This window comes from Vibrio sp. 2130-1 (genome assembly GCF_033339515.1).
In genome coordinates this window covers 230,685-346,027 of record NZ_JAWOUT010000004.1, presented here as the reverse complement: position 1 = coordinate 346,027, position 115,343 = coordinate 230,685, and the positions used below count along the sequence as shown (strand labels likewise).

General features: G+C 44.3%; 100 protein-coding genes, 1 tRNA gene and 2 pseudogenes (1 of these 103 only partly in view). 41 read left to right on the top strand and 62 right to left on the bottom strand.

What is annotated here, in order from left to right:
* On the bottom strand, window positions 1-283 hold the beginning of the coding sequence (locus tag R7Q09_RS08270; protein WP_017634216.1) for a sensor histidine kinase. 959 nt of this gene lie to the left of the window's left edge; the window shows 283 of its 1,242 coding nt (coding positions 1-283); its start codon is at window positions 281-283; its stop codon lies off the left edge, out of view.
* Complete coding sequence (locus tag R7Q09_RS08265) at window positions 255-923, bottom strand: response regulator transcription factor (RefSeq protein ID WP_053303698.1); 669 nt, start codon at window positions 921-923, stop codon at window positions 255-257. Before R7Q09_RS08265 ends, R7Q09_RS08270 begins: the two co-directional genes overlap by 29 nt.
* 89 nt (window positions 924-1,012) lie before the next feature.
* On the opposite strand from R7Q09_RS08265, the gene R7Q09_RS08260 reads away from it, so the two are divergent.
* A complete protein-coding gene (locus R7Q09_RS08260) occupies window positions 1,013-2,212 on the top strand; it encodes a DUF5666 domain-containing protein (RefSeq protein ID WP_318070649.1) in 1,200 nt (399 codons plus the stop codon).
* A 149-nt stretch (window positions 2,213-2,361) separates the two neighbouring features.
* Complete coding sequence (locus tag R7Q09_RS08255; RefSeq protein WP_017634219.1) at window positions 2,362-2,658, top strand: hypothetical protein; 297 nt, start codon at window positions 2,362-2,364, stop codon at window positions 2,656-2,658.
* Between the two features lie 95 nt (window positions 2,659-2,753).
* Here the strand turns inward: R7Q09_RS08255 and R7Q09_RS08250 are convergent, their stop codons facing one another.
* A complete protein-coding gene (locus tag R7Q09_RS08250) occupies window positions 2,754-3,803 on the bottom strand; it encodes a Preprotein translocase subunit SecY (RefSeq protein WP_318070650.1) in 1,050 nt (349 codons plus the stop codon).
* Window positions 3,804-4,242: 439 nt separating this feature from the next.
* On the opposite strand from R7Q09_RS08250, the gene R7Q09_RS08245 reads away from it, so the two are divergent.
* The 4 genes from R7Q09_RS08245 (at window position 4,243) to R7Q09_RS08230 (ending at window position 7,946) form a co-directional block, all read left to right on the top strand.
* Window positions 4,243-4,704 (top strand): hypothetical protein, encoded by a 462-nt coding sequence (locus tag R7Q09_RS08245; protein WP_005375842.1) that lies wholly within the window; start codon window positions 4,243-4,245, stop codon window positions 4,702-4,704.
* A gap of 93 nt (window positions 4,705-4,797) precedes the next feature.
* On the top strand, window positions 4,798-5,271 hold the full coding sequence (locus tag R7Q09_RS08240; RefSeq protein WP_042521048.1) for a copper chaperone PCu(A)C: 474 nt from the start codon (window positions 4,798-4,800) through the stop codon (window positions 5,269-5,271).
* A gap of 606 nt (window positions 5,272-5,877) precedes the next feature.
* Window positions 5,878-6,633, top strand: a complete 756-nt coding sequence (locus tag R7Q09_RS08235) for an SDR family NAD(P)-dependent oxidoreductase (RefSeq protein WP_318070651.1) — start codon at window positions 5,878-5,880, stop codon at window positions 6,631-6,633.
* Between the two features lie 416 nt (window positions 6,634-7,049).
* Window positions 7,050-7,946 carry an NAD(P)-dependent oxidoreductase gene (locus R7Q09_RS08230; RefSeq protein ID WP_372051950.1) on the top strand — a complete coding sequence of 299 codons (897 nt, stop codon included), beginning with the start codon at window positions 7,050-7,052 and terminating at the stop codon, window positions 7,944-7,946.
* A 483-nt stretch (window positions 7,947-8,429) separates the two neighbouring features.
* Here the strand turns inward: R7Q09_RS08230 and R7Q09_RS08225 are convergent, their stop codons facing one another.
* The 4 genes from R7Q09_RS08225 to R7Q09_RS08210 form a co-directional block, all read right to left on the bottom strand.
* The gene (locus R7Q09_RS08225) at window positions 8,430-10,187 is read right to left on the bottom strand and encodes a sodium:solute symporter family protein (RefSeq protein ID WP_262597749.1); all 1,758 of its coding nucleotides are present in this window, start codon (window positions 10,185-10,187) and stop codon (window positions 8,430-8,432) included.
* Between the two features lie 450 nt (window positions 10,188-10,637).
* Window positions 10,638-11,261, bottom strand: a complete 624-nt coding sequence (locus R7Q09_RS08220) for a bifunctional 4-hydroxy-2-oxoglutarate aldolase/2-dehydro-3-deoxy-phosphogluconate aldolase (RefSeq protein ID WP_005388506.1) — start codon at window positions 11,259-11,261, stop codon at window positions 10,638-10,640.
* 78 nt (window positions 11,262-11,339) lie between these two features.
* Entirely contained in the window at window positions 11,340-12,272 is a 933-nt protein-coding gene (locus tag R7Q09_RS08215; protein ID WP_005437155.1) for a sugar kinase, read from the bottom strand.
* Window positions 12,273-12,306: 34 nt separating this feature from the next.
* Entirely contained in the window at window positions 12,307-12,642 is a 336-nt protein-coding gene (locus R7Q09_RS08210) for a cupin domain-containing protein (protein ID WP_005450851.1), read from the bottom strand.
* A gap of 419 nt (window positions 12,643-13,061) precedes the next feature.
* On the opposite strand from R7Q09_RS08210, the gene R7Q09_RS08205 reads away from it, so the two are divergent.
* The 3 genes from R7Q09_RS08205 to R7Q09_RS08195 all read left to right on the top strand — a co-directional run bounded on the left by R7Q09_RS08205 (window position 13,062) and on the right by R7Q09_RS08195 (window position 19,469).
* Window positions 13,062-15,227 carry a heparinase II/III family protein gene (locus tag R7Q09_RS08205; protein ID WP_318070652.1) on the top strand — a complete coding sequence of 722 codons (2,166 nt, stop codon included), beginning with the start codon at window positions 13,062-13,064 and terminating at the stop codon, window positions 15,225-15,227.
* A 2-nt stretch (window positions 15,228-15,229) separates the two neighbouring features.
* Window positions 15,230-17,395, top strand: a complete 2,166-nt coding sequence (locus R7Q09_RS08200; protein WP_222716343.1) for a heparinase II/III family protein — start codon at window positions 15,230-15,232, stop codon at window positions 17,393-17,395.
* Between the two features lie 322 nt (window positions 17,396-17,717).
* The gene (locus R7Q09_RS08195; protein WP_213866284.1) at window positions 17,718-19,469 is read left to right on the top strand and encodes a polysaccharide lyase family 7 protein; all 1,752 of its coding nucleotides are present in this window, start codon (window positions 17,718-17,720) and stop codon (window positions 19,467-19,469) included.
* A 469-nt stretch (window positions 19,470-19,938) separates the two neighbouring features.
* Here the strand turns inward: R7Q09_RS08195 and R7Q09_RS08190 are convergent, their stop codons facing one another.
* Window positions 19,939-21,504: a polysaccharide lyase family 7 protein gene (locus R7Q09_RS08190; protein ID WP_017821221.1), complete on the bottom strand. Its 1,566-nt coding sequence runs from the start codon at window positions 21,502-21,504 to the stop codon at window positions 19,939-19,941.
* Window positions 21,505-21,580: 76 nt separating this feature from the next.
* Entirely contained in the window at window positions 21,581-22,354 is a 774-nt protein-coding gene (locus R7Q09_RS08185; protein WP_017634227.1) for an oligogalacturonate-specific porin KdgM family protein, read from the bottom strand.
* 571 nt (window positions 22,355-22,925) lie between these two features.
* Here R7Q09_RS08185 and R7Q09_RS08180 point away from each other — a divergent pair.
* Window positions 22,926-24,671: a hypothetical protein gene (locus R7Q09_RS08180; RefSeq protein WP_137282564.1), complete on the top strand. Its 1,746-nt coding sequence runs from the start codon at window positions 22,926-22,928 to the stop codon at window positions 24,669-24,671.
* A 228-nt stretch (window positions 24,672-24,899) separates the two neighbouring features.
* Here R7Q09_RS08180 and R7Q09_RS08175 read toward each other — a convergent pair whose 3' ends face one another.
* The 3 genes from R7Q09_RS08175 to R7Q09_RS08165 all read right to left on the bottom strand — a co-directional run bounded on the left by R7Q09_RS08175 (window position 24,900) and on the right by R7Q09_RS08165 (window position 28,336).
* Window positions 24,900-25,943 carry a polysaccharide lyase family 7 protein gene (locus R7Q09_RS08175; protein ID WP_054578992.1) on the bottom strand — a complete coding sequence of 348 codons (1,044 nt, stop codon included), beginning with the start codon at window positions 25,941-25,943 and terminating at the stop codon, window positions 24,900-24,902.
* Window positions 25,944-26,140: 197 nt separating this feature from the next.
* The gene (locus R7Q09_RS08170) at window positions 26,141-27,430 is read right to left on the bottom strand and encodes an MATE family efflux transporter (protein WP_025998585.1); all 1,290 of its coding nucleotides are present in this window, start codon (window positions 27,428-27,430) and stop codon (window positions 26,141-26,143) included.
* A 189-nt stretch (window positions 27,431-27,619) separates the two neighbouring features.
* Complete coding sequence (locus R7Q09_RS08165) at window positions 27,620-28,336, bottom strand: FadR/GntR family transcriptional regulator (protein WP_005388528.1); 717 nt, start codon at window positions 28,334-28,336, stop codon at window positions 27,620-27,622.
* Between the two features lie 560 nt (window positions 28,337-28,896).
* Here R7Q09_RS08165 and R7Q09_RS08160 point away from each other — a divergent pair.
* The 4 genes from R7Q09_RS08160 (at window position 28,897) to R7Q09_RS08145 (ending at window position 34,806) form a co-directional block, all read left to right on the top strand.
* The gene (locus tag R7Q09_RS08160) at window positions 28,897-29,616 is read left to right on the top strand and encodes a FadR/GntR family transcriptional regulator (protein ID WP_005388529.1); all 720 of its coding nucleotides are present in this window, start codon (window positions 28,897-28,899) and stop codon (window positions 29,614-29,616) included.
* Between the two features lie 141 nt (window positions 29,617-29,757).
* Window positions 29,758-31,620 (top strand): putative nucleotidyltransferase substrate binding domain-containing protein, encoded by a 1,863-nt coding sequence (locus tag R7Q09_RS08155; protein WP_005388531.1) that lies wholly within the window; start codon window positions 29,758-29,760, stop codon window positions 31,618-31,620.
* The gene (locus R7Q09_RS08150) at window positions 31,620-32,336 is read left to right on the top strand and encodes a 3'-5' exonuclease (protein ID WP_005388533.1); all 717 of its coding nucleotides are present in this window, start codon (window positions 31,620-31,622) and stop codon (window positions 32,334-32,336) included. Before R7Q09_RS08155 ends, R7Q09_RS08150 begins: the two co-directional genes overlap by 1 nt.
* A 688-nt stretch (window positions 32,337-33,024) precedes the next feature.
* Window positions 33,025-34,806 carry a sodium:solute symporter family transporter gene (locus R7Q09_RS08145; RefSeq protein ID WP_031781211.1) on the top strand — a complete coding sequence of 594 codons (1,782 nt, stop codon included), beginning with the start codon at window positions 33,025-33,027 and terminating at the stop codon, window positions 34,804-34,806.
* A gap of 350 nt (window positions 34,807-35,156) precedes the next feature.
* Here R7Q09_RS08145 and R7Q09_RS08140 read toward each other — a convergent pair whose 3' ends face one another.
* From R7Q09_RS08140 to R7Q09_RS08130, 3 genes are all read right to left on the bottom strand, one after another.
* Window positions 35,157-35,783 (bottom strand): hypothetical protein, encoded by a 627-nt coding sequence (locus R7Q09_RS08140; protein ID WP_033906971.1) that lies wholly within the window; start codon window positions 35,781-35,783, stop codon window positions 35,157-35,159.
* 325 nt (window positions 35,784-36,108) lie between these two features.
* Window positions 36,109-36,429 (bottom strand): DOPA 4,5-dioxygenase family protein, encoded by a 321-nt coding sequence (locus R7Q09_RS08135; protein WP_005375836.1) that lies wholly within the window; start codon window positions 36,427-36,429, stop codon window positions 36,109-36,111.
* 396 nt (window positions 36,430-36,825) lie between these two features.
* A complete protein-coding gene (locus R7Q09_RS08130) occupies window positions 36,826-37,020 on the bottom strand; it encodes a hypothetical protein (RefSeq protein WP_182016134.1) in 195 nt (64 codons plus the stop codon).
* Window positions 37,021-37,085: 65 nt separating this feature from the next.
* On the opposite strand from R7Q09_RS08130, the gene pdhA reads away from it, so the two are divergent.
* Genes pdhA through R7Q09_RS08115 form a run of 3 tightly spaced genes read left to right on the top strand, consistent with a single transcriptional unit; the run spans window position 37,086 to window position 40,301 of the window.
* Window positions 37,086-38,180 carry a pyruvate dehydrogenase (acetyl-transferring) E1 component subunit alpha gene (pdhA, locus tag R7Q09_RS08125; protein WP_318070653.1) on the top strand — a complete coding sequence of 365 codons (1,095 nt, stop codon included), beginning with the start codon at window positions 37,086-37,088 and terminating at the stop codon, window positions 38,178-38,180.
* On the top strand, window positions 38,173-39,156 hold the full coding sequence (locus R7Q09_RS08120) for an alpha-ketoacid dehydrogenase subunit beta (RefSeq protein ID WP_042521051.1): 984 nt from the start codon (window positions 38,173-38,175) through the stop codon (window positions 39,154-39,156). The genes pdhA and R7Q09_RS08120 overlap by 8 nt, the downstream gene beginning before the upstream one ends.
* Entirely contained in the window at window positions 39,153-40,301 is a 1,149-nt protein-coding gene (locus R7Q09_RS08115) for a dihydrolipoamide acetyltransferase family protein (protein ID WP_005375831.1), read from the top strand. The genes R7Q09_RS08120 and R7Q09_RS08115 overlap by 4 nt, the downstream gene beginning before the upstream one ends.
* A 67-nt stretch (window positions 40,302-40,368) precedes the next feature.
* On the opposite strand, the gene R7Q09_RS08110 is transcribed toward R7Q09_RS08115, so the two are convergent.
* Window positions 40,369-41,334 (bottom strand): electron transfer flavoprotein subunit alpha/FixB family protein, encoded by a 966-nt coding sequence (locus R7Q09_RS08110; RefSeq protein ID WP_318070654.1) that lies wholly within the window; start codon window positions 41,332-41,334, stop codon window positions 40,369-40,371.
* Window positions 41,335-41,471: 137 nt separating this feature from the next.
* On the opposite strand from R7Q09_RS08110, the gene R7Q09_RS08105 reads away from it, so the two are divergent.
* Window positions 41,472-43,133, top strand: coding sequence for an electron transfer flavoprotein-ubiquinone oxidoreductase (locus R7Q09_RS08105; protein ID WP_262657237.1), 1,662 nt, complete (start codon window positions 41,472-41,474; stop codon window positions 43,131-43,133).
* Window positions 43,134-43,192: 59 nt separating this feature from the next.
* Here R7Q09_RS08105 and R7Q09_RS08100 read toward each other — a convergent pair whose 3' ends face one another.
* Window positions 43,193-44,077 carry a LysR family transcriptional regulator gene (locus tag R7Q09_RS08100; RefSeq protein WP_005388553.1) on the bottom strand — a complete coding sequence of 295 codons (885 nt, stop codon included), beginning with the start codon at window positions 44,075-44,077 and terminating at the stop codon, window positions 43,193-43,195.
* A 117-nt stretch (window positions 44,078-44,194) separates the two neighbouring features.
* On the opposite strand from R7Q09_RS08100, the gene R7Q09_RS08095 reads away from it, so the two are divergent.
* On the top strand, window positions 44,195-44,866 hold the full coding sequence (locus R7Q09_RS08095; protein WP_213972799.1) for a type 1 glutamine amidotransferase domain-containing protein: 672 nt from the start codon (window positions 44,195-44,197) through the stop codon (window positions 44,864-44,866).
* An 84-nt stretch (window positions 44,867-44,950) separates the two neighbouring features.
* On the opposite strand, the gene R7Q09_RS08090 is transcribed toward R7Q09_RS08095, so the two are convergent.
* Window positions 44,951-45,598 carry a glutathione S-transferase family protein gene (locus R7Q09_RS08090; protein ID WP_033906965.1) on the bottom strand — a complete coding sequence of 216 codons (648 nt, stop codon included), beginning with the start codon at window positions 45,596-45,598 and terminating at the stop codon, window positions 44,951-44,953.
* Between the two features lie 118 nt (window positions 45,599-45,716).
* Between R7Q09_RS08090 and R7Q09_RS08085 the strand changes: the two genes are divergently transcribed.
* Window positions 45,717-46,547, top strand: a complete 831-nt coding sequence (locus R7Q09_RS08085) for a LysR family transcriptional regulator (RefSeq protein ID WP_213914819.1) — start codon at window positions 45,717-45,719, stop codon at window positions 46,545-46,547.
* Between the two features lie 9 nt (window positions 46,548-46,556).
* Here R7Q09_RS08085 and R7Q09_RS08080 read toward each other — a convergent pair whose 3' ends face one another.
* The 5 genes from R7Q09_RS08080 to artP all read right to left on the bottom strand — a co-directional run bounded on the left by R7Q09_RS08080 (window position 46,557) and on the right by artP (window position 50,173).
* On the bottom strand, window positions 46,557-47,129 hold the full coding sequence (locus tag R7Q09_RS08080) for a protocatechuate 3,4-dioxygenase (RefSeq protein WP_318070655.1): 573 nt from the start codon (window positions 47,127-47,129) through the stop codon (window positions 46,557-46,559).
* Window positions 47,130-47,268: 139 nt separating this feature from the next.
* Window positions 47,269-47,937, bottom strand: coding sequence for an arginine ABC transporter permease ArtM (artM, locus tag R7Q09_RS08075; RefSeq protein ID WP_005388569.1), 669 nt, complete (start codon window positions 47,935-47,937; stop codon window positions 47,269-47,271).
* A complete protein-coding gene (artQ, locus tag R7Q09_RS08070) occupies window positions 47,934-48,623 on the bottom strand; it encodes an arginine ABC transporter permease ArtQ (RefSeq protein WP_151515477.1) in 690 nt (229 codons plus the stop codon). Before artQ ends, artM begins: the two co-directional genes overlap by 4 nt.
* A gap of 1 nt (window position 48,624) precedes the next feature.
* Window positions 48,625-49,356 (bottom strand): arginine ABC transporter substrate-binding protein, encoded by a 732-nt coding sequence (locus R7Q09_RS08065; protein WP_085568965.1) that lies wholly within the window; start codon window positions 49,354-49,356, stop codon window positions 48,625-48,627.
* Window positions 49,357-49,444: 88 nt separating this feature from the next.
* Complete coding sequence (gene artP, locus R7Q09_RS08060) at window positions 49,445-50,173, bottom strand: arginine ABC transporter ATP-binding protein ArtP (protein WP_017634245.1); 729 nt, start codon at window positions 50,171-50,173, stop codon at window positions 49,445-49,447.
* Window positions 50,174-50,601: 428 nt separating this feature from the next.
* Between artP and R7Q09_RS08055 the strand changes: the two genes are divergently transcribed.
* Together R7Q09_RS08055 and R7Q09_RS08050 are read left to right on the top strand one after the other, a co-directional pair.
* Entirely contained in the window at window positions 50,602-52,836 is a 2,235-nt protein-coding gene (locus tag R7Q09_RS08055) for a hypothetical protein (protein ID WP_318070656.1), read from the top strand.
* A gap of 141 nt (window positions 52,837-52,977) precedes the next feature.
* Window positions 52,978-53,973, top strand: a complete 996-nt coding sequence (locus R7Q09_RS08050; protein WP_318070657.1) for an ABC transporter substrate-binding protein — start codon at window positions 52,978-52,980, stop codon at window positions 53,971-53,973.
* An 82-nt stretch (window positions 53,974-54,055) separates the two neighbouring features.
* Here R7Q09_RS08050 and R7Q09_RS08045 read toward each other — a convergent pair whose 3' ends face one another.
* From R7Q09_RS08045 to R7Q09_RS08015, 7 genes are all read right to left on the bottom strand, one after another.
* Window positions 54,056-54,433 (bottom strand): nuclear transport factor 2 family protein, encoded by a 378-nt coding sequence (locus R7Q09_RS08045; RefSeq protein WP_005390944.1) that lies wholly within the window; start codon window positions 54,431-54,433, stop codon window positions 54,056-54,058.
* Between the two features lie 142 nt (window positions 54,434-54,575).
* A complete protein-coding gene (locus tag R7Q09_RS08040) occupies window positions 54,576-55,307 on the bottom strand; it encodes a DUF3726 domain-containing protein (protein WP_053307776.1) in 732 nt (243 codons plus the stop codon).
* Window positions 55,304-57,040 carry a hypothetical protein gene (locus R7Q09_RS08035; protein WP_318070658.1) on the bottom strand — a complete coding sequence of 579 codons (1,737 nt, stop codon included), beginning with the start codon at window positions 57,038-57,040 and terminating at the stop codon, window positions 55,304-55,306. Before R7Q09_RS08035 ends, R7Q09_RS08040 begins: the two co-directional genes overlap by 4 nt.
* A gap of 101 nt (window positions 57,041-57,141) precedes the next feature.
* Complete coding sequence (locus R7Q09_RS08030) at window positions 57,142-58,743, bottom strand: BCCT family transporter (RefSeq protein ID WP_154203911.1); 1,602 nt, start codon at window positions 58,741-58,743, stop codon at window positions 57,142-57,144.
* Window positions 58,744-58,852: 109 nt separating this feature from the next.
* Window positions 58,853-59,842 carry a membrane dipeptidase gene (locus R7Q09_RS08025; RefSeq protein ID WP_053303711.1) on the bottom strand — a complete coding sequence of 330 codons (990 nt, stop codon included), beginning with the start codon at window positions 59,840-59,842 and terminating at the stop codon, window positions 58,853-58,855.
* Between the two features lie 69 nt (window positions 59,843-59,911).
* Window positions 59,912-61,372, bottom strand: a complete 1,461-nt coding sequence (locus R7Q09_RS08020; RefSeq protein ID WP_318070659.1) for an aldehyde dehydrogenase family protein — start codon at window positions 61,370-61,372, stop codon at window positions 59,912-59,914.
* Between the two features lie 73 nt (window positions 61,373-61,445).
* Window positions 61,446-61,844 carry a RidA family protein gene (locus R7Q09_RS08015; protein ID WP_005375789.1) on the bottom strand — a complete coding sequence of 133 codons (399 nt, stop codon included), beginning with the start codon at window positions 61,842-61,844 and terminating at the stop codon, window positions 61,446-61,448.
* Between the two features lie 155 nt (window positions 61,845-61,999).
* Here R7Q09_RS08015 and R7Q09_RS08010 point away from each other — a divergent pair, with 155 nt between their 5' ends.
* On the top strand, window positions 62,000-62,890 hold the full coding sequence (locus R7Q09_RS08010; protein WP_005375788.1) for a LysR family transcriptional regulator: 891 nt from the start codon (window positions 62,000-62,002) through the stop codon (window positions 62,888-62,890).
* A gap of 80 nt (window positions 62,891-62,970) precedes the next feature.
* Here R7Q09_RS08010 and R7Q09_RS08005 read toward each other — a convergent pair whose 3' ends face one another.
* From R7Q09_RS08005 to R7Q09_RS07940, 14 genes are all read right to left on the bottom strand, one after another.
* On the bottom strand, window positions 62,971-64,077 hold the full coding sequence (locus R7Q09_RS08005; RefSeq protein ID WP_318070660.1) for an NADH:flavin oxidoreductase: 1,107 nt from the start codon (window positions 64,075-64,077) through the stop codon (window positions 62,971-62,973).
* Between the two features lie 217 nt (window positions 64,078-64,294).
* The gene (locus tag R7Q09_RS08000; RefSeq protein WP_258640527.1) at window positions 64,295-64,708 is read right to left on the bottom strand and encodes a hypothetical protein; all 414 of its coding nucleotides are present in this window, start codon (window positions 64,706-64,708) and stop codon (window positions 64,295-64,297) included.
* Between the two features lie 123 nt (window positions 64,709-64,831).
* The gene (gene cyoE, locus R7Q09_RS07995; protein ID WP_085343639.1) at window positions 64,832-65,752 is read right to left on the bottom strand and encodes a heme o synthase; all 921 of its coding nucleotides are present in this window, start codon (window positions 65,750-65,752) and stop codon (window positions 64,832-64,834) included.
* Window positions 65,713-66,024, bottom strand: a complete 312-nt coding sequence (cyoD, locus tag R7Q09_RS07990) for a cytochrome o ubiquinol oxidase subunit IV (protein ID WP_012842490.1) — start codon at window positions 66,022-66,024, stop codon at window positions 65,713-65,715. Before cyoD ends, cyoE begins: the two co-directional genes overlap by 40 nt.
* Window positions 66,024-66,626: a cytochrome o ubiquinol oxidase subunit III gene (cyoC, locus tag R7Q09_RS07985; RefSeq protein WP_005375782.1), complete on the bottom strand. Its 603-nt coding sequence runs from the start codon at window positions 66,624-66,626 to the stop codon at window positions 66,024-66,026. The genes cyoD and cyoC overlap by 1 nt, the downstream gene beginning before the upstream one ends.
* Complete coding sequence (gene cyoB, locus R7Q09_RS07980) at window positions 66,616-68,652, bottom strand: cytochrome o ubiquinol oxidase subunit I (protein ID WP_005375781.1); 2,037 nt, start codon at window positions 68,650-68,652, stop codon at window positions 66,616-66,618. The genes cyoC and cyoB overlap by 11 nt, the downstream gene beginning before the upstream one ends.
* A gap of 5 nt (window positions 68,653-68,657) precedes the next feature.
* Window positions 68,658-69,539: a ubiquinol oxidase subunit II gene (cyoA, locus tag R7Q09_RS07975; protein ID WP_005388604.1), complete on the bottom strand. Its 882-nt coding sequence runs from the start codon at window positions 69,537-69,539 to the stop codon at window positions 68,658-68,660.
* Between the two features lie 792 nt (window positions 69,540-70,331).
* The gene (locus tag R7Q09_RS07970; RefSeq protein WP_005390975.1) at window positions 70,332-71,090 is read right to left on the bottom strand and encodes an SDR family oxidoreductase; all 759 of its coding nucleotides are present in this window, start codon (window positions 71,088-71,090) and stop codon (window positions 70,332-70,334) included.
* A gap of 110 nt (window positions 71,091-71,200) precedes the next feature.
* Entirely contained in the window at window positions 71,201-72,106 is a 906-nt protein-coding gene (gene mmsB / locus R7Q09_RS07965; protein WP_005390978.1) for a 3-hydroxyisobutyrate dehydrogenase, read from the bottom strand.
* Between the two features lie 11 nt (window positions 72,107-72,117).
* Window positions 72,118-73,257, bottom strand: coding sequence for an enoyl-CoA hydratase/isomerase family protein (locus R7Q09_RS07960; protein ID WP_318070661.1), 1,140 nt, complete (start codon window positions 73,255-73,257; stop codon window positions 72,118-72,120).
* Between the two features lie 8 nt (window positions 73,258-73,265).
* Entirely contained in the window at window positions 73,266-74,051 is a 786-nt protein-coding gene (locus R7Q09_RS07955; protein ID WP_104972717.1) for an enoyl-CoA hydratase, read from the bottom strand.
* A gap of 38 nt (window positions 74,052-74,089) precedes the next feature.
* On the bottom strand, window positions 74,090-75,244 hold the full coding sequence (locus tag R7Q09_RS07950; RefSeq protein ID WP_318070662.1) for an acyl-CoA dehydrogenase family protein: 1,155 nt from the start codon (window positions 75,242-75,244) through the stop codon (window positions 74,090-74,092).
* Between the two features lie 19 nt (window positions 75,245-75,263).
* On the bottom strand, window positions 75,264-76,757 hold the full coding sequence (locus R7Q09_RS07945; protein WP_318070714.1) for a CoA-acylating methylmalonate-semialdehyde dehydrogenase: 1,494 nt from the start codon (window positions 76,755-76,757) through the stop codon (window positions 75,264-75,266).
* 23 nt (window positions 76,758-76,780) lie between these two features.
* On the bottom strand, window positions 76,781-77,992 hold the full coding sequence (locus tag R7Q09_RS07940) for an acetyl-CoA C-acyltransferase (protein ID WP_318070663.1): 1,212 nt from the start codon (window positions 77,990-77,992) through the stop codon (window positions 76,781-76,783).
* A gap of 274 nt (window positions 77,993-78,266) precedes the next feature.
* Here R7Q09_RS07940 and R7Q09_RS07935 point away from each other — a divergent pair, with 274 nt between their 5' ends.
* The 5 genes from R7Q09_RS07935 to R7Q09_RS07915 all read left to right on the top strand — a co-directional run bounded on the left by R7Q09_RS07935 (window position 78,267) and on the right by R7Q09_RS07915 (window position 83,284).
* Window positions 78,267-78,641: a MerR family transcriptional regulator gene (locus R7Q09_RS07935; protein ID WP_017821195.1), complete on the top strand. Its 375-nt coding sequence runs from the start codon at window positions 78,267-78,269 to the stop codon at window positions 78,639-78,641.
* A gap of 66 nt (window positions 78,642-78,707) precedes the next feature.
* A complete protein-coding gene (locus R7Q09_RS07930) occupies window positions 78,708-79,877 on the top strand; it encodes an isovaleryl-CoA dehydrogenase (RefSeq protein WP_318070664.1) in 1,170 nt (389 codons plus the stop codon).
* A gap of 25 nt (window positions 79,878-79,902) precedes the next feature.
* On the top strand, window positions 79,903-81,507 hold the full coding sequence (locus R7Q09_RS07925) for a carboxyl transferase domain-containing protein (RefSeq protein WP_318070665.1): 1,605 nt from the start codon (window positions 79,903-79,905) through the stop codon (window positions 81,505-81,507).
* Window positions 81,508-81,536: 29 nt separating this feature from the next.
* Window positions 81,537-82,376 (top strand): enoyl-CoA hydratase-related protein, encoded by an 840-nt coding sequence (locus R7Q09_RS07920; RefSeq protein WP_318070666.1) that lies wholly within the window; start codon window positions 81,537-81,539, stop codon window positions 82,374-82,376.
* Window positions 82,376-83,284 carry a hydroxymethylglutaryl-CoA lyase gene (locus R7Q09_RS07915; protein WP_318070667.1) on the top strand — a complete coding sequence of 303 codons (909 nt, stop codon included), beginning with the start codon at window positions 82,376-82,378 and terminating at the stop codon, window positions 83,282-83,284. Before R7Q09_RS07920 ends, R7Q09_RS07915 begins: the two co-directional genes overlap by 1 nt.
* A 46-nt stretch (window positions 83,285-83,330) precedes the next feature.
* On the opposite strand, the gene R7Q09_RS07910 is transcribed toward R7Q09_RS07915, so the two are convergent.
* The 3 genes and pseudogenes from R7Q09_RS07910 to R7Q09_RS28805 form a co-directional block, all read right to left on the bottom strand.
* On the bottom strand, window positions 83,331-84,209 hold the full coding sequence (locus tag R7Q09_RS07910) for a DMT family transporter (protein WP_318070668.1): 879 nt from the start codon (window positions 84,207-84,209) through the stop codon (window positions 83,331-83,333).
* A gap of 391 nt (window positions 84,210-84,600) precedes the next feature.
* A pseudogene (locus R7Q09_RS28810) lies at window positions 84,601-84,954 on the bottom strand (methyl-accepting chemotaxis protein); the annotation flags it as partial.
* A 180-nt stretch (window positions 84,955-85,134) separates the two neighbouring features.
* Window positions 85,135-85,821 (bottom strand): annotated as a pseudogene (locus R7Q09_RS28805) (PAS domain-containing protein); the annotation flags it as partial.
* Between the two features lie 773 nt (window positions 85,822-86,594).
* Here R7Q09_RS28805 and R7Q09_RS07900 point away from each other — a divergent pair.
* The gene (locus R7Q09_RS07900) at window positions 86,595-87,506 is read left to right on the top strand and encodes a DMT family transporter (RefSeq protein WP_318070669.1); all 912 of its coding nucleotides are present in this window, start codon (window positions 86,595-86,597) and stop codon (window positions 87,504-87,506) included.
* Between the two features lie 208 nt (window positions 87,507-87,714).
* Window positions 87,715-88,413, top strand: coding sequence for an MBL fold metallo-hydrolase (locus R7Q09_RS07895; RefSeq protein ID WP_318070670.1), 699 nt, complete (start codon window positions 87,715-87,717; stop codon window positions 88,411-88,413).
* A 118-nt stretch (window positions 88,414-88,531) separates the two neighbouring features.
* On the opposite strand, the gene R7Q09_RS07890 is transcribed toward R7Q09_RS07895, so the two are convergent.
* The 4 genes from R7Q09_RS07890 to R7Q09_RS07875 form a co-directional block, all read right to left on the bottom strand.
* Window positions 88,532-89,338, bottom strand: coding sequence for a helix-turn-helix transcriptional regulator (locus R7Q09_RS07890; protein ID WP_318070671.1), 807 nt, complete (start codon window positions 89,336-89,338; stop codon window positions 88,532-88,534).
* A 4-nt stretch (window positions 89,339-89,342) separates the two neighbouring features.
* On the bottom strand, window positions 89,343-89,726 hold the full coding sequence (locus R7Q09_RS07885) for a VOC family protein (RefSeq protein ID WP_318070672.1): 384 nt from the start codon (window positions 89,724-89,726) through the stop codon (window positions 89,343-89,345).
* Window positions 89,727-89,756: 30 nt separating this feature from the next.
* Window positions 89,757-90,368 (bottom strand): LysE family translocator, encoded by a 612-nt coding sequence (locus tag R7Q09_RS07880; protein ID WP_318070673.1) that lies wholly within the window; start codon window positions 90,366-90,368, stop codon window positions 89,757-89,759.
* Between the two features lie 73 nt (window positions 90,369-90,441).
* A complete protein-coding gene (locus R7Q09_RS07875) occupies window positions 90,442-91,368 on the bottom strand; it encodes a LysR substrate-binding domain-containing protein (protein ID WP_014234443.1) in 927 nt (308 codons plus the stop codon).
* A 154-nt stretch (window positions 91,369-91,522) separates the two neighbouring features.
* On the opposite strand from R7Q09_RS07875, the gene R7Q09_RS07870 reads away from it, so the two are divergent.
* Window positions 91,523-92,326, top strand: a complete 804-nt coding sequence (locus R7Q09_RS07870) for an alpha/beta hydrolase (protein WP_318070674.1) — start codon at window positions 91,523-91,525, stop codon at window positions 92,324-92,326.
* Here R7Q09_RS07870 and R7Q09_RS07865 read toward each other — a convergent pair.
* On the bottom strand, window positions 92,310-93,200 hold the full coding sequence (locus R7Q09_RS07865; RefSeq protein WP_318070675.1) for a helix-turn-helix transcriptional regulator: 891 nt from the start codon (window positions 93,198-93,200) through the stop codon (window positions 92,310-92,312). The genes R7Q09_RS07870 and R7Q09_RS07865 overlap by 17 nt on opposite strands.
* Here R7Q09_RS07865 and R7Q09_RS07860 point away from each other — a divergent pair.
* Window positions 93,199-94,140: a DMT family transporter gene (locus R7Q09_RS07860; protein WP_318070676.1), complete on the top strand. Its 942-nt coding sequence runs from the start codon at window positions 93,199-93,201 to the stop codon at window positions 94,138-94,140. The genes R7Q09_RS07865 and R7Q09_RS07860 overlap by 2 nt on opposite strands.
* 181 nt (window positions 94,141-94,321) lie before the next feature.
* Here the strand turns inward: R7Q09_RS07860 and R7Q09_RS07855 are convergent, their stop codons facing one another.
* From R7Q09_RS07855 to R7Q09_RS07845, 3 genes are all read right to left on the bottom strand, one after another.
* The gene (locus tag R7Q09_RS07855; protein ID WP_031781024.1) at window positions 94,322-94,624 is read right to left on the bottom strand and encodes a hypothetical protein; all 303 of its coding nucleotides are present in this window, start codon (window positions 94,622-94,624) and stop codon (window positions 94,322-94,324) included.
* A 205-nt stretch (window positions 94,625-94,829) separates the two neighbouring features.
* Window positions 94,830-95,768, bottom strand: a complete 939-nt coding sequence (locus R7Q09_RS07850; protein ID WP_042521901.1) for an alpha/beta hydrolase — start codon at window positions 95,766-95,768, stop codon at window positions 94,830-94,832.
* Window positions 95,769-95,840: 72 nt separating this feature from the next.
* Window positions 95,841-96,755, bottom strand: a complete 915-nt coding sequence (locus R7Q09_RS07845; protein WP_318070677.1) for an alpha/beta hydrolase — start codon at window positions 96,753-96,755, stop codon at window positions 95,841-95,843.
* A gap of 128 nt (window positions 96,756-96,883) precedes the next feature.
* On the opposite strand from R7Q09_RS07845, the gene R7Q09_RS07840 reads away from it, so the two are divergent.
* The gene (locus R7Q09_RS07840) at window positions 96,884-97,813 is read left to right on the top strand and encodes a LysR family transcriptional regulator (RefSeq protein ID WP_258485567.1); all 930 of its coding nucleotides are present in this window, start codon (window positions 96,884-96,886) and stop codon (window positions 97,811-97,813) included.
* Window positions 97,814-97,881: 68 nt separating this feature from the next.
* On the opposite strand, the gene R7Q09_RS07835 is transcribed toward R7Q09_RS07840, so the two are convergent.
* A complete protein-coding gene (locus tag R7Q09_RS07835) occupies window positions 97,882-99,075 on the bottom strand; it encodes an acetate/propionate family kinase (protein ID WP_005386205.1) in 1,194 nt (397 codons plus the stop codon).
* Between the two features lie 363 nt (window positions 99,076-99,438).
* Between R7Q09_RS07835 and R7Q09_RS07830 the strand changes: the two genes are divergently transcribed.
* Window positions 99,439-100,977, top strand: coding sequence for a bifunctional diguanylate cyclase/phosphodiesterase (locus R7Q09_RS07830; RefSeq protein ID WP_318070678.1), 1,539 nt, complete (start codon window positions 99,439-99,441; stop codon window positions 100,975-100,977).
* A 72-nt stretch (window positions 100,978-101,049) separates the two neighbouring features.
* On the opposite strand, the gene R7Q09_RS07825 is transcribed toward R7Q09_RS07830, so the two are convergent.
* Window positions 101,050-102,981: a DEAD/DEAH box helicase gene (locus R7Q09_RS07825; RefSeq protein WP_005375680.1), complete on the bottom strand. Its 1,932-nt coding sequence runs from the start codon at window positions 102,979-102,981 to the stop codon at window positions 101,050-101,052.
* A gap of 413 nt (window positions 102,982-103,394) precedes the next feature.
* Between R7Q09_RS07825 and rnb the strand changes: the two genes are divergently transcribed.
* Window positions 103,395-105,398 carry an exoribonuclease II gene (gene rnb / locus R7Q09_RS07820; RefSeq protein ID WP_258616540.1) on the top strand — a complete coding sequence of 668 codons (2,004 nt, stop codon included), beginning with the start codon at window positions 103,395-103,397 and terminating at the stop codon, window positions 105,396-105,398.
* A 71-nt stretch (window positions 105,399-105,469) separates the two neighbouring features.
* Window positions 105,470-106,279, top strand: coding sequence for a helix-turn-helix transcriptional regulator (locus R7Q09_RS07815; protein WP_262671168.1), 810 nt, complete (start codon window positions 105,470-105,472; stop codon window positions 106,277-106,279).
* A 33-nt stretch (window positions 106,280-106,312) separates the two neighbouring features.
* Here R7Q09_RS07815 and R7Q09_RS07810 read toward each other — a convergent pair whose 3' ends face one another.
* Window positions 106,313-106,666, bottom strand: coding sequence for a DUF3024 domain-containing protein (locus R7Q09_RS07810; protein ID WP_017635751.1), 354 nt, complete (start codon window positions 106,664-106,666; stop codon window positions 106,313-106,315).
* A gap of 266 nt (window positions 106,667-106,932) precedes the next feature.
* On the opposite strand from R7Q09_RS07810, the gene R7Q09_RS07805 reads away from it, so the two are divergent.
* A complete protein-coding gene (locus R7Q09_RS07805; RefSeq protein WP_017635752.1) occupies window positions 106,933-107,757 on the top strand; it encodes a phosphate ABC transporter substrate-binding protein in 825 nt (274 codons plus the stop codon).
* Between the two features lie 63 nt (window positions 107,758-107,820).
* On the opposite strand, the gene R7Q09_RS07800 is transcribed toward R7Q09_RS07805, so the two are convergent.
* Entirely contained in the window at window positions 107,821-108,501 is a 681-nt protein-coding gene (locus R7Q09_RS07800) for a MaoC family dehydratase (RefSeq protein ID WP_005386198.1), read from the bottom strand.
* 329 nt (window positions 108,502-108,830) lie between these two features.
* Here R7Q09_RS07800 and R7Q09_RS07795 point away from each other — a divergent pair.
* The 4 genes from R7Q09_RS07795 to R7Q09_RS07780 all read left to right on the top strand — a co-directional run bounded on the left by R7Q09_RS07795 (window position 108,831) and on the right by R7Q09_RS07780 (window position 110,926).
* A tRNA-Ser gene (locus R7Q09_RS07795) sits at window positions 108,831-108,921 on the top strand.
* Window positions 108,922-109,000: 79 nt separating this feature from the next.
* Window positions 109,001-110,338: a tyrosine-type recombinase/integrase gene (locus tag R7Q09_RS07790; RefSeq protein WP_318070679.1), complete on the top strand. Its 1,338-nt coding sequence runs from the start codon at window positions 109,001-109,003 to the stop codon at window positions 110,336-110,338.
* On the top strand, window positions 110,331-110,714 hold the full coding sequence (locus R7Q09_RS07785; RefSeq protein ID WP_318070680.1) for a hypothetical protein: 384 nt from the start codon (window positions 110,331-110,333) through the stop codon (window positions 110,712-110,714). Before R7Q09_RS07790 ends, R7Q09_RS07785 begins: the two co-directional genes overlap by 8 nt.
* Before the next feature lie 14 nt (window positions 110,715-110,728).
* Window positions 110,729-110,926, top strand: coding sequence for a hypothetical protein (locus R7Q09_RS07780; RefSeq protein WP_025570805.1), 198 nt, complete (start codon window positions 110,729-110,731; stop codon window positions 110,924-110,926).
* A gap of 151 nt (window positions 110,927-111,077) precedes the next feature.
* On the opposite strand, the gene R7Q09_RS07775 is transcribed toward R7Q09_RS07780, so the two are convergent.
* From R7Q09_RS07775 to R7Q09_RS07765, 3 genes are read right to left on the bottom strand one after another with little or no spacing between them, the layout of a single operon-like run.
* Window positions 111,078-113,603 (bottom strand): DEAD/DEAH box helicase, encoded by a 2,526-nt coding sequence (locus tag R7Q09_RS07775; RefSeq protein ID WP_318070681.1) that lies wholly within the window; start codon window positions 113,601-113,603, stop codon window positions 111,078-111,080.
* Window positions 113,604-113,616: 13 nt separating this feature from the next.
* Window positions 113,617-114,537: a DUF1837 domain-containing protein gene (locus tag R7Q09_RS07770; protein WP_318070682.1), complete on the bottom strand. Its 921-nt coding sequence runs from the start codon at window positions 114,535-114,537 to the stop codon at window positions 113,617-113,619.
* A 30-nt stretch (window positions 114,538-114,567) separates the two neighbouring features.
* On the bottom strand, window positions 114,568-115,119 hold the full coding sequence (locus R7Q09_RS07765) for a DUF3223 domain-containing protein (RefSeq protein WP_025570808.1): 552 nt from the start codon (window positions 115,117-115,119) through the stop codon (window positions 114,568-114,570).
* Window positions 115,120-115,343: the final 224 nt, after the last annotated feature.

The following is a 115,343-nucleotide window of genomic DNA, read 5'->3' as shown; positions in this document are numbered from 1 at the left end:
AGAGCAACCAATCCGGTGTCGGAGCTTCACTCCAATATGAGTTGAACTCCAATACGTTTGGCAATGGCGCATCCCAGCCCTGTTTCTCGAAATTCTCACTATAAAGCGCAGCTTCAGTATCGAGCCAGTGATGTAAACTCAGCACTTCCAGTTTGTTTTCTGCCACATAAATCAGCGACCAAAAAAGAGTAAACATCACAAACGTCATGACCCCAAAACCCCAACGGATCTTGCGATAAATGCTTGGATATTCGTTATGCTTTAAGTCGGTAACCTTGTCCATGAATAGTCTCTAATCGTGATTCTTCAAAACCTTTGTCTAGCGCGGTTCTTAAACCGTAAATATGGCTACGAAGTGCATCACTTCCGGGTGGTTCGTCTCCCCACACACTATCGATCACTTCTGTGCGCGAGACCGCTGCTGGAGCACGTTGGAGGAGCAATTTTAAAATTTTAGTTTGAATTCGACTCAGCTTAATTTCTTTGTCTTTTCTCGTTACTTTTCCTGTACGCGCATCTAAACAAATATCTGCAAATTTGAGCGCTCCGATATCTTGTCTTGGACCACGATTAGCCAAAGCATGAACACGCAAACTGAGCTCTTCCATCGCAAATGGCTTCATTAAATAATCATCTCCCCCCGCTTTAAAAGCCGCGATTTTGTCATCTAGCGTATCTTTTGCCGTTAGGAAGAGAATTGGCGTTCCACATAACTTATCTTGTCGAAGCTTCTGTACCGTACTGATGCCATCGAGCTTCGGCATCATGATATCCATGATGATTACATCGTAATGATTTTCCTCGATTAACTTAATCGCAGCCTCTCCATGAAACGCACAATCGATAATCATGCCTTCTAGCTCAAGATAGTCTGCAATCGTCTCCGAGACGTTATGGTTGTCATCTACAATTAAAATTTTCATAAAATCACATTTCTTCACGATCTCTTCACGATATGCCCAATAAGATACAGGCAATTTCCTAAACTCGCTCGTAAATTGAGGTTAATACAATGAAAAAACTCGCTCTTATTTCTGTAGTAGGTTTGGCATTGTCTGGTTGTGGTGGTTCAGGTGGTGGCAGCAATAGCGATAGCACACCAACTCAACCAGCAGTGAAACCAAGTGTAGCGATTGGCTCTGTTGAAGCGGTCAACGCTGAAGAAAGCACGTTAACCGTCAATGGACATACGTATCGTGTGTCTGAGGTGGTTTATGACGACACACAAGTGCAATTGGCCGATGTAAAACCAAAAATGGTGGTTCGCGTGGGGTCAGATATTCGGCAAGCTTCGGACAATGGCGTCCGAGTCACACTTGAACCAACCATTACTGGACGTGTTACAGCAATTGATTATGTGAAGAAAACATTTACGGTAAACGGCGTAGAGCTGCAGTTTGACGATTTAAGTGATGATATAGAAGTCAACGACTGGGTAATGGTGTCATCATTGCCAACTGCTGATGCGGGTTATCGAGTGTTGTCTGTGGTCGAACTCGACGTAGATAACGATTACCCAGTACTTGATAACGACTACGAACTGGAAGGCCGTATTACCAGTATCGATGAAAATGCTGGAACATTTAAGTTAGGTGGAAAAGTAACGGTGGCATATAACAACATTAGCCAACTTAGCATCGGCCAATGGGTGGAAGTAGAAGGTGAAATGCAAAACGGCATCTTCATGGCAAATGAGGTAGAAGTTGAAGGCTACGACGTCATAAGCAATGACAGCGATGTGGAAGGTATCGTGACTTGGGTTGCAAATGACTACAGTGAGTTCTCACTAAACTACCGAGGTGCACTCTTCATCGATAACGCAACACGATTTGAAGATGGCAGCAAAGCGAACCTAAAACAAGGCCAAGAAGTGGAAGTAACGTCTGTCGTGAAAAATGGCAAACGCATCGCTACCGTTATTGAGTTTGAGCAACCAGACTTTGACGATAACAACCAATGGCAAGGTAAAGAATTTGAATGTGAAGGATACGTATCAAACTACGATGCTGAAGCAAGAACATTTGAAATCGAGCATTGTGAGAATGATGCTGATCAAGTACTAAGTAACACCACCGTTGTGATTGATGCACAAACACGCTTCCAAGGCATTGAAGAACTTAACCTAAATGGTGCTCGTGTCGAAGTCGAAGGTGTGATCATTAACAACCAAAATATTGCCCGTGAAGTGGAGTTAGACGTTTACGACAACTAATCCCTTCTACGCTTAAGAAAAAGTGTCACTTCGGTGGCACTTTTTCTTTTCACCTTACTTTGCTTCCCAAGCTCAAACCAACAAATTCTCAGCCAAAGCCTTTTCTCTCCGTTACACTTTACCTATGTTCCACAAAATTGGTGACAACTATGAAAAAACGCAACCTCATTTTGTTAATCTTGTTTTTTGGTTCAGCCACGAGCTTAGCTAGCGTTATGGATCCTGACTGCGATGCAGAAAAGGCAGCTAAAGCCGCTGCGACAAAAGCCGTGGTTGGTGTTGGTGGTCGCTGTACGCCTAAAGAGGCACTGAAAGATACCGCAGTTGATGCAGGAAAAGACAAATTGCCAGATGAAGGGATGGCGGGTAAAGCTGTTGATGCAATGACACCAGAAAAAGAGAAGAAAACGGTGAAAGACGTAACCAAAAAGCTCAATAAAGATTGATACGCTTTCTTGTCGTTAACTTTAATAGCGAAACTTCCCCCCCCAAAAAAAAGAGCGCCGATTGACGCTCTTTCCGATCTCTAATAGATAACCAATTATGCGGTCTCTGCTTCACCTATCCAATGATAATGGTGGTTAGCTTTTTTCCCCACTAAACCGAGCTCTGCCAATTCTTCAAATACCTTGTCTACCTCTTCCGCAGACAGCCTAAACTGTTTAGCAACGGCTTTTTTGGTGCACGTAATTTGATGCGTTTTAAGTGCATCGCTAACTTGCTCTAACAAGGTTTTCGGTTCCTTTGGTTCTTCTGGCTCCGGCGCAGCTGGTATTTCTTGCTCTTCTTCCTCTTTTATATGAGGAAGATAACCCGCAGGCGCTGGATCTATATCGCGAACTGTTTTCAATATCATGCCCTCATTTCTGCGATAGAAATATCGGAACCGTTGCTCTTCACCAATCAAGCCAACAAAAAATGCAGCAAAGAAGTCCAAAAGAATCGAAAGAAATACAACCAAGCCAAGCTGAGCTTGCTGAGAGGTGGTACCAAATGCGTTGGCTAGGCTATCAATCAAACCAATCACTGAGCCTTGCGTAACCGGCGGTAAACTATCACGCTCCATAGCCAAGCGTTGCTGCTCTTCACGTAAGATTTTGTTTTGATCCTGAATGCGAGTTACACCAGTCGCGATACGCTCCATCTCGATGTATTTCTGCGCTGCCATATTGTTGAGCTCAATCTGCTTATCGATTGCCGCAATCTGACGATTAAACGCTTCCACTTTCGCCTGCTCTACCGAAATATGACTTTGTGCACTATTGGTTGCACTATTAATGCCACCAATACTACCGCCAATGGAAATCGCAGCTAAGACTAAATAAAACACGAGAGCGGTTGCTGCTCCTGTGTAGTTGCGATGGGCTCGGCGCTCACCGTATTCATACCAAGCGTAAAATTTACCCGCTTCAAAAATGATCGCTAAACCACCAAATAAGGTTTGCATCATCGGATTTTCGTCGATAGACAAAAACAGCAATAGAGAAAAAATAGTCGATGCTAAAATCGCAGCACCGGTGAATGCATATACACTCACCATGGCAAATCGACCTTTAGGGTATCGATATCCAATCTGTTGTTCGTATTTCATTTGAGAAATTTCTTAAGATTAATCGCCCCTCCGACTAAGTAGGACGGACGTTTCTGGCATGTACAAAGGAGCGCAGAATACCGTATCCTTTATTAAATTACTGTCATAATTCCGTTAATGGAAAACAAGTGAAGATTCGGTGTGCATTTTGAATCGATATCAGCCAAATCTAGCACGTAAAAACACCACCACGACACCCACTAACCGAAGCTTCAGTGGCATATAAGAGAGATTAATTCGGTATCTTCAAAAGCGACTAGGCAAGACTGACAAGTTGAATTGGAGGTTGTGAATGTCAGCCGAATCAAGACATTAAAGCGTTAAAAATAGACAATAAAACAAATAATGCACACTTGCATCACCTTTTAGTAAACTGATAATTACATTGTTTGGTTAATTTGTTAGTATCCCGCGCCGAAGAAGATAAGCACTCAATTGTATGGAAAACACTCTAATACAGCACAAACACCATCGCTTGCACGCTATTGCGGTTATTATCGCGGTGTTGTTTCAGTTGTATTTAGCGTCCACAGCCGCTCTTAACCCTACACAAGTTCACAGCACAACTTGGCTCAACAAAGTCCAAAGTGAAAAGGTTTTACTGTGTACCGCAGATGGTTTCAAATGGGTGGATATCAATACGTTGATTGAGGCTAACGCTCAATCTTCTTCTAAGCTCATCCAAGATCTTAACTTACACGACGGCTTCCAGTTTGAATGCCCGCTTCTTCAAGCTGTTCAATTCTTTCTTTTAGTTGCGATTGGGCTTTACCTGACAACCATCCATTGGCTGCGCCGAGTAAAGTATGCACTGACGACTTATCATTTTTCAAAATGCGATAAGTTCGTTTACAAACACATCGCGCCTAAGCACTCTCCGCCGAGTGTTTTTCCTGCCTAACAGGCATCTAATCATTGACAACTTTATTCAAAAATAACGATGACTCTGTTTGTTGTCCATTCAGAGAAGCTATTCATTCAAAAGGAAAAACACATGCTTAAATCATTTAAAACCGCCGCTATCGCGCTTATTGCTGTCATCGCTAGCCCACTGAGTTTAGCGCACGATTATGAAGCAGGAAAAATTCATATCGACCATCCATGGAGCCGCGAAGCGCCACCAAACGCACCTGTTATCGGTGGTTTTTTTCAATTAACCAACCACGGTGACAGTGAAGATGCATTGATCGCAGCAGAAAGCCCAATCGCAGGGCATGTCGAAATTCACACGCATAAGAAAGAAGATGGTGTGATGAAAATGATTAAGATTGACGAAGTGCGCGTTCCAGCCAATGACTCAGTGTTGTTTAAGCCAGGCAGCTTCCATTTAATGATTTTCAATCCAACACAAACTCTTAAAGAGGGTGACCGCTTCCCTATGACATTAACCTTTAAAAACGCAGGTAAGGTTGAAGTGGAAATGGCGGTTGAGAAACAAGGCCACATGGAAAAACACATGCATCATTAATGACGCAAACAAAAGTGCCCGCTGATTTAGCGGGCATTTTTATCTCAGCTTAGTCAAAATCATTATCCAACAGGTCCTAACTCGACTCTTCAGAACAATGGTGATAAATAACGCTTGGCGAAACGGCGTCATATATCATAACAGCGTGCTCGGGCAAGAGATTCTAAATCACGCTCGTTCCTCGCTATTCAGAATGACCTTGAAAGACTTAAGATCCTAAAAAGGTTCCCTACCCGCTTAAAACTCAACCTCTCGACAAAGTTATCCAACCATCACTTGGCAAGCCTAAATGAAATCATAAGTTTGGCAACAAAGACCCACGGTTAATCGGCTTTCTTTCTACTTGCAACAAACCTCGGCCCAACGAGCTAAGCCCGCAGCTATAAGCTCAATTGTTTATATATCCCGATTATCCTGACTAGATACAAATCATGCACGACCGTAAAAGTCGATATATGCCACTGGATGAGTCAGCATCTAAAGAAAGTACGTGATCGACTTCTCATTGTTGGTGTTTCTCTGTTTATTAAAACTATTTGTATTACAATAATACTCTATGTTAAATAAAAATCCTTTCCAACTCTACAAACATGAGAGAACACCATTATGTCTACTAAAATTGCATTTATTTCTGGTGCTACTGGCGGTATCGGCTTCCAAGTAGCAAAGCGTCTTGGTCAGGATGGATACACGGTCATTCTAAACGGCATTGAAGATGAAAAAGGTTCGGAGTGTATCTCCAAACTACATAACGCAGGAATTGAGGCTGAATACTACGGTTTTGACGTTACAGATGAACATGCCGTCGATGAAAACATCAATGCTATTGGTGAAAAATACGGCAAAATCGATGTTGTCGTTAATAACGCAGGTGGTCTTGGTGGTCGTAGTCCTATTGAAGGTATGGAAACTGCTTTTTTCCGTAAAGTCATGGCTTTAAACCTCGATAGTGCATTCTTCGTATCACGCGCAGCGATTCCATTTCTAAAAAAGTCTGATAACGCATCAATTATCAACTTCACTTCAAACGCTGCTTGGAATGCAGGTGGTCCAGGTGCAGGTATTTACGGTACATCAAAAGCCGCCGTTCATACATTAACTCGCGCTTTAGCTAAAGAGTTAGCTCCGGCTGGAATTCGAGTCAATGCAGTATCTCCTGGCACTATCGATACACCATTCCATGCTCAAATCAAAGCAACCAAGCCTGAAGTATTTGCTTCTTGGGCAGACAGTATTATGCTTGGACGCCTAGGCAAGCCAGAGGAAGTCGCCTCTGCTATCTCTTTTCTGGTAAGTAAAGATGCATCATTCATTACCGCAGAAACACTGCAAATTGGTGGTGGTCAAGCTTTAGGCATTTAGTACCAATAAATCTTTTTACCTATCAGTAAGTGCGCTTTAGTACTGATTTGATAACGGCCGCAGTATGTTTGTACTGCGGCTTATCCTTATACCACCTCGCCTTTCATCCCATCTGTAACGTTTCACCCATTTTTTGGTATGGACAGTATTCCTCTAGCTGAAACAAAATCACTTGTATTACAATAAATTTTATTTTTACGTTATTTAAGCCTCCTAAAGGCTTTGTTCACGATAAAAATGGAAGCGTGAGGAATCCGCTTTTCTTATATACTCTGATGAATAAAACCCTCACAAACCTTACTTACATCTCACTTTTAGAAAAAATCCATCCCAAGCCCGCTATGCTCATAATTTTCAATTGCAAAAGCCACAATAGTCATTATGATTATTAACAAGCAATATAATCATACAATAGTATTTTTGGAGTTAAAATGACTAAACCTATCATTGGTTTCATCGGCCTAGGCTTGATGGGCGGAAACATGGTTGAAAACCTACAGAAACGTGGTTACGAAGTTGCTGTAATGGACCTCAATAAAGATGCTGTTGACGCAGTACTAGCTCGTGGAAACGCTTCTGAAGCTTCTTCAGGTAAAGAACTAGCAGAGAAAAGTGATATCGTGATGCTGTGCCTAACAACATCTGAAGTTGTCGAAAAAGTTGTTTACGGAGACACTGGTGTTCTAGCTGGCATGTCAGAAGGTAAAACACTCATCGACTTCGGTACATCTATTCCAGCTTCAACGAAGAAGATTGGCGCTGACCTTGCTAAGAAAGGGGCTGGTATGATTGATGCGCCTCTAGGTCGTACACCTGCCCACGCAAAAGATGGTTTACTGAACATCATGGCCGCAGGCGACGTCGAAACATTCAATAAGGTTAAGCCCGTACTGGACGATCAAGGTGAAAACGTATTCCACCTTGGCGCACTAGGCTCTGGTCACGTAACTAAGCTTGTGAATAACTTTATGGGTATGACAACCGTAGCAACCATGTCTCAGGCATTTGCTGTTGCTAAACGTGCTGGTGTTGATGGTCAACAATTATTCGACATCATGTCTGCAGGACCATCAAACTCACCATTTATGCAATTCTGTAAGTTTTACGCCGTAGATGGCGAAGAAAAACTAGGCTTCTCTGTCGCAAACGCAAACAAAGACCTCGGTTACTTCCTTGCTCTATGCGAAGAGCTTGGTACAACTTCCCTAATTGCAGAGGGCACTTCTAAGAGTCTACAAGCGGCAGTTGATAAAGGCCTTGGTCAAAATGACGTTCCAGTCATCTTCGACTACTTTGCAGAGCTAGAAGCTTAGTCACACTCAGTTGCAACTATAAGCCCAGCAACCAATGTAGCTGGGCTTTTTTGTTTTTCCCAAACGCTCATCACTCCTTGATACCCTAGCCACTCCTTTAAAGTTTTGCAGGGCAGCCTCTTCCAATTCTCTTATATATTTTCCACTCACACTTCAAAACCTCTCTCCTATTTCTGGCGTACGCCTCATTAAAGCTACGTCTGATTTAATGCTTTTTCTTTGCTAAGAAGGCACACATATTTATTTAAATAGACAAAGCATCAGGTTTGGGGTGTAAAGTGTAAACACGGCATGCAAAGAAAGTTAGATTGCTTTTTCGCTTTAGGCTGACGACTCTAATGTGAATATAGTCGCACCTTATTGGGAGTTCCCCAATACAACGAATAACAACAAACGATGCGCCACGCTTTCTCAGTCAGCTTGATCAAAAAATCCCACGGCTTTAACACCGCGGGATTTTTCATTGAGAGTCTTTAACTTTGGTTAGCTTTTCGCGTTAGCTAACTTTGGGCTTTTAGGCCCTCGGGCTGCGTTCACCAATAGAACACCCACCGAGAGAACAATCGCACCACACAAGATAAACAGTAGTCGACCAGATGGTTCATTTGGAATTAGAGCCATAGCTAGGATACCGAAGCCCGCTACGCTGATAAGCTTACCAAGCATGCCGCGCTGTTTTGTATCTAGGTTCTGCTGCTCTTCGCTGTCAGCCACAAGTGGCGTATTCCAGTTCTCGAACAATTGGTCCACTTCTTTCTCACGTTCAGGTGATAGACCTTTGTAGAAGCGCGTTGTCAGCAAGAAGAAACCACCGGTGAAGATAACGTGTGCCGCTAAGCTCAAGCCAACTTTCAGATCTGCCCACTCACGTCCTGTAAACGCTTGCTCTAGACCGAATAGGTGCTCTACATCTTCTGCTTGTAGTGAGATACCGAAGATGTAAGAAACAAAGCCACCAACAACCAGTGTTGCCCAACCAGCCCAATCCGGCGTCTTACGAATCCACATACCAAGTAGTACAGGAATCAGCATTGGGAAGCCAATTAATGCACCGACGTTCAGTACGATATCGAACAGGCTCAAGTGACGTAGTGAGTTAATGAATAGACCGATACCAATGATGATGAAGCCCATCACGATAGTCGTTGCTTTACTCACGATAACCAGTTCTTTTTGCGACGCTTGTGGACGCACAATCGGGCTGTAGAAGTTCATCACAAAGATGCCCGCGTTACGGTTAAGACCAGAGTCCATTGAAGACATGGTCGCCGCAAACATTGCTGACATCAGAAGACCCACCATACCTGCTGGCATTACGTTTTGTACGAATGCTAGGTATGCTGCATCACCACCTACTGAGCCGTATTGCTCTGCGAAATCAGGCATAAATGCCGCAACGTACCAAGGTGGTAGGAACCAGATGATAGGACCAACAATCATCAGCACACATGCAAGACCTGCAGCTTTACGTGCGTTTTCACTGTCTTTTGCACATAAGTAGCGGTAAGCGTTGATGCTGTTGTTCATGACACCGAACTGTTTAACAAAGATGAAGACAACCCAAAGGATAAAGATACTGAAGTAGTTCAGGTTGTTACCCAGCATGAAGTCGCCGTGGAAGTTCGACACGATGTTGCCAATACCGCCACCATGGAAGTATGCCGCCACCGCACAAGTGATCGTCACTGCCATGATAACCAGCATCTGCATAAAGTCAGATGCAACAACCGCCCAAGAGCCGCCTGTTACCGCCATTAGCATTAGCACTAAGCCCGTAACGATGATGGTCGCTTCCATAGGAATGTTGAAGACCGCTGCCACGAAAATCGCAAGACCATTCAACCAAATACCGGCCGAGATCAAGCTGTCTGGCATACCAGCCCAAGTGAAGAACTGCTCTGAAGTCTTACCAAAACGTTGACGAATTGCTTCAATCGCCGTCACTACACGTAGTTGGCGGAACTTTGGAGCAAAATAGAGGTAGTTCATAAAGTAGCCAAATGCGTTGGCTAAGAATAGGATTACAACAACGAAACCGTCGTTGAACGCGCGTCCTGCGGCACCTGTAAACGTCCATGCTGAAAATTGCGTCATGAAGGCGGTAGCACCTACCATCCACCATAACATCTTACCGCCCCCTCGGAAGTAGTCACTGGTCGAGGTAGTGAACTTACGGAACATCCAACCAATTGCAACTAAGAAGAAGAAGTAGGCAAGAACAACAAGAGTATCAATAGTCATTTTTTCAGCCTTTCAAGTTTGATCATTTTCTAACGTCTAGACTACTCTCCTCATAACTCTATTTGTACTACAATAAGCTTTAATTGTGATCTAAAGCATAAGTTATTCAACGAAAAAAATACGTCAAACCCCTTACTTTCTTAGACCAATGGCTTTCTAGGAGATAATTGCCATTCAGAACACCTCAATATATTGTAATACAAATTGTCTAATTGAAATTTATTAGAGTATGGAATATTTTTCTTCTTCGCGCTTTGTCTGAAGATCAAAAATGCGCGGCATTTCTTTAAAGGAAACGTAATGAGATGTTTCGAAAAAGTTTGATAGAAAGTAGGATTTATATGAATGCGATTCTTAACTCTCGCCTCTTTCAAACTTTCAAACACAAAAAAGCGAGCACTGAGGCTCGCTTTTCATTCTTTCGCTAGTTTTATCGGGGTGTTACGACACTTATGCTACGTGAGCTACTGCGTCGCGAACCAGTGTCCCTAGTTCATCCCACTTACCTTCATCGATAAGTTTTGTTGGAACCATCCAAGTGCCGCCACATGCCAGTACTGAAGGGATAGACAGGTACTCGTCTACGTTACCTAGGCTCACGCCACCTGTTGGCATGAATTTCACTGGGTAAACCGCCGTTAATGCTTTAAGCATACCAACGCCGCCAGATGGCTCAGCAGGGAAGAACTTAAGTGTACGCAGACCCATTTCCATCGCTTGCTCAACAAGGCTTGGGTTGTTTACGCCAGGTACGATAGCCACACCTTTGTCTAGGCAGTATTGAACCGTGCGAGGGTTAAAGCCAGGGCTTACGATAAAGTCCACACCAGCTTCGATCGCTTGGTCAACTTGCTCGTTAGTTAGGATCGTACCTGCACCGATCAGCATTTCTGGGAACTCAGCGCGCATAGCACGAATCGCTTCTGCAGCACACTCTGTGCGGAACGTGATTTCAGCGCAAGGCATACCGTTTTCAACCAAAGTGCGGCCCAGTGGAATCGCATCTTCTGCTTTGTTGATGGCAATAACAGGAATTACTTTTAGGTTTGCTAATTGTTCGTTTAATGTCGTCATAAGAGTGTACTCGTCGTCGTTAACTTGAGTTCAATAAATCACTGCGGAGCGCCGATTACTCAACGCTCCGCAAAAGAATTACAAAGGAAGATCTGGCATCACTTCACGTGGAATGATGGCACCTTTATGTTGAATTACCGCGCCAGCCATACAGTGGCCAGAGTAAGCCGATTCCGCTGCATTGCCACCAGTTAAACGCTTCGCCAAGAAGCCCGCACTGAAAGAATCACCTGCCGCTGTTGTATCAATCACGTTGTCGACTTTGTTTGGCGCCACGTATTGCGCTTCGCCATTCGCGACAACCAAGCAATCTTTGCTACCACGTTTGATGATGATTTCATCCACACCCAGGGCAGAGGTTCTCTCGATGCACTGTTCTAGATGCTCGTCACCGTAAAGCATTTGCTCATCTTCAAATGTGAGCAGTGCGATATCTGTGTGCTTAAGGATCTTAAGGTACCAAGACATGGCATTCTCGCGGCTTTCCCACAATTTAGGACGGTAGTTGTTATCGAAAATAACCTTCCCACCTTGTGCCTTGAAGCGCTCAAGGAAGCCAAACAGTTGCGTCTTACCTTCTTCAGTAAGGATCGCTAATGTAATACCGCTCAAGTAAACCGCATCGTACGAGTAAAGTTTGTCGACTAACAGCGGAGACTCGTTTTGCTCGAATAGGAACTTAGCGGCCGCTTCGTTACGCCAGTAGTGGAAGTAACGTTCGCCAGTTTCATCGGTTTCGATGTAGTAGATACCTGGTTGCTTTTCTTTAACGGAAAGAACCAGACTAGTATCGATGCCCTCTTCTTGCCATGCTGATAGCATTTCTTGGCTAAAAGGATCGTTACCCAGAGCCGTTACATAGCTGGTTTTAATATCGTGAGCTTTGGTCAAACGAGATAAATACAGTGCGGTATTCAACGTATCACCACCGAATGACTGCTTTAGCTGACCTTCCTTTTTCTGTAGCTCAACCATACATTCGCCAATGACCGCGATGTTTAATGATTTCATGTTGTCACCTTAGCAACTGAGGTTGCGCTATAGATTATTTTAAGAAGTCTTCACGTGCTGGGTTGAAGATGTCTAGAAGAATGCTGTCTTGCTCTAGTGCAACCGCACCGTGCATCATGTGCTTACGAGCAAAGTATGCGTCGCCTTCTTTTAGTACTTTCTTCTCGCCTTCGATTTCCGCTTCAAAGCTGCCACGTACTACGTAACCGATTTGATCGTGGATTTCGTGAGTATGCGGAGCGCCAATCGCGCCTTTGTCGAAACATAGGTGAACCGCCATTAGGTCATCTGTGTAAGCAACAATTTTACGTTTGATACCGCCGCCTAGCTCTTCCCACGGGTTCTCATCTAATACAAAGAAAGAATTCATCGTCATACTCCTAAAAAGTCTCTATTAAAGCGAACCCTACGGCACTTCATTCTTAACCATGCTTTATTAAAAGGTTCTCTTAAAAAGCGTCGTATTGATAAAAGTGAAACGCGCAGCGAAAGGGTCTGCTGTCGAATTGGTAACGAGCATATCCGATCTACTTTAATTGTCATACAATATATCTAAAAATATGTGATATTCATCAAATGGTGCTCGCTAAAGCATTCCACATAACGATTGATAACGTCGAAACATCAGTCACAACAAGGATTACCACAACAATATAAATCAATAAGTTAGCTAAATTCGCGTGATTTCACTCTCCCTTTTTGCCACAAAAACTACACCCAAACTTAATATTGTATTACTTTATAGAAAGTTTAAGAAAACAACACACTTCATCTGAGGGTGGTAAAGAAATGACTACACAACCGATTTTGTTGACTGAAGCAGAAGTCGAACTACTAAGAAAGGAAGTCGGAAAGCCGAGCTTAATGGGCAAATCCATTGAAGCGAATCGCAAGGAACTTGAAGCCTTCATACGTCTGCCTCTAGACGTACCAGGTCACGGCGAAGCGGGTGGCTACGAGCACAACCGCCACAAACAAAACTATACCTACATGAACTTAGCGGGTCGTTTGTTCTTGATCACTCAAGAACAAAAGTACGCGCTGTTCGTTAAAGATCTTCTCGCTATTTACGCAGAGAAGTACCTCACTTTTGATTTCCACGTACAGAAAAACACTAACCCAACAGGTCGTCTTTTCCACCAGATCCTTAATGAACACTGTTGGTTAATGTTTACTAGCCTTGCTTACTCTTGCGTGGCATCAGTGATGACAGAGGAAGAGCGCACAGCCGTTGTTGAGCGCATTTTCGAACCAATGCTAGACATGTTCACAGTGAAATACGCGCACGATTTCGACCGTATTCACAACCACGGTATCTGGGCAGTTGCGGCTGTTGGTATTTGTGGCCTAGCTATTGGCAAACCTGAATATCTAGAGATGTCGGTATACGGTCAAGACCGTGATGATACCGGTGGCTTCCTAGCGCAAATCTCGCAACTGTTCGCCCCTTCTGGTTACTACATGGAAGGTCCGTACTACCATCGTTATGCGATTCGTCCAACTTGTGTATTTGCAGAAGTAGTACACCGTCACATGCCTGAAGTAGATATCTACAACTACAAAGACAAAGTGATTGGTAACACAGTACAAGCGATGCTAGCAACGGCTTACCCGAACGGTGAGTTCCCTGCCCTAAACGACGCGTCTCGTACCATGAGCATTACCGACATGGGCGTTCAAGTTGCAGTGAGCGTTTACAGCAAGCACTACGGTCTAGACGATAACATCCTAGGCATGGCGAAGATTCAAAATGCCGTTTGGATGCACCCATGTGGTCTTGAGCTTTCTCAAGCCTACGATAAAGCCATCGCAGACCGTGAAATCGGCATGCCTTTCTGGCCAAGTGTGGAACTAAACGAAGGTCCAACCGGTAACAACGGTGCACAAGGCTTTATCCGTATGCAGGATAAAACCGGTGATGTGTCACAGCTTGTGATGAACTACGGTCAACACGGTATGGGACATGGTAACTTCGATACGCTTGGCATTACTTTCTTCAACCGTGGTCAAGAAGTGCTGCGTGAATACGGCTTCTGTCGCTGGGTAAATGTAGAGCCTAAATTCGGCGGTCGTTACCTAGACGAAAACAAATCGTACGCACGTCAAACTATCGCGCATAACGCGGTAACGATTGATGAGCAATGTCAGAATGGTTTCGATGTAGACCGCGCTGATTCAGTGCACGGTTTGCCTCACTTCTTCAAAGTAGAAGGCACTGAAATCAACGGTATGAGTGCGTTTGCGAACGACCATTACCCGAATACAGACATGCAGCGCAGTGTGTTCATGCTTAACCTCGATGAGCTTGAAGCACCGCTACTGCTAGACCTTTACCGCATCGAAGGTGAAGGCGAACATCAGTACGACTACTCTCATCAATACGATGGTCAAATCGTACGTACTAACTTTGATTACCAAAGCTTTGGTGAACTGAGCACGCTTGGCGATGATTTCGGTTATCAACACCTTTGGAAAGTAGCAAGCGGCAAAGTGCAAGATACGGCGTTGGTTAGCTGGCTACAAAACAACACCTACTACACTTGGTTAGGCACAAGCAGCAGCGCGAAACAAAACGGTGACAATGAAGTTATCTTCACTCGCACTGGCGCCAATGACCCGAGCTTTAACCTACGTAGCGAACCGGCATTCATTCTACGCAGCAAGGGCGAATCGACGCTATTTGCTTCTGTGCTAGAAACACACGGCTACTTCAACGAAGAGTTTGAGCAGTCGGTGAATGCACGTGGTCAGGTGAAAGATATCCGCGTCGTGGGTTACAACGCCGTTGGCAGCATCGTAGAAATCACGACTGAAAAATCACTGGTTACTGTGATGATCAGCAATGTGCTAGGCGCTGACGACCAAACCCCACACCAAGTAGAAATGAACGGTAAAACCTATAGCTGGAATGGCTTCTACTCTCTAGAAGTGAACGCATTCGGGCAGGAGAAATAATAATGAGCTACCAAACCCAGTCTTACCAACCGCTATTAATGAACTTTGAAGAAGCGGCAGAACTAAGCAAAGCACTTGGCACGGATAGCCTATTAGGAAATGCACTAGCACGTGACATCAAACAAACTGACGCTTACATGGCTGAGGTCGGTATTGAAGTTCCAGGTCACGGCGAAGGCGGCGGTTACGAGCACAACCGTCACAAGCAAAACTACATCCACATTGATCTAGCGGGTCGCCTATTCCTTATCACTGGCGAACAGAAGTACCGCGATTACATCGTGGACATGCTAACGGCTTACGCGAAGGTATACCCGACGCTAGAGAGCAACACCAGCCGTGACTCTAACCCTCCGGGTAAGATCTTCCACCAAACTCTGAACGAGAACATGTGGATGCTATACGCCTCTTGTGCGTACAGCTGCATTTACCACACGTTGGAAGAAGAGCAAAAAACACTGATTGAAAACGACCTGTTCAAACAAATGATTGAGCTGTTCGTAGTTACTTACGGTCACGACTTCGACATCGTACACAACCACGGTCTGTGGGCAGTAGCAGCAGTAGGTATCTGTGGTTACGCAATTAACGATCAAGGTGCAGTAGACAAAGCGCTTTACGGCTTGAAACTGGACAAAGTCAGCGGCGGCTTCCTAGCTCAGTTAGACCAACTGTTCTCGCCAGATGGCTACTACATGGAAGGTCCTTACTACCACCGTTTCTCGCTGCGTCCAATCTACCTATTCGCAGAAGCGATTGAACGTCGTCAGCCTGAGCTTGGTATTTACGAGTTCAACGATTCGGTAATCAAGACTACGTCTTACGCAGTATTTAAGACGGCATTCCCAGATGGTACTTTGCCAGCACTGAACGATTCATCGAAGACGATTTCGATCAACGATGAAGGCGTAATCATGGCAACGTCAGTATGTTTCCACCGTTACGAGCAGTCTGAAACGCTACTTGGTATGGCAGACCACCAGCAAGACGTTTGGGTTCATATCTCAGGCAAAACATTGTCTGACGCGGTTGCAGCCGCAGACAACATCAAACCATTCAACTGGGGTAGCCTATTCGTAACTGACGGTCCAGAAGGTGAAAAAGGCGGCGTAAGCATTCTTCGTCACCGTGACGAGCAAGACGACGACACAATGGCGCTTATCTGGTTTGGTCAACACGGCAGCGATCATCAGTATCACTCAGCGCTAGACCACGGTCACTACGATGGTCTGCACCTGAGCGTATTTAACCGCGGTCATGAAGTGCTGCACGATTACGGCTTTGGTCGCTGGGTAAACGTTGAGCCTAAATTTGGCGGTCGTTACATCCCAGAGAACAAGTCTTACTGTAAGCAGACAGTCGCGCACAACACAGTAACGGTTGATCAAAAGACGCAAAACAACTTCGACACAGCGCTAGCAGAAACCAAGTTCGGTTCTAAGCACTTCTTCAAAGCTGATGACGAAAAACTGCAAGGCATGAGCGGTCGTATTTCTGGTTACTACAACGGCGTAGACATGCAGCGCAGCATCATTCTTGCTGAATTGCCAGAATTCGAAAAACCACTTGTGATTGATGTTTACCGCATCGAAGCAGATCAAGAGCACCAATACGACCTGCCAGTGCACTATTCTGGTCAAATCATCCGTACGGATTTTGAATATGATGTCGAAAGCACGCTGCGCCCAATGGGCGAAGACAATGGCTACCAACACCTATGGAATGTAGGTTCAGGCCAAGTTCAAGGCAGCTCACTAGTAAGTTGGTTGCACGACAACAGCTACTACTCACTAATCACAAGCGCAACGAGCGGTGGCAAAGTGTTCTTCACTCGCACAGGCGCAAATGATCCAGACTTCAACTTGAAGAGCGAACCAGCACTGATCCTACGTCAATCTGGTCAGAACCACGTGTTTGCCTCTGTGTTAGAAACGCACGGTTACTTCAACGAGTCTATCGAAGCATCAGTTGGCGCTCGTGGCCTAGTTGAGTCAGTAAACGTCGTTGGCAACAACGAAGTGGGTACCGTGATTCGTCTGCAAACCACAACAGGCAACACTTACCACTTCGCTATCTGCAATCTAGATGAAGACAAACAGAACGCGGCACATCGCGTTGAGTTCGACGGTGTGGCTTACACTTGGGAAGGCGCATTCGCACAAATTTAATCTTTAGCTAGTCACTAAAAATTAATGTAAAAATCGGGAACTAATTCAAAGCCGGACGTCATGTTCGGCTTTTTTTGATTGTTTACATGACTCTACATGAGCTTATCAATTAGCGTTTAATCATAGTAAAACCGTTAATAACTCTTAGGAAAAACAGACATAACTTAACCTTACGCCTTATCAAAGACACCACTTATAGATATAGAACTCTTCTGAGATTTAATTAACACTTTTACTATTTAACTTATGACTAAACTACTCCCCAACAACACTAAAATGATATTGTATTACAAATATTAAATAGTGTAAGAGACGTACTACTGTGTTTATAAAATCAACTAAATTGCTTCTAATAAGCTTCTCTGGGCTTGGATTAATAGGGTGTGGAGGAAATACCTCCCCTACAAGCCAAGATGATAAACCAAATATTCCACACCAAGAGCATGTAGCACCATACTCAATAGCAAAATTTCAAAACATATTGAGTAATTCAGATTTACAAGTATCAGATCCCAACGGGAAGGAGGGAAATAAAACCAGTGACGTCAAAAATGGAGCATTCTCGGATTATAAGAGTGACCACTTTTACGCAGAAAAGGATTCCAATTACCTTGTCTTTAAAATGTCGAACTACAAAATGCGCTCAGAAGTTCGTGAGCGAGAAAACTTCAACATTTCAGAACAAGGCGTCTCTAGAACTTTGTATGCAGATGTTCGATTACCAGAGATTAACCTTGCAATGGCTAGCTCCCCTGCAAACCATGATGAAGTCACTTTCCTGCAAATTCATAACAAAGGCACAGATACTTCTGGTACAGGTGCTATCCCTCACCCTTTGTTACGAATCGTTTGGGAACAAGAACGAAACAGTATCACTGGTCATTACTGGGCGGTAGTAAAGAACAATGCCATAGATTGCAGTCTACCTTCTAGCGCATCAGATTGTTATGCAACATCATACGATCGTTATGATTTAGGAAAAGCCGATCTCAACGCATTCACGCGATTCGAAGTAAAAATCGGAGAAAACACATTAACCATTAAAGTGAACGATGAACAAAAGGTAAATGTAGATGTATCCTACTGGCAGCACCTCCTGAGCTACTTTAAAGCCGGAGTTTACAACCAGTTTGAAAACGGTGAAGCAAAGGTACAATTTAAGCAGTTAGGACTAACCAAAACTGACCATACTGATTCAATAGCCTGGAATATTGACGATTGGAAATTAACCATTCCTGCAAGCAAAAATGATTGGTATGGTTTTGGCGGTGACAGCGCGGCTGAATTAGAGCCTGAGCGTTGTAATTCAAGTAAAGATCCTCTGTCTAACGAAGAGAGCGTTTACCAACGCGAGATTGATTTATCATACTTCAATGTTATTGACGGTAGCATGCATTTCCGCGCCGATATGGGTTACGGCACGTCAACGGCCAACTCCAGTTACATCCGTTCAGAGTTGCGAGAGCTCTACATCAGTACTAACTCCCCGGATTGCAGCACCAGCGATGAAGAGACAAGTTGGTATATTGAAGATAGTCGTACCGGTGCAACTTCGCATACGCTAAACGCAACACTAAGAATCAACGAATACCCTAAAATCGACGGTCAATTACCAAAAGTCGTGGTAGGCCAGATACATGGTTGGAAAATCAGCCAAGCACTCGTGAAGCTACTTTGGGAAGGTGACAATAAGCCAGTCCGAGTTATTCTGAACGATAACTACAAACTTGATAACAACAAAGACTGTACTGATTGCAACGCATTCAGCGTTAAGCTTGGTACCTACGCGGTAAACGAAGACTGGCAATATACGATCCGTGCCGATAAGGAAGGACTGTTTTTAGCCACCTACGATGCAGATGGCAGTAATATGGTCTCGCACACACTGAAGTGGGGAGAAGCATACTCAGACACCGCTAACAACAAGTCCTATACTCTTACTGAAAGATGGGCGTCGCCTGATATTGCGTTTTACTTCAAAGCCGGAATTTACCCTCAGTTTAAACCTGATAATGCATATCGAGGAGAAATCTTTGATGTGAGCTTTAGTGCTTTGAGCACTCTTCATCAATAGTCATTTCAATCTCTTAGCAATAGGCTTGCTACTTTGCTCTAAAGCAACGAACAAAGCTCATACTGCCGCCACGGGAAATTTATTTTCTCGTGGCCTCTTCTTTTAGAACACCACAATTCAACTCGCTTCACGCATAGTGTTTCCTTCTACGATAAATATACAAGTCAACCTCCACTTAGGCAGCTTAAAAACAGCTTCTATAGTTTCGTGAGATATTTATCTACCCTAACGCTGAGTTATTTTAAATTTAACCAATTAAACTACTCTAATATACATTCGCACTTAAAAATAAACATTGTCAGAAGATAAAAGCAATCAATAATTATTACCTTTCTATGGTGATAAATTTTTAAATTAATTTATCTATGTCAATTAAAATAATATTTGAGCTGTTTTATTCTTCTATAGAAAAAAGCCCTCAGCTACAAAGCTGAGGGCAAAGGACTTCAATCAACTAAAAGTGATAGAACTAGCCTTGGTACTTACCAAAAGATTGTTTTAATTTATAGAAAGTAGCTTGTGCGTAATCATCTGGATTACCGTACATATTCTGGTTATAGACACCGGCTTTAAAGTACATATATCTGCCACCTTCGTCATAGCCACTGTCACTCATATCTACGACTTGAACAACATCATCTTTACCATCACGTTTTACCGTAACTGTCATTGTGTTGCCTTTCACATCAATGATGTAGCTGAATTTTTCACCTAGCGCGATGCCATCGTCACCAATTTCACCAGTCATATCACCCACTAAGCTGTAGTAATCCTCTGTTCCAGTTTTGGTTTTTTCGTGAGCAAAGTAAACTGTACCTGTTGGTTGGTCTGGTAGCTTACGATAATAAAGACGAATTGGCTCATCATCTTTGTCATGAATCTGGCCGATAATAAAGCGGCCAACTTCATGCGACTGACCAGTTGTGGTTGCGTGGTCAATCTTCAGAGTCGCTTCAAGTGTACCGTCTACACCACCCGCTTCTTTTTGATCTTCAACTGGTGCAGAACTGAATACCCAGTTATTAGGATTTACACCTTTTGTGCTGTAAGACTTATCACCAGCACGAAGCATGGTACGTAACTCAGTTCGCGCGTATTTAGTGTTTTCAGAAGTTCGAGCGCCTTTCACATAGCTCTTGAATACCATTCCGCCATCATCTGCTGTGTAGAATATATCAGAGTGTTGGAAGCCGTTAGCCAAGTCCCACTCATCAATATCATCAGCACGACCATCTTTGTCATGGTCGAAAGGTGTCGTCAGTTTCCAACGTGTTAAGTCAAAGTTTTCACCCGGAGCATTTGTAGCGAGTGGCTCTTTCGGTAACGTAGGGTAAGGCATCGCTTTAGAAAGATCACACGTCACAGTCGTTTCGCAAGGACGGACGATTGGTGCTCCAAAGTCGCCTTTACGATTCTTTTTGAGTAAATCCTTTTGTGCCTTTTGCTCCGCTTTCATTTGCGCAATCATAGCCGCTTCAGCGTTAACGACGTCATCAGTAATGATGTGACTTGCCGGACAGGCATTAATTCCGCAATTAACTGCAGCTAACTCAGTAACTGAGTTCCATTGGTTTTTGCTATTACCGTGGCCAACGTAACGAACATAGCGTGCTTTTACTGCAGGCTCAAACTGGAAGCGCTCTAAGCCAAGTGCGCGACCAGAGCTTTGCGCACCCTCAATAACCGTCACCCAGTTTTCACCATCAGTACTAAACTGAACATCAAATTTGCTGACGCGTTCGTTACCTTTGCTGAACGAGGCTTGAATTGCGTCGAACTCATAAACCGAGCCGTAATCCAACATCGCCCACTCACCATCACCATTTGCTGACCAACGTGTCATAATATCTTGGTCAAACAACTGCTCTGGAACATTACCATCATGACTACTCGCCGTTATCGTAACGGGAGTCAGAATATCAGCACCAGTTTCTTGGTTGTTTGGAAATGGATCTACCATGGTCGCCGTACTATTACAGCCCACAGCAAGTAAAATAGAAGAAGCTAACAAGCTTTTGAAGAAAATATGCTTCATGTAATCTAACACCTACAATATAAAAATGAATTAACAGCTCTTTTGCTGTAACAACAATTAGGCAATAACACTCGGGTTAAAAGCTGTATTTAAGGCCAAGGCGTGTTCTCAATTGGCGGTCATCCGTGGTTGAACCATCCTTACCTTTGACATTCCACAATTCAAAGTAAGGACGGAAATCTCCCATTTGGTAACCAACAATTAAGCCAGCATCCCACTCAGAATCTTTCCAATCAGATAAACGCACTTCGTCATAGTTTTTGTTGTAGTTGATCTCATAGCTCAGCTTGACGTTATCAAGGTACTCGTTATCAAACTGACGCATATCGTAAGAGCCTGTCAGTGTCCACTTACCTTGTTCAACTGTTTTCCCAGCAACGCTTACCGAAGTACCATCCGTTAGTGTTTTGTTACCTGCACCATCTGAATAAACTTGAAATTCGTGTCGGTAACGTAAAGCGGTACTTAAGCCAAAAGAGGATTTGTAACCAACACGAACTTGTGGTTTATAAGTGGTTTTTTCGTCATCATCACCAAAAGTAATAGGCATCCCTGGTTGGATAAACCATTGTTTATTTATTTGGTAGCGAACTCCCCAATCAAACTCAGAATCACCAGCAACGAGTTGATCCCAAAAATGCGAGTTGTCGTAACTATGGAATTTTTGTTCTACACCAAAGTTCAGTTTGGTCTGATCGTTAATTTTAGAACTACCACTAATTTTGATACGTTGGGCATAAGTTTCACTCTCATGCTTATATTCTGCGCGATAGTCTAAAGTTGCTGCGGAAACCGCTCCCGCCATTAATGTGGAAGCAACGAATAGGGACATTGTTGTAACTGCTTTCATGATTATATCTCTCTGTATATATTTTTTGGGATACCACTTAAATCCCTGGATTTGATTCAACACTATTGAATTAATGTATGACAAATACTAGTTAATTCATCATGAGAGTTCTGTGATATTAATCATGTAAGTGCCCCTCAACTGACAATTTGTATTATTATATATTCAAAAGTGTTAGCTATGTCTGATTCTAAAACGACCTTTGTAGACATCACTTACAGAGAAATGTTTTAACTCGTTTCATATGATAAAGAAGAAGATTAGAAAAAACACAAACAACAATAATTTCAATGACTTAAAATAAAAAAACTTGATGTGAAATCAAATTTCTTTCCTAAATCACCTGTAGTTTTTGCTGTTTCTCTATAAAGAAAGCCCTCAACCTCATAAACGTTCAGCTCTTATTGATGTTGATATTCAACTATTTTGTGTGACTTATTCATCACTTCAGTGAGCAATCATTGTATCTAGTGTGAGTCGGATCATTCTATTGATAAAACCATCTAGATGACAGAAGTTATTTGTCTAACAATATTACATAAATAAAAACACATAGAAGTGAGTACCTACCATGCAAGTAACAAAAATTGCAGCAGCAATTGCTATTTCCACAGGTTTGTTAACCGGATGTAACACTGATTTAAGGGATGCACCATCGGCTCCCCCACCAACAGAAACTGAGTCTGAGTTGAGCCAAGGTATGTGGGATATTTCAACACCAGCCACTGTGGCGAAATCCGATGATGAGCACGACCTGCCAAACGTCTATGTCTTTGAAGACGGTACGCAAAAGTATTATAACGATGATGATAACTTCGGTACTTACACAATCTACACTTCAACTTATACCGAAGATAAAGATACAGAGACGCTTACATTCAACCTTTATGACGAGAGCGATCTAGGTAACCCTACCGAGTTAACAGGGACTTATGAAGTTTCAAACGGCATGTTAACCATCTCAGGGACAAATGACGGAAACTTCACCGGTAACGATGAATCAGAAAACGATGCGGTGAAAGATGCAGTTGCAGCGGCAAATAATGACGCTGGCGATAACAACGTCGTACAAATTTTGGATACCAATAAAGGTGGAACAGAAGAAGACACCGGTGAGTTACGAATCAAGCTGTCTGATTCAACGAGTGTTTCAGAAATTTCAACAGGCCGACTAACTGTAGATCTAACTTACCAGCATCATGAAGAAACAGAACAGGAAGCCGACGGTTCTGGTGACAATGCTTACATCTCATTTTATGCAGCAAAAACCTCGAATTCCAACTTGCATGGCGAAGTGGCATTTGAAAACGGCAAAATCAAATACCGCGATGCAAGTGGAAACTTGACGGAAACAGGCGACACGTTTGAGTTAGGTGAAAACCTCGCGATAGAAGTCAGTTGGATAGAAAACTTCTTCTCTTTTTCGGTTAACGGTAAACAAATAGGTGAAATGTTACCTGTCGCTGATGGCACCGCTGTAACCTATGTATCACTGAGACTAGGTGATAATGGCAACACTACAAACTTTGAATTAAATGCAGACAACTTGAAGATTTACTCTAGTGATTCGGGCTCTGAAGTGTTGGTTCTAGAAGAGGATTTTGACAACTACATTCCAGGCTTAGACCTCGCGACAATTTACAACAGTGCATCAAGCGAAGCGGTTGTCATTTCAGACGGAAGTTCTAATCCTGATAAACCGTCAGAAGACGTGAGTGAAAACTTTGACTCATACCCAGTAGGAACAAATATCAGTTCAGCAAACTCTAGTTGGAAAGAATACAATACGGTTGCTGATGACTCCTCCACCTTGACGTCCGTGGCTGTAGTAAGTGATGACGTATCAAAGAGCGGCGCTAACTCTCTGCTAATATCCGACACAGATACGACCAACAAACCATACGTTACGCGCGAGTTTTCAAACGGAGCAACATCAAACGGTAGCGTGTCATTCGATGTTTACATTCCGTCAGACAACGAAAAAACTACATACATTAATGTTGGCTCAGGTAAAAACAACTCAGATCGTTACTACGAATTGAGAATTTCGGGCAGTGGTAAAGTTGAAGCCGAAGCAGGATTAGATGACGTAGAAATAGGCACTATTACGACTGACGCTTGGAACTCAATGTCCCTAGCTTGGGATGGTGATGAGATTAACGTTTCTATTAATGGAAAAACGGTTGATGCGCCAAGTCAGTCCGAAACAGGCTTAGACGCAACGAATACACCATCACAGCTAACTATTTACGTAGGGGACACAAGTGGTGCTTCAACAAAAGCATATTTCGATAACATCGATTCAAAGCAACTCTAGTGTTATTTTGTAGCACTTGATACTAGGCCAGGCTTTCGAGCCTGGCTTTATTTTTTTACCTCTTCAGAAGAACAAAATTCAACACAATACTCTAAATTCAAGCCAGTCCCAGTGATTGCTTACTCTATCTTGTTTCTTACCTTTTAAAGAATTCCACTGAAAACAAAAGCCTCATCAAATCGATGAAGCTTAAGTAGAAATCGAGTAGCTCTTAGTTTTCTATTAGTTTCAATTTTGATTTAGCTTGAGCTTAGAAAATGTCACGCTGTTATAGTCACCGTTTTTCTTGTCGACTGAAAAATCACCGGTGCCCGCACATCCTGTACCCCACACAGGGTGAGACTCACTGACGCTACATTGACCATAAGCTCCTGCTTTAAAATAGAACATGTCTTCTGCGTAGCCATGCTCAAAGTCCTTACTATCAATCCCCTTACTGAGATCTATGGAATAAGTCACTGTCTCGTGGCGTTCTGTTTCAAACGTCAAGTTCATCATAGTTCCTTGAACTTCTATCTTGTAGCTGAACTCTTCACCAAGAGCGATACCTGCTTGGCCTGGTTCTTCAAGGTTATCCCAAGTATTTCCCCATACTGGATATGCAATATCAATACGATTTGGATCTTCCTTCGCTAGGTTACGCTCGTAGTTCCAAAATACAGAGCCCATTTTGTGTTCTGGGAATTTTTTATAGAAGATTTTAATGGGTTCATTTCCATGTCCATAACCTTTACCCTCTTTTATTCTTGCATCAATTTTTTTCGCGTGGATTTGACCGACAACAACAGAATGAGCAGGCCCTTTTTCTGGAAATTTGGCGTGTTCAGAAACATGGTTCACTTTCAAGGTCGCTTCCAACGTTCCACCTACGCGACTGTGTTTAGCAGCCTGAGGGTGGCTCGATAAAGCCCAATGGTTTGCTAAATCATCGGTTTGAATAGAAAAGTCAGCGCCACGAGGCATTTCACGTAGTTCAGAGCGAGCATTCTTCGAGTTTTTTGTCGTTACCGCTTTATTCTGCACTTCAAACACCAAGTTGCCTTCTTCGTTCAAGAAGAAGAAGTCTTTGTGTGAATAACTCAGCATCGCCACACCCTCGATTTCGTCCACTTTTCCGTCTTCATTGATATCGGAAGGAATAGTGATCTTCCAGTTTCGCATATCAAATTTATCGGCAGGGACTGGATAATCAACGCCATTATTTAAATCAGAAGCGATAGCAAGAGTTGGTAAGGTAACAGCCATTGCGGCTACGAGTAGATTGAGTTTCATGTTCAAACCTTATTATATGTAATATTGTCATACATATAATAAGGTTTGCAAAGGAATGATTCGAGGAAAGAAGTTATGATGTGCTCTATTGATCACAATTTATAAACTCGATAAACCCCAAAATGATAAGCTAGACATACTCCTCTTTAGTCCATAGCATCCACGAATCTTTTCGACCTAATCCGAAAGTCATAGAATCAATCGTACATTAGCTTGTCTGCCTTATTAATATCAAAATCTTTCAGAGACTTACGTGCTAAATGCCTAAATGGCCATGCCTTAACAATTTCTTCAAACGGCATGATTGCAAACACCCAAAACACTGAAAGGTCCAAGTATAAAATCATCAAAGCACATAACGGTATTGAAATTACCCACTGACCGGTAAAGTTAATCTTAAACACCTCCGTTGTTTTACCTAACGCTCTCAAAATATGACCATGAACGGTGTTATAGCCACGTACTATCGGTAGCAGTATGTAAAGTGGAGCAATCGCGGATAACGCTTTGTAAGTACTCGGGTCTAAGTCGGGATACAAATCAGGAAGCACGAAACTAAGTGCAAAAAAGAAAAATGCTGAAACGAACGAGATCATCACGGCCATATCAATACTAATATCGACATTGTTACGCAGCTCATCCATTTTTCTTGATCCAATTGCTTGGCTAATCGTGATTGCCGATGAATGCGCCCAAGCAGTAATGAACTGAGTACCCGCTTTGATCCAAGGCATCACGATAGTCATAGCGACATAAGCATTTAAGGTCAGTTGCGAGTACAGCAACATGTATATCGTTGCGCCAGTTTGTAACATTGTGACGTTCGCCGCGACGGGGAAAATCTCTTTAAAATGCTTATGTATATTGCTTTTCAATGACGCATCAAGCTTCTTAATAGACAAGATGATAGAATCATCAAGCTTAATGCACATGGTTAAATATAACAGCCGAATACTAATAGCAACCAAACTACCCGCCGCGGCGCCTTGAACGCCAATACCTTCAAAATTAGTCAGGCCGTGAATCAGAACATAAGACATCGCCACGTTGACTGGCAATTCAATCAAATAGCCTTTAAATGGAACTTTGGTCCGTCCAAGCGCATTGAACACCGCAATCATAACCTGAGTAATGGCATTGAATATGACGATGAACTTAGCAATTGCAAGGTAGCATTTTGTCTCCGCATAGAGATCAACGTTATCCGTCAACTTACTGATTAACGCTTCATCAAAGACAGTAATCAACAGCCAGAATAAGGATGCGACTAGAACGTTGATAACTAAAGCTGCCCAGAAACCTTTATTTAACGATAGATAATGACCAGAGCCTACTGCACGGCTAAGTACCAATTGAGACCCATTTGCTAGAGCCATTTGGATACCTAAAACGAAAGAAACTATTGTTGTAGCAATCCCCATAGCAGCAAGTGAAACTTCACCTAATGGCGTAACAAGCAGCGTATCAATCATAAGCATTGATTGCATCAACAAAGCATTAAGAGCGAGCGGCCAAGCAAGAGATAAATTTTTCTTTATATATGGTTGGGAAAACATTAGTAAACCTTTGTAATGAGGTTAAACGTTTAAACTAAAGAGCTCGGTCATTAGGCAAAGTTCATGACAAAAAGAAACGACAGAAAACTCTTTTTAGTCAATAAAGGTGTACGCAAGCTCTTAACTATTCACGGCGTCGGAAAGCCTCTGATTCTCATCATTTAACAGCGTTTGAGAGGCTAAACGAGCTTGAAATGAGTTTCCGACCATAATTGCATCATAAATTGCACGGTGCTCATTAAGGCAGAACCTCCCTCCTTCAACTGACTTGTCAATAAACACCTTAAATATGGTCGAAAGTATATTGCTGAAGGGAACGTAGAATTGATTATCGGTACAAAGGAATATCGTTTGATGAAACAAATGATCGTTAGCAATCCACTCATCATAATCGTGACATCGTGCTGCCATCGTCATTCTTTGAAATACAATTGACAACAGCTTTCTTTGCTCAGCATTGGCATTTTGGGCTGCCAGCGCACACGCCTCTGGTTCTATGGCTTTACGCAATCCTAAAAACTGAGATAGAAACGGCTTAGTATCTTCTAAATCTTGGATCCACTCTAAGAGTTGAGGATCAAGAAAATGCCAATAGTTTCTTGGTAGTACCGTAGTTCCAACTTTTGGTTTAGAGATAATTAAGCCTTTAGCAGACAGCAACTTCGTCGACTCTCGTAGTGCTGTCCGACTAACACCAAACAACTTACACAGTTCTATTTCACTCGGGAGCTTCTCATTTTGACTTAATTCTCCTGACAATATTTTGCAAGAAATCTGTCTTGCTACTTGTACATGTATCTTGTGATTTGAATTCCCGAGAAGTGAAAACTCTGCCATCTATATTCCTCATTGCCAGCAGCCTAAACGACTTGTTTAGCTAATAGTTAGAAAAGGCCAAATGAAACACGCTTTGAAGGCGGAGACTTTCTGTGTAAATGTAAAGCACTGTTATTTAGCGTCTAAAATCTAACGATCTTATGAATATGATTTTTACTCGCGAGGTATATTGGCCAAACTCAATATTGAATGGTCGAGTAGTAACATCATGCACACCGATCTTTAGTATATAATAATACAATATCACTTTATTTAACAAGAAACCTGATCTTCTATTCAAATTGTGTGCTGTGTATTGAAAATCAGTGAGTACAATAAGTAGGCGCGACTAGAGTTAACTAACATATTGAGCTAACAAATAAATAAGGAATGATGTAAGAATCGGTGGCCTCATCTGTTATACGCTAAGTATCATAATCATGAAGGCTTCATAAAGCAGTCGGAGATTCAAAATGGATTTGTGAAGACAGCTGTTATTACGTAAACATCTTCTTGGTGAGCTACACTTTGGATGATATAGTCCAAGCTTAAATAATACAATTTTAACGATAAGTGATTTTATGTCTGGTGAATTTCATTCTATCTCCGGTTCCAAGCGCAGCTTACATGTACAAGTAGCTCGCGAAATTGCTCGTAGCATTTTGTCAGGCAAGATCCCTCAAGGGTCCATTCTTCCAGGAGAAATGTCCCTGTGTGAACAGTTTGGTATCAGTCGCACAGCTTTGCGTGAAGCCGTAAAACTTTTAACATCAAAAGGTTTACTCGAGTCACGTCCAAAAGTTGGTACTCGAGTCATCAACCGAGCGTACTGGAACTTTTTAGACCCACAATTAATTGAATGGATGGACGGTCTAACAGAGATAGATCAGTTCTGTCATCAATTTTTGGGGTTACGACGCGCGATAGAGCCTGAAGCTTGTGCACTCGCAGCGAAAAATGCCACTGCGGAACAGCGAATTCAGCTATCAGAAGCATTCCAAGATATGTTGGAAGTCGCTAAAGCAGACGAACTGGACAAAGCGCGCTGGATGGATGTAGATATTCGTTTCCATAGCATTATTTTTAACTCAACCGGAAACGACTTTTTCTTACCGTTTGGGCATGTTCTGACTACAATGTTCATTAACTTTATTGCTCACTCATCTGAGGAAGGCAATACGTGCATCGAAGAACATCGTGAGATTTATGAAGCAATAATGGCAGGCAATGCTGAAAAAGCACGTCAAGCTTCGGCTAACCACTTGTTGGAGTCAAAACATCGCTTACCTGAAGCCAGTTAAGCTTAGGGCTTGGGCGATCTAATAACTAGGCAAAAGCACGCATCTCGCGTGCTTTTTTAATTTCGTTTCCTCCATTCTTTATGGCACACCATCAACATTTTGATATATAGTAATACAAATGTATTTTGAGAATGTTGTGTTATGACCGACTCGCTACTGCCAAATATCATACAGTTTATCAGCCAGATTGATCCGTTTGACAAGGTACCTAAAGGTGCACTTCGCGAGCTTGCTTCATCTGTTAAGATCACTTATTTAAGCAAGGGGGATGTTGTTGATCAGTATTCTTCTAAGAACGAAAAGTCACTTTATATTATTAGAACTGGCTCTATCGAACAGCGTAAATCTGATGGCATATTGAGAGCTAAACTTGGTCCGGAAGATTTGTTTGGCTTCACTTTTCTTGGTAACGAAGTCGAAAGCGGGAAAGAATACAAAGCAATTGCAATCGAAAATTCATTAGTTTATGTAATTCCAAATGCTGCGCTGAAAAAGTTGTGCACTTCTCATCCTGAATGTGCTGAACATTTTGCATCACAAGCTCAGGTACGGCTAAAGTCAGCATTAGATGTCGTGTGGTCTAACAAAGAAAAAGGGTTGTTTATTCGGCGTGTAGAGGAAGTTGCTAGTGGTCGAGTTGCAATTGTAACCGCTGAGCAATCCATTCAGTCAGTCGCCAACGAGATGATCGATAAGTGCTCTCCCTGCGCTGTCGTTTATCGTGATAAAAAAATAGTTGGACTGATTACCGACCGAGATATGACAAAGCGAGTCATCGCCAAAGGATTAAGCATCTCAACACCAGTCGTCGAAGTTATGTCGCCTGATCCTAAAACAATTCATCCTGACGATTTAGTTCTGCACGCAGCCTCCATTATGATGCAGCACAACATAAGAAATTTACCCCTAGTCAGAGACAATAACGTCGTTGGCGTTTTGACAACAACGCACTTGGTTCAAAACCATCGAGTCCAAGCAATATTTTTAATTGAAAAGATCAAATATGCTGGCAGTGTCAAAGCTTTGTCTAGTTTTACGTCTGAGCGCCAAGCTATTTTTGAAGCATTAGTCGAAGGACGGGTTTCACCAGAAATCATTGGTAAAGTGATGACCATGATTATGGATGCGTACACTCGTAGGTTAATACAAATAGCCATTGATAAGTTGGGAACACCTCCCTGTGACTTCTCTTGGATTGTGGCAGGCTCTCATGCTCGCCAAGAAGTACATATGCTGTCAGATCAAGATAGCGCCATCGTATTAGATGATTCGGCAACAGATAACGACCGTATCTACTTCAAACATTTAGCAATGATAGTAAGTAATGGCCTGAATAAATGTAACTATCCATTGTGTCCAGGGAAGTTTATGGCAGCGACCCCTAAATGGTGCCAGCCTCTCTCTGTTTGGAAAAAGTACTATAAGAAATGGGTGGCAAATCCTGAATACGAGCGCCTCCTCAATATCAGTGTCTTTTTAGAAATCCGAACCGTTTATGGAAACAAAGACTTTGAACAGATACTTCGCGATGAGCTTCACTCTAACATCAACGCTAATAGAGAATTCCTTACGATGTTAGTTAACGATGCGGTGAAAACAAACCCACCGTTAGGAATATTCAATAGCCTAGTATTACAAAAATCGGGAGAGAACAAGAAAACGCTCGACGTAAAAAAATACGCGATTAATCTAATCATTGATCTTGCAAGGATTTATGGTCTGGCAGTTGAATGTGACCTCACTGCAACTGATGAGCGTTTTAAAGCAGCTAACGAAAAAGGACTGCTCAGCCATGACGCGTACAAAAATATAATAAACGCATATCAATTCATCTTGTCGTTTCGATTTGCCCATCAATTAGAAGCACTAAAAAGTGGAGATGAGCCAAATAACCACATTGACCCCAATACGTTCGGTAGTTTTGAACGTCAACATTTAAAAGACGCGTTCCGCATCATTGCAGATCTACAAGAAGTCGCCAAACTCCGTTTTGGGAGCCGATAATGAAGCGCTTACTTGAGTACTTTCATCCATTGACACGAAAAAATCGTCAGAGACAAAAGCACTGTAAAAAGAAGCACATCCCTCTTTATCTTAAAAAGCTGCTTCGCTCGCCAAATCTGGACGTAAATCAACGAGCTTTTGACACTGAGTTCATCGTTCTAGATCTTGAAACAACTGGCTTAGACAGTGAGGAAGAAGTCATTCTTTCCATGGGCTGGGTAGAGATTCGTCAAGGCCATATTGACTTAGCAACAAGCCAACACCTTTATGTACATAGCGACTCAAAAATTAAGCCCGAAACCATAGTTGTTAACCATATTACCCAACAAATGCTGACTGATGGAATCTCTATTCATGAAGCAATGCGGACATTCTTTAAAGCAGCAGAAAACAAAGTTATTGTTGCGCACGGATGTATAGTCGAAACTAGCTTTATTAATCAATATTTACAGCGAGTTTTCAACATAAAAGAGTTGCCGCTCATTTGGATAGACACCTTGCGAATAGAAAAAAGGTTACAAAGAGCTATCAATGCTTCCGATGAATCAGATGTGACTCTAGCAGCGACAAGGGAACGTTACGGGTTACCCGCTTACAACGGCCATAATGCACTTGCAGATGCAATTGCAACTGCAGAGTTACTATTAGTTCAACAAACCCGTATCGCACCTCAGACAAAAGCGACAGTCGGGCCCCTTTATCGGCTTAGCCTGTAATCATCCAGATCACAGGCCTATTTGCTAAACATGTTCTCTGTCACAATTTGGTATCATCAGCATTTACCTACATTAATAATACAATATCATTAATGGAGGCGACATTAGCAAAATGCAGCGAATAGCCATTGTCACTTGCCAACATCAGAGCGAGTGTAAACTGATTAGTTGCTCCATATCATAACTACATTTTAGAGAGCTTGGCATTGCATGTGCGCAATGATTGTCGAAGATCTAGCGGCGTTACATAAACAACCGAATTCAGGTGATGTCCCCTCGAACGTCATCTGCAGTGGTTAGTAATCATGTAAAGCCGCTGTTGCGAACTTCAGCCGACAGCTCGCGGTACTAGTACCGTTTAGCCCATGCAATACAGGCTTGCATGGGCTTTTTTTTAACAATCCTACATCAATCGATGTAATACACCTCTGCCCTAGATATGCATAAATCCGCGTCCATTCTTATTAGAGGACTTAAGACTCTCTATAAGTATATTCATAGAACCCATGCCTAAACTCGACACTTTTAGCAGCTTCAGAGAAAAGCAATATCTGACACCGATCACTTGTATGATTAATTAAAGGGTTTATTACGCCTTACCGGTCACGATTTTGAGTTATTGTACTACAAATAAGAAGGGCGAACGTTACTATTACTTAGGACAATAAACTACTTCAAAGGTCTAAAGATGGAACTCAATACTCTCATTGTGGGCATCTATTTTCTATTCTTAATCGCAATAGGTTGGATGTTCAGAACTTTTACTAGTACTACAAGCGACTACTTCCGAGGTGGCGGCAACATGCTTTGGTGGATGGTTGGAGCAACGGCGTTTATGACTCAATTCTCTGCTTGGACATTTACTGGCGCCGCTGGTAAAGCCTACAATGATGGTTTTGCTGTCGCTATTATTTTCCTTGCAAACGCGTTTGGTTACTTCATGAACTTCGCTTACTTTGCACCGAAATTTCGTCAGTTACGCGTCGTAACTGTCATAGAAGCCATTCGTATGCGTTTTGGTACAACAAACGAACAAGTATTTACTTGGTCTTCGATGCCAAACAGTGTTGTCTCTGCAGGTGTATGGCTTAACGCCCTTGCTATTATAGCTTCAGGTATTTTTGGTTTTGATATGACAGCAACCATCTGGATTACCGGTTTAGTTGTACTTGCGATGTCGGTAACTGGCGGCTCTTGGGCGGTTATCGCCTCCGATTTCATGCAAATGGTCATCATCATGGCGGTAACGATCACATGTGCAGCCGTTGCTATTGTTCAAGGTGGTGGCGTTACTGAAATTATCTCTAACTTCCCAGTCGCAGAAAGTGGGAGCTTTGTTGCAGGTAACAACCTGAACTACTTAAGCATCTTTAGTATTTGGGCGTTCTTTATCTTCGTTAAGCAGTTCTCTATTACAAACAATATGTTGAACTCTTACCGTTACCTAGCTGCAAAAGACTCTAAAAATGCAAAAAAAGCAGCTTTGCTAGCATGTGTATTGATGCTGGGTGGAGTTTTCATTTGGTTCATGCCTTCTTGGTATATTGCAGGCCAAGGTGTTGATTTAGCGGCAGCTTATCCAGATGCTGGTAACAAAGCAGGCGACTTCGCGTACCTATACTTCGTTCAAGAATACATGCCAGCAGGTATGGTTGGACTTCTGGTCGCTGCAATGTTTGCTGCTACGATGTCCTCTATGGACTCTGGTCTTAACCGCAATTCAGGTATTTTCGTAAAGAACTTTTATGAACCGATCGTTCGTAAAGGCCAAGCATCAGAGAAAGAGCTCGTCGCAGTTTCTAAAGCAACATCGGCGGTATTTGGCGTTGCAATTATTCTAATCGCGCAGTTTATAAACTCTCTAAAAGGTCTGAGTCTATTCGACACTATGATGTACGTTGGTGCGCTCATCGGATTCCCAATGACAATTCCAGCGTTTTTAGGCTTCTTTATCAAGAAAACTCCAGACTGGGCAGGTTGGGGAACTCTAGTTGTGGGTGGCATCGTTTCCTACCTTGTTGGGTTTGTTATCACAGCTGATATGGTGTCATCGGCGTTTGGCCTTGAGGAGTTGACTAGCCGAGAATGGTCTGATGTGAAAGTAGCAATAGGTCTAATCGGACACATGACGCTAACTGGTGGCTTCTTCATGTTGTCGACTCTATTCTACAAGCCTCTAACTGACAAACGTCAAGCAGATGTCGATAAGTTCTTTGAAAACCTATCAACGCCTCTTGTAGCGGAATCAGTGGCACAGAGAAAACTCGATAACAAGCAACGTCAAATGCTGGGTAAACTTATCGCGGTCGCAGGTATAGGTGTCATGTTTATGGCTCTGCTACCTAACCCAGTATGGGGGCGCTTAGTGTTTATTCTATGTGGTGCCATCGTCGGAGGTGTTGGTCTACTACTTGTAAAAGCTGTGGATTCAAGCGCTGAACAAGCCTCTGAACCTGTGACAGAAAGTTAAATCTCTTATTCTAATAAACGCGGCTATTCTTTGGCCGCGTTTTTTAATTCTAAGTTCCCAGTACGAACACTTCACCCTTTTACGAAGACATATCATCTTGTCTAGGGTTATCGAATTGCAGCTTTATTTTGTCATTCGATAAGGCTAAACCAGAACGTGATAATCTGATCGAGTTAAAAGTGCAGCCTACCTTGCTTAAGTAAACGCCCCAAAGCCATCCAAATACCTGATGAAGTAAAGATCTCGGCTCGTATACTTTGTTGCCGCTTCGTGATTTAGACTGGCTAGTCCTTTACACCACTACCTAGTCTACAAGCCAAACTATTCCCGCTGAACAAACCATCTCGGGATTACTTAGGTACACTATTTTCTCTTTTTGCAGATGGCACAACAACCGCTACCAATAAAGCTAACAGCAGGAACACAGGGCTAAGCATTAATCCATGCCAGATTGAATACCCATCATGGAACAGCCAGAATATACCAAGCGTCAGTAGGTACGAAAAGTAGCTGCAAAACACCAAGCTAATCGCGACAAAGCGCTTTTGATTAATAATAAGAATCCGCACTAGATACTGGCTAAGAATACCAGAGCAGCGCATGGCAAGTTGCCAATTAATGATAAAGAAAGCAAGCGCAATAAACCCAGCTACGACCAGTGCATCATGCGTGCTTAAAATGAAGTAGCTACCAAATCGGCTTATGATGACCGGATAATCGCCTTCGTATATCGTTGACCAAGATATTGCGTTCGCTGCTGCTACGTAATTGGCAAAATAAGCAATGGCGTAGAAAGTCGTTTGAGAACTGAACGGCTGAAATACATCCGTACAAAATTCTCGCCACTCTTCTTTGTTGGTGGTAGGCCCAACCCAGTCACGTTTTTTTTGAGCGGTACGCCCGGCAAACGCAGGCCCGTAGCGAAACAACAGCCAAAATATATAGAGTGCAAGTATAACCAAGAGTATTGAAAACATACCCTTCCCCCTCATAAATTATCGGCGCCACTGCCAATGGCGTTGGGGTCGTAAACTGCACTTCCCTGCTATACCTATTTGATTTATCAAAGACTTATTATTTTATTACCACCAAAATTCATTTAATGGCATGCTAAACAGCGATATTTTCACGCTTTGTGCGTGAAGTTCGAAAGCCTACTTTTAGGTTTAGCACAAAAATAGCTACAGCAAAGCGTAAGAGAGGGTTTCCGCACCCATCAATGAAGATGAGGCGTTAAGCAGAAGCTGCGACCGCAATGAGAAGAGAAGGATTCAAAGCGGTCATGCATGGGCGAGAAAGCAACTATTTCTCTAACTTTTCTTCAAATACACCAATCTCTCTGCCCAACCAAATCGCGCGTTCTGTGTGATCGAGCAACTCTTCTTCGCTTACTGGGTGAATAAGCACAGAAAAATCGCCTCGAATCGTATCAAGCCACGCCAAGAACTCTTCACTCAATGATTCTAGATGAATTTCAAACATCGGCATTTTGTGTGGGCCAACTAACCGTCCAACTAATGGAAACACACGCAGCACATCTTGACGCTCTTGACGGATGATCTCGTTCAAGGCTTGCGCTTTATCTTGTTCTCTTAGGGGAAAATAAACATGAGCGTGGTACATAACTTCTCCATAATCACTTCCGCTTGAGCACCACCTACTTTGGATAAGCTCAAGGACTGCCGAGGGTATACATTTGTAATGCCGTCACCCTACCTTGATTCCACTCAGTTGGGAAGAAGTTATGCATTCTCATAAGGTCGAGGCTTCGAGCACAACAAAAATTTGCAATTCATCATATAGCAACTGTTTGAGTTGATTCATTAATAATGACTCACTTTGTCAAATTTTACAGCCAAATTTTGTTGCAAATATGTTTCATTAACCAGTAATTAAATTCGAGTTTAAAAATGCCACCAACAAAATAGCAGCATATTACTCTGCAAAATCAGGGTGTAAGCAAAACTTTACTACTGAGCGAAAGTCAAAATGAAGCATAATTTAACAATTTGTTTACACTTATTGTATCTGGCTATACCACGATTTAGTTAGAGGGTTAGATACAGAAAAGCCTTTCTCTGTATCTTGCGGTGAAATAATCGCAGCGATGTTATCGACAAATAGTTTAAAGGACGAACAGATGCCTACCGCTATCGAAAGCACACGCAACCTTAGGTATGGCCTTTGCGCTGATATCAGAGTTTGAGTACCCATACAAACTCTGGTTTTGTATGAACAGCTGCAGTCCAAAAGACCCGCAGCGTCAAAAGGAGCTTGAGATGAACGTTCAGGCATTACCCATGCATCGGTTTATCGACCATCGTGGGGACCTAGTCGACCAACTACCCAACTGGGCTGACACTGAAACATTGGTCGGGTTTTACCGAGATATGGTATTAACTCGCACTTACGACAACAAAGCAGTTGCCTTGCAACGCACCGGTAAGCTAGGGACCTATCCCTCACACTTAGGCGCGGAAGCCATAGGCATTGCGGTCGGCAGAGCACTTAAAGCCGATGATGTGTTTGTTCCTTACTACCGCGATATGCCTGCGATGTGGTGTCGTGGCATTGGCATGGAAAAGAACCTTCAATACTGGGGTGGCGATGAGCGCGGGAGTGATTTTGCTCCTGAAGGCAGTCCGGTTCCTAGCCGAGACCTTCCCTACTGTGTACCCATAGCGACGCAATGTACGCATGCTGTCGGGGTGGCTTCCGCGCTAAAAATTCAAGGTAACCATGAAGCTGCGCTAGTCATGTGCGGCGATGGTGGTACATCCAAAGGGGACTTTCTTGAGTCAATAAACTGCGCAGGTACTTGGAATATTCCACTTGTTTTCGTCGTAAACAATAACCAGTGGGCAATTTCAGTGCCGCGTAGTCTCCAATGTGCCGCCGATTTCTTATCAGAAAAAGCGCAAGGTGCAGGTATACCGGGTATTACTGTCGATGGTAACGATGTCGTCGCCGTTTATGATGCAACTAAAACCGCCCTTGAGAGAGCAAGAAAAGGGAAAGGTGCAACACTCATCGAAGCGGTGAGTTACCGACTGAGTGACCACACTACGGCCGATGATGCGACTCGTTATCGTAAAGAAGATGATGTTCAAACTGCATGGCAATACGAACCTATCACACGTCTTAAAACGTACCTCCTTAATCAAGGCGCTTGGAGCGACGAACAAGAACAGCAATGGCTAGATTACTGTAAAGAGCAAGTAGAGTTAGCTGTTGAACGCTATCTGAGCTTACCGCCACAAGCACCAGAAACCGGTTTCGATTATTTGTATGAATCGCTACCTCAAGAGCTTCATGCACAAAGAGATGAACTCATCAACAAGGCAATGAGAATGCAGGGAGGCAGACATGGCTGAGCTAACGTTGGTTGAAGCAGTAAACCTTGCCCTGCACCACGAGATGCAACAAGACCCCAATGTTGTCGTACTAGGTGAAGACGTGGGCGATAATGGTGGTGTATTTCGTGCCACTGTTGGACTCAAGCAAGAGTTTGGTCTTAAACGAGTCATCGATACGCCACTCGCTGAAGCCTTAATCGGCGGGGTTGCGGTCGGTATGGCAACGCAAGGATTACGACCTGTCGCCGAATTTCAGTTTCAAGGTTTCGTTTTTCCTGCGATGGAGCACTTAATGTGCCACGCGGCTCGAATGCGTAACAGAACTCGCGGTCGGCTCACTTGTCCCGCGGTTTTTCGTGCGCCATTTGGCGGCGGTATCCACGCTCCGGAACACCACTCAGAAAGCGTGGAAGCGTTATTTGCTCACACTGCTGGATTTAAAGTGGTGATTCCTTCTTCTCCACAACGCGCATACGGCTTACTTCTCGCTGCAATTAGAAGCAATGATCCCGTCATGTTCTTCGAACCGAAGCGCATATATCGCACCGTTAAATCTGAAGTCGTTGATAACGGCGAAGCACTCCCACTCGACACCTGCTTCACCTTACGCAAGGGGCGAGATATCACGCTCGTTACTTGGGGCGCATGCGTCGTAGAGTCACTTCAGGCCGCGCAAACCTTGTCTAGTCAGGGAATTGAAGTCGAGGTGATTGATTTGGCGAGTATTAAGCCAATTGATACCGCGACGATTTTCAGCTCACTAGAAAAAACTGGACGTTTACTCGTTGTTCATGAAGCGAGTAAAACTTGTGGTGTGGGATCTGAGCTATTAGCTCGAACCGCTGAACACGCCATGTGCTTACTTAAAGCCCCACCTAAACGAGTAACTGGAATGGACACCATTATGCCTTATTACCGTAACGAAGATTATTTCATGGTTCAGAAAGAAGACATTGTGACCGCAGCGCGCGAACTCGTGGAGGATTGGAAATGAAGACGTTTAACTTACCCGATCTCGGCGAAGGCCTCGCTGAATCAGAAATTGTAAAATGGCACGTTAATGTCGGTGACATGGTTAAATTAGATCAAGTGATCTTAACCGTAGAGACAGCAAAAGCGACGGTCGACGTCCCTGCCCCCTATTCGGGCCGTGTGGTCAGCCGTCATGGTGAGGAAGGTGAAATCGTCAATATTGGTGCATTACTGCTAGAGATTGATGAAACAGGTGCCGGGAGAGAAGTAACGGCAGAGAAAAAAGCCACTGCTGACGCCGCAACCGTCGTCGGTAGCGTTTCTCACCAAGCGCATCATGTTAACGTTGATGATTTCTGGATTGGTGGCAACCACAACACGACAGAAAGTAACCTCGTTACCGCCCTGCCTTCGGCTCGCTTGTTGGCACAAAAACTTGGGGTAGATCTTAACCTTGTGTCAGGTAGTGGCCCGAACGGACTTATCGTAGATGCCGATATTTACGACGAAGCCGGAAAACAGCGTCCAGGCACCGAAGTTTTGAAAGGCGCTCGACGTACCATGGTATCGTCTATGACCGAATCGCACGAACATGTTGCTGCCGTAACCATTACGGAAGAAGCATTGTTGGAAGATTGGCTGCCAAACGAAGATATCAGTATCCGCCTTGTTCAAGCGATTGTTCATGCGTGTCAAGAAGAGCCCGCTTTAAACGCTTGGTTTGATGCCGAAACCATGACACGCTGTGTACACACAACGGTCAATGTAGGAATTGCAGTAGATAGCCGTCATGGATTGTACGTGCCAGTCTTGCGCCACGCAGATGAATACGAGCCACAAGATGTTCGTCGTTGGCTCGATCAAACCGTTGAAGGGATCAGAGAGAGAAAAATCGGTCGTGAGCAATTGCAGCACGCGACGATTACGCTTTCCAACTTCGGCGCGATTGCCGGTATTTACGCGACACCTGTCGTCACACCGCCACAAGTCGCTATTGTCGGCGCGGGCCGAATACTCGACCGAGTTGTGATAAGAAATGGTCAAGCAATTTCGGTGAAAGCAATGCCGCTATCCGTAACGTTTGATCATCGCGCTTGTACTGGTGGTGAAGCTGCAAGGTTTACGAAAGTACTTGCAGAGCACCTGCAACGTCCGAGCGAAAAGTAACTTATTAAAATCAAATGATAAAGGCTTCCAATTTGGAAGCCTTTTGTTTTAGGGAACAAGACTATATCTACAGCTTCTCTAACAGCTCAGGCATTACCACAAACAAATCGCCGACCAATCCATAATCTGCAATGTCAAAAATAGGCGCATCCGGATCGCTATTAATTGCAACAATCACCTTGGAATCTTTCATTCCCGCCAAATGCTGGATCGCGCCAGAAATTCCGACGGCAATGTATAACTCCGGTGCAACAATTTTGCCGGTTTGCCCGACTTGATGGTCATTAGACACATAGCCCGCATCGACCGCCGCTCGTGACGCCCCTACCGCTCCACCTAGCTTGTCAGCCAATTGTTCTACTAAAACAAACTTCTCTTTACTCCCGAATGCACGCCCCCCCGACACCACTACTCTAGCCGCTGGCAATTCTGGTCGCTCACTTTCTGGCGTTTGTTGCGAAACAAACTCACTAAGTTTATTGATAATCACCGTGTCGACTTGAGTAAGCTTAGGGACAACTGGCGTGTCAGATAGCTCTGCGACATCAAAAGCCGTACTTCTTATGGTCATCACTTTATAGGGGTCATTCGACGTGACTCTCGCCAATGCATTTCCAGCATAAATTGGACGAATCACCGTATCGATAGACTCGATTGTCATCACGTCAGAAAGTTGACCAACATTAAGCAACGCCGCCACACGAGGCATCACATTCTTACCAAATGTACTGGCAGGAGAAAGAATGTGTGAGTAGTTTTTGGCTACTTGTGAGATCAAAGGTGCGATATTTTCCGCTAATCCATGTTTATATCCCTTCGCATCAACCCAGATAATTTCTGCAACACCCTGAACGCAATTCAACTCATCCAAAACTGATTGGCACTGATATCCAATAAGCAACACAGAAACAGGAAGCGATTTATCATCATCCTTAATCTCAAATGCCGCTTTAATTGCACACAGCGTCCCTACAGCCAACGATTGGTTGTCATGCTCTGCGAGCACAAGTGTTGCTAATGGTCGGTCTTCCATGGTCATGCCTCATATAACACGTCAGATCCATTACTTGAGCTTAGTCCACTTCACGTTAACGTCAACTGAGCTATAGTTTTCTGTATAGAAACCAAAACCTGTCACGCAGATGACGATAATAGAAAGGAAGCATAAAGATGGAACGAGAATGCATGGAGTTTGATGTCGTGATCGTGGGGGCCGGACCTGCAGGCTTAAGCGCCGCTTGTCGGCTAGCTCAACTCAACCAAGACAGTGAAGGTGACGCACTTTCAATTTGCGTTGTAGAAAAAGGCTCAGAAGTGGGCGCACATATTTTATCTGGCGCTGTTTTTGAAACTAGTGCCTTAGATGAGCTTTTCCCCAATTGGAAAGAAATGGACGCCCCGCTAGCAGCCTCAGTTCAACGAGATGATTTCCTTTATCTTACTACTGAACAAAACCATATTCGCGCTCCCCACTTCCTTACACCGCGTCCAATGATAAATGGCGAGAACAATTACGTAATTAGCCTTGCCAACCTTTGCCGTTGGCTCGCTAACCAAGCAGAAAATCTTGGGGTGGAAGTTTTTCCGGGCTTTGCCGCTGCAAGCATCAATTATGATCAGACTGGCGCCGTGACAGGCATTAACACGAGCGATATGGGACTAGATAAGAACGGCCAGGCCAAACCTAACTTTGAACCAGGTATCGAGCTAAGGGCAAAATACACCCTTTTTGCTGAAGGTTGTCGCGGACATCTGGGTAAAGAACTTATTCAAAGGTTCGACCTAGACGCAGGAAAGCAACCACAGCACTACGCGCTTGGCCTAAAAGAGATATGGGAGTTACCCACTGACAGTAAGGATGTATCTGGCAGTGTTATCCACTCCGCTGGCTGGCCCTTGAGTGAAACAAATACCACAGGCGGCGGTTTTCTCTATCACATGGAGAACAACCAAATCGCCGTCGGGCTTATTGTCGACTTGAATTACAGCAATCCTTACTTAAGTCCGTTTGACGAATTTCAACGCTTTAAGCACCACCCTGCGATCGTACAACATTTGAAAGGCGCCCAACGAATCGCTTATGGCGCAAGAGCCATTGCGAAAGGTGGGCTTTCCTCTCTGCCGAGACAGCAATTCCCTGGCGGTTTATTGATTGGTTGTGATGCGGGGACTTTGAACGTCGCAAAAATTAAAGGCAGCCACACAGCAATGAAGTCCGGAATCATTGCAGCAGAAGCGGTACATACGGCCCGACAAACTGGAGCTTCTGAGCCAGACTACCAGTCGTTGTTTGAATCATCATGGTTGTATGACGAACTCGCCGAAACGCGTAACTTTGGCGCGAACATTCATAAGTTTGGCAGCATACTTGGCGGTGCTCTTTCGACTTTTGAACACAACCTGTGGCAACCACTGGTTAAGAAACCGTTACCTTGGTCTATCAAGGACTATTCGCACGATCATGAGCAGTTAAAACCTAAACAAGAGTGCCACCCAATTGCATACCCAAAACCAGATGGTGAAATCAGTTTTGATAAGCCTTCGTCGGTATTTTTGTCGGGAACACAGCACGAAGAGAATCAACCTTGTCACCTTGTTCTGACTTACCCTCACATTCCAATTGATGTGAATTTAGGTATGTATGACGAACCGAGTCAGCGCTATTGCCCCGCTGGGGTTTACGAAGTGGTGGAAGTGGACAATAAGTTGAAGTTTCAGATAAATGCCGCCAACTGCGTGCATTGCAAAACCTGTGACATCAAAGATCCTTCTCAAAACATCACATGGAAAGCACCAGAAGGTGGCGGTGGACCGAGCTATCAAAACATGTAGATACGTTAGTATGTTGACGATCTAACAAATGGATAAACAAACCGATTGGCAGAGCCTCATTACTCCTGCCAATCGGCAAAATGATCAAGCAAGAAGTCGATAGCCAATCGCGCTCGTAGTGGTAGAAAGTGACGATTCTGATAAACAATCCAGCTGCTGTTGCCACTTCCCCAATAGGGCTCTAGGATTGGCACCAAACGACCAGACGAAATAGCATCGTTGAAACTGCTCTTCGGTAAGTACGCCACACCTAATCCTTCTGCACAGGCTTGCAAGACCGTGTGTGCGTTATTGCTCTTCCATCTGCCCTGCACTTTTACGCCATCTAAAGGCTTGCCGTCTTTTTCAAACAACCAAACGTCTTTGTTGGCAATAATGCAGCTATGACGCTTGAGTTGCTCGGGGTGCGTTGGCAAACCATGTTCATCGAGATAACGCTGACTGGCTGCCGCTGCCATGGGACGATCCACCAGCTTTCTCGCAACCAAGCCTGAATCACTCAACCTTCCGTAACGAATAGCGAAATCGAAGCCATCTTCAATAAAGTTGACCATGCTGGTGTTGAAGTTGATTTCTACCGTGAGATTAGGATGTTGCTTGGCAAACGCCATCAAGGCAGGCGCTACATGGTTCTCAGAAAACGCACCAGCGGCGCTCACGCGTAACGTACCACTCAGTTGAGTTTGCTGCGTGGTGAGCTGTTCATTCGCTTGCTGAAGCCCAATCACCAACTCTTTACACTGCTGATAATACGCTTGCCCTGCTTCCGTTAGACTCACCATTCTTGTCGAACGTGCTAACAAGGCGACACCTAATCGCTCTTCTAATCTTGTGACTTGACGACTGACATGACTGGTACTGCAACCTAACTGTTTTGCCGCTGCAGAAAAACCTAAGCTCTCAGCAACCGTAACAAACTCATTGATACCTTCAAAACTGTCCATACTTACCTTTGCTATATAGCAATAATGTTTTGCCAATTAATCGTATTATCACTTATTTGTTTAGCAATTAGTATGAAGGTGTTCAACAAATACACGTAAGCCAAAAAGGAAACCATCATGAAGAAAGTACTCATCATTGTGACGAACCATGCGACCCTAGGTGAAACTGACCAAGCAAACGGAACTTACGCGCCAGAGCTCACTCATGCGCTTAGCGAACTACTAGATGCAGGCTTCGATTACGACATTGCCTCTATCAAAGGCGGGCAAGCACCACTGTACGGAACCGACATCGAAGGCGACGCAGTCAACGAGAAAATCTTAGCGGATGATGATTTCCAGAACCGCATCAACAACACGATTCCAGTGTCACAAATCAACGGTGACAACTACGATGCGATCTTCTATCCGGGTGGTTTTGGTCTTCTTTCAGACCTAGCGAGCAACGAAGATTTTGCCAAGATTTCTGCAAAACACTATGAAGATGGCGGTATTGTGGCTGCAGTTTGTCATGGTCCGGGCGCTCTTCTACCTATCACGCTTAGCAATGGCGAAAAGCTACTTTCGTCTAAATCAGTAACAGGTTTCACTCGTGAAGAAGAGATCGACTTCGGCACCATCAACGATATCCCATTCCTATTGGAAGAATCTCTTGCACGCAACGCAGCGCGCTACTCTAAAGTGCAACCATGGCAAGAGTTTGTAATTGTGGATGATCGTGTCATCACAGGTCAAAACCCAACGAGCGCACACGGCGTAGGCAGAGCGATTGTTGAACACCTAGCTTAAACGCGCCGGAAACTACAACCATCCTAGAAGAGGAAAGCGTGCTTTGTCATGCTTTCCCTTGCTACAGGCGATCGCAAGATGCGCTTATACTTCTACCCCTGCTTCATCTTCTTCTACGATATCCGTTTCTTGGTTCGCCTCTTCCAACCATTGCTGTAAAGATTCACTTGCTAGCACCTTTTGTTGGTAAGCTTTGGCACCTTCCGATAACTCGATGCCGTAAGTTTGGAAACGCAATGCCACAGGTGCATACATAGCATCCGCTATCGACCATTCTCCAAATAGCCAACCGTTTGGATGCAGTTCTGCTTGCTCTGCCCAAATAGCGTCAATGCGAGCAATATCTTTACGTGCCCCCTCCGTTAGATCGACTTTTCTGCGTGCGCGGATGTTCATTGGGAGTTCGCTTCTTAAGTTAAAGAAACCCGAATGCATTTCTGATGCGATGGCGCGTGCTTTAGCCCGTTCCGCAGACTTACTTGGCCATGCTTTGCCTTGTAAGTATTGCTCGTTAACGTATTCCAAAATCGCTAATGAATCCCACACGGTTGCGTCATCATCCACTAAGGTAGGGACTTTCGCGGTTGGTGTAATACCTTCCAAGGTCTTATAAAAATCTTCCGTGAATAATTTGAGCTTGGTGACTTCGACATCTAGTTTGAATTGAGAAAAGATCAGCCATGCGCGCAGTGACCAGCTTGAGTAGTTTTGGTTAGCAATAAACAGTTTCATGACGCCTCCATGCGGTTTGTGTTTTGAGTACCCATTCACAATATCTGATTGTATTTAAGGGGACTAACGGATAGTTTTGATGGAACACTTCAACAAAAACGATGGATGAGTTTTAGATATGGATATCGATGCGTTACGCAGCTTTCTGGCTTTTGTCGAAACGGGAAGTTTCACTCGTGCAGCCAAGCAGATCAATCGCACCCAATCCGCGTTCAGTGCGCAAATGCGTAAGCTAGAAGACGAACTCAGCGTCAGTTTGTTTGAAAAAGAAGGTCGCAATCTTGTCTTAAGTGAAGCGGGATTAGCACTACGCTCTCACGCAGAGCAATTGGTTAGCTTGCACAATCAAGCACTGAAACAAGTGAAACGTTATGAAAATAAGCGTCCTCTTCGCTTAGGTTGCCCAGAAGATTACAACGACAATATCTTGCCTAAAGTCATCCGCGTATTACAGCAATCTGAGCCCACATGTTCGATTCAGGTCTTTAGTGAGCCGAGCATCACCTTGAGAGAAAAACTTGATGAAGGAAAGCTAGACGCCGCTATTGTGACAAGAGCACCGGATAGTGAAGAAGGTTATTGGCTAGCAAGCGACAAAGGCGTGTGGATTGCTCATCCTGATTTTGACATTGAGAACGCCCAACCTCTCCCTCTCGCCCTATTCCAAACCGACTGTAAATACCATGCGGCAGCAGTAGACGGATTAACCAAACGTGGCACTCCTTATCAACTACTGGCATGTTGCAATACGGCTTCTGCACAACGAGCAATTGTACGTTCAGGCATGGCTATCGGTGCGATGGGCAGTATTAGCGTTAGCGAGGATCTTAAGATCTTAGACGATATGCCATCGCTACCTTCCGTGGATATCGTTTTGGTCACGGGCGTCGAGCCTCATCCGATACTGGATAAAGAATGCTTGGCGCAATTGGTTGAGTTAATGGTTTAACCGGATTAGCTAGCCAATCACAAAGTTAAATTCGCCCGTTAACCGCCCGTCGATTCGTATAGTTTCAAACTGCAGATAATCACGGGCTTTGCCTCCCCACCATTCATCGCCAGTATTGCCTTTCAAGTACAACTGAGTGGTCAGAAGCTCTTGGTTATCCCGCCACAACTTAACGTGAATGTGCGGTGGACGAGAGGCATAAGGCACGGGGTACAAGGTCTGAAACAAGTAGTGACCATCCGATTGAGTTAAAACTGCACCAAAGCCAGCAAAGTGCGCATCAAACTTATCGTTATTTGGTTGCTTAGGATGATCGTAAATCCCCTGCCCATCGCATTGCCAGATTTCTACTTTGATGCCTGAAACTGGGTTTCCCGATGTATCTACTACTCTGCCTTGCAACACGATAGGTTCACCGACCAAGCCTTCTGATTGCAGAATCAAGTTTTGACGAAGAGGAATATCCACTACTGGATAAAATGGCCCTTCTGTTTGTGCTGGCGTCGGCCGCATTGGTGTCGTCGCTTTTAAAGAGGAGGCGAACAACAATGTCCACAGCGCTAAAAAGTGTCTTCTTTCCATGGTGCCACCAATACAATTGCATTGAATTAAGTTTGGTGGAACTTGAGGGATTTGCCATAACGAATATAAAAAATGCCCCTGCAAGAGAGTCATTTGCAAAGGCACTGTGGAACTAAATGATAAATGTTTGATCGAAGGATTATGCGGCTTCGAACGCCAGTGCTTTCTTCTCTACCTGACGGAAAATGAGAGTCAGCACACCATTTACCGTTAAATAAAATGCGCCTGCAATACCAAATACCGTCAACGTGTCGTAGGTTTGTGCGTTAATGCGTTGCGCGTAGCCCATCAGATCCATGATCGTAATCGTGCTTGCTAGTGACGTACCTTTGAAGACCAAAATCACTTCGTTCGAGTAAGCCGGAACCGCACGACGAATAGCGTATGGCAGCAGTACTTTTAGTGTTGCGGTTTTGTTCATACCTAATGCACGACACGCTTGCCATTGACCGGAAGGAATCGCGTTAAACGCTCCTTTGAACAACTGAGTGCTGTATGCAGCGGTATTCAACGCTAACGCCAACATCGCACAGAACCAAGGTTGGCTTAACCATGTCCAGAATACACTTTCTCTTACTGCGTCAAACTGACCAGGACCGTAGTACACCAAAAAGATCTGTACCAACAAAGGCGTACCAGTGAACAAGGTGATGATGCCACGACTTACCCAATGCAAACCCGGAGTACGCAGGATCAGAGTCAGCGTCATCATCAAAGCTAAAAGACAGCCCACAACCAAGGAAGCGGCGGTCAATTGAAGGCTAGTGCCTAAGCCATCCAGCATTTGCCAAACGTGTTGTTCGTTCATGCGGTTGCCTCCTGTCCCATGCTCATGCCTTGAATTGAGAACTTCTTATCAATCTGTTTGACGGCACGTTGCGTAATCAAAGTAATGCCTAAGTAAATCGCCGCAGCAGTTGCGTACCATGTAAACGCTTCATGCGTCGCTGCAGATGTTAGCTGCGCTTGCTTCAATAAATCCGTTACACCAATCAGTGATACAAGCGCGGTATCTTTCAGCAAAACCAGCCATTGGTTAGTTAAACCTGGTAGTGCGTGTCTTACTGCTTGTGGCAAAACAATGCGAACAAAAGCGTGTGCTTGACTGATGCCGAGTGCACTTGCTGCTTCTCTCTGCCCTCTTCCAACGGCTTTTAATGCGCCACGTAGAGTTTGAGAAGCGTAGGAAGCGAAGATCAATGACAACGCCACCACGCCAGACAAGAACGGGCTAACTTCAATAAAGTCGCCGGTGATTAAAAACAGAACCTGCGTCGAACCAAAATAGATAAACAACACGACAAGGATTTCTGGCAAACCGCGTACAATCGTCACAAACGCCGTCATTGGCCATTTAACGAAAACGCGGCGAGACATTTCACCACTGGCGAATACCACTGCCAGAATCAAACCGACTAAGAGGCTTGTGAAGGCTAGCTGGACAGTCATCCAACTAGCTTGAACAAGCGATAAAGAGTAACCCGTTAGTGCCATATTACTTACCGAAGTATTTGTTGTAGATTACGTCGTATTCGCCGTTTGCTTTCACTGTTTTCAGTGCTGTGTTCAGCTTGTTCACTAGCTCGTCGTTACCTTTATTTACTGCGATACCGAAACCGTTACCGAAGTATTTAGGGTTAGTGACGTGCTCACCCACGTAAGCTAGGTTGTCTTCTTTCTTGAACCATTCTGCTACGACTGCTGTGTCACCGAATACAGAATCAATACGGCCATTTTTCATATCGATGAACGCGTCTTGGTAGCTTGAGTAAGGAACCGCGGTTACGCCCGGCATTTGCTCAATCAGGTAGCTTTGGTGTGTTGAACCGTTTTGAACACCAACACGCTTACCTTCTAGTGCTTTTTGATCAGCCACTTTTTCTTTGATAGAAACAAACGCTGCTGAGTTGTCATAGTATGCATTCGTGAAATTCACTTGCTCCAAACGCGCCTCAGTAATGTCCATTGCAGAGATTGCCGCATCGTAGCGCTTGAATTTTAATGCTGGGATCAGGCTGTCAAAAGATTGGTTGTGGAAGGTGCATTTTGCTTCGATTTCTTTACATAGTGCATTCGCCAGATCCACATCAAAACCTTGGATTTGGTTGTTTTCATCCATGTATTCGAATGGGGCGTACGTCGCTTCCATCGCAAATTTGATCTCTTCTTGTGCTGCTGCATTCGCTGAGACAAGTCCGATTAGTGAAGCTAGTAGAATCTTTTTCATTGCAATACTCCGTGTGTACTTAGTGGGCTGACACTCGCAATGACAGCCGAGCTTATCTGTTAAATAGACTGAACTTTAAAAACGTGATTTAGTGATTTAAGTAGTCAGCAAACTGGGCGGTTTGCGGGTTAGAAAACGAATCATTTGTGCCGTGCTCAACGATGTGTCCTTTTTCTAAATACAGTACGTGGCTAGCGATTTTCTTGGCGAAATCCACTTCGTGCGTCACAACTACTTGTGTAATTCCGGTTTCGCTTAAATCTTTAATAATCTTAACGACTTGGTTAGTAATTTCCGGATCAAGCGCAGCGGTCGGTTCATCAAAAAGCAAGACTTCCGGTTTCATCATCAATGCACGAGCAATCGCCACACGTTGTTGCTGACCACCAGAAAGTTGCATCGGCCATGCATCCGCTTTGTCTGCCAAATGCAGCGTCGCAAGAATTTGCATTGCCTGCTTCTTCGCTTCTTCTTTATCCATGCCAGCGACTTTTACCGGAGCCTCAATCAGGTTCTCCATCACTGTCATATGCGGCCATAGGTTGTACTGTTGGAACACCATGCCCACTTTACGACGAAGCGCTAAACCTTGCTTCTCTTTGATTTCAGTTGAAAAGTCGAATGCGTCATTAGCGATGTTTAACTGGCCGTTATCCGCTCCTTCAAGAAGGTTAAGAACACGTAGTAGAGAGCTCTTCCCTGCACCACTCGGACCGAGTAACACCAGTGTTTCGCCGCTTTCACACTTAAAGCTGACATCGTGAAGCACTTGTGTCTCACCGTAGGATTTATTGATTCCGCTTACCTGAATAGTCATGCTGACATACCGCATTAATTGTCACTTGGTATTTATATTACTCAACTGGACTTTTTATGCAATAAAAATGTATAAAAATTTAATTTGTTAATTTTTTGTATGATCAGCTACCACCAAGACAGAGTATCTGACTGGTTTGAAGAGTTAGTTTTAACTGAATTTGTTGAAGAAAAATCCAACAACATGGTGACGACCGAAACAAGGTTAAAATGGTGGTTATTTTTGTGCTGACGTGTAGAGGAAGTTTTGAGTCTATGAGGATGATCTATTCCAAGTACACCCGCTCATTTTTGCACAGCATCCCCTGTTAGTTTTCCTGTAAAGTCCTCTATGGCAGGGTCCTGATTACGACTTCGCGAATGGACTATAATTTCTCTTTGTATTCTGGCCCTTAATTCGAGTCATCTAAGTATGAGTGAGATAACCCCATGTTGAAGTCGCATTGTTTTTCTCTCATTGCACTTGCTTCTCTGAGCTTACTTTCTATACCCAGCGTTTGGAGTAGAACAGCAATCGTGTTACCTGGATTGCATGAACAGGGTATTGATCTTCAAGATAAGCCTATCTCTGCTGCGGCTACACGTGAATGGGAACTGGATTATGCTGATATCTTATTCGGCGCTTACGAAAGTAAAAGTCATAATGAGCGTGTACAAGCACTTGGTTACATGTACAACCAAAAGCTGGAACTTAACTCAGGTTGGCTGGAAAACGATATACGTAACCAAGCAGAACTGAATGGAATTGACTACGAAGATTTCTTTCTCCACTTTTCTGAAGACACTATCCTAGCTGAAGTCGACTCAAGCCATGGTGAGAATACTCTACTCAATCGAAAACCGATGATCGTTGGCTATACCGCCAGCGCTGACCACGCCGGTTTTTGGCTATATCAACCACCGCCATGGGATGCTGATGTATTTGGCCAGGCGAATAATGGTGGAGCCCTCTATGTCTATCACTCAGAGAAGTTCGACCGCTTAGCCTTTACGTTCTCTCAGTTTGCTCAAGGCGGCAGCTTCACGATTGAATACCCTTCTGCTATCGACTCGTTTGGTCGGGTAACTGAATGGAAAAGCTTCGCGATTAAAAAAGACAAAACTGAGAACATGACTAAAAACCAAACAGTAAGCTGGTCAGTTTCTTTGGATTGGGTTCGCGCTACAACGCATGATGGTAGCGGAAAAACTTATGGTGGCGGTCAGTACTTTGGCTCCACCTTTTTACGCGACGGCGGCCGCCTTTACGTTGCGAAAATTACTTGGCATGACGACAACATAGAAAACCGCCCACGTCTCGAAAACATTCAACTCAAAGATAGCTTCCCTGCCGTCTATATCTCAGGAGCACCAACGGAGACACCTGAAGGTCAAACCATTCAACGCTGGCGTAAAATTCGTGGCTTCGACACATCTGCAGATCGAAACCAAGACAATTATCTTTCTTGGAATGAATACAAAAACCGTTCAAATAAGAATGCAACCGCACGATTTCGTTGGGAGTCACGCGTTATTCCATTTGGTCGTATGTGGAATCAAACCTCTTCTTGGGCATTGACCAATCTCGGCAATCCCTTTTTTGCCAATACAATGCGCCACTCTTACCAAGCTGAATGGGCGAAACAAGGTTTAAATGGTGCGTACAACGACGATACGAATAAGTTACTCGGTGCAAATCAGTTCTACATATATTCCGGAGGCACAGTGGATGAGCTTGGTTTGGTGGCGGGTAGCCAAGCTGCTGACGATGCGTACAAGGCGCAATTCTCGGCGTTCTTGAATAAACTGGCAACGCTGGATGAAGATGCGTTAATTGGCCTCAACATAGGTACGGCAAACTTATTCGGTCGTAATGGGCAAAACCACTTGGTTAACGCTGGCTCCTTGTACTTGCGCGAGCACTACCTTTTCCCTTCTACCGGCTTTAGTGGCTATGCTGGGTTAGCTAAGTTTTGGGATAACTCTGCACTCGCCAAAGCTGGCCAGAAAGTGATTTATCAAGCGACAACGCGTTATGGTCGCGTTCAATACTTTGGGAACACAGAAGACAATTGGAAACAGGACCAATACTCTGCACTAGCAGTGTTCTACTTAAACTATCACCCTGAGCGCAGTTACTTTAATCAGTGGAACAATGGCTACTTATATGGAAGTAATAACACAACAAGTGACAACTTCTGGAAGGCAGGCGTACCAATGAATATTGCTTATCAACCTAGCACCTTGCTTGCCGTTGATTTGGGAGAGCCTGCCAATCAAATACCAGAGGGGTATCAGGCGACTCCGGTAATGATGTCCACCAGCACGCCCTATTCCGCCGATTACACAGTGATTGGAGATGCTTCTATGAGCATAGTGGCTCATCCTGACTTGCCTAATGGCGCTATCGATTTGTTACCAACCCATACGTACTTTGCGTATCACTCAGACGATACGGTAGTGATGCATGGCCCTACAGAGATGGTGTTAGCCCGCGAATTCACCAAAGGCCGAGTTCTGTATCGAACTGATTTCTTTGGTAAGAATATCGATTATTTCACCTCACCGAAGATGTCAATCGTGCTTCCAGAGCCTATGCGACCTGTAGATCAAGACGGTAACATCGGCGACTATGTTTCTCATATTGAGATTGGCGGCTACGAAGGAGTGTTCTTGCTGTATTAACGCCCTTTAAACCCTTCTCACCAAACACTTCATAAATCGCCGTTTTTATGCTTAACGCCACTGAAAAAAACTTGTTCACTGAATCTTTATAAACCGATGTATATACTGAAGTAAATGACAACGACAAGGAAATTCAGTCACATGAAGACGACACCTTCAATGCTATCTGTTCTGCTGCTATCAGCATTATCTACTCATGCAAATGCGGACGAATGCGGAAAAATAACCATCGCAGACATGAATTGGAATTCGGCCAGCTTAATGGCGCACATCGACCAATTTGTCTTAAATGAAGGCTACCAGTGCGATGCGGAATTGATCCCTGGTGATAGCGTTCCTACAGGCACCTCTATGATTGAAAAGGGACAGCCTGACGTTGCGCCAGAGTTATGGACAAACGGTATTAAAGAAGCACTTGATAAAGGGATTGCGGATAAACGCTTGCGCATCGCTAGTGAATCGCTTGTCAATGGTGGTGAAGAAGGGTTTTGGGTTCCCGCCTATCTGGTAAAACAGTATCCAGAACTCGCGACGATAGAAGGCGTCATCAAGCACGCCAAACTATTTGAACACCCAGAAGATGATGACAAGTTCGCGTTCTATAGCTGCCCTGCTGGTTGGACATGCCAAATCACCTCCGGTCACTTGTTTAATGCATTAGGGTTAAGTGAGCACGGCTTTGAGATGGTTGACCCAGGATCTGGCGCAGCATTAGCTGGCACCATCGCCAAAGCCTATGATCGCAAAATGCCTTGGTTTGGTTACTACTGGTCACCGACCCCCGTATTGGGCAAGTATGATATGATCAAAGTGGATTTTGGTAGCGGGACAGATTTAGAAGAGTATCGCAACTGTACCACTCAGCCTGATTGCGCTTCACCAAAAGTAACAATGTACCCACCTTCTCCAGTTCGCACAGTAACAACTGAGGCGTTTGCGAGCAAAGAACCCCAAGCATTCACGTACTTGCAGAAACGCGGATTTACCAACGAGCAAATGAGTGAAATGCTGGCCTGGATGGAAGATAACTACGCGGACGGTGAAGAAGCGATGTTTTACTTCTTTAATACCTACCCTGACTTGTGGAAAGGCTGGGTATCTGAAGACGTCGCGGTGAGAATCGAAAAAGCGCTTTGATGATTAATACTTAAAGTGCCACAAATCATTTAACCTCCCATACCGTTTGAATAAACGGCATGGGAGACTCGTCAACGACTCGTTAATACATGGTGTGACCATTCAATGTTTCTTTAGGGATCTCTTGCAGAGCGTCCCAATGTTCAACAATCTTCCCATTATGATCAAAACGAAAGAAATCCATCGTCACGTATTCAATATCATTAGGCCATGTTTGGTGAGTGTGTAGTGCCACCAAGTTCCCTTCAGCAATGGCTCGCACAAACGTAATGTCTTTATTGGGATACTCATTTTGCATCCGCTCAAAATACTCGATAAAAGCCTCGGGGCCATTTCCAACTAATGGATTGTGCTGGATGTACTCATCGCCAACATAGTCTTCAACCGCTTTTCTTGGATTACCTCGATAGGCGGTTTCGTAAAACGCAATGGCATTTCTTTTGTTCTCTTGCAGATCCATTTTTCTTACCTGTGTTGCTCCATCTTGCGGATAACGGTAATCATAGTCTTTGAACTTCAGAAGTGACCAAACTTCGCGCACAAAAAAGGCCGCTAAAGAGCAGCCTTCATCACTTCTACTTGGAATCATCGCCTTTCATCGCTTAAACCACACCGCCAGCACCGAGCATAGAACGCTCACTGTTCTCCACCAGCAACGCGGTTGCGGTTTGTTTCAGTGTTTCCCATTCTTGGTCTTCGACAAAGATACCATTTTGCCAAGAAGCTTGTTGCGTGCGGCTTAACTCATCACCTTCAATGTGGGTGGTATACCCTTGTGCACTTTTCTCGATATCGAAATCGTTCACGGAGAGCTCGATAACCATACTATGCAAATCCGTATCATGCCCATCAAACTGATCCGAGAAAAAGACTTCTGGCGCGATTCGTCCACGGTTTAACACATAAAGCGTTCGCTTGGGACTAGAGCCATTGACCCATTGCGCACGGCACGCAATGCCTTTTGCAGAGAGCTTCAACAACTCACTAAAACCTAGCCAACGGTTATGGCACTGCGTCAACGTGATAGTAATCGACTTACGGTTAATCATTTTCTCAAGTGCGAAATCCAACACAGCAGGTAAATGACACGCTACACTCCCGTTGTGCAGTTCTACCTCTATGTTTGACGGCGTACTGTTGGTCACCGATACGGCGCAGTCTGAATCTAACCCAAGAAACAGACTGGCGTTATTAAAATGACGAACTCCATGTAAGCCAACCATTTGCAAGTCCGCCACCATGTTCGCAATGACATCCGCCTCACCACAGTGACGGCGCATGCCAAGAAATGCCTTATTAACCGCGGCCACCAATTCGTTGTGAGAGACGATCATAATGCAAATCCTCCACTGATTTTTTGATTATCACTTTGCGCAATTTCGTCACGTGGCGGCATGCTAGGGAAAATCCATGTGTCTGCCAGTTTAGGGTCGTGAATTTCATCTAACAACGGCGCACCTTGGAAGAAAGTTACTCGAACCCAACGATCCGAGCGCGGATCAAACTTAGTCGCGCCAAAGATCGCCAATTTACAGCGCAGTAAGTGCATTGGTAACGCATCTTTACGCAGCACATTCATTTGAATATCCCCCATCGCACGGTTGCCTAGCGTCCATACGCGACGTGTGATCGAACGATAAGCCGGTTTTTGCAATAGAAACTCTGCTACGGACATTTCTACATCACAGTCAAGCAAGGCCTGGTACAAGCGATTCACTTGTCTGCCGATATCAAGCGGCAGTTCTTTTTCTTCTCCAGCCTCTTCCCCGCGAACACCAAGCCTTGGCTCTTCTTTATCTTGTGAGCGATACCAGAACCAGTAGTTGTTCTCGGCTAGTGAGTAATCCGCATCAATCGCCCAGCGGTACTTGCTTTGCAACACTTCCAGTAAATCTTGGATCTTTTTCCCGCCCGGAATAGATAACGTTTCATCCGTATTCATTTGGCTAGCAAATTCATCCACTAAAGATGGGTAGAGTTCGATCAAGCAAGAGGTGAGAATTTCTTGGGCTTCCACACTCATTGTTTTCTTATGCTCGACCAAACTCGCCCAGTTCGGATGTAATGCCATTAACGTTGCTAGCTTCGATAGCAGTTGTTTGATGTCTGCTATCGCTTGATGATTGAGCCTGTCTTGATGTTCATTGATGGTGATGACTTGCTCTAAATGACGCTGTGCTTTTTGTAGTAATCCTTGCAAAGGAGCATGGAACGACGCTTCACATGGCATCGCAAAGACTCGCGCTACCGCACGTTCACGAGAGGTCATCCATTGGTCAACAATACACGGGTGATTAATCAAGTATGGAGCCATGCCTAAGCCAGTCGCATTGCCGACACCAAGGTAGCGCTGCAAGCCACGATGCAAAGCCACCGCGTTGTCGCCACCTTGTTGAAGTGCCAGATAGTGCACCCAATCGAGGCTGAATTCACGCAACATATATACGGCACACATTTGCGCACTAAAAGACTGGCTGAAATCTGAGTTGTTCTCTAACAGTTTGAAATCGGCGATACCAAACTTTCCGTTACCATAAACAGCTGTGGTACGCAGGATATAACCCACTTCCGCTAACTCTTTCGGCTCAGGCTGCTCGCCTTGAGAAAGCGCGCTAACAATGTGCTCAAACACGCGCACACTTTTGTTTGCGCGAGCAAGAACAAGTACGTTGTTTGGATTACGTCCCGCTTCTTGCAGCGGTACATTTTCTCGCAATCTTTCCAACAAAGTAACATCAACATCGCCTTGAACCAGTGCAAATGTGACGTCCCACTTTTCAGCAATTACGCGATCATTACGCTCGTCGTCGGCAATTTCATCACAGAATACCACCAAATGATAAACGTGCTCTGGCGTGGTCAATTTGTAAATCACATGACCATAACCACGAGGACAAAGCTGCCACTCATGCTTGGTTACTTGCCAGTTTTGGCTTGCCATATTACGAATCAGACTGCGTACAAAGCTAATTCGGTTTTGGTGCATTGCGCCAAGCCTTTCGGCTGCCATGACAATCGCTGCATCGCGCATAGTTGCTTCCGTATAAGTAGAACGATGTGCATCCATTTTGCTCACCACCTATTTGTTATTGTAAGAATACTAGGGTTTGTGCGGATGCAGGAGGAAAACACCCGCACAAGCTCCACGTTGTTTGAATTAGATAATTGTTATAGCCCTTGCTCTTTCGCCATTTTGATTGCGATTTGCGGTGCATTCCAAAGTGACGGTAACAGAATCAACGAAACCGGAACCGCGGTAATCACAATGAAAGATTGCAGAGCAGAGATGCCGCCAGAGCCAAGGGAAATTAGGATCAATGCCGTCACACCCATCATTACTCCCCAGAAGGTACGGATGATCGCATTCGGCTCCGTTTCACCACTGATCACGACACTGATTGTGTAGGTCATTGAGTCGCCCGTCGTGACGATGAAGATCGTGGTTAAAATCAGAAATAGAATTGAAGTCAGCATTGGCATTGGTAGTTGCTGAGTCACTGCAAGCAAAGCACCTGGCAAGTTAAAGCCCTCAAACGCCGCACTCACGCTACCCGGTTCAGCAATTTCAAACGCAAGGCCAGAGCCGCCCACAATCGTGAACCAAAAACAGGTGGTTAACGGAGCCACAATACTGATGGTGGAAATAACTTGGCGAATAGTTCGACCACGGGAAATACGCGCAATAAAGATTGCCATCATCGGACCATAACCCAGGAACCAGCCCCAGAAAAATACTGTCCACCAACTTAGCCAACCTTCGTCACCGCGATAGGTCGCCATTGGGATAAAGTTATCCAACATGCTTCCTACACCTTGAATGTATCCGTTAAAGATAAAATTCGTCGGACCAAAAAACAGGATGTAAACCATCAATGCCATTGCCAAAATCACGTTGTAACGACTAAGCAGTTGCATGCCTCGGCTTAATCCACTGAGTGCTGACAAGGTGTAAAGCGCAATCGCAAACAAGATGATGATAAGCTGAGTGGTAAAGCCATCAGGGATATCAAACAACGCATTTAACGCGTAGCTAACCTGCAAGCCCAGAAACCCAATTGGACCAATGGTGCCCGCGGCTACCGCGATAATGCAGCATGCGTCAATCAATGCACCGAGTTGGCCTTTAAGTGCTCGTTCGCCCAAGACTGGGTAAAGCAAAATACGGGGTTTTAGTGGTAAACCTTTGTCGTAATGTAGGTGCATCACCACGATGGAAGTTAAGCTACCTACAATCGCCCAAGCTAGAAAGCCCCAGTGCATAAAGGATTGCGACAACGCATTCACCGCACCTTGCTGCGGGTTATCTTGCGCGCCGTACAAAGGAGGTGGGCTCACATAATGCGCGATAGGCTCAGCCGCGGCCCAGAAAACGCCACCACCAGCCAATAAGGTACAGAAAATAATCGCCATCCAGCGGAAAGAATCCATTTCTGGTTTTTCAATCCCGCCCAACATCACCTTGCCTGTTCGCCCTGCAGCTAAACCAAGACCAATAAGAAAAGTGAGAAGCAGCAGTAACTGCCAGTATGGACCAAATACCTGAACTGCCCAGCCAAAGCCAGCGTTAACGATCGTAGATAACAGCTCGCCGTCATAAAGTGCAATAGCAACGAACAACGCGATGAAACCACCGCTATACCAAAAGGCCGGGTTATTCAGTCCTAATTTGTCCGTCGTGTTTTCTGTTGTTGATGTGTTGTGTTTTGCTTTTGACTTGCCCGATGACACGCTCATCGTGGAAGCTTTCATGCTATTGGTTAAATCAGACATACTCTGGCTCCAGAGGTTCTTTGCAGCAGCCAAAGACTGGCTACAAATGTGAGTTTTACGCCTGCCGTATTGTTATTATGTGGGCAGGCGGTTCCTACTTTGGGGAATGCTATGAAATAGGCTCTAATCCTTCTTTAAGGAAGTTGAACCAGTTTTCACCCAATATTTTTCCAGCCTCAGATTCACTGAATCCGTGACCCATTAATCCGTTGTAGATGTTCTCCATCCCTGCGCTGCCGCAGAACCATGGCAGCGCATCTGGCCATCCCGAGTTACTTGCTGAACCTTCGCCGTAATCCATCGCTTTTGACCAACGCCCGTTGCGCATCCACTCCAACACTTGTTGCGGCTGATTTAGGCACAAATCACTACCGATGCCTAAATGGTCGACGCCAAACATGTCTGCGGTTTTCGCTACCATCTGGCAGAAATCATCCAGCGTGCACTGGCTGCCATTTGGTAAATGGAACGGATATAAACTGAATCCAATCAAACCACCGCGCTCCGTCAGTGCTTTGATCACGGTGTTGGACTTGTTGCGCAGTGCGTCATGCGCAAACGTCGGGTTAGCATGGCTGATACAAATTGGACGCGAAGAGAGCTCGATAGCTTCCAACGTTGAACGCTCTGCGCTGTGGGACATATCAATGATCATCCCGACTCGGTTCATCTCTTCAATCGCTTGTTTACCAAAGCGAGTTACGCCGGAATCGTTTTGTTCGTAACAACCTGTCGCCAGTAAGCTTTGGTTGTTGTAGGTCAGTTGCATGATCAGCAGACCTTGGCGGCGCATCACTTCAATCAGGCCAATTTCATCATCAATCGGTGAGCAATTCTGCGCGCCGAAGAAGATGCCGACTTTACCTTCTGCTTTGGCTTTTTCTACATCTGCCATTGAATAAATAGGCATGATGAGGTCCGCATTTTGCTCGAAGCGCAAGTTCCACTCAGCAAAACGCGTTAAGGTTTCGCGCGCAGTTTCGTGGTAGACGATGGTGGCATGAACGGCGGTAATGCCACTCGCCTTAAGCGTTTGGAAATACTCTCGATCCCAATTGCAGTACTGCAATCCGTCAATCACAATCCGTTGTTGGTACATAACCACTCCTTAAACAATTTCTTAGCCTTTCAGTGCGGGTAACTGACACCATCAGCTACCCTGCTGTTCTTAGTAAGGGCGCTGATAAGCGGTTTTCACCACGGTGTAGAACTCTTTGGCGTACTGCCCTTGCTCACGAGGGCCAAAGCTAGATTCTTTACGGCCACCAAATGGGACGTGATAATCTGTACCCGCAGTTGGCAAGTTAACCATGACGCAGCCCGTTTGGACTTGCTGTTTGAAGATCGCGCTATTGCGCAGACTTTGCGTGATAATGCCGCCTGTCAGGCCAAAGCGCGTATCGTTCGCGACTGCAATTGCCTCATCCAGATCAGAAACGCGAATCACGCTTGCCATTGGTGCAAAGACTTCTTCTTGGTTCACTTCCCAGCTGTTTTGTGTGTTCAAGAACAGGGTTGGTGACATGTAGTACCCGTCATGATCTAGGCTCAGACGCTCGCCACCAAAAGCCAGCTCTGCGCCCGCTTGGCGCGCGTTTTCGATCCACTCAAAGTTCGCATTCAGCTGGTTACCATCAACAACAGGGCCCATGAACACGCCCTCTTCTAGAGCGTGACCCACTTTAAGTTCGCTCATGCGTTTGATTAGCGCTTCAACATACGCGTCGTGAACTCCGTCCATAACGACAAGACGAGAAGACGCGGTGCACTTTTGACCTGCACCCGAGAATGAGCCTGCGATTGTTGCTTCGACAGCAATCTGAATGTCTGCATCATCTGCCACTACGAGCGCATTTTTGCTACCCATCTCTAGCTGACAACGCACAAAATTTGGTGCCGTTGCCGCTGCAACTTTACGGCCTGTGTCCACAGAACCAGTGAAGCTCACGCCGTTCACATCCTTCGAATTGATAAGGGTATTACCTACTTGCGAACCGCTACCCAAAACGAGGTTAAACGTGCCAGCAGGTAAACCTTGGCGATGGATAATCTCTGTCAGCGCAACGGCACTTGCTGGGGTTAGGTTGGCAGGCTTCCAGACGACGCTGTTGCCAAACGCAAGTGCTGGCGCGATTTTCCAAGCCGCTGTTGCTGTTGGGAAGTTCCAAGGAGAGATAATGGCGATAACGCCGACGGCTTCGCGAGTAACTTCAACGGAGACACCTGGACGGACGGAAGCAGCGCTATCGCCAATTTGACGCAGAACCTCAGCAGCAAAGTATTGGAAGAATTGGCCAGCACGGTAAATCTCACCTCGACCTTCAGCAAATGGCTTACCTTCTTCACGCGAAAGCAAGGTGCCCAATTCGTCACATCGTGCAATGAGCTCATCACCAATCGCTTGTAGCACTGCTTGCTTGCGCTCGATTGGTGTTTTTTCCCACTCTGGCTGCGCTGATTTAGCCGCTTGAATCGCTTGCTCTACTTGCGACACACTCGCTTGTGCGAAATCGCCAATGTTTTCACTGATATCAGAAGGGTTAATATTGGCGATGGTGTCCATGCCCGATTGCCATTCACCTGCTATATAGAGGGATTTTTCTGCTTGAACATTGTTAATAAAAGTCATGGTTCTTTCCTTGTTCTTCCGATTTGTGATGGCAAGCCACCCACTCACTGATCTCTAATTGTTCTTATTGGATTTATTCTGGTTGGCTTGCCGACGCGTAGACAACAAACTCCACCAACATCTCTTCTCGCGCTAACCCTGCAACCACCATGGCGGCGCGATTTGGGTACGGCGCTTCAAAATATTCCGCGTACACTTGGTTAACGGTCTTTAAGTATTCTCTGTCGGTCACATAAATCAGGACCTGCAACACCGAGTCCAAAGACTCCCCTGCACACTCCAGGGTGTGAATGAGATTGTTAAAGGTTTGACGTGTTTGTGCTTCGATACCGCCTTCCACAACCGCGCCTGTGTCATCAATAGGAATTTGAGCCGTATACAGGGTTCCGTTGTTGACTATCGCCCATTCAAGCGGCGCTTTAGAAGCAAATAGACTGGTTTTAACTGGGTGTTTTTTAGTAGGAGTATTCACGTGCCTTTCAACCTTTGTAACAGCTTTGTTTCAATATGGTTAAATGATGCACATTGACAGGCGATAAATCTAACGGTAAATTTTTGACATTTGATAAATTAAACTTATCATTCTGTTTAAAATAACGTAAATAAAGGGATTAAGAGGCATTAGGGATGAGTATTAAGCTTCAACAATTAATGCATTTTGTGATGGTAGTCGAGGAAGGAGGCTTTCGAGCCGCTTCACATCGTGCAAATCGTTCTCAGGCGGCACTGTCAACATCGATAAAAGAGCTTGAAAAAATTCTAGGGCAAACGCTGTTTGAACCCGGAAACAAAACCAAATTGACCCCGTTTGGTGAAATTTGTCTTCCCAAAGTGGTTCAGTTTCTCAATATCTACAGTGCACTAGACAACGATCTCAAAGCAGCCGCTGCCGGACAGCAAGGGAGAGTGCGAATTGCGAGCGTTCCTTCTGTTGCAGCGAAGCTCATTCCTAGCGTGTTGGGCGCCTTTTGCGAACAGTATCCAAATGTAGAAGTAAGCTTGATAGACGATAATGCCGCTGGCGTCGAGGCTCGCCTACTCTCCGGTGAGGTCGACTTAGCGCTCGGTAACCCCTCTCACCTCGATGAGGGCGGCATTGACTTTACGCCGCTGTTAGCCGATCCAATAGGCGTGGTGTGTTTAAAGGACAACCCTATTGCGAGTCATCCAGAAGGAATCGAGTGGCAAACTTTGTTGGAACAACCCTTTATCCGTAACGGCACTTGTACACTTCTCGATCCAACCCCAGCAAGAGCTCTGAGTCAGCAAGCGCTCTATTCGGTCGAAAATATTACTTCGCTGTTTTCTGTCTTAGAACTTGGGATTGGTGTCACGACACTACCGAAGCTTGCTTTCCCAACCAATGAAACACGCTTGGTTTGGATTCCGCTTATCGATCCACCACTTGAAAGGCAAATTGGTATATTTACGTTAACCGATCGCACGATCTCGCCTCAAGCTAAAGCATTTCACGATCTTTGTGTGCATTATTTAAACTATCAAAAAGAAGATAAATAATGGTTCGATTAACATGCGGATAATTAAAAGCCTCCATATTCAGAGTGGAGGCTAATTTGTATTTGTGTATTCGCTTCGTTCTATTTTTTGCGACGATTTCGGTTCTTATACACTACGCAAAAGTTACCACGTTTGGTACGGCATTTTGAGCAGCGCTCGCAATCCACTGGCGCTCGATTACCCTCTTTCCAGCGCTTTATTAACTGAGGCTCAGCCAATAAAGGACGTGACACAGCGAAAAATTGGATATCTGTGTTTTCTGCAATTTTCTCAATCGCATCAATGTCACTCAATCCGCCGACAGTAATCACCGGTATGTTAACGTCCTGACTGATCACGTGCCCATATTCGTGAAAATAGCCTTCTTCTTTTAGTGTGTAACCATCGAACATTTCACCAACAAGCTCGTTTGCTTTGCCGTGAATATTGCCAGACACGATGATCGCATCAACGCCCACTTCTTCGAGTTTCTTACAAACGACGCGAGTTTCATCGAACGTTAAACCGCCGTCAAAGAACTCTGTTGCCGTCAGTTTAACGAGGATGGGAAATTCGCTTCCAACCAGCTTTCTGGTTTCAGAATAAATTTCTAAAAGAAAGCGCATGCGATTTTCTAAGCCACCACCGTATTCGTCTTCGCGACGATTATAGTACGGGCTTAAAAACTGGTTAATTAAGTAAGTGTGTGCCGCATGAATCTCTACGCCGTCAAAACCAGCGTCTTGAGCACGTTTACTCGCCAATGCGAATGCCTTTACGATGTAATCGATCTCGTCCTTAGTCATCACTTTGCCTTGCGTATTCGTGCCACGCTCAGGCACGTCACTCGGAGCAAAGATGACACGCTCACCGACGTTATAGGTGGTTTTGGTTCCACCGTAAGCAATTTGCATTACGATTTTAGAATCGTGTTGATGTACTAGCTCTGTTAGCTTTTTGTATTCTTCAATAAAAGAGTCGTTGTAGATCCCCATCATCCCAGCGTTGGGTTTCTCTTCTTCCACGATATTGGCATAACCAGTAACAATTAGACCCACTTCACCTTTCGCCAACTCTTCGTAAATATCGTAAAGCTTATCCGTCATGTGGCCATCTTCGGTCGCCATGTTCTCCCACGTTGCGCTGCGCACAAAACGGTTCTTTAGGGTCATGTTGCCAATGCGGGCTTCGGAAAACAAAATGCTCAAAACCAGTCCTCTTAATGTTGTCTTTATGGTTCTATCTTTTCCCAAGTAACCAAGAACAAAAAAGGAACAGCGATACACAACGTATGGCTGTTCCTTCTCTGAATCCGTGAGACCTGCAAACTACAGGCGCACCTTAATGCCTCGTGGGTGGCAAAACTTTAATCTGGATTAAGGTTTAGTGAGATAAGCGTGTAAGCAAAGCAACTCGGCCGATTTCTCAGTTTACCTTCACTCTACATTCTGGGGGTAAGATCTTCTCTTTTTCGAATGAGACTTCACAATCCACAAGAACGCTTCCTCCCCCATGTAGATAAAAGTAATCAAGCACGAAAAATACTTTATTATCACGCTCTCCATACTCTTCTACAAACACGCCAGCACTCTGGTTGAAATCCAGTTTTTCATTATCTAGAGAAATGGAGGAAACTCGAAATACATCATTTATTTCATAATCTGAACGATTAATTGTATCGACTTCAATCACTGGATTAATCTCCATGTTGTGGATAATAAGCCTAACAAGAGTACCTCCAATACGATAAGTTTCCACGGAGCTAACCGAGGACGGAACTTGGGCTAATACGCATGAAGACATTGCAACAATTGAAAGAAGAGTAAAACGACGAAACATGAACCACGACCATAGTAAAAAGGGATAATCATATTATCTCTTTTAGGCATGAATTCGAGTCTAGCAAAGCATGTAGCTCTCAGAATGGGAGCTACATGGAAGTGATATTAAAGAATTTCAAACTCAATAAATAAATGGCAACGGAATAAGCTCTAATCCTAGTACACCACTGATCCCCATCACCACTAGCAGTGAGACTTTAAACACCGACTTTGACCAAGCGATGTAGTTGCTGTCATCAATGCTACGAAAGGTCACTTTCGTCCACATAAAGCAAACGACCGCCGCAACCGCTAAGTATTCATACCCAGCTTCACCAAGTAAAAATAACCCCAACGATACGGCCCCAAACGCCACGACATACGCTTTCATGTGTCGATGCGCTTTATGAATGCCCTCTTTAACTGGTAATACGGGAATCCCGGCTTCTCGGTAGTCTTGCATGCGGAACATGGCAATCGCGTACGAGTGCGGCATTTGCCAGAGACAGAACATGGTAAAGAGTAAAATCGCTTCCAAGCTAATAAAGTTTGTTACCGCTAAATAACCCACTAATGGCGGGACTGCACCTGAAATACTTCCCACTAAGGTTCCATACACCGAGTTACGTTTGTACCACATCGTGTAAAAGAACACGTAATACACGTAGCCAAGCAAAACGACGACAGCGGATAGTGGGTTCACTCGGATAAATAACAGTGCGGTTCCTACCAGCAATAAAGCAAGTGCATAAACAAACGCAATATCGATATTGATGTTGCCTTTCACTGTTTCACGATTTTGTGTACGTGCCATCTTTTGGTCGATATCACGATCAAAAATATTATTCACCACACAACCTGAAGCGATGACTAACCCCACACCAACTAACGTTGTAACGAACAACATTAGACTGGCTGGTTCTGTTTTTGCGGCGAGGAAGAACCCCGCCGCAACAGAAATCAGGTTGCCGAAAATAATGCCCGGTTTGGTGATAGACAAATAACTTTTCAGCATACCTTGGCCTACAACTTCATGTTGACGTTCATGTTGTAGATGATCCATACCGAGCCAGCGATAAGGATAAGTACAACAATGGCGGTAAACATCAGTGATACAAGGTTCCAACGTCCGTCGGATGTTTTTGTTTCCATGTGCAAGAAGTATTTGAAGTGAACAAATATCTGCACTAATGCACATCCAAATAGAATCGCATAGGTTGTTGTATCTGGTAATGATTTCGTCCAAACAAAGTAGAACGGAATTACCGTCAGAATCAGTGAGGCAATAAAGCCTTTCACATAATCTGATGCACTGGTTTCTACATGTTGATCCATTACATTACCCCCAGTAAGTAAACGATGGTAAAGACACAAATCCAAACGATATCTAGAAAGTGCCAAAATAGGCTTAAGCAGTTAAAGCGCATTGCCATATTGTCGTTCAGACCTTTCGTCGACAGTTGGTGATACGCTACCGCTAACCAAATCAGACCAAAGGTTACGTGCAGGCCGTGCGTACCAACCAACGTAAAGAATGCCGATAGGAATGCACTTGTTTGTGGACCATAGCCTTCTTCAATCAGGTGATGGAACTCATAGACCTCCATACAGATAAAACCAAGACCAAGTGCGAACGTTACTAACATCCAACGTTTGAGACCAGCAACGTTGTTGCGCTTCATCGCGATAATGCCAAAACCAAATGTGATACTGCTAAACAGCAGCAGCATGGTTTCGACAAACACGAATGGGAGTTCGAAAATGTCTTTACCTGTTGGGCCCGCAATTGAATTGCTCGACAGTACAGCGTATGTCGCGAACAAGGTCGCAAACAGCACGCAATCACTCATCAGGTAAACCCAGAAACCAAATAGCTTGTTGCCATTCGTGTCATGGTGGTGATCATGGTCGTGATGTGCTGCGATATTAGTTTGCATACGTCACCTCCAGATCATCTTTACTTTCGCTGTCTTTCACTGAGTTTTTCTTCGCTTCTTCAAGCTGAGCTCGACGCTCGGCCTCAATTGCTTTGATCTCTTCAACTTCCACGTAGTAATCCACATCATCGTTATAGCTATGCTGAATACACGTCACGATAATACCGACCAAACTTGCCGCCGCTAGCCACCAGATGTACCAAATCATGCCGAAGCCAAATAGGAGCGACCAAGCCGACACGTAGATGCCTGTTGCTGTGTTTTTTGGCATATGAATACGTTCGTATTCCACTTCTTTAGTTGGATCGAACTCGCCACTTTGTTTCTGGTACCAGAAGGCATCCAGCACATCACCTTTTGGCAGGTGTGCAAAGTTGTAGAACGGCGGTGGAGACGATGTTGCCCACTCAAGAGTACGACCACCCCACGGGTCACCAGTTAAATCACGGTTTTGCTCGCGGTCACGGATACTCACGTAAATTTGGATGAACTGAGACAATACGCCCAGCGCAATCACAACCGTACCTGCTGCGGCAATCGACAACAGTGGGAAGTATTCTGGGTTGATGTCTTGGCTTAAACGACGAGTCATCCCCATAAAGCCCAGCGCGTAAAGCGGTAGGAACGCCATTAGGAAGCCAATAATCCAAAGATAGAACGCACGTTTGCCCCAAGTTTCATTCATGGTGAAACCTGTCGCTTTCGGGAACCAGTAAGTGATCGCAGCGAAACATCCAAACACCACACCACCGATGATAACGTTGTGGAAGTGAGCAATCAGAAATACTGAGTTATGCAGAACGAAATCTGCGCCCGGAACAGCCATGAGTACGCCTGTCATACCACCAACAGTAAAGGTGATCAGGAAGCCCACCGTCCACATCATTGGCGTCGTAAAGCGAATGCGACCTTTGTACATGGTGAATAGCCAGTTGAAGATCTTCACCCCTGTTGGGATAGAAATAATCATCGTGGCAATACCGAAGAAGGCATTTACGTTCGCGCCAGATCCCATCGTAAAGAAGTGGTGTAGCCAAACGACAAACGCAAGAATCGTGATAACTACGGTAGCCCAAACTAGCGATGTGTAACCGAACAACTTTTTACGCGAGAAGGTTGCGGTGACTTCTGAGAACACACCAAAAATTGGCAAGATCAAAATGTACACTTCTGGATGGCCCCAAGCCCAAATCAGGTTGACGTACATCATTACGTTGCCGCCAAGATCATTGGTAAAGAAGTGCATGCCTAGGTATCTATCCAGCGTTAGCAGAGCGATAGTCACCGTTAGGATTGGGAATGAAATGATGATCAAAATGTTTGCACACAGAGACGCCCAAGTGAAAACTGGCATCTTCATCATTGGCATAGACGGTGTACGCATACGCAAAATGGTCGCGAAGAAGTTCACGCCTGTTAACGTCGTACCGACACCTGATATCTGCAGCGCCCAAATCCAATAGTCGACCCCGACTCCTGGGCTGGCCTCAATACCTGAAAGCGGCGGATACGCTAGCCAGCCGGTGCGACCAAATTCACCTAAGCCGAGAGACATGTTTGTTAGAATGACACCAACAACAAACAGCCAGAAGCTCAAGTTATTCAGATACGGGAAAGCTACGTCACGCGCACCAATCTGTAATGGCACGATGATGTTCATCAGACCAATAACCAATGGCATCGCTACGAAGAAGATCATGATCACGCCATGGGCAGTAAAAATTTGATCGTAGTGATGCGGTGGCAAGTAACCTGCTTCACCCGCAGAAGAAAGGAGTTGCTGACTACGCATCATGACTGCGTCAGCAAAACCACGAACAAGCATCACCATCGCTACTGCGATGTACATGAAGCCAAGTTTTTTATGGTCTACTGAAGTAAACCATTCATTCCACAAATATTGCCACTTTCCGGCTTTAGTTACCGCGTAAACTACGGCTAAACCAACCAGCGCCACAACCGCTAAGGTGATGACGATAATAGGTTCGTGGAATGGAACTGAATCAAGAGTTAATCTTCCAAACATTACGATTATCCTTGGTTTTCAGGCAAACAGTTCATTGAACCAGGATGCTGAGTCACAACGTCGGTGAACAAGAACGGAGGAACGCTAGAGAACAAAGTGACTGGCTCTGCGATACTTGGCGCTGCCAGTGAGCTGTATTGCTCCCAATCTTCAATACGATCAGGGCTCGCCTTCACTTTCTGCACCCAATTTAGGAACGCAGCACGATCAGACATTGCTGAAGCTGTGAACTTCATTTGCGAAAAGCCTTCGCCGCTGTAGTTCGATGCAAACCCCTTGTAGTCACCTTCGTGGTTCGCTATCAGGTTGAGCTTGGTAACCATGCCTGGCATCGCGTAGATCTGTGTACCTAAGCGAGGGATGAAAAACGCGTTCATGATGTTGTCCGAAGTCAGTTTGAACTGTACTGGCACGTCTTTCGGGAACGCCACATAGTTCACCGTCGCAATGTTTTCTTCTGGATAGATGAACAACCATTTCCAATCGAGTGACACCACTTCGATGGTCATTGGTTTAACATCACTTTCCAATGGTTTGGAGGGCTCTAGTTCATGAGTCGAACGCCATGTGATCGTCGCAAGAATCGCAATGATGATGATTGGAATTGTCCATACCACCACTTCGATTTTGGTCGAGTGTGACCACTCGGGAGCGTACTCTTCTTCAGTGTTAGAGGCGCGGTATCGGTAAGCGAAGTAAATCGTCATTAAAATCACAGGGATTACAACGATCAACATCAGCAAAAGAGCAGTAATAATTAGCTCTTTTTCCTGCACACCAATGGCACCTTTGGGGTCAAGTAAAGCTGAATTACATCCTGAGAGCATAAGTATGACGGACGCCAAACTTCCCCTCGACAAGATGCGTTTATATCTTGAGGCTTCCATTAACTTTCTCGATGGTTGTCTGGTTTCAAAACAAATGCCAATCACAGTAAATAAGAGCTCAGAAACAGCGCAGGGGAAATGTTTGATAAAAAGGCAAAAATTTTGATAAGTAGTTATTCTACTTACAAATTTTTCAGCGCCGTTATCAAGCATCTTAACCAGCTAGAATGAACAATTACTTGCTACGATTGGTATCAAGCTAAGAACCAGTTGTTATAGTCATTAGAATGTTTATGTGTTGAGCATGAGTAACGTCGGGATCAGAGCGAAACAAAACGGAATTGAGTGGAGATCAAAACCACACTATTAGTGTGAGTTTATTGTTACACTTTGAAACACAATGTTACATTTGGCGCATTATGAGGAGTAAAAAGTTAAAGCTCATTAGCCACAACTGGAAACTAACCTTCCATTAATGAAACCCACACACTTAAAATAGGAGATTAAACTCAACACGAATTTCACGTGCTTCACAGTTAATGTCTTTTGAAACAGACAGTTACAAATTAATTTTGATGAGACTGACTATCAACTGTATTTACATAGATAGCTTGAGTACGAAGGGGAAATTAAAAGTGGTAAATTGTGATCAATATCAAATTAATGATTTCACTTAGTATTTGAGTGGTATTTACTTCTCATTATTTACTTTTGGCAAACCATTCGCAGAGCGAATCCAAACATGAGTAATAAACACACTTACGTTGCCCAGAACTGGCTCTCGGAAAAATAGGAAATGATGAAAGGGAAAGAAGCTTGTCATTCCGGTCTGTAAACCTAACCCTAGGGCTTTTACATACGAATGCCTCCATCCACTTCTAAAACTCTGCCAGTAAAGTAATCACTCTCAAGAATGTATTTTACTGCATGCGCGATTTCACTTGTTTCACCCATCCTTCCAATTGGGATCATCTTTTCTAGCCGTTCTATGGCTTCTGGTTTCATTTGCTCTGCCATCGCGGTATGTACCACACCTGGTGCAATCGCCGCCGCGCGGATACCGTATCTTGCGAGCTCACGAGCCCATGTTGTCGCCATGGTTGCGACCGCCGCTTTAGATGCAGAATAATTGGTTTGACCGATATTCCCTGCTCTCGCGACACTAGAAATATTGATGATAACGCCTTGTGAACCGCTCTCAATCATCTTGACGGCAGCTTCACGCCCACACAAAAATGTCCCCGTAACGTTGACGTTCATGACCAAATTGAATTGATCCAAAGACATCTTACTGATCACGCCGTCTTTTGATTTTACAAGTAACCCATCTCTTAGCACGCCAGCGTTATTGACTAGCCCATTGAGTTGGCCAAAATCTTGGATAACCGCTTCAAACGTGTTTTCAACATCGATTTCGCTCGTTACATCCACTTGATAAGTCAACGCTTTTGCACTCAGCATTCGGCACTGCTCTTGTGTTTCCATTAAGCCGCTAGCGTTTACATCTAATAACGCTAAATCTGCTCCGGCTTGAGCAAGCGTAATTGCCATCATTTGCCCAAGTCCCTGCCCTGCACCTGTAATGGCAATGACACTATTTTTAATATCCATAGTTACTGCACTCCGTCGCTAATAATGTTCCCTATTTCAAGCCTGTTTCGGTGGTCCGAAATGATGAGATTTACTTCACCATTTCAGACTGCTTTGTAGCAAAACTCAGTCTAGCCCTTCTTACTCTTGTAAAACTCAAACAAGCTTGAGAAGTCGAGCTCGCCGTGGCCGCTCGCGTTGTGGAAAGAATATAAATTACGCGCCAGTGAGCCCATCGGAACCGAAGAGTGTGTTTGTAACGCCGCATCTAACCCCAAACCGAGATCTTTCAACATGAGTTTGCTCATAAAGCCCGGTTGGTAATCGTTGCTGGCTGGTGCACTGTCCATCACGCCTGGGCAAGGGTTGTAAAGCTCCAATGCCCAATTTCGGCCAGAGCTTTGAAGCATGATGTTTGATAACACTTTGGGGTCGAGCCCATGATCGATACCTAGATTTAGCGCCTCGCACGTACCAGACATTAAAATGCCGAGCATAAGGTTGTTACAGATTTTCGCCATTTGACCATCACCCGCTTTACCGGCATGGAAAACATTTTTTCCCATGTACTGCAAAATGGCATTAGCTTTAGAAAATGCTTCATCCGAGCCACCAACAATAAAGGTTAATGTCGCCGCTTTAGCGCCGGCAACGCCACCCGAAACGGGCGCATCGACAAACAGCACGCGTTTATTTGCCGCTTCATTGGCGACTAATCGCGCAGAGTCCGGATCAATGGTTGAACAATCAATCATCAAGGTACTTGGCGAGACAAGATTGAGGACACCTACGCCACCGTGTAAGTCGCCAAGATACACGGAACGAACGTGAGATCCTGCTGGTAGCATCGTGATGACTGTGCTTGCACCATCCACGACTTCCTCAATAGAGCTCGCCACCACCGCACCAAAAGGTGCAAGTTGCTTTGCCGCTTCGCTATCGACATCGAATACTTGCACGTTAAATCCAGACGCTAATAAGTTTTGCGCCATCGGATGCCCCATTCTTCCTAAACCGATAAATGCGATGGTACTCATGATCATTCTCCTTATTGACCTAGTGTTTGTTCACCCAAATCAGCAAGCGGATGTTCGTCATCCGGCCAAAGTGAGGTAAACAAGGTATCGATGACATCTTCATCGACTTCACTGACACTGTTAAACATCCAGTTAGGTTCGCCATCCCGGTCAATAAGCCGAGAACGGACGCCCTCTTTAAACTCACCTAATAAGGCGCTGCGAACCGATAAACTCAGCTCCAAGCGGAAGCAATCTGCAAGTGGTAAGCTGTGGCATTCTTTCACTTGTCTGAAGCAAATATGCGCGGTGATCGGACTGCCCGCGGCGAGCGTTTGTTTCGCGTTTTCTATCCACTGACTGTTCCCTTCGATAGCCATGACTCGCTGTGCTATCGCATTAAGATCAAAGCCTTTGCACGCTTCCTCTATCTGATCTAAGTATGGACAAATTTGCGTGGTTGGTTTGCTATCAATAACCTGTTCTTCCATTAATTGTAGTAGCGCAGTTACCAACTCTTTCGCATCTTCTTTGCCCCACTGGAGCCGCTTTAGCTCATCCAGTAAGGTGGGATACTGCTCTTCCAACAGTAACCAATCGGCCAAACCAATAGTGACAGCGTCACTTGAGTTCACCATTGAACCTGTCAATCCGAGGAATAAACCCACTTGCGGATCTATCTGGCTTAAAAACCATGTACCTCCCACATCGGGATACAGTCCAATATTAATTTCTGGCATAGCAAGGCGTGATGTTGTTGTCACAACTTTGTGGCTGGTTCCCATAAAAAGCCCCATCCCACCACCCATTACAATACCTTCTCCCCAACCGATAATAGGTTTGTTGTAAGTGTGGATGAGATAGTCACACTCATACTCCAACGAGAAATAGTCCGTACAGAACTCTACGATTTTTTCTTTACTCTCGTTATGCATGACGTGATACATAGCTCGAACATCGCCACCAGCACAGAATGCTTTTTCTCCAGCGCCAGTAAGTACCACACAAGTCACATGCGAATCGTCTTGCCACTTGATAAGCTGATCGTTAAGTTGGACCAACATGTCATACGTCAATGCATTCAATGAAGCGGTGTTGTCTAACGTTGCGATACCAATGCGGTGCACGCCATCTAAGCACTCTATTTCACTGATGGTTACCATCCCTGCCATGTGGCCTCCTATCGGTTTTTCCATTGCGGTGGGCGTTTTTCTAAAAAGGCGCGAACACCCTCAACTTGATCTTCCGTATCAAAAAGATTCAGAAACAACTCTCGCTCTTTCATTAAGCCGTGCTTAAGTGGCGCAGAGCGCATATTTTGAATGAGCGCCTTACATGCGGCGACAGAAGATGGTGACTGGTTCGCAACAGATTCAGCAAGCTCCAACGCTTTACTTAAAGCTTCGCCTCTGGGAACTAACTCCTCAGCCAAGCCTAGTTCTTTTGCTTTGTCAGCGCTGACTTGTTCTCCACATAAAACGATGCGCTTTGCCCAGCCTTCCCCTACTAACGCTGTGAGATTTTGGGTCCCGCCAGCGCAGGGCAAAAGTCCGACTTTGGCTTCAGGTAAAGCAAGTACCGCTTGCTCTTCAACTACTCGAATATCACAAGCTAATGCCACTTCTAAACCTCCGCCCATGGCGTAACCATTAATGGCGGCAATGGAAACACCACGGAATTCCGAGAGTGTTTCAAAAGCTTCACCAAAGCATCGCGCCATGTCTAACGCAACCGCTTTGTCACCATCAGAAAATAGCTTGAGATCCGCACCAGCAGAGAAAAACTTTTCTCCACTGCCGGTTAAAACCAGTGCGTAGACCTGCTTATCATTGTTAAGTGTGAGTATCAGCGATTTCAGTACCTTGAGGCTCTCTGCTGTCCACGTATTGGCTGGCGGGTTGTTCATTGTCACCACCGCAACGTGATTAGTGATCGTATGTTGAATGGCTTCTTGGGTTAATGGCATATCTGAATCCTTTCTCAATGAGCAAATCCAATACTTCGCTACAGCAAGGTCGACTCCTCAGAGAGCAAACGGCGCGCGATGATTAAACGCATAATTTCGTTCGTTCCCTCCAGAATTTGATGCACACGCACATCTCTGAAATGACGCTCCATTGGATACTCTTTGATGTAACCATAGCCGCCATAAAGCTGCAGCGCGTGGTCGCAAACCTGAAAGCCCACATCGGTTGCGAACCGTTTTGCCATCGCGCAATAAGCAGTGGTATCTGGGTCATTTCGGTCGAGCTTGCTGGCGGCATAGCGCACTAACTGCCGCGCAGCCGCTAGCTCTGTCGCCATGTCTGCTAATTTGAATTGTAAGGCTTGAAACTGCGCAAGCGGTTTGCCGAACTGCTTACGCTCCTGAATGTACTGTGTCGCCTGTTCAAGGGCCTGTTGAGCCGTACCGACGGAGCAGGTCGCAATATTTATACGCCCTCCATCAAGCCCTTTCATCGCAAAGACAAAACCTTGCCCTTCTTCGCCCAGTAAATGGCTAGCTGGAATAACGACATTCTCAAAAGTAACCGCTCGTGTTGGTTGACTGTTCCAACCCATTTTGGGTTCTTTGCGCCCATAGCTGATGCCATCTGCTTGAGCAGGAACGACAAATGCAGACACGCCTTTGGCACCCGCTTCTCCAGTTCTCGCCATCACGACCAAAACATCTGTCTCTCCTGCGCCAGAGATAAAGGTTTTGCCACCATTCAACACGTAAGTATCACCTTTTTTGCTCGCGGTTGTGGCCAGCGAAGCGGCATCCGATCCCGCATTAGGCTCGGTTAAGCAATAGGAGCCTAACCACTCCCCCGTAACTAATTTCGGACAGAACTGCGTTTTGGCTTCATCGGTAGCAAAACTGGCTATCATCCAACTGACCATATTGTGGATAGTCATGAAAGCGGTCGTCGACGTACAGCCCATTGAGAGTTGTTCAAAGATAATTGACGCATCCAAGCGGCTTAACCCTAAGCCGCCATGTTCTTCTGGTGTGTAGAGACTGAGAAACCCCAGTTCCCCCGCCTCTCTCAATACGTCTTTGGGGAAGATCTGCTTTTCATCCCACTCCGCCGCCATCGGTGCTAAACGCTCATCGGCAAATTGTTGAGCGGTATCGGCAAATGCACGTTGATCTTCATTAAGTTCAAAGTCCATAAAAGCTCCTTTTATTCACTCAGCGCAGTTGGATAGTCAGATTAGGCCCCGTTGGAATATCGTCATCAAACCAACGCGCCGTCACCGTTTTGGTCTCGGTATAAAAACGCACTGCTTGTTTACCATATGCATGTAAATCACCATAGAAACTGCCTCTCCAACCAGTAAAGGAGAAAAATGGTAAAGGGACTGGAATTGGCACATTAATCCCCACTTGACCGACTTGAATGTCATGCTGATATTTTCTCGCAGCAGCGCCATTAGCGGTAAATATAGAAGTTCCGTTGCCGTAAGGGTTGCGATTCACTAACTCAATAGCTTCTTGCAACGTTTCGACTTCCATACAAACTAAGACAGGGCCAAATATCTCTTGCGTGTAAATCGACATGTTCGCTGTTACACCGCTAAACAAGGTTGGGCCAATCCAGTTTCCATCGGGAAAGCCGTCCACTTCACACTGACTGCCATCGAGTTCACACACTGCGCCTTGTTGTTTGCCATCTTCGATTAGGTCCAATACGCGTTGTTTGGCTTGCTCACTGATCAGTGGGCCATAAGCAGCCTGTTCATCATCCCAAGGCCCTGGGTGTACTTTCGCCATCGCCAGTTTCAGGTCTGCAATCCATTGTTTTGAATCGCCGACAAATACCGCAACAGAAATCGCCATACAGCGTTGCCCCGCAGCCCCTACGGAGGCTCCGATTAGGTTATTCACCACTTGATCTTTGTTTGCATCAGGCATGATCACCATGTGATTCTTTGCACCAGCAAAAGCTTGAACCCGTTTAAAATGTTTAGTCCCTGTGGTGTAGATATAACGGGCAACGGGAACCGAGCCAACAAATGACACCGCTCGAATATCAGGATGAGCCAGAAGAAAGTCGACTTGCTCTTTGCGGCCATGAACGATCTGCAACACTCCTTTCGGCGCGCCAGCTTGCTCAAATAGTTCAGCTAAACGAATAGAGGTCAACGGCACTTGTTCGGAGGGTTTAAGCACAAATGTATTGCCCGCAGCGATAGCGATTGGGAACATCCACAACGGAATCATGGCAGGAAAGTTAAATGGCGTAATGCCGCAACACACACCTAGGGGCTGAATCATTGAGTAACTATCAATATCCGTGGCAACGTTTTCGACGGTTTCGCCCATCATGTTGCTGGCAATGTTTGCAGCCTGCTCAACCACCTCGATACCACGCCACACATCGCCTTTAGCATCCGCTAAAATCTTACCCGTTTCATGAGAAAGCAGTGTGGCAAGCTCATCATGATGCTCTTTGAGCAAGTGCTGATAACGAAGCATAACTCTGGCACGCTCGGATACTGCCACTTCCTTCCAAGATTGGAATGTCTCTTTCGCATTATCAATGGCGGCTTCCATCTCGTGCTCTGTGGAACATGGAACGTACGCAATGACATCATTAGTGGCGGGATTGGTTACCTCAATCCAATCCGATGTTTGAGATTCACGAAACTCGCCACCAATAAACAAGGGAACCAAACGAGTCATCATTTACTCCTTTCTAATTTCAATTAAAGCGGTATTTCAATGCCTATCGCCGTGGCTTCTCCACCACCGATACAAAGTGACGCAACACCCCGCATCACTTTTTTGGCTTCGAGATCACCATTGGTGCCTAGCGCTTGTAGCTGACGCAAACTGTGAATCAATGTCACAAGAATTCGTGCGCCACTAGCCCCTATCGGATGCCCAAGCGCACAAGCTCCACCTTTAATATTTACTTTGCTCGTATCTAGTCCAAGTTCCGCCACCGCTATTTGTGTCACGACGGCAAAGGCTTCATTGATTTCCCACAGGTCCACTTCATAAATTGACCAATCTAGCTGGAACAGCAGTTGCTCAATTGCGTAGACGGGTGCCAAAGTAAATTCTGCAGGTTTTCTGGCATGTGTAGAGTGCGCCTTGATGATCGCAAGTGGTTTAAGCCCCTGATGACGCGCAGTGTCTTCATCCATAAGCACCAGAGCCGCCGCGCCATCTGAAATGGCACTCGAATTAGCAGCGGTCACCGTACCTTTTTCATCGAATGCAGGTTTGAGTTGAGGAATTTTACCAAGGTCAATCGAGCGTGGGTGCTCATCGTAGTCCAGCACCGCTTGTTCTGACTTGGTATTGAGTGAAACCGGCGAAAGTTCATCGGCAAACAAGCCTCGCTCTTGAGCTTCCAACGCACGTTTTGCCGACATCACGGCCCATTCATCCATTTGCTCTCTGGTGAACTTAAGCCTGTCAGCGACTTTCTGAGCATAAACACCCATTAAGTGCCCTTCGTAAGCATCTTGTAGCCCATCGAGAAACATGTGGTCATACGCAGACTGGTGCCCCATACGCATTCCCTTTCTCGCCTCCCTCAGCAAATACGGCGCATTGGTCATACTTTCCATACCACCAGCAATGGCAGAGCGAATCGTTCCAGCTTTAATGAGATCGTGCGCTAACATGACGCTCTTCATGCCAGAGCCACACACTTTGTTAATGGTGGTGCACCCTACACCCAAAGGAAGATCTGCTCCCATAGATGCTTGCCTCGCAGGAGCTTGTCCACACCCTGCTGGAAGCACACATCCCATGAACACTTCATCCACCGAAGTCACATTCACTTCGTGCATTGCCGCCTTGATCGCCAGTGCGCCTAATTGAGGAGCAGAGTAAGTTTGCAACTTGCCTTGAAAGCGCCCAATTGGCGTTCTTTTCGCGCTGACAATCCAGATGTCTTTTCCCATGACTCGCATTCCCTTAAGGTATATGTGAACACTTGGCAGACTGATGACACCCTACATAGAATTACTCACCAAGCGCCACACCAGCCTTTATCGCCTTTTTCACTAACAAACTTTCATTCCGCGATTTCTTGACGTTTACGTAAGCATAGCACTAGCCTTTACAATGAGATGAAAAAAACACCAAGCAGGCGTTTATATTTCAAAGTTGATGTTCGACCTTCCCATTAAAGGTTCGATTTCCAGAAACTGGATTTTTATTCGAGGTAAGTATGTTATGGAAAAATACAAGATCAGTGACCTCGCCAAGGAGTTTGATATTACTACTCGCAGTATCCGGTTTTATGAAGACGTGGGTCTGATTGAACCAGAGCGAAAAGGCAATATGCGCGTTTATCAACGCAGGGATAGAATTCGCCTCAAACTGATTTTAAGAGGGAAACGACTCGGTTTTTCGTTAGCAGAAATTCGTGAACTTTTCGAGCTCTACGACATGCAACAAACCGAAGGACAGTTATTGAAAATGCTCAATATCATTGAAGAGAAACAAGCTGTCCTACAACAACAACTCAACGACATCAGCGTCGTTATGGCTGAGTTGAATGCCGCTAAGGAGCGTTGTATTCAAACACTCAAAAGCAAGCAGACATAAACGCTATACTCAATTAGCAAGACCGCTACAGGCTTTTCCACCCTACCTCTGATACCGGGAGACGTTATGAAAAGCACCTATACCCCACTCAATTTCGGACTTGGTGATACCATCGATATGCTCCGAGAACACGTTAATGCCTTTGCTACGGAACATATTGCGCCCATCGCCGCTGAGATAGACCGCGATAACCAGTTCCCGAATCATTTATGGCCTTTGTTCGGAGAAATGGGGTTGCTTGGTGTGACCGTCGATGAAGAGCTTGGTGGTGCAGGCATGGGATACCTCGCTCACGTTGTTGCCATGGAAGAAATCAGCCGTGCCTCTGCATCTGTCGCTTTAAGCTACGGCGCTCATTCTAACCTGTGCGTCAACCAAATCTTTCGTAACGGCACGCCTTCTCAACGCGAAAAATACCTTCCAAAACTCATTGATGGTACGCACGTTGGCGCCCTAGCGATGAGTGAGCCCAATGCCGGTTCAGACGTGATAAGCATGCAACTGAAAGCGGAAAACAAGGGCGACCATTTTGTACTGAATGGCAACAAAATGTGGATAACAAACGGGCCCGATGCTGACGTAGTGGTGCTTTACGCTAAAACGGATGTCAGCGCAGGTTCACGTGGTATTACCGCATTCATTATTGAACGTAACTTCACAGGTTTCACTCATGCTCAAAAGCTGGACAAGCTAGGCATGAGAGGCTCGAATACTTGCGAACTTGTATTTAACCATTGCGTAGTGCCAAAAGAGAATATTCTTGGCGAGTTGAATAAAGGCGTCGAGGTGTTAATGAGTGGGCTGGATTACGAGCGCGTCGTCCTCGCTGCCGGACCACTCGGGATAATGCAAGCTTGCATGGACATTGTGGTCCCGTACGTACATGAACGAGAGCAGTTTGGAAAATCCATTGGCGAGTTTCAGTTAGTTCAGGGCAAGCTCGCCGATATGTACTCTCGAATGAGTGCAGCAAAAGCGTATGTATATACCGTCGCAGCGGCTTGTGATCGAGGTAACGCAACACGCAAAGACGCCGCTGGCGCGATTTTGTACAGTGCAGAACTCGCCACACAAATGGCACTCGATGCAATACAACTGCTCGGTGGGAATGGCTACATCAATGAATACCCTGCTGGTCGTTTGCTACGTGATGCAAAGCTTTATGAAATCGGCGCGGGTACCTCAGAGATTCGCCGCATGTTAATAGGCCGAGAGCTGTTCGAAGAATCTCGCTAACGGAACATACGACAAGGAAGTCATTATGGCCATTATCAAAAGTAAAACTAAGCCAACTGACGAGTTATTTCTTTCCAATAAAGCCGTGATGGAAACGTTGGTCACTCAACTTAATCAACACATCGAGACCATCAAACAGGGCGGCGGTGAAAAAGCCATTGATCACCAGAGGCAAAAAGGAAAACTCCCCGCCCGAGAACGCATCGCGCGCTTGCTTGATGACAACACTGACTTTCTTGAAATCAGCCAGTTTGCCGCCTGGCAGGTGTATGACGAAGCGATCCCCTGCGCTGGCGTTATCGCCGGCATTGGTATCATAGAGGGGATTCAATGCATGGTCATCGCCAACGATGCTTCGGTAAAAGGCGGAACCTACTACCCACTCACGGTAAAAAAACACCTTAGAGCGCAAGAGATAGCCCAACGTTGCCAACTCCCCTGCGTGTACTTGGTGGACTCCGGTGGCGCAAATCTCCCTCATCAGTCCGACGTCTTCCCCGATAAAGAACACTTTGGTCGCATTTTCTTTAACCAAGCGAGAATGTCAGCGAAAGGCATCCCCCAAGTTGCTGTTGTGATGGGGCTTTGCACTGCTGGGGGCGCGTACGTTCCTGCCATGGCGGATGTGTCCATTATGGTTAAAGAGCAAGGCACCATTTTTTTGGCGGGGCCACCTTTGGTGAAAGCGGCCACTGGCGAAGTCGTGACGGGTGAAGAGCTCGGCGGTGCAGACGTGCATTGTCGAAAATCTGGTGTCGCAGATTATTACGCTGAAAATGATGAACATGCCCTAATGCTTGCGAGAGAAGCTATTGCCAATGCCAATAGAATAAGACCTGTTAAGCCAGAAAACACCGTGCTTCCTCCCCGCTACGACGCAGAAGAAATCTACGGAATCGTGAATGCCAACTTACGACTGTCATTCGACGTTCGAGAAATTATTGCCCGCATCGTCGATGATTCTGATTTCGACGAATTCAAATCCTTGTACGGCAGAACGCTAGTGTGTGGCTTCGCTCGTATTCAAGGACACTTGATTGGTATTGTGGCAAACAACGGTATCTTGTTTTCTGAATCGGCACAAAAAGGCGCGCACTTTATTGAGCTGTGCGCCAAACGGAAAACACCGCTTCTTTTTCTCCAAAACATTACCGGCTTTATGGTCGGAAAAAAGGTTGAAGAAGAAGGCATCGCAAAACATGGCGCCAAGCTAGTGATGGCCGTCGCTTGTGCTGACGTGCCGAAGTTTACCGTGATCATCGGTGGATCGTACGGCGCTGGTAATTACGGCATGTGCGGCCGAGCGTATGATCCAACCATGATGTGGATGTGGCCGAACGCGCGTATTTCTGTGATGGGCGGAGAACAAGCAGCAGGCGTTTTAACACAAGTTCGAAAAGACGCGAAGGAACGTCAGGGGGAAGCGTGGTCAGAGCAAGAAGAGCACATTTTTAGAGAATCGATCATAGACTTGTATGAAACACAAGGACATCCCTATTTTGCGAGTGCTCGGCTATGGGATGACGGAATTATTGACCCTAAAAAAACGCGTCAGGTGTTGAGTCAAGCGTTAACGGCAGCATTAAATGCCCCCATTCCTGATAGCGAGTTTGGCGTCTTCAGAATGTAAACATCCAAAGATGAATTAAGGAAGTTAGTATGCAGGAAATGCAACCAAGCATTATTCCCAACGCCCAAAGGCAAGATGATGTTCTTTGGCATGTCGATGATAATGGCGTAGCGACCATTACCCTAAACAGAACAGCCAAACACAATGCTTTTGACGCTTGTACGATCGACTTGCTGATCCACCGCCTAGATTATCTCGCTTTACGAACGGATGTGCGGTGCTTGGTATTAAGAAGTAACGGTAAGCATTTTTCATCCGGGGCCGATTTGAATTGGATGCAGTCGATGGCCGAAAGCACGAGGCAAGATAACTTCGTTGATGCCCAAAACTTGGCAAGACTCATGGAAACATTAGATTCGTTCCCTCAACCCACCATCGCAGTTGTTCAAGGTTCCGCTTATGGTGGTGCTTTAGGGTTGATTTGTTGTAGTGATATCGCCATCGCAAGCCAAAGTGCCAACTTTTGCTTAAGTGAAGTTAGGCTTGGTTTAGTTCCAGCAACCATTGCGCCTTACGTCATGCGCGCGATGGGGAATAGACAAGCTAGACGCTATATCTTAAGTGGTGAAGTCATTTCAGCCGAAGATGCCGAACGGTTTGGTATTGTGCACGAAGTGAAAGAAGCCAAACAGCTTGAAAGTGCGGTCGGTAGCGTAATCAAGACGTTGCTACTGAATAGCCCAGATGCGATGCGTAAAGCAAAAACGCTCTGCCATCAATGTCATCAAAACCCCATCGATCAACAACTGATTCACTATACTAGCAAGCTCATTGCGGACATTAGAGTATCACCCCAAGGTCAAGATGGGCTGCAAGCATTTCTTGAAAAACGTTGCCCAAGTTGGGTCACCAAGTCACAGGACAAGTAATGCTGCCTTCCAAAGTAAATATTGTCGAAGTAGGTCCTAGAGATGGGTTGCAAAATGAATCTCCTGTTACGACCCAGACTAAAATCCGGCTGATCAACTTACTCTCTGATACTGGGCTAACGCATATTGAGGCGGGCTCTTTTGTCTCACCCAAATGGGTGCCACAAATGGCGGACTCAATAGAAGTCATGAAAGCAATAACACGGCGAAATCATGTTACCTACTCTGCCCTGACTCCAAACCTAAAAGGCTTAGAACAAGCGTTGGAGGCTGACGCCAATCAGGTCGCAATTTTCACTTCATCCTCAGAAGGATTCTGCCAACACAATATCAATTGCTCGATTGCAGAAAGCCTAACTCGCTTCGAACCTGTAATGCGATTAGCCACCAAACACGGCATCCCTGTTCGTGGCTATCTATCCTGCGTTGCCGACTGCCCTTACGATGGCCCGACAGCCCCTAAACAAGTGGCGAGCGTGGTCAAATCACTCATCGATTTAGGGTGTTATGAGGTGTCTCTAGGCGACACAATCGGTACAGGCACGCCAAACCGTATCGCTGCTATGCTAGAAGCCGTCATGTTGGTTGCACCTCTTCCCCAGCTTGCTGTCCATTTCCACGACACATGGGGACAAGCTCTCACCAACATTTATCAGGCATTGAGTATGGGCATCAATACCATCGACAGTAGTGTAGCTGGGCTGGGTGGATGCCCATACGCTCATGGAGCATCAGGAAATGTCGCAACGGAGGATGTACTGTATTTATGCCAAGGGTTAGGAATAGAAACGGGGATCGACTTAGAGCTACTGGCTAAAGCTGGCTGGATGATCAGCGAAGAGCTGGGTCGGCAGCCTACATCAAAAGTGTCATTAGCATTGCGTAACCGCGTATTATCACTTTCGTAGAAGGCCATCCGGCACCTCAAATTCTCCCAACCCAAGTTAATTTGCTCTACTTTCGAGTAGGGAAGCGAAACCGCCCGCCAGTACGATAAATAATTAGAGAAAATAAGATAAGCACACAACCTACTAGTTTATTTGCCGTTAGCACTTCGCCATACCACAGCACGCTCAGAATAACCGTCCAAACTGGTTCTAATATCATAATTAGAGCAGCGTTACCTGCCTGAACAAATTTTTGCCCCATGGTTTGCATTACGTAACGCAAGCTCGTCGCTAATAAGGTACTCAACGCAAACCACCACCAAATAGAGGAGTCCACCTCAGCCGGGAAAGATTCCATAAAAAATGAACCCAACAAACCTAAGCAACCTGCTGAAAAAAGTTGCACGCAAGTAAGCAGCAGCACAGGTAGTTTTTGAGAGTATTTGCTGTTCACATTAAAATGAAGCGCCAAAACCAGTGCTGCACCAAGAAACCACAATTGACTGGCCGATTGTTTCCAGCCACCAACTAAAGAAAGACAAGCAAGACCTAATACAGCGATAGGCAAAGAAAGCCAGAAAATTCGTTGTGGTCGTTGACGAAACATAACCCATGCAACAATCGGCACAAACAGCATGGAAAGGCTCATGATAAATGCGCCTTCCCCAAGAGTATCACTGATAGAAATAGCGTAAATCCATGTCATAACGGCACTGCCTAACAGGAGCCCGACACCACCAGCAGAAAGCACATCTTTTAAGTTTGCTTTCAGCAAAGGTCGGTAACATAGAGGCAGTAAGCAGAGCGAAGCGATAGTAAATCGCGCCCCAATAAAGCCAAAAGGTGGTAAACCCTGTATTGTTTCCTTAGAGAATATCCAGCCAAGTGCAGCGATCATCGTCGTCGCAACCAGAATAACCGTCGCTTTGCGTTCTGAGTTAAACATAAGTACTCACAAAATATGGAACACACAATAGCGCAGCAAGAGAGTTTTACTACGCTATTGTGTAAATTTGAAAGGGGTTTGTGTCGAGCGAAAAAGTGAAAGCCCGATCCTCTCCTGTATTGTTGTCACGCAGATTGAAGTTCTGCTGCTAGATACATTAAATGCAGGCAAAGTCTTAAGGCAAGCCTTTTCGCATACTAAATTACTTTAGCATTCTATACAGCAAGCAAACTGGCTAAAACCGGTACCGGGTATCGAACTACCTCCCCTTCAAAACGCTTAACTTGACTGCGGCAGGAGTAGTATTGCGACTTCAGCGCTCCTCAATACAGGTTGAATAAGGCGAATTGCTTTTTACCCATCGCCCCTACAATGAAAACTTATTGATTAACTACAACGAGCGGTTAAATTGCTCCACGGCCTCTACAACACGGCTAGCGCCATCTTGTATTTCATTCATCACATTGCCTGCTTTTTCAGAGAGCTCTAGCGTATCTAGTGCTTCTTTTTGGCATTTAGCGATCAGCTTAACTGCGTTATCTGTTCGCTGTAGGTTTTCACTTACCATTGTGACAATTTCATCGGTGGTTGCATTGGTTCTTGTAGCAAGCTGTCTGACTTCATCAGCAACAACGGCAAAACCTCTACCATGCTCACCCGCACGAGCCGCTTCTATCGCCGCATTTAACGCCAATAAGTTAGTTTGGTCAGCGATACCACTGATGCTATTTACCAACTCGCTAATACGCGATGAGTGCGCTTTAAGCTCGTCAATCGCGGTGTTCGCTTGCTGCATTTGCTCGGAAAGTATCTGCATCTTTTCTAACGTTGAGCCTATAACCTCTTGCCCTTGCAGGGTTTGTGTTCCAGTTTCTTGGGAGATTTCGTTCGCCAATTGCGCAGCCTGGGCCATTTTCTGTTCCTGCATCACCTGCTGGGTAATATCTGTCGCGAACTTAACGACCTTGTAGAGCTCTCCTCTGTCGTTATGGATAGGGTTATATGAAGCCTCTAGCCACACCTCTTCGCCATAACGGTTAACTCGTTTGAATCGCTCTGATGAAAATTGCCCTTTTGCTAAACGTTGCCAAAACTCACGGTAAGCTTGAGAGCTCGACTCTTCCTGATCACAAAACATGCGATGATGCTTCCCTAGAATCTGATCAAGCGTATAACCCATTGTGTTTAGGAAATTATCGTTGGCTTTTAAAACATGGCCATCTAATGTGAACTCAATCACCGCCATAGAACGACTTAATGCATTTAGCATGTCCTCTTGCTCACGGGATGATTTGATCGTTCGCGTAAGTTCAGAAGCAAAAACAAAAAAGCTTTCTACTTCTCTGCGCTCATTTACAACAGGCTGGATAATCGTTCTTAACCAGGCTTCCTCACCATTACCTTTCTGTACTTGCAATGCCCCATTCCAGAACACTTTATCTTGGACGGCTTTCTTCATTCGATGAAAGTGGTCTGTATTGCGCGAATTTGACGGTACCAATTCAGTAATTGATTTCGTTAAGATCTCATCATCATGTAAGAAAAGTTCTTGCTGTAGTTTGGTATTTGCAGAAGTAATGAGGCCTTTACTATCCAATGTTAAGCGGATCATCTCTTCATCTAAACTGGTTTGGATTTGCTGCAGGATTTGCAACTCCTGCTTTAATCGTTGATTTTCTTGTTGAAGCGACTTATTAAAAAACATGACTTTCTCTCATTCGACCGACCTTCGGACTAGTCAAAGGTTTATTATTTGTATACCGAATAACCTGCAAGCGGCAAAATCGTTTGGTTGCATATTCAAACGCGATTTCTATTTCTCATCAAAGGACCCCGCTGGGAATACGGCGATTTTTTCTACAGTGTAACCTAAGCGCAGTATACTGAAATTTCTTCAGCGCCCAAGCTGTTTATATATTTATCAATATTAAAGCTCTTTATCGCCAGTTTGAGGTTTGTATTTGTGGATATACTTATATGGAGAAGCGGTGTGTTCAGATCAATAAGCCTTTTCATTAAAAAAAAGGGCCTTGACTTAATTCCAATAGTTTTTGCCGTTTTATCGCTGTTCCATCCGCCGTTTGAGCGATTAGCCACTCCTTATTCGCTTGCATTTCTATTAATAGCGCACGGAGCAACCAATAACAGCACACCGACCAACAAGCTTTTGGACAGAAACGTGCCAGTGACTTTGCTAAATTAGCTAACCACGAATTACCTCAAGTATGGGAAAGTCCTTTCCGTAACTAAATATGTAAAGCCAATACACACCAAACTATGACTCATTATCATAGGATAAATGCCCCTCTTTTCCTCCTGCACACTTTGATATTAAATGCACGCCACATCATTTTTTGTTCAATCACAAACTTAAAAGTCAAAGTTATGTCTTCAGAAAACATCAGCGAACTGGATATTGCCTCTCCAGTATCGTCGTCAAAAAAGCTACTTATAGTTTTAGCTCCTTGGATATTTGTTTTCCTATGGAGTACCGGATTTGTTGGGGCCAAATTTACTGTTCAATACAGTGAACCTTTTCATCTACTTTTTTTACGCGGGCTTTTTTCTTGCTTGGCGTTTTTTATATTAGCTTTATTGTTTAAAGCCAAATTTCCTTCAGCCAAAGGAATAGCAAAACAGCTCGTAGTTGGGCTGTTCTTGCATGCTCTTTTCCTTGGTGGCTGCTTTTACTCAATGCACTTAGGTATACCATCAGGCATCGTAGCATTGATCACAGGGCTTCAACCGGTACTGACAGCGATTGTAGTGTCGACCCTGCACAGACAGAGCTTAAGCATTGGTAAGTGGATAGGAATCATCATTGGATTTTTTGGTGTGTATTTTGTGCTATCGCCAGGACAACAAGATTTTCACCTAAATGCTTTAGGTCTTTTATGCGCTATCGTTGGACTTGTTTGTGTTACCGTCGGAGCACTGTATCAAAAGAGTTCCAACAGTGACGGTCATGTGTTGAGTGCTACATTTTTCCAATATGTTTCACTGACCGTTGTCATGGGTATTATGAGTGTTCTGTTTGAGCACACTCCTGTCCATTGGAATATCCCATTTGCTTTGGGTCTGACCTGGTTAGTTCTTGGTGTATCAGTGACTGCGGTTCTGTTACTGATTTTTATGATCCAAAGTGGCGAATCCACCAAAGTCGCAACCTATTTTTATCTTGTTCCGGTCCTTACAGCCGCAGAAGCCTGGGCGCTTTTTGGTGAACCAATCACGACCTCGATGTTGATTGGGATGGCAATGTCCATCATTGGCCTACTTCTTGTGATTCGCAAGTAACTCTGCATCTTATTGAAACGAGTTAATACAATGATGAAAAAACATTTATATCAAGCGCCTGCGGTCAACAAGAAACGTTATGGCGACACAGTTGTCACGATGCTGAGTGATGGATACTTAGATGCATCTTTTGAACTATTAAATGGCATAGAAGCTTCTCAAGCAGAGGCTGCTCTTGAACAAAAGGGGGGTAGAGCCTCTTCCAAGAATGAATATCAATGCCTATGTTGTCGAGACATCAAATCGAACCATACTGATTGATAGCGGTGCAGGTGGAATTAACGGTTGGGGTGGCAGACTCCCCGCAGCTTTAAGAGCGGCTGGTTTCGATCCACTCGATATTGATACCGTTCTTTTGACGCATGCTCATCCTGACCACGTTGGTGGGTTGGCGGGTCCATTAGCGACTCCTTTTTTTGCAAATGTTCAAGAACTTTACGTTCATGAACAAGAACTCGCATTTTGGAGAAATGATACCATTATGTCTTCGGCATCAGATGGATTTAAGCCATTCTTTAACGTAGCAAGAAATGCTTTTGATGCCTACAAAGATAAGTTAGTACCATTTAATCAAGAGTCATTATTGACTGATATCCAGACTGTACCTTTATTCGGGCATACACCTGGACACTGCGGATTTTTAGTCGGTAGTGGTAATGAATCACTACTAATATGGGGTGATATTGTTCATTTTCCTCATATTCAGACCGCAAATCCAGATGTGACTATTGCCTTCGACAACAGTCCAGAGGAAGCCGCAAAGATGCGTAAAACCCTTTTAGATAGAGTCTCTACAGATCATATTTCTGTGAGTGGTATGCATTTCAACTTGTCTGCCTCTGGTAAAATTAAGCGAGAAAACAACCAGTACACATTAAATTATGACCTTTGGTCCCCAGTTGTCTGAATTGGTCATGAACGTGTTATAACGAAAGACCACGCAGTTTATGGCTACGTGGTCTTTTTAAATACGCTCTGATGTTTATATACGAAAAGAAACAACATGTTTTTTTTGCAAATGGGCATCATTCTCTTTCTGCATAAAAAATAAGGAAAGCGTCAGACATACTTTCTGGCTTCAATGCAGTGTATGAATAATGTCTCAGGTTCCCAGAATAATCGATGATCGATTTTTTCCCTTTTCTGGTCTTCTTTACATCATATTCCTGCCACATCCGCTTAAACTCTTCACTTCGTAGCAGCAGGTCGTTAATCACGGTATCAAATCGAGGCTTATTGCTGCTTAAAGCATAGTATGAGCGAAAAGAGGCGATGGTACTCTGGGCGGCGGCAGACCAGTCAGGAATGCGTTCTTTGTATTCTGGGTTCAGGAACATCAATTTCAGTGAGTTTCTGTCCAAGTCATCAACACTCGACCAGTTAAAGATTTTTTGCTCTGAGGCTTTATTCCAATAAAGAATGTCCATATTTTCGCTACGAATAAACGCTGGATGAGGGTCAAGAGCCTTTATCATTTGTTTTAGCTCGTCTTGTAGCTGTATATCACTGTGAGCTGAATATGATGTCCCAAAAACCGTCGCTTCGAAATACTCTTGCTCATCAGAACTGAGCTTTAATACTTTCCCAATTCGTTTGATGGCTTCAATCGAGATACTTATATCACGACCTTGTTCTAGCCATGTGTACCAACTTACGCTGACGGCGGCCAGTTGTGCCACTTCTTCACGGCGTAACCCTTTGACTCTGCGATGGTAGGTCGAAAAACCATAATCGGTAGGATCCAACTTTCCCCTGTGCTTGAGTAAAAACTGGTTTAAATCAATGTTTCTTTCCGAACCATTATGGCTTTTCGCGGTATTGTTACTATTCACTCTGTTAAGACTCATACACTGAGCACTCAATCAGATTTCCATCAGGATCTCGAAAGTAGAAGGACGTGATCGGCCCCAACGCTCCAGTACGATTAACCGGGCCTTCTATAATTTTAACGTTTTGAGCCTGAACATGTTGCATTGCGCTTTCTAAATCCCCATCAATGATAAAACAGAGATCGGCACTACCAGCTTGTACATGTCGTGCCTTAGGCTCAAACTCACTGCCTAGCTGGTGCAAATTGATCTTTTGCTGACCATATTCCAAGGCGACTCGCCCTTCTCCGAAGGTGACAGCATTCATACCCATCACCGATTGAAAGAAAGCCACCGATGTCGGAATATCGGCCACGGTTAAAACAAAATGGTCAAGGTGTTTAATTTTCAAATTCCTTTCTCCTTTGAAGTTATGACGTGATTAAACGGATGAACTCCATACTAAGTAGACAGCCAACAATATAAACAAGATAGCATTGACCTTATTCAACCAGTGTCGATGTGCGCCCAGGAAGAGTGTTTTGGCCTTATAGGCGAGTAACGCATAGGTTGAATGCGCACAGATAAACGCCAGACTGAAAATCCCCACCAACACTGAAAACTGCATAACATAGCTTTCATCTGGCTTGATAAAATAAGGGAAAACAGAAAAGAAAAACAGGATAGCATTCGGGTTGCTAAATTGTAACAGTACACCTTCCCCGAATACCTGCCTCTTTTTGAAAACCACGCCCGTAGAAATCACCTGAGTCTTGCGGCTGCTAAACCACAGTTTAAGTCCCAAATAAAATAAGTAGGCGGAACCGCAATAAGAAACCACTTTAAAAGCCATCGGCGAGGACACTAACAGCAGCCCAAGACTTGTAGCAGAGAACAGAGCGACAGAGCAAACGCCCAGCGTTAAACCTGATATCCCAACGACCGAACCTTGAAAACCAAAGTTAATCGCGTTCGTAATGGATTTTAAGGTGCCTGGGCCAGGCATATATACGACGGCTAATGCAATAGCAGCAAAACTGAAATAGGTATCCAAGATGACACTCGTTATAGTAAAGAAAGAAGTACTATTGTCAGTCGTTCTTGAATGGGTGAAAAATACTATTTAACTAATAGTTTGATACGTTTTTCTTATCAGTGACATGTTCTTCCAACCACTTAACACCGTATTCGACTAAAGGATGCCCTCGCTTAGGATCCCATACTAACGCGGCGGTCACGATGGATATCAGCTCTTCAAGCGGGACAAGCTTTACATTACTGGGGATCATGCTGACCATGCTCATAGGTACTAAAGCAACCCCCTGGCCACAACTCACATAGGCAATCTGAGCAGTAACCGAACGAACTTCGTAGAGTATGCGTGGGTTAAACCCATGGTTTCTACAGGCTGAAGTTAATAGATCGAAATACGTTGGATTGACCCGCCTGGAAGACATAACAAATGCTTCCTCTTTCAGATCTCTCAACGAGATACACATCGCTTCCCCCATTGGATGATTCAGTGGTAACGCAACGCCGAGTTTATCTTCTGTTAAAGGAAACGTGCTTAACCCCATACCGACCTCACCTTCCACCCGAACAAACGCCAGATCCAATTCACCAGAAGATAACGATGTGATGGCTTCAGCGCTGTCAATTTCATCCACAAAAACCGTGACATTTGGGTAACGTTGTTTGAAATGTTCTAGAAAGACTGGCACAACTTCAAACATAGCAGACGTGATGGCACCAATATGAATGACACCAGATTGTCCATGCGCCACCTCTCGAACGATCTTTTCCAGAGATGACATTTGAACAACAAACTTTTGCACATGAGGAAGAATAGCTTTTCCCGACGCGCTCAGTTTAGTGCCGCGTCGAGAGCGTTCAAACAAAGTGAGCTTCAACGACTGCTCAAGTATTTTGATTTGCTCCGTTAAAGGAGGCTGAGACATTCCCAGTCGCTTTGCCGCACGACCAAAGTTCTCTTCTTCGGCAACTGCCAGAAAAAGATAAAGCTGTTTTATCAACCTGTAATCGATTTTACTCATCAATAGTCCCTAACGACGCAATAATGAAGTACGTTAAAATGCCCAATGCTATACTGCTAATTCTATTTTCGTATCACATAGATACTAATATTAGAATTCAACTATCAATCAAAAGCTGTACATTGGCAACATCAACAACAGATGTGAGTATTGTATGGAGCTATTTTCAAGCCAACGTTTCCCTTTTTTAATCGAAGGTGTACACCTTAGCGTTTCCGCGATAACCAGATCGGGCGAAGAAGCTCCGATTGTCTTTCTCCATGGATTTGGTTCCACCAAAGAAGATTACGCCGACATCGTTTACTATGCAGAGTTTAACGGTCATCCTTTTCTTGCCTACGACGCACCAGGATGCGGCGAAACACAATGTAGCGACCCCACATCCGTGACGATCCCTTTTCTGCTGAAAACAGCCATTGCGATACTGGATCAAGTTGGGTTCAAACAGTTTCATCTTGTGGGACATTCCATGGGAGGGTTAACCGCGTTAATGCTGGCACATCAGTACCCAAACCGCGTTCTCAGCTTCACCGATATTGAAGGGAACATAGCACCAGAAGATTGTTTTCTGAGCCGCCAGATTATCAATTATCCATCGGACAACGCAGCAGAATTTTTTGATGAATTTATTATGCGAACTCGCCATGCACCACACTACGCAAGTGCCTTGTATTCCGCTAGTTTGCGCCACAAAGTACGAGCAGATGCCGTTAAACCTATCTTTACGTCTATGGTTGAACTGTCTGATGATGGTGAATTGATGGATAAGTTTCTTAACTTACCTTGCCCTAAGATGTTCATGTATGGGGAGCAGAATCAAGATCTGTCCTACTTATCTCATATTGAGAGCCAAGGCGTAAAACTGGCAGAAATACCGTACTGCGGGCATTTCCCTATGTACTCAAACCCTGTCAGTATGTGGAGCCATATTGCTCAAAATATTATACGTTCATCTTAACGTATTCTTTTGGTGTCACTCTCATGATTCGTTTAAACATAGCGATAAACGCAGACGAACTGGAATAACCCAGCTCAAGGGCGATAACTTCAACACTATCGCCCGACTCCAATCGATTCATGGCTTTCAGTACTTTAAGCTTTTGCTTCCACTCCGTGAGCGGCATCCCCAATTCTTTGTTGCTTTTTCTCATGAGAGTACGCTCTGTAACGTAAAAATGAGAAGCCAGCGTTTTAAGAGGAATGTCTTGATCAAGATGATTTTCGATATGGTCAAGTACCCGCGATAACGTTGCATCATCAGTCGAAGGTAAAAAACTCTCGATAGAATTAGTCTGCTTAAGTTGATCGTAAATAACCCGAATTAGGCGAGTTTGCTCGGCCGAATAAGGCGACACTGGTAAAAATTGTTTTAAATGTTCAAGCGCTGAGCGAACCAATGGGGTGACTTGTAAAGCACATACTCTGTTTGGCAATGCATTAGCATAAGACGGCTCAATATATAACGAACAATGTGTTGCCTCATATTGATTGAAACCTTGATGTTCGATTCCCGGTGGAAGCCAAATCCCATACTGAGACGGAGCCAAGTAGGAGCGTCTACCGATCCTCACTTCCATAACGCCATTGTAAGAATAGACAAATTCTCCCCAAGGATGACTGTGGTTAGGATAACTCGAATCGGCAGGAATTTCCGCGACGCGAAAATACATCGGCTCAGGGATGTGGTTTTGAAATGGAACTAAACTGCAATTTTTTTTCATAACCCAAAGTGTCACTTCTGCGCGGTTGCATGTCAGTTTTAAACTATATGTTTTGAATGCGTCACAGGCAATATAAATATTAACAACAATCACCAGAAGATAAACAATCATGCAACAACGACAAGCTATCGATGTCACCTCCTTCTCTCTGATGGTCATCTTTTGTATGATCATGGGAGGGCAGCAAGTCGCCATTAAAGCCGTCAGTACTGACATGGCTCCAATCGTCCAACTTGCTTTACGCTCATTATTTGCAGCCGTTCTGATCCTAACGTACATGCGTTTTAAAAAAGAACGTTTTGTCTCTGAATCCGGTGCAATAAAATATGGAATTCTTGCGGGAATCTTCTTTGCATTGGAATTTTTCTTATTGGGAGAAGCACTAACCCGAACGACCGCAGCTCACGCCGTTGTGTTTCTATATAGTTCTCCCATCTTTACCGCTTTAATCCTTCATCTATTTGTTCCATCAGAAAGAATGTCGTTACTTCAATGGGGTGGGATTCTGATTGCGTTTTCTGGTATCGGCATCATTTTCTGGGAACCGAGTTCAATGGATGCCTCAGGTACGTTCATCGGAGATATTCTTGCCTTTCTTGCTGCATTAGCCTGGTCTTTGACAACGGTGATTGTGCGATGTACTTCCCTTTCGAAAGTACCAGCAAAGCAAGTGGTCTTCTATCAACTCATTGTTGGATTTACTTTACTGGCGATGACCTCTACCGTGACGCAACAATGGCATTTTAATTCGACACCTATGGTGTGGGTTAATCTAATATTTCAATCAGTAATCGTGTCGTTTCTGGCCTTTTTAGTCTGGTTCTGGCTGCTGGGCCGTTATCAAGCGTCACAAATTGGCATTCTCTCATTTATGACCCCATTATTTGGAGTGGTCTTTGGTTACCTCTTGCTGGGAGAACACCTCGATAAGCAATTCCTGATAGGCTCAGTTTTCATCCTTTCTGGTATCTTTGTCGTCAATAGTTCTAGCTGGGTGTTAAGAAAAATTCATCGTTTGCAACAAGCTAAGAATAAAGCTTCAGAGTTCTAGGTAAGTTCATTAAGCATTAGAAAAAATAGCCCAAAGTGGATAGCTCAGTATGTAGGGTTGTAGAATGCTGAAACACATTGGGGCAAAGATAAGTTTGGCAGAGAAAGCCCAAGCTTAGTCTTCAGGCTTTGAAGCTTTGGATGCCTAAAACAACCCTAACTCACTTCAATTGCTGCCCGCACTAACACTTTTGTTTTGTATCGTAACTGATTTGCTTACTGACGTTCTTTAGTTGCACTCCTACCTTATTAAAGGCCTTTTGAATAGTTGTGGAAACATGCTGGCGGCCCTCTCCTTCAAAAAAGTTAGCTCGATCTTGCTTCGTTTCGAATACGCAGACTATTTCTAAACTTTGTGGAAAAGAAGAGAATTTGACGGTATGAGTCACCCAAAGAAAGCCATCGTAGCCTTTTAGCGTATCTTCACAAACTTCGGTCAACACTTCTCTAATTAGATTCTCGACCTTCTTATCTGATTTGCGCATAAATTAAACTTCATTCCTATCTAACGCCTTTAATTAGGTTTCAGTGTACATTGTCTTAAACAGTATTTGGCAGTGGTATTTAGTCAATAGCCTGTAGATGAGGTTATTCGCACGAAGATTTACCGACCTACTCGCTTCGAACTACATCTTACGCTGTTAAAAATAAGCGCTTTGCAACTCTACAAAACGCTTCTAACTTATTAGATTATTTTAAGTGTGTTTCAAGGAATGCAGAAACCTTGTCCATTGCAATGCCGACTGCTTCTGGATGGTCATACAGTTCATAGTGAGACCAGTTTTCCAAATTAACCAGCTGTCGGTCTTTTGATTGAACAGAGCGGCCATAAATTTCCTGCCCATCACGATAAGCACCAAACGCCCCGACTTTTTGCCCTACCACGGCCATAACAGGCTGAGTCAATAACATTTCGGCAAATGCAAAGGCATCCCAGCTCAGTGTTTTCTGTGCATGTGAAAACAGCATACGAGTTGCACCACCTTCGGTTTGTCCACGTGATGTTTTGTAGTATTCAGTAGCTTCGAACACGTCTCGTTCTGTTAACCCATTTTCTTTTGCAAATTCAATATTTGGAGGAAGAAGTTCATCGATTTTCAGCTCTGAGCCGCGAGCTTCGGCTGTTCTCTGTGCAGCCATAGCTTCAAGATTGGCGATAGGGTCGTACATACTAAAGCCTTCACGGAACAAGCGGCCTAAGTTAACAGGCGTAATACCTACGACAGCTTTCAAGCGCTTTTCGGTTAGGGCTGAATTGATCATGTAACCACCACCGCCGCAGATACCGAGTCCACCAATTCTATTCTCATCGACATATGGTAAAGTTACTGCATAGTCGATAACGCGACTGATATCTTCAACACGTTGACTTGGGTCTTCTACGTAGCGAGGCAATCCCCCCGATTCTCCTTGGAAGCTCGCGTCAAATGCGATCACGACGTAACCTAACTCAGCAAGGGCTTTACCATAGACAGCGCTGGATGTTTGTTCTTTACAACTACCAAAAGGATGAACACTTATCATTGTTGGGTAGCGTTTCGATTCATTGAAGCCTTTTGGGAATAAAATTAATGCAGACATATCCCAAACCATATCAGCATTTCTAAAAGTGATTTTTTGCATATTCATAATCAATACCTTAAGAGTAAAAAGCCTTGAGAGCAGAAAGGCTCGAAGCAATTGAGCCTTTCATCGGGAATATTAAAGAGTGCGTTGGAAGAAAGATGCGAGTTGGGATACTGCGTCATCGACGTATTCGGCAACATCATAAAGCGACATATGGTTTGCACCATCAATGACATACAAGGTTTTATCTGAACTCGCTGCACGCTCTATCAGGTCATAACTCATCCATTTGCTGCCTGCGTCGCTACCAACGACAGCAATAATTGGCTGAGTTAGGAATGCTTCCGCTTTGTGGTACGCATCGTAAGTAATGATCTGGTTTAAGTTACGAGTTAGAGCAAAACCCGGCGCATTTGGATGTTCACAACGTGGTGTGTGGTAATACTCCCAAGCTTCGCGTAGCTCTGCATTTGAGGCATCTTCTTCACGCATCGGAGCTAGAGGAATAGTCGCGAATTCTGTACCATTCGTGTCGGTTGTGCGAGCATTCGAACCAAATTCTAAGTAACCAACAGCGTCAGCATCGTTAACCGAATTATCCCAACCATTACGGAACATTTGGCCAATGTTTACGGCACTAACCATACCCAGTGCTTTGATTCGACGATCATTGATCGCTGCATTTGCACTATAGCCCGCACCAGCACAAATCCCCATTGCGCCAATTTTATCGTTATCGACGTACTCTAACGTTGTCAGATAGTCGACGACTGCGCTCACGTCTTCAGTACTCGTGTAAGGGTTTTCCATTTGGCGAGGCTCACCTGTACTTTCACCTTGATACGAACGGTCAAACGCAATGGCAATTATGCCGCTTTTTGCAAGTTTACTCGCATATAGGCCTGCGGCTTGCTCTTTTACGCCACCACCTGGGTGTGAAACAACAACCGCCGCATATTGTTTACTTGCATCAAAATCTGTAGGGAAGTTGATAACCGCTGAAATCTCAATACCTTGACCATTGAGATTTTTGAAAGTGACTTTAGACATAGCGACATTCTCCATTAGAGGTTAACTGTTCATCTCAGGCTGACCTAAGCTTCGAGGTAATATTAGTCAACACACTGTTTCGGATAAATATCGTTTTATCTACATGACTGTTTAGTTATACTTAACAAATGAGAATAGAACCTTCTTTAATTTCATCACTGACGTGGTTTGCACATATTGCTCGCCATCGCAGTTTCACTAAAGCAGCCTTAGAAATGGGGGTAACCCGTGCTGCCTTATCACAACACCTAAAAGCGTTAGAACAACAGCTACAAGTTCGGTTAATTAATCGAACCACCAGAAGTATGTCGCTGACGGAAGAAGGCCAACGTCTGCTTGATATTTTGCAACCTTCATTGGTGAACATTGAGCAGGTCGTTAACGAATTGAACGACTCTCATCTTGAGCCTTCGGGATTAATCCGTATCAGTGTATCAAGAACCGCTGCTCGGCTGCTTATTGAGCCCTATCTAGGTGAGTTCCTCTCTCGTTATCCTAAAATACGCCTAGAGCTAATCATGGATGATGGGTTTTCTAACATCGTCGCAGAGGGCGTTGACGCTGGCATTCGCTTAGGATTAAGCTTAGATGAACATATGGTTGCGATCCCTATTACTCCGCCGTTAACAACGGCAATAGTGGGCTCTCCTGAATACTTTAGGCAAAATGGACTACCTCAAACTCCTGAGGATTTAGAAGGTCACAATTGCCTTGCTTATCGTTTTACCTCTAGCGGAACAATTGATCATTGGTCGCTAACCTCTCCAGATGTTGCAAAGCGCACCCTAGTTTTCGAGCCTAAAGGCAATGCTATTTTTAATGATGACTATAGTATGTTACAAGCTGCAATACAGGGTGTGGGTTTAGTGAAGCATATTGATTTATGGGTGGAAAAGCACATAGATGAGGGAAGATTGACCCGAGTTCTGACACCTTGGTGCAAAGAGTTTCCAGGGTTTTATTTATATATGCCTTCACGAGAGCATATGCCGAAAAAAATCCGCGTCTTGATGGATTTTTTAATCGAAAAGCGCGAAGCTCTGAAACTCAAAGAGTAAATACCAAATTGCTTTAAATAAAATAGCGAGCACGAGGCTCGCTTTTAACTTTCTGTTTTCGTTATATATTACAATAGCTCAACCGATTGTTTAGCTATCACAAATTCCTCGTTAGTAGGAATAACAAGAGCTTTGGCACCTAACAACTCAGATGTTGCAATAACACCTGCGTTACCAAATCTTGCATCTTCGTTACCTTTCTCATCTTCAACAAAACCTAACAGTTTTAGGTTTTTCAAGATTTCACGACGAATTGGTAGTGAGTTTTCACCAATACCACCAGTGAAGATGATGCCGTCTAATGAATCCAGAGCCGCTAGGTAGGAAGTAATGTATTTCGCAACGCGGTAAGTGAAGATCTCAAATGCCAACTTCGCACGTGAATTCCCCGCTTCCATTGCTTCTAGTACACCACGAGCATCACTTGTCACACCAGATACACCTAAGAAACCTGACTTCTTGTTCATCATCTCGAACACTTCGTCTTTTTCCCAGCCTTTACGGAAAAGGAACTCGATAACACTTGGGTCTAGGTCACCACAGCGAGTGCCCATCATTAGGCCAGCTAACGGCGTCAAACCCATACTTGTATCAACACATTCGCCATTTTTAACCGCACTCACTGATGCACCGTTACCTAAGTGCACAGTGATAAAGCTGCTTTCTTCAACCGGCTTATCTAGCATTTTCGCTGCTTCACGGCTTACGTAATAGTGGCTTGTGCCGTGAGCACCGTAACGACGCACTTTATGCTCTTCGTAAAGCTCGTAAGGAAGTGCGTACATAAAGGCTTTGGCTGGCATTGTTTGGTGGAAAGCAGTGTCAAATACAGCAAATTGAGGCAGTGAAGGGAACGCCGCCATTGCCGCTCTCATGCCTTCAGCGTTCGCTTTGTTATGAAGTGGTGCAAGTTCAGCAAGGCGCTCTACTTCTTGAATAACTGTTTCATCAACTTTCACAGTTCCTTTAAAGGTTTCACCGCCTGCGACAATGCGATGGCCCACAGCGACAAATTTTGAGCTCAAACCTAGAGTTTCGAGTAGTTTTACCACTCGCTCAACAGCGTACTGATGATGGTTACCGCCAGCTGGAATTGCTTCAACGGTTTTTTCTCCCTGATATTTCCAACTGATTTCAGCTTCAGGTAGGCCAAAACACTCACCAATACCTGATACCAAAGCTTCACCGGTTTCAGAATCAATAACAGCAAATTTTAATGAAGAGCTACCAGAGTTGATCACCAGTACAAACGAATTAGACATGAAATAGTTATCCTGTTGTAGAGCAGAGGTTGTAATAGCGCTTGTGCGCTGCGTACTTCTTGTTTGCCCCTCTATTATTCAATAATTTTTTAATCTTTCAACAATCTTTTAGTAAAAGCGATTTGATTGAACAAATTTTGTTGATCTGTAGCAAGTTTTGATTTTATTTGAAGGCTAAAAAATATCACTTGTTAAACATAATTTATGAATAGGTCAATTTGTACAAAGTCAGATATATAAGCTACGTTGTTTATTGGGTGAACAAAAATAACAAACCAATCAATAAATCGGGGTAATAATGTGCCCACTACTGCATTTCTATTAGTGATCTTAGGTTTGATTTTGCTCTGCTGGGGATGGCAGATGACAAAAAACATCTGCTCGAAAACTGACGTAACCGGGTGGACTTTCCTATTAATGTTAATCAGCTGTTTCATTTTTGCTTATGCCGTTTTTTTGCACGCCATCATGCAAAAACCTATTGCTTCTCTCTTAGAAACGGGGGTTTCTCTTATACTTTTTGGCGGCAGTATCTTTGTCGTGCTGGTGATTAAGTGGAGCAACGATTCGATATTAGAGCTTCATACTGTTGCTGAAAGAGAGAAGCGTAATGCCGTCCATGACGCTCTTACTGGGCTCCCTAATCGTAAATACTGCTTTGAGTCTATCGAAGGCAGAATACAATCTAGAGACCCATTCTCGGTGATCCTTTTTGACGTGGTTAATTTTAAACAAGTCAACGATGCAATGGGTCACTTTTGCGGAGACCAGTTACTTATTCAAATTGGTCAACGCCTTCAGGGGAAACTGAAAGGCAATGACCAGATATTCCGCGTTGGTGGTGATGAATTTGTCATCCTGACATCTTCTGCATGCGAGGAAACGGGTAAAAAACTCATAGAAGAACTAGATTCTGCAATGTCTGAACGCTTTCATTTAGATGAGTTTCAAGTTTCCTGCCGCGTTGTTTTCGGTATAAGCACCTACCCATATGACGCCCTAACCAATGATCTTTTGATCAAGCACGCAGATATCGCCATGTATCACGCAAAGCGTAATGGCAATCTTTTTGCGTTTTATAATGAGGATATGAACGTCGGGGCTAAGTACCAACTTGAAATATCTTCTCGTATTCAATGTGCGCTTGAAAAAGAAGAGTTTCAGTTGTATTACCAACCGTTGATTGATGCACACACTAACTTAGCTGTCGGTTTTGAAGCAGTGATTCGTTGGCATGACGAAAATGGTAAAACGATCTCACCCAACGACTTCATTCCTATCGCAGAGCGTAGCAATCAGGTGCACAACATTACCATGTGGGTTCTTAACCAAGTAGAAAGGGATCTGCAAACATTTATAGAAAAAGGCATTAAGCTTCCTGTCCACGTAAACTTATCAGCGAAAGATCTCTCATCTAACTTGCTGTTTAATCGCTTAGAAACTTTGCTCAAAGTAAACCCGCAATTCGCTGACCTAATAAGTTTAGAGATCACTGAAACGATGGCGATCGATAGGGTCGTTGAGCTCAACCCCTTAATTCATCAAATTAAAGGATTAGGTATAAAGATCAGCTTGGATGATTTTGGCACTGGGTATTCATCTTTGTCACTGTTAAGAGATCTTCCGGTTGATCAAATTAAAATCGACCGCTCATTTCTTTCCACAGCAAGCCGCACAGAAGGCTCCCGCTCTATCGTTGAGAACACGATTGCGCTAGCACATGGATTAGGGTATTCGGTCGTAGCAGAAGGCGTTCAAGACATGGACACACTGCATTTTTTGAGAAGTCGAGGCTGTGACATCATTCAGGGTTACTTGTTCTGTCCTGCCCTGCCCTTAGACGAAGTAATAAGTTGGGTAAACAAACACGATGAAAAGCAAAACCGTATTAGACGCGCATAAAAAAGCCGAGCGCTTTGCTCGGCTTTCAATTCTTTTTGTAGCAACTTAAACCGTCGCTTTAATCACTCGTGATTATGCGTCTGTACGACGGCCACGACCGTGACCACGTTCACCACGATGTGCACCACGGTGATCACCACCACGATTGCGATCGAAACGACGTTCGCCACCTTCGCGATTGCCATCGCGGTTGCCGTCACGGTTACCGCGGAAGCCACCTTCGCGACGACCGCCTTCACGACGATCACCACCACGATTGCCGCCTTCGCGGTTGCCACGGTAACCACCGCCATCACGACGACCACCATCGCGACGACCACCGTCACGGCGACCACCACGAGACTCGCGGAAATCATCGAAGTCACATACTACAGCACCAACATCTTGTTGACGGATACGTAGTTTGCTTAGCTTGTTCGCCGCGTCTGAAGTCATTGCTTTAGGTAGCTGTACGAATGTGTGACCTTGAGCTAGTTTGATCGCACCGATAGAACCTTTACCTAGACCTAGTTCGTTTGCTAGAGCGCCAACGATGTCTTTAACTTGAACGCCTTGCTCACGACCAACTTGAAGCTGGTAAGTATCCCAGTCTTGGTTGTTGAAGTTACGACCGCCGTCGCGACCACCTTCACGGCGCTCTTTACGACGTTGCTTGTCACGCTCAATTGCTTCAACCATTGGGTCTTCGCCAATATAGAACAGAGGACGTTTGCCTTGCTGACGCTTAAGAAGCATAGCAGCAAGTGTTGCAGGGTCGATGTCTAGAGAAGTCTGTAGTTTCTCTACCAACTCAGCAAATTTGTCTAGTGCTTTGTGCTCTTTCTCTGCTTCAAGCTCAGCGCCTAGCTTAGCTAGACGAGCTTCAGCAACTTGGTCACGTAGAGGAAGTTGGATTTCTTCCATAGATGACTTAGTTACACGCTCGATAGTGCGAAGCATACGAATTTGGTTAGTGCGAACTAGAAGGATCGCTTTACCCTTACGTCCAGCACGGCCAGTACGACCGATACGGTGGATGTATGACTCAACATCAAATGGGATGTCGTAGTTGAATACGTGCGTAATACGTGGAACGTCAAGACCACGAGCTACAACATCAGTTGCAACTAGGATGTCAATAACACCTTGTTTGATGTGATCAACAGTACGTTCACGTAGAGACTGAGGAATGTCACCGTGCAGTGCAGCTGCTTTGAAGCCACGTGCAGATAGCCAGTCAGCCAGACGCTCAGTATCTTGACGAGTACGTACGAATACGATTGACGCGTCAGTTTCTTCAGTTTCAAGAAGACGAGACATTGCTTCATCTTTCTCTACACCTTTCACTACCCAGAACTGTTGTTGAACTTTGTCTACAGTGTGGTTTTTACCAGCAACGTCAACCGTTACAGGGTCACGAAGGAAACGTTCAACGATCTTCTTCAGCATTGGAGGCATAGTTGCAGAAAACAGAACGCGTTGTGCTGACTCTGGAGCGTGCTCCATGATCGCAGTTACGTCATCTACGAAACCCATGTTTAGCATTTCGTCTGCTTCATCAAGAACGAAAGTACTAACTTCGTCTAGGTGTAGACGTTCGCGATTGATAAGATCTTGAACACGGCCTGGAGTACCGACAACTACATGAGCGCCACTTTTAAGAGCACGCATTTGGTCGACAATAGATGCGCCACCGTAAATCTCTAGAACTTTCAAACCTTTGATGTTTTTACCAAGGTTTTTCATTTCCGCTGCAACCTGAATTGCCAGCTCACGAGTCGGAGCAAGTACAATCGCTTGCGGTTTGCGTTGGTTTAGATCGAGTTTGTTGAGAAGAGGCAGAGAGAACGCTGCTGTTTTACCTGTACCTGTTTGAGCTTTACCCAGCGCGTCAGCACCTTCCAATAGGTGTGGGATTGCCGCAGCCTGAATTGGAGTTGGTGACACGAAACCCATTCCGTCTAGAGCAGAAAGGATAGAATCATTCAGAGATAAATCACTGAATTGAATAACAGAATCTTGCATTGGGATCCTACTTAATTAAACAAAAAAACAGTCCCATATGCTCTTCCAATTCGATACTGATCCATCCAGATACTGATTCCATTCAGACGGGAACACAGCACAGTACACAACCGCGATAAGCCATTAGGGACGACTAAGGGAGGCGGATTATTCCTTAAAAGCATAAAAAAATCCAGAAAAAATTGAATTACATCACAATTTATTCTCAACAATGGTATTTTTAGCATATTTTTCCACCAACCCTACCATTCCCCGTAGATTCGCGTAACTCACAGATGAGAATTTCATCAATATTTAAGCCAATTTCTCGTGGTTAAATTGGCAAAATTCACGGCGAAATTACGCTCCACAGGTAGTAATAATAGCTCGCAATGATTATAGTGTGCCCAACTCCATAGGTAATTTAAGAAAAGATGTTTCAAGATAACCCACTACTCGCTCAGCTTAAGCAGCAAATCCAAGAAAACCTGCCTAAAAAAGAAGGCTCAATAAAAGCCACAGATAAAGGCTTTGGCTTTTTGGAAGTGGACAGTAAGACTAGCTTCTTCATCCCGCCTGCGTACATGAAAAAGTGCATGCACGGTGACAAAGTCGTCGCCATTATCCGCACCGAAAATGAACGCGAAGTTGCAGAGCCACAAGAGCTGCTGGAACAAGCCGTGACTCGCTTTATTGGTCGAGTAAAAATGTTCAAAGGTAAGCTTAACGTAGCACCTGATCACCCACAGCTTAAAAAGCTATCTCTTAAAGCGAAACTAAAGAAAGGTCTAAAACCTGACGAGTTCGCCGAAGGTGATTGGGTTGTCGCACATCTTATTCGCCATCCTCTAAAAGGCGATAACTCTTTCTTCGTAGAAATTTCTGAAAAAATCACTGACGCGAATGATAAAATTGCACCTTGGTGGGTAACGCTTGCTCAAAACGATCTACCAAACTCTGAGCCAGCAGGCATCGATAACTGGGAACTGAAAGACGACGCGGAGCTAGAACGCGTAGACATGACTCATGTTCCATTCGTCACTATCGACGGTGAATCGACTAAAGATATGGACGATGCGCTGTACGCGAAGAAAACCGTATCTGGCGATTTCGAACTCACCATCGCTATTGCGGACCCAACCGCCTACATCACACCTGAAGATGAAATGGATAAAGTAGCGCGTGAGCGTGGCTATACTATTTATCTTCCAGGCCGCAACATCCCGATGTTACCTCGTGATTTAGCGGACAACCTATGTTCTCTGATTGAAGGTGAAACCCGCCCTGCTATTTGCTGTACCGTAATGGTAAGTAAAGATGGTGTGATTGGCGACGATATTAAATTCTTCGCGGCAAACATCAAATCACATGCACGCCTAGCATACGATCACGTGTCTGATTGGTTAGAAAACGGCAGCTCTGAAGCATGGCAGCCATCTGAAGAGATCGCGACCATCGTTCGTGATCTTTATGAGTTCTCTCTTGCTCGCGCTGAATGGCGTGAGAAAAACGCAGTGGTCTTCCCTGATCGTCCTGACTACCGTTTTGAGCTCAGTGAAGATAACGATGTAATTGCTATCCACGCAGACATGCGCCGCAGTGCAAACCGTCTTGTTGAAGAATCCATGATTACCGCAAACATCTGTGCAGGTCGTACATTACGCGATAAATTTGAAACAGGTGTCTTCAATACGCATGCAGGTATCAAGAACGAGAAGATTGAAGAAGTGGTTCAACTTGTCAATCCAGAAGGCCAGTTGGAGTTCACAGCGGAGTCTATTGCTACACTAGAAGGCTTTGCTGCGTTGCGCCGCTGGTTGGCAGCTCAAGAAACGTCTTATCTAGATAACCGTATTCGTAAGTTCCAAGCATACAGTGAAGTGGGTAATCAGCCTCTGCCTCATTACGCAATGGGTTTAGACATCTATGCAACTTGGACATCACCAATTCGTAAATACGGTGATATGATCAACCACCGTATGTTGAAGGCCGTCATCCTTGGTAAAGAACCCGTACAAAAACCAGATGACCAAGTAGGCGAAGAGCTAGCTCTACATCGTAAACATCATAAAATCGCTGAGCGAAATGTCTCAGATTGGCTATATGCACGCACGCTTGCTGATGAGCCGAGCAAGAAAACTTGTTTCACAGGTGAGATTTTCGATATTAATCGTGCAGGCGCACGTGTCCGACTTCTCGAAAATGGCGCAGCAGCCTTTATTCCTGGTGCACTAATTCTTGATAATAAAGAAAGAATTGAGTGCAATGGCGACAACGGTACCATCTCTATCGATAAAGAGGTCGTATACAAACTTGGGGATACATTGGAAATTGTCCTTACGGACGTAAACCAAGAAAACCGCAGTTTAGTTGCAAAGCCAACCCAGGTATTCGCTGAACAACCAGCAGCACAAACAGAACAGACTGTAAGTGAATAATACCGAATGAAGTTAAAAGGCGCTCTATTGAGCGCCTTTTTTATTTGTTATGTAAAACGATAAGAACGAGTATGCCGAACATTGAGATCATTCGCTTTAATCACTTCACTGCGCGCAAAAGTGAGCGTTACACTGCAACACATAATGGGTTATATATTGTTGAAGAAGGTGCCCTATTAGTTCATCAACCTAATGGTGAGCAATTTGAACTTAAAGCCGGAGATTTCACACTCTATAACTCCGCAGATCTGAGCAGTGCAGAGGCCGTCTCTAGTGACGGTGGCTTTAAAGCACTGGCTTTGGTCTTCAACCCAAACATATTCTGTGACTTTAAGAAAGCGCACCCGATGCTACGTTCCAAAACGGAAGAAAGGCGCTTCTATCCTTTTTCAACGCAATCCGATAGCGAAGTAGCACAATTGAAGGACATGTTGGTTAAGTTAGCGAGTCGCAACGCTCCAGACTACACACAAAGCCATATCGCAATGGCATTGCTGTCGTTGATGGTTGAGGTAGAGCCAAACATCCTATCTATCATAGATGATGCAAGTAGCCTGAGCGACTCTCAAAAAGCCATTAAGTACATTGAGGGTAATATTGAAAAAGACATCACGCTAGAAGGCTTAGCGGCTCATATGAGCATGTCCATCGCGACCTTGAAACGTCGCCTCGCCGCAGATGATCTTTCGTTTTCTCAGATATTAAAGGTGAAACGGATAAACTTCGCAGCAACCCAACTGCGCAAGTCAGAAAAATCAATAACAGAAATAGCGTTTGAGTCTGGTTTTAAAAGTGCAGCGCATTTCAGTACAGCATTTAAATCCGTTTACAACATGACCCCCAAAGACTTTAGAAACCAAGTCGTTAAGCCTAAAGTATAAATCATGTCGGCATTCGCATCCGTTGGGCTCTCCCTATTCCCAAAAACACGCTTGAGGATCACGCTCCAACTCGTTGAGTAAGTCCTCAAGCATTCGGCTAAATGGAAGTGGCTTATAAGGCACCCACCTTAACAGCTCGTTGTGATATGTGGGAACATAGAAATACCAAAGTTGGTTGTCCTCATCAAACATGATCTTCGCGACGGGAGAAGTATACTCGCTATGCTGGGAGTCGAGGAGAAAATGCGCCCGATGAAGCTCAACGCCATTTTCTACTAGCTCATAGAGGCACTTGCCCTGTTCGACAGGCAAGTTAGCATTACGCGCAGAGCAGAGCGATTGAACTGATTTGTATAAACGACTTGTCGCCATTTGGGACACTGACATCAACGTTCTCCCGATGGATGATAGTTAGAGCTGTCGATCCTAGTATATAACCTTTACATCATCACCGATGGTAGTTATCTACCTAACTCAAGTATAAGATAGCTATATTATCATTTGCCCAGATTATCATCTCAATCCACTTGGAAACGCTAGCTCCATCACCTCTTGACTAGAAACAATTCCTTTGTTTAGCGCTAACAGTTCACAAAAGTGTAACCTGAACGCAATATCATAAACTCTGCTTTATCCCGTATATGGAGTTTAATATGTTACGTTTTACTGTGGCGACGTTATTGGCCATAGCAGTCTCCCTCCCTACCATTGCAAAAGAAATCAACATCTCAGGTTCAACGTCGGTTGCTCGTGTGATGGATGTACTTGCTGAGGAATACAACAAAACACACCCAGACGATTACGTTGCTGTTCAGGGCATTGGTTCGAGTGCTGGTATCACCATGGTCAATAAAGGAGTAGCCGAAATAGGCATGAGCTCTCGCTATCTGACTGAAAGCGAAAAAGGTGAAGATCTCAATGTATACCCTATCGCTTATGATGGCCTCGCTGTTGTTGTAAACCGTACCAACTCTGTAGAAAACCTTTCTCAGCAACAACTATTTGATATTTACAAAGGTAAAATTAAGAATTGGAAAGAGGTCGGGGGCGCAGATCAGCCTATCGCGGTGGTTACTAGAGAAGCGTCTTCAGGTTCACGTTACAGCTTCGAAAGCTTGCTGGGACTGACCAAAATCGTTAATGATCGCCTTGTCTCGGATATCAGCCCAAACAATTTGGTTGTAAACAGTAACAGCATGGTAAAAACCATTGTTAACCATAACACTCGCGCCATTGGTTTTATCTCTGTAGGGTCAGTAGATCGCTCGATCAAGGCGATTCAGTTAGATGGTATTGACCCAACCTCGACAAACATTAGCAATCATAAGTACAAGTTGGCGCGACCATTCCTAGTGCTATACAAAGTAGATAAGATTAGCGATGCAGGTAAAGGTTTTATCGCTTTCCTTCGTTCAGAGCAGGGACAAAAAGCGATTGCAGATTACGGTTATACGCCAGTAAAAAACTTTAATCAGTAAAAATAAAAAAGAGAGCACCTTGATGCTCTCTTTTCCTATGTCGTGTTCTATCCGGTTTCGGAATTAGAAATGCAGTTGAATTACAGAGACCACAACCGCACCAGGTCGGCGAATACCTTCAATTTCCACTTTAATTTCGCGCTCAATCTCCAAACCTTTTTTGATTGGCGTTACTTTTGTTAACGTGCTGACTGCACGAACATTATTGCCTGCTTTGACAGGGTAAGGGAAACGAACTTGGTTTAAACCCAAGTTAACTACCATTTTAGCTGTTGGGAACATTGGCTTTTCTGGATCAACTGAATCCGTCAGTTTAGGCAGCAATGCTAATGTTAAAAAGCCATGAGCGATAGTTGTCTTAAATGGAGATTCAGTTGAAGCACGCTCTGGATCAGTATGAATCCATTGCATGTCTTCCGTTACCGCACCAAATTGGTTAATACGTTCTTGAGACACATGAACCCAATCACCAGTGTGAATAACTTCGCCAATTTTTTCACTTAACTCGTCATAAAGCTTTTGAGCCTCTGGTGCCATTACGATCGGTGCAGGTTGAGGTGCAACTTCTTCGTTGACGGCTGGCTGCTGGTGATCACGAACTTTTGAGAAAAGAAAGCTATTTTGAGCTTTCCCCAAAAAGTCACTCCAATAATCGCGTAACGTTGGAGACATCCAATTCATAAACTCGGATTGATGAGCAGAAATCGCATCAACTTTGTCTTTAAATAGATTTGTGACCTTCATAAACACCCTTAAGAATTCTAAGCACAACTGGCTATACCAGTTAATTTTGAATTAGTTCACAAAGTCTTGCAAATACTTTCGGGCGAACACATGTACCCTAAAAGCATGTTATGTCTTATATATCAGCAAGATAACAATAAAACACCATTTTATTGACGTGCGCCAATATAAAGTAAAAACTCTATAAATTGGTACTTTTTGTCCCTTTTTCACTCCGCTTTCAAACTGTCCAACATCACATCAGTGATCATAAAACAAGCAAACAGTACTTCTATTATAATTCAGCACTTTACAAGTCGGACTATGCTCCTTATTATACCGCCCACAACGGAGAGATGGCTGAGTGGTTGAAAGCACCGGTCTTGAAAACCGGCATACGTTAATAGCGTATCTAGGGTTCAAATCCCTATCTCTCCGCCACATTCAAGCCCTTGATTTATCAAGGGCTTTTCTCGTTTTAAGACGATCAAATGTCACCTAATACAAGTAGGTGATACATATGTATTTGATTAAATTGAGCAATAACGTGTTTTATACACGTATTTCCACTCCTGTTGCACTACAGACTTCTCTTGGTTATCCAAGAGAGATTCGTCTCTCACTTCTGACTAAACACCGTAGGCTAGCTTCTAAGCGGAATTCTCAACTTTCTGGCGTAATCCACACTTTGTACGAGCAAGCTCTCACTGAGAGGATTCCTTACGCCAGTTTTAAAATGGACCTCGATGCTAAAGTAGCAAAAGTTCGCCAGCAGTTTACTTCCAACCTTCCCAATGTAGACAACCTACAATCAAATTGCACAGTAGCTAGTATTCAGGTAAAGACGAAAGTTCAACCTGCTCCTGCTCCTGCTCCTGCTCCTGCTCCTGAAATAATTGTAAACAGCAGTATGGTTGGCAAACAAGAACTCATCACCGAGTTAAACAACTTTATTCATAGCAAACGTCTGGAACAAGTAACGCCTTTGACTCTAACTCAATTGAGTCAGCGTTGTACAAATTTCTTGGAGTATCTAACCAAGCAAAACGTCAGCTTATCTGCCAAAGCTGCCAACACTTACAGAGACCACTTAATTGAAAAAGGATTAAGTGCAAAGACAGTAAAGGAATACATCGCAGCTAATAAGCAGTTCTTTGACTATTGTGAACGAATTGAACTCATAGACAGAAATATCTTCAAAGCGATAAAAGCACCAAAAAGCCGTGGAACAAAAGCATCCCAGCAACGCGATCGGTGGCAGTTGAAAGATCTTAAAAGGCTATTTTCTAGCTCCGAATTTCGTAAAAAAGATGCCCAGTTTCAGTGGACAACTAAAGTACAAGTCTATCAAGGATGTCGGCCTTCTGAAGTTTGCCAGTTAACGACTAATGACATTCAAGTAATTGACGGTGTCTCATGCATCACGATTTCCGATTCTGACACTGAACAGCGGCTAAAAACATCCAATGCTGTCCGCACTATCCCTTTGCATAGTCAATTGATAAAAGAGGGGTTTCTTGAGTATGTGCAAGGACGCCGAGAACAAAAGCAAAAACAGCTTTTTGATTACAAACCCCATGGAGAGAACAAAGACTGGTCATTTCGATACCGCACCAATCTAGGAAAACTACAAACAGCAATTGGAATGAAGCCGAATGCGCGACCAACGGCATACTCCTTCAGACATACCTTTGTCGATGAGTTAAAGATTGCTGATACACCTGAGCACATAGTGGCTGAGATTGTTGGTCATGCTCATCCCAACATCACCTTCGGACGATACGGAAAACAAGCGAAAATTCAGCAATTGAATGAAGCAGTTAATAAATTTCCGCCAGTGGAGGTGAAGTATGCGTAAACTAGCAAACTTTGAGCTTAAAGCGATTCTAGAAGCCATTGAACATGCTGATTTTACTAATAACTATGACTTCTTCAATCTGTTAACTTGTGGGATATCAATAGAACAGATTAGAGGAGTATATAGACTCCGATCAGCTTTGCAGCGTGACTCCTCTAAAACGATCTTCGATTATCCCTTGTTTCTTGATCAAATTTACTCGAATGTTGAGTCCTTCTACTCAGTGAAGGAGGCTCTTGGATACGAAGTTGAGACCCAAGAAATAGAGCGGGAAGATAAGCTTATATTTCTTATGCAATTTCTAGCTGAAAACAAAATGCAACTCAGTATAGATCGCCGTAATACACCGTACTCTATTGCAATAAATCTAGGCTAGGAAGGAGCTTTAGTATGGAAGACATTCATGAACAATTAGGCGTCAGCAAATCATATCTCAACGATACTTTTGCAATGATACGCATCGCGAAAGATGGTGAAGTATGGGTGCAGTATTCAGATAAGCTTGATATACCCACTGGCATAAAAGCTATGCGTATTACCGCTAAAGTTCTAAGAGTCATAGCTACTGAGTCAAACGACTACGGCTGACTAGATTTATTGACCAGAGATTCACTTCTGTAGAAAAGCGCCTGGTAAGAGGAAATAGGGTGTTTCTGAGATAATATTGTGAGGCGACACGCTACATCTAATGTGACCATCAGGTGCCAGATCTGATGGTCACATGTTTTCGCTCATTTTGCTAGGCAATTAGCATCGCTACTTCGTTTATACACAACCTAGGCATATTTAGTTTATTTATATTGATAAACTGCAACTCTGATAAATATCCTTCTGGTTCATCACTCTGACTGAAGTTAAAGCATTTATCTAGATGAATCGCAGTAAAGCGAGAAAGACCCACAGACATAAGATTTAGGACACTCTTTTTACATGAGCCGAACTCAAGGTAGATGTGATAAGGCTCTATTGTTTCTGCGGATTCTAACTCTTTTTCAAGAGCTATATATTTTAAAATATCCAAATATGCAGAAAAATATTTCACCATCTTGAATCTAATGTCTGTCTCTAGAACTTTAAGACAAGACCTTACTTCCCTAGTCGGATTAATGTTGTCGCTTCCTTTCCTATCGTCCAGGAAAGAAACCCTTTCATGGAGTATTTTTCCGATTGGTACGCCCCATACCCATTGATAAGCTAGATAGCTGAGCCAAGGTTTAAACTTTTCATGTAATTGCCACTGGAAGCAACCTTCAAGTACGCCTAGTATTTTTTCGACTCTAGCCTTGGCACCTGATTGATATGGGTATATAGGGTAGAAGTCCTCTACATTGTCTTGTTCCAACAAATACTTATACAACCTATCCAATTGATCTGGTCTCAACGATTGATTTCTTTTAATTATTTCTTCAGGAAGAGTAACTTCTAACGATTTAACAGCTTCAATAGTTTGATCAAGCTCCTCACTATTTATATCTGTACGGTATTGCTCCATGAATGAAAAATCTTTGGTATCAAGATAATCGTTGTAGAGTTTACCGATTGCTACATCAGCTTCATCCTGTCTTTTCTCATCCCAAGAGTCCTCTGAGATATCTGTATTAATTGCCTTCTGCAATTCAGTGCCACCATCGACTAAGATGTTACTGATAGAAGATGTTATGGTTTGTAGCTTATCTCCCGAATAGCACGAACTGTCCCACTCCTCGGGCCTTATACACCACACATTTCCATGAAACTCATTCAGTAGGCGACCTGCTCGTCCAGCTAAGTTGAGAAAATCAGCTCGGGTCATACCCTTATCGCCAGATTTTGGATTCTCAATAATAATGTGCTTAGCAGGAAGGTTTACACCTTGTAATAAAGTACTCGTACAAAACACGATTTTAATATCACCCTTTCTGAAAAGTTCTTCTACACCTGTGCGTAACAGCGAGGGCATATTTCCGTAGTGGAAAGCTATGCCTTTTCTCAAGCAGTTTATCAGTGCGTAGTTAGGATGAATCTCTTGCTCAATGAAGCTTATAAACGTTTCAATATCTTCACTTACATCAATGTTTTTAGCTAATGTGGATGCTTGTACAGCACGCTCTTCAGCGCTAGAAGGCGTGTTAGAAAAAGCAATGACAGAATCGTCATCTGACAACGATAGCGCCAGGTTGGCTATTTGCTGGGGTTTACTGTTTCTAAGTGGAAAAGGAAGAGTGAATTCGCCAATTTCTGTAGAGCCTTTGTTGTTAAGCAATGAAATATGCATTTGGGCTGGTTTTCTTGCTACTTGATTGACCAGCAATATATTTTGAGATACGGGTGAAACTACTTCGGTAAAGAATTTGCCATTAGATGTTCGTTTAAAGAGAGATAAAAAGTACTCTGGATTTTGAATCAAAGGGCTAGCAAAAAGGAGTTTAGTATTACTGAACTTTCTTAAGGCTATATCTATTGCCGTTTGAAGTATTATTCCTCGTTTACCATTTTGTATCTCATGTGCTTCATCTATGATTAGCGTGTCGATTTCAGGTTCGGCATCGGTTGCGCTTAAAAAGCTCATCAGTCGTTCCTGTGTAAAAATATACACAACGTTAGTACGAATCTTTTTTCTATCAACAGGAAATGGTGTTGTTCTTATAATAGCTTTATCCTGCCCAATTCGTTTGATGGCACTTCGGACTCTCATAGATACTTCGGAAATTAGTGCACGTGTCGGAACTACATAGATAATACTACTACATATTCTTTCTTTGATTTGACTGGATATAGAAAGATTCAATACAAAAGATTTCCCAGCAGAAGTAGGTGCAGAAATACTCAGGTTTTGCTCGCTTTCCAATGACTTGAACAATTGAAGCTGAAAGTCGGTAAGTTGTATTTCATTTTCAGTTTCGTCAATAATTGTATTTTCTGATTCTCGTGCGATGATTTCCAGTCTTAAAGGGGCTGGAATCCCTCCCTCGATTGCGTATCTTCTTCTTAAAAGCTCTCTACCAGGGAAATTACCTATCCTAGATAAAATTACTTCAGCAGCGGCTTTAACAAGTTTGCTATTCCCGTTAGTTTGTTCAAGAAGCCTAGTGATGATTTCATATGATTCATTGATTTGATCGCCAGCTTCTAGAGAGAGAACAGAAGCATAGCTTACGAGTGCTCTAATTTCTTGTTCTGTGAAACAATCTGTATTTTCTGAGGTAAAGCTAGATGGTAGCTGGTTTTGAATGCTAGCTTTTTCTAGTTTCTTTACTAACACTTGAATATCGAGTCTTTCACTCATGCTGCTCTGATCCTTAGTCTAGCGCTTTGTTAAAGGCATTCCTGAAATCATCTACGGAAGGAAATGGAAGGAAAAAAAACTCGAAAGAAAGATGATTGCAATTCATATTAGCTATTTTTGTCTGTAAGGATTTAGTTAAGCGCATCCCCTCTTCCTGAAACTTTGAAACAAAGTTTTCTGTTAAAACTTTGGGATTTCCGCCATTTATAGTGCGAAAGTCCTTATAGTTATATCCGATAAGGCAAGCGTGATTTAGTCGAGCACTGGGCCCAGGTTCTCCGCAAATGATGAGAGATGATAAAGCCTTCTTAGTCTCTTCATTTGAATACTTGAAATGTTTGGTAACCATAGTGAACTCATGTTCAAGCATCTCGACACTATGAAAGTCATCGATACTGTTCAATGCTGCCTGAATGGCTGAATTTGAATCGACGTAAAGCTTGGCTTCTCCAAAAAAGAAGTCTACGAGGTCGTCTTCTTGGTTGTACTTCGCATGAATACCATCCGAGCCTTTTACTTCATCTTTGTGATTAGTTTTAAGCTCCATTTTAGAGACCATCTGAGGAGCCCCTAAAATAGCTTCGATTAAGAAAAATAAAAGTAACTCTCCTGCTTCACCTGTTCTATCTGGGTTGTCTTCATCTATTTCGGGATGGCGGAACAGTTTTCTAGCTTCTTTCGTCAGTCTGGCGGATTCTCTTGCAGTGAGTTGTTCTGGTCTGTTTGCGGATGAAATGCAGTAATCGATAATAAATTCGTACAATAGATTAGCTAGAGCTTTAACCATAGGCTTTCCGTTACCATCGAACTTTAGATAGTGAAGTCTTATGTTGGTATTGTAACCTTCTATTACATGCTCGTGTTCCAAACAACCGATGCAAGCATCATATGCACTTTTATCAACAGATAAATAACGATTAATATTAATAGTCATTTGCTATCCTCAAGTAACCTTTGGGAAGCTCTAAAGTTTATGTTTTTCATACCAATTTATAAAATCGCTCGAGATGTCAATGGTTAAGCTAGATCGATATTGAAGTTTATCGGGTGTAGATATCCAGTTAGATGGAAAGGTATCTGTAGTAAAGCCTTGAGATTCGATAAAACGGGCGCATTTAGCTTTAAAGTCTGCATCACGAAAGTTGTATGAGCTACTTTCGAGTAAAGACCTTGCTCCGTCAATAAAACATTGAAATTGACTCTTTAATTGAGAACTTATCGCGGTTATGTAGCTCCAATCTGCGAGAGAACCATCGTGATGGACAACATGGAAACATTTGGTATTAAATTGTCCAGAATTCTTGATGATAAACTCTTTTATTAAGGATACGTCTTTTGTTTTCCAATGAAACTCAGGATGTCGTTTATACAGAGCAAGTATATTTGAGAACTCTGCATCATTTGGTGTGAACGTCTTATCGGGATTCGAAGAATTTAGAATAGATTTGAAATACTTCTTTGCTTCCGATTGAGATTTGAAACTAGTTCCATTAGCAAGTTCCACTGGTTTAGCCATATCCACTCCTTAAGTACACTTAATGGCAGTGGGTATTATTGCATAAGGACATGGTCGGCTACAAAATTTATACCTATCAGACTATCAGCAGAGGAAGAAGAAAATCTAATTTCGTATTTAAGGCTGGGTAGGTGATGTTCACGCAATGTGTTTACGTCATACGACACTAATTGCCTCACTAAACCAAACCCAATCGTCTTAGCATTTTAGAGATTGCTACTTTC

Excerpts from the sequence above, each read along its gene's own strand:
- R7Q09_RS08050 (WP_318070657.1), top strand. The coding sequence starts at position 52,978 with ATGAAGACGACACCTTCAATGCTATCTGTTCTGCTGCTATCAGCATTA.
- R7Q09_RS08140 (WP_033906971.1), bottom strand. The coding sequence starts at position 35,783 with ATGTTTTCAATACTCTTGGTTATACTTGCACTCTATATATTTTGGCTG.
- rnb (WP_258616540.1), top strand. The coding sequence starts at position 103,395 with ATGTTTCAAGATAACCCACTACTCGCTCAGCTTAAGCAGCAAATCCAA.
- R7Q09_RS08150 (WP_005388533.1), top strand. The coding sequence starts at position 31,620 with ATGAAGCGCTTACTTGAGTACTTTCATCCATTGACACGAAAAAATCGT.
- R7Q09_RS08025 (WP_053303711.1), bottom strand. The coding sequence starts at position 59,842 with ATGTACCAACAACGGATTGTGATTGACGGATTGCAGTACTGCAATTGG.
- R7Q09_RS08020 (WP_318070659.1), bottom strand. The coding sequence starts at position 61,372 with ATGACTTTTATTAACAATGTTCAAGCAGAAAAATCCCTCTATATAGCA.
- R7Q09_RS08165 (WP_005388528.1), bottom strand. The coding sequence starts at position 28,336 with ATGGCAGAGTTTTCACTTCTCGGGAATTCAAATCACAAGATACATGTA.
- R7Q09_RS08245 (WP_005375842.1), top strand. The coding sequence starts at position 4,243 with ATGGAAAACACTCTAATACAGCACAAACACCATCGCTTGCACGCTATT.
- R7Q09_RS08240 (WP_042521048.1), top strand. The coding sequence starts at position 4,798 with ATGCTTAAATCATTTAAAACCGCCGCTATCGCGCTTATTGCTGTCATC.
- R7Q09_RS08035 (WP_318070658.1), bottom strand. The coding sequence starts at position 57,040 with ATGGATGCACATCGTTCTACTTATACGGAAGCAACTATGCGCGATGCA.
- R7Q09_RS08260 (WP_318070649.1), top strand. The coding sequence starts at position 1,013 with ATGAAAAAACTCGCTCTTATTTCTGTAGTAGGTTTGGCATTGTCTGGT.
- R7Q09_RS07920 (WP_318070666.1), top strand. The coding sequence starts at position 81,537 with ATGCAGGAAATGCAACCAAGCATTATTCCCAACGCCCAAAGGCAAGAT.
- R7Q09_RS08220 (WP_005388506.1), bottom strand. The coding sequence starts at position 11,261 with ATGACGACATTAAACGAACAATTAGCAAACCTAAAAGTAATTCCTGTT.
- pdhA (WP_318070653.1), top strand. The coding sequence starts at position 37,086 with ATGAACGTTCAGGCATTACCCATGCATCGGTTTATCGACCATCGTGGG.
- R7Q09_RS08030 (WP_154203911.1), bottom strand. The coding sequence starts at position 58,743 with ATGTCTGATTTAACCAATAGCATGAAAGCTTCCACGATGAGCGTGTCA.
- R7Q09_RS07775 (WP_318070681.1), bottom strand. The coding sequence starts at position 113,603 with ATGAGTGAAAGACTCGATATTCAAGTGTTAGTAAAGAAACTAGAAAAA.
- R7Q09_RS07840 (WP_258485567.1), top strand. The coding sequence starts at position 96,884 with ATGAGAATAGAACCTTCTTTAATTTCATCACTGACGTGGTTTGCACAT.
- R7Q09_RS08215 (WP_005437155.1), bottom strand. The coding sequence starts at position 12,272 with ATGAAATCATTAAACATCGCGGTCATTGGCGAATGTATGGTTGAGCTA.
- R7Q09_RS08110 (WP_318070654.1), bottom strand. The coding sequence starts at position 41,334 with ATGGAAGACCGACCATTAGCAACACTTGTGCTCGCAGAGCATGACAAC.
- R7Q09_RS08000 (WP_258640527.1), bottom strand. The coding sequence starts at position 64,708 with ATGTTTCGTCGTTTTACTCTTCTTTCAATTGTTGCAATGTCTTCATGC.
- R7Q09_RS07930 (WP_318070664.1), top strand. The coding sequence starts at position 78,708 with ATGAAAAGCACCTATACCCCACTCAATTTCGGACTTGGTGATACCATC.
- R7Q09_RS07860 (WP_318070676.1), top strand. The coding sequence starts at position 93,199 with ATGCAACAACGACAAGCTATCGATGTCACCTCCTTCTCTCTGATGGTC.
- cyoD (WP_012842490.1), bottom strand. The coding sequence starts at position 66,024 with ATGGATCAACATGTAGAAACCAGTGCATCAGATTATGTGAAAGGCTTT.
- R7Q09_RS08210 (WP_005450851.1), bottom strand. The coding sequence starts at position 12,642 with ATGAATTCTTTCTTTGTATTAGATGAGAACCCGTGGGAAGAGCTAGGC.
- R7Q09_RS08145 (WP_031781211.1), top strand. The coding sequence starts at position 33,025 with ATGGAACTCAATACTCTCATTGTGGGCATCTATTTTCTATTCTTAATC.
- R7Q09_RS08265 (WP_053303698.1), bottom strand. The coding sequence starts at position 923 with ATGAAAATTTTAATTGTAGATGACAACCATAACGTCTCGGAGACGATT.
- R7Q09_RS07800 (WP_005386198.1), bottom strand. The coding sequence starts at position 108,501 with ATGAAGGTCACAAATCTATTTAAAGACAAAGTTGATGCGATTTCTGCT.
- R7Q09_RS07935 (WP_017821195.1), top strand. The coding sequence starts at position 78,267 with ATGGAAAAATACAAGATCAGTGACCTCGCCAAGGAGTTTGATATTACT.
- R7Q09_RS07910 (WP_318070668.1), bottom strand. The coding sequence starts at position 84,209 with ATGTTTAACTCAGAACGCAAAGCGACGGTTATTCTGGTTGCGACGACG.
- R7Q09_RS08175 (WP_054578992.1), bottom strand. The coding sequence starts at position 25,943 with ATGAAACTCAATCTACTCGTAGCCGCAATGGCTGTTACCTTACCAACT.
- R7Q09_RS07960 (WP_318070661.1), bottom strand. The coding sequence starts at position 73,257 with ATGGCAGGGATGGTAACCATCAGTGAAATAGAGTGCTTAGATGGCGTG.
- R7Q09_RS07900 (WP_318070669.1), top strand. The coding sequence starts at position 86,595 with ATGTCTTCAGAAAACATCAGCGAACTGGATATTGCCTCTCCAGTATCG.
- R7Q09_RS08120 (WP_042521051.1), top strand. The coding sequence starts at position 38,173 with ATGGCTGAGCTAACGTTGGTTGAAGCAGTAAACCTTGCCCTGCACCAC.
- R7Q09_RS07825 (WP_005375680.1), bottom strand. The coding sequence starts at position 102,981 with ATGCAAGATTCTGTTATTCAATTCAGTGATTTATCTCTGAATGATTCT.
- cyoC (WP_005375782.1), bottom strand. The coding sequence starts at position 66,626 with ATGCAAACTAATATCGCAGCACATCACGACCATGATCACCACCATGAC.
- artM (WP_005388569.1), bottom strand. The coding sequence starts at position 47,937 with ATGAACGAACAACACGTTTGGCAAATGCTGGATGGCTTAGGCACTAGC.
- R7Q09_RS07970 (WP_005390975.1), bottom strand. The coding sequence starts at position 71,090 with ATGGATATTAAAAATAGTGTCATTGCCATTACAGGTGCAGGGCAGGGA.
- R7Q09_RS07770 (WP_318070682.1), bottom strand. The coding sequence starts at position 114,537 with ATGACTATTAATATTAATCGTTATTTATCTGTTGATAAAAGTGCATAT.
- R7Q09_RS08235 (WP_318070651.1), top strand. The coding sequence starts at position 5,878 with ATGTCTACTAAAATTGCATTTATTTCTGGTGCTACTGGCGGTATCGGC.
- R7Q09_RS07830 (WP_318070678.1), top strand. The coding sequence starts at position 99,439 with ATGACAAAAAACATCTGCTCGAAAACTGACGTAACCGGGTGGACTTTC.
- R7Q09_RS08080 (WP_318070655.1), bottom strand. The coding sequence starts at position 47,129 with ATGGAAAGAAGACACTTTTTAGCGCTGTGGACATTGTTGTTCGCCTCC.
- R7Q09_RS08065 (WP_085568965.1), bottom strand. The coding sequence starts at position 49,356 with ATGAAAAAGATTCTACTAGCTTCACTAATCGGACTTGTCTCAGCGAAT.
- R7Q09_RS08155 (WP_005388531.1), top strand. The coding sequence starts at position 29,758 with ATGACCGACTCGCTACTGCCAAATATCATACAGTTTATCAGCCAGATT.
- R7Q09_RS07780 (WP_025570805.1), top strand. The coding sequence starts at position 110,729 with ATGGAAGACATTCATGAACAATTAGGCGTCAGCAAATCATATCTCAAC.
- R7Q09_RS08170 (WP_025998585.1), bottom strand. The coding sequence starts at position 27,430 with ATGCAATCAATGCTTATGATTGATACGCTGCTTGTTACGCCATTAGGT.
- R7Q09_RS08100 (WP_005388553.1), bottom strand. The coding sequence starts at position 44,077 with ATGGACAGTTTTGAAGGTATCAATGAGTTTGTTACGGTTGCTGAGAGC.
- R7Q09_RS07805 (WP_017635752.1), top strand. The coding sequence starts at position 106,933 with ATGTTACGTTTTACTGTGGCGACGTTATTGGCCATAGCAGTCTCCCTC.
- R7Q09_RS08135 (WP_005375836.1), bottom strand. The coding sequence starts at position 36,429 with ATGTACCACGCTCATGTTTATTTTCCCCTAAGAGAACAAGATAAAGCG.
- R7Q09_RS07815 (WP_262671168.1), top strand. The coding sequence starts at position 105,470 with ATGCCGAACATTGAGATCATTCGCTTTAATCACTTCACTGCGCGCAAA.
- R7Q09_RS07870 (WP_318070674.1), top strand. The coding sequence starts at position 91,523 with ATGGAGCTATTTTCAAGCCAACGTTTCCCTTTTTTAATCGAAGGTGTA.
- R7Q09_RS08040 (WP_053307776.1), bottom strand. The coding sequence starts at position 55,307 with ATGATCGTCTCTCACAACGAATTGGTGGCCGCGGTTAATAAGGCATTT.
- R7Q09_RS07785 (WP_318070680.1), top strand. The coding sequence starts at position 110,331 with ATGCGTAAACTAGCAAACTTTGAGCTTAAAGCGATTCTAGAAGCCATT.
- R7Q09_RS07955 (WP_104972717.1), bottom strand. The coding sequence starts at position 74,051 with ATGCCATTAACCCAAGAAGCCATTCAACATACGATCACTAATCACGTT.
- R7Q09_RS07790 (WP_318070679.1), top strand. The coding sequence starts at position 109,001 with ATGTATTTGATTAAATTGAGCAATAACGTGTTTTATACACGTATTTCC.
- R7Q09_RS07945 (WP_318070714.1), bottom strand. The coding sequence starts at position 76,757 with ATGACTCGTTTGGTTCCCTTGTTTATTGGTGGCGAGTTTCGTGAATCT.
- R7Q09_RS08190 (WP_017821221.1), bottom strand. The coding sequence starts at position 21,504 with ATGAAGCATATTTTCTTCAAAAGCTTGTTAGCTTCTTCTATTTTACTT.
- R7Q09_RS07925 (WP_318070665.1), top strand. The coding sequence starts at position 79,903 with ATGGCCATTATCAAAAGTAAAACTAAGCCAACTGACGAGTTATTTCTT.
- R7Q09_RS07915 (WP_318070667.1), top strand. The coding sequence starts at position 82,376 with ATGCTGCCTTCCAAAGTAAATATTGTCGAAGTAGGTCCTAGAGATGGG.
- R7Q09_RS08205 (WP_318070652.1), top strand. The coding sequence starts at position 13,062 with ATGACTACACAACCGATTTTGTTGACTGAAGCAGAAGTCGAACTACTA.
- R7Q09_RS07765 (WP_025570808.1), bottom strand. The coding sequence starts at position 115,119 with ATGGCTAAACCAGTGGAACTTGCTAATGGAACTAGTTTCAAATCTCAA.
- artQ (WP_151515477.1), bottom strand. The coding sequence starts at position 48,623 with ATGGCACTAACGGGTTACTCTTTATCGCTTGTTCAAGCTAGTTGGATG.
- R7Q09_RS08225 (WP_262597749.1), bottom strand. The coding sequence starts at position 10,187 with ATGACTATTGATACTCTTGTTGTTCTTGCCTACTTCTTCTTCTTAGTT.
- R7Q09_RS07875 (WP_014234443.1), bottom strand. The coding sequence starts at position 91,368 with ATGAGTAAAATCGATTACAGGTTGATAAAACAGCTTTATCTTTTTCTG.
- R7Q09_RS08185 (WP_017634227.1), bottom strand. The coding sequence starts at position 22,354 with ATGAAAGCAGTTACAACAATGTCCCTATTCGTTGCTTCCACATTAATG.
- cyoB (WP_005375781.1), bottom strand. The coding sequence starts at position 68,652 with ATGTTTGGAAGATTAACTCTTGATTCAGTTCCATTCCACGAACCTATT.
- R7Q09_RS07940 (WP_318070663.1), bottom strand. The coding sequence starts at position 77,992 with ATGGGAAAAGACATCTGGATTGTCAGCGCGAAAAGAACGCCAATTGGG.
- R7Q09_RS08115 (WP_005375831.1), top strand. The coding sequence starts at position 39,153 with ATGAAGACGTTTAACTTACCCGATCTCGGCGAAGGCCTCGCTGAATCA.
- R7Q09_RS07810 (WP_017635751.1), bottom strand. The coding sequence starts at position 106,666 with ATGTCAGTGTCCCAAATGGCGACAAGTCGTTTATACAAATCAGTTCAA.
- cyoA (WP_005388604.1), bottom strand. The coding sequence starts at position 69,539 with ATGGAAGCCTCAAGATATAAACGCATCTTGTCGAGGGGAAGTTTGGCG.
- cyoE (WP_085343639.1), bottom strand. The coding sequence starts at position 65,752 with ATGGATCATCTACAACATGAACGTCAACATGAAGTTGTAGGCCAAGGT.
- R7Q09_RS07950 (WP_318070662.1), bottom strand. The coding sequence starts at position 75,244 with ATGGACTTTGAACTTAATGAAGATCAACGTGCATTTGCCGATACCGCT.
- R7Q09_RS08105 (WP_262657237.1), top strand. The coding sequence starts at position 41,472 with ATGGAACGAGAATGCATGGAGTTTGATGTCGTGATCGTGGGGGCCGGA.
- R7Q09_RS08250 (WP_318070650.1), bottom strand. The coding sequence starts at position 3,803 with ATGAAATACGAACAACAGATTGGATATCGATACCCTAAAGGTCGATTT.
- R7Q09_RS08255 (WP_017634219.1), top strand. The coding sequence starts at position 2,362 with ATGAAAAAACGCAACCTCATTTTGTTAATCTTGTTTTTTGGTTCAGCC.
- R7Q09_RS07850 (WP_042521901.1), bottom strand. The coding sequence starts at position 95,768 with ATGAATATGCAAAAAATCACTTTTAGAAATGCTGATATGGTTTGGGAT.
- R7Q09_RS08085 (WP_213914819.1), top strand. The coding sequence starts at position 45,717 with ATGGATATCGATGCGTTACGCAGCTTTCTGGCTTTTGTCGAAACGGGA.
- R7Q09_RS07835 (WP_005386205.1), bottom strand. The coding sequence starts at position 99,075 with ATGTCTAATTCGTTTGTACTGGTGATCAACTCTGGTAGCTCTTCATTA.
- R7Q09_RS08095 (WP_213972799.1), top strand. The coding sequence starts at position 44,195 with ATGAAGAAAGTACTCATCATTGTGACGAACCATGCGACCCTAGGTGAA.
- R7Q09_RS08200 (WP_222716343.1), top strand. The coding sequence starts at position 15,230 with ATGAGCTACCAAACCCAGTCTTACCAACCGCTATTAATGAACTTTGAA.
- R7Q09_RS07855 (WP_031781024.1), bottom strand. The coding sequence starts at position 94,624 with ATGCGCAAATCAGATAAGAAGGTCGAGAATCTAATTAGAGAAGTGTTG.
- R7Q09_RS08010 (WP_005375788.1), top strand. The coding sequence starts at position 62,000 with ATGAGTATTAAGCTTCAACAATTAATGCATTTTGTGATGGTAGTCGAG.
- R7Q09_RS08055 (WP_318070656.1), top strand. The coding sequence starts at position 50,602 with ATGTTGAAGTCGCATTGTTTTTCTCTCATTGCACTTGCTTCTCTGAGC.
- R7Q09_RS07895 (WP_318070670.1), top strand. The coding sequence starts at position 87,715 with ATGAATATCAATGCCTATGTTGTCGAGACATCAAATCGAACCATACTG.
- R7Q09_RS07865 (WP_318070675.1), bottom strand. The coding sequence starts at position 93,200 with ATGATTGTTTATCTTCTGGTGATTGTTGTTAATATTTATATTGCCTGT.
- mmsB (WP_005390978.1), bottom strand. The coding sequence starts at position 72,106 with ATGAGTACCATCGCATTTATCGGTTTAGGAAGAATGGGGCATCCGATG.
- R7Q09_RS08160 (WP_005388529.1), top strand. The coding sequence starts at position 28,897 with ATGTCTGGTGAATTTCATTCTATCTCCGGTTCCAAGCGCAGCTTACAT.
- R7Q09_RS08045 (WP_005390944.1), bottom strand. The coding sequence starts at position 54,433 with ATGGATCTGCAAGAGAACAAAAGAAATGCCATTGCGTTTTACGAAACC.
- R7Q09_RS07845 (WP_318070677.1), bottom strand. The coding sequence starts at position 96,755 with ATGTCTAAAGTCACTTTCAAAAATCTCAATGGTCAAGGTATTGAGATT.
- R7Q09_RS08180 (WP_137282564.1), top strand. The coding sequence starts at position 22,926 with ATGCAAGTAACAAAAATTGCAGCAGCAATTGCTATTTCCACAGGTTTG.
- R7Q09_RS08090 (WP_033906965.1), bottom strand. The coding sequence starts at position 45,598 with ATGAAACTGTTTATTGCTAACCAAAACTACTCAAGCTGGTCACTGCGC.
- artP (WP_017634245.1), bottom strand. The coding sequence starts at position 50,173 with ATGACTATTCAGGTAAGCGGAATCAATAAATCCTACGGTGAGACACAA.
- R7Q09_RS08130 (WP_182016134.1), bottom strand. The coding sequence starts at position 37,020 with ATGGGTACTCAAACTCTGATATCAGCGCAAAGGCCATACCTAAGGTTG.